The sequence below is a fragment of the Paraburkholderia sp. RL17-337-BIB-A genome (genome assembly GCF_046025895.1).
In the GTDB taxonomy this organism is placed as follows: Bacteria; Pseudomonadota; Gammaproteobacteria; order Burkholderiales; family Burkholderiaceae; genus Paraburkholderia; species Paraburkholderia fungorum_C.
Genome location: NZ_JARESY010000001.1, coordinates 1,031,494 through 1,146,836, shown reverse-complemented (window position 1 = coordinate 1,146,836; position 115,343 = coordinate 1,031,494). Strand labels below are relative to the sequence as shown.

Sequence of the window (115,343 nt, the reverse complement as noted above, 5' to 3'; positions counted from 1 at the left end):
GCCACGCCAGCTGGTTTGTCGATCACGAGCATGTGCTCGTCTTCAAAAATAATTTTGAAATCCGCGCTCGGCACCGGTGCCTGGGCAATCGCCTCGTTGGGTTGAGCAACGCGAATGGGCGGCACACGCACCAGATCGCCCAGTTCGAGGCGGTACTGCGCGTCTATCCGGCCCTTGTTCACCCGCACTTCCCCGCTGCGCAGGATGCGGTAAATATGGCTTTTCGGCACGCCTTTACAGACGCGCAACAGGAAATTATCAATGCGCTGTCCGGCCGCACTGTCGTCGATCTCGATCATCGAGACCTGGTCACTTGCGACCGATTTCTGGGATATTTTGCCTAACTCTTTCATTATGAATATAATTTGCCCAGCAGTCTGCGGCGGCCGGCGCAGTGTCCGGAATTCGGGCGGATTGCGCAGGTGCAAGCGATAAACCGTTATTTTACTTGCGCCGGGGTCTGGTTGCTCACCCCGAAAATGAGATGCAACATGTTGCACGCACGAAGTCAGTGCCCGGCAGGGACGGCGCCCACAGGCGCGTTCGGTCAAGGTCAGCTTCGACGGTAACGGAATTTTGGTCAAAAAGAATTTAACTTTCAGCTTCGGTATCGGGCGGTCTGACGCCCTGTTGTACGAAGCTGCCGGTTGCGAAAATACGGCGTGCGCCCGAGGCGTCTTGTAGAAAATACAAGACATGGCGACGTCAAAATGAGGCGAGACACCCCCAGCGAGAAAAGACGCGCCGACTGCGCGAACTTCCCGTTGCGGCATGACCGCAGCCTTCGACCCTCCGGTCACGCGCCCAGTTGGCGCACCGGCGCGAGTGGACGAAAGGCTTATGAAGGTCTGCTGGCAGAACCCGCGGCGTGTCGGGTCGTTATTTGAAGCCGTGTTCGCATGTGCCCTGCGGCACCGTGCCCATTTTCAAGGGGACCGGGCCCTCTCAGGCAATTCTCCCGCCATTTTTCCCGCTCCAGCGTGCTTGTGAAAACACAATAAGGCGCGGCATGCCGCTGCCCTCCTCGCTCTCGCGACTGACAACCGCGCAGCTGAGGGCTAGCTAAGCCGCCTGGAGCCGTTCAATGAAACGAATGTTGTTCAACGCGACGCAGCAGGAAGAACTGCGCGTTGCCATCGTCGATGGGCAAAAACTCATCGATATCGACATCGAAACCGCCGGGCGCGAACAGCGCAAAGGCAATATTTACAAGGGCATCATCACCCGCATCGAGCCGTCGCTCGAGGCCTGTTTCGTCAACTACGGCGAAGACCGCCACGGCTTTTTGCCGTTCAAGGAAGTCGCCCGCCAGTATTTCCGTGACGGCGTCGATATGCGCTCCGCGCGCATTCAGGACGCCCTGAAAGAAGGCCAGGAACTGATCGTTCAGGTCGAAAAGGAAGAGCGCGGCAACAAGGGCGCGGCCCTTACTACGTTCATCTCGCTCGCCGGCCGGTATCTGGTTTTGATGCCGAACAACCCGCGCGGCGGCGGCGTATCGCGCCGGATCGAAGGCGACGACCGTCAGGAACTGCGCGAAACCATGGCGCAGCTGCAATTGCCGGAAGGCATGAGCATCATCGCGCGCACGGCCGGCATTGGCCGCAGCGCCGAAGAGCTGCAGTGGGACCTGAACTACCTGATGCAACTGTGGCGTGCCATCGAGGCCGCGTCGCAAAGCGGTTCGAGCGGCCAGCCGATGCTGATTTATCTCGAATCGAGTCTGGTGATCCGCGCGATTCGCGACTATTTCCAGCCGGATATCGGCGAAATCCTGATCGACACCACCGAAATCCATGACCAGGCCCGCGCCTTCATGGATATCGTGATGCCGGACAATGTCAGCAAGGTGAAGCGGTATCACGACGACGTGCCGCTGTTCTCGCGCTTCCAGATCGAACACCAGATCGAAACCGCGTACTCGCGCACGGTGCCGCTGCCCTCCGGCGGCGCAATCGTGATCGACCACACGGAAGCGCTGGTCGCGATCGACGTGAACTCGGCACGCGCCACCAAGGGCGCCGACATCGAGGAAACGGCGGCACGCACCAACCTCGAAGCCGCCGACGAAGTGGCCCGCCAGTTGCGCCTGCGCGACCTGGGCGGCCTGATCGTGATCGACTTCATCGACATGGAATCGGCCAAGAGCCAGCGTGAAGTCGAGCAACGCCTGAAAGACGCTTTGAAGCACGACCGTGCACGCGTCCAGATGGGCAAGATCTCGCGCTTCGGCCTGATGGAGCTGTCGCGCCAACGTCTGCGTCCGGCTTTGTCGGAAGGTAGCCACGTGACCTGCCCGCGCTGTAACGGTACGGGCCACATCCGCGATACCGAATCGTCCGCGCTGCAAGTGCTGCGGATCATTCAGGAAGAAGCGATGAAGGAAAACACCGCGGCAATCCATTGCCAGGTGCCGGTCGAAGTGACCGCCTTCCTGTTGAACGAAAAGCGCGCTGAAATCAACAAGATCGAGTCGCGTTTCAAGGTCAACGTCGTTCTGATCCCGAACAAGCACCTCGACACGCCGCATTACAAGCTCGAGCGCCTGCGTCACGACGATGCGCGCCTCGACGAACCGCGCGCCTCGTGGAAGATGGCTGAGGAAGCAGCCCGCGAACTGGAATCGGAAACCGGTTACAGCAAGCGCGCCGAGGAAGTGAAGCCGAAGCAGGAAGCAGCGGTCAAGGGCATCACGCCTGAGAAGCCGGCCCCGAGTGCGCCGGTCCGTCCGGTGGCAACGCCGGCTCCGGTGGCTGTCACCCCGGCTGGCGGTGGCTTTATCGGCTGGTTGAAGAATCTGTTCGGCATGCAGCCGGCCGCACCGGCGCCTGCCGCATCGGCTACGACCGAAAAGCAGACGCGTCCGCAACGCGGCGAACGCACGGAGCGCGGTGAGCGCACCGGCGAACGCGGCGGCGATCGCAACCGCAATCGCCGTGGCGGCGTTGGCAGCCGCGATGCAGCAGGCCGTGCCGAAGGCACGACCGGCGGCCGTCAGGCTCAAGCTCAGCAGCCGCCGCAGCGTCGCGAGGAACGCGAACCGCGCGAAGGCCGTGAGGCACGCGAAGGTCGTGAACCGCGTGAAGCACGTGAAGCGCGCGAGCCGCGTGGCAATCGTGAGCCGCGCGAGGTCCGCGAAGGCCGTGAACCACGCGAGGCTCGTGAGCCGCGTGAAGGTCGCGAGGGCCGCGAAAACCGTGACCGCGACAATCGCGGCAACGATCGTGCGGCGGAAACCGTCGACGGCGCACCGCGCGCCGAGCGTGGTGAGCGCCCGGAACGCGGCGAACGTCGTGAGCGTGGCGAGCGCGCTGAACGTGGCGAACGCCGCAAGCAACAGCCGGAAGCGGCAGATGCACTGACGCAAAACGACGCACTGACGGCGGAAGAACTGGCGCAAAACCAGGCCGCCTTGGGCGAAAACGGTGCGCCGGTCGACCAGGAAGCGGTGGCGCGTGAAGGTGAAGAGCGCCGTCGTCGCCGTCGCGGCCGCCGGGGTGGTCGTCGTGAGCGTGAAGAAGACGTGAACGGCAATCTGGCTGCGGACGTCGCGGAAGCTGAAGGCGACAACGCCAATGTGACCGACGAAGCGCCGGTGCGTACCGCGCATCAACCGGTTGAGCACAAAGCTGAAGTCAACGAGGTCAAACCGGTGGAAGTGGTTGTCGCTGCCGTTGCGACGGAAACCACTGTCGTCAGTGAACTGCATGCTGCAGTCGAATCGCCGGCTCTGGCCGTCGAGAAGGCTGCCAGGACGGAAACGGTTGTGCCGGTCGCAGAAGCGCCGGTGACACCGGTTGCCGTCGAGCAAGTAGCGGAAGCGCCGGTGGCGCCAGCCGTTGCCGCGCCGGTCGAAGCCGCCCAAGCTGCACCGGCCGCGAGCGAGACGGTTTCACTCGTCGAACCGGTTGCTCACGTTGAAGCTCCCGTTGTAGCTCGGGTGGAAACGCCCGTTGAAGCTCGGGTCGAAACGCCGGCAGTTGCGCCGGTAGTCGAAGCGCACGCCGCACCGGCTCCGGTAGAAACCGCAGCTCCGGCGGCCGTGGTCGAAGCACCGGCCGCTCAGCCGGCGCCGCAAGCCGAAATCGTCGAACCGCAGCCGGTAGTTGCAGCGGTCGCTCCGGCAGTTGAGCCGGCAGCAGTCGAGCCGGCACCCGTCGCAGTTGCTCCGCAAACACCGCGTAACGACGGTGTGTCGGAGGAAGCCCTGAAGCCGGTGCTGGAACAAGCCGGTCTCGTCTGGGTGAACACGGACGCCGACAAGCTGCGGGCCGCGCAGGAAGCTGCTGCTCAAGCGGCCAAGCCGGTTCGCGTGGGTCGCGAGCGTAAGGCGTTGCCGCCGGTTGAAACCGCGCCGATGCAAATGGTGGAAACGGGTAAGCACCCGCAGTAAGCGAACCGCCGCCACGCAAAAAGCCCGCCCTCATCGGCGGGCTTTTTGTTTTTATGGGCGCCGCGCGGCCAACCCTTGCGGCGCGCTTTATGCGGCTCCCCGTATACCCCGACAGCGTCCGGGGTCCAGCAGCCGCCGCATGCATTTCCGCTAGAATGAAGATCCAGGTGCCAATCGCAGCATTAATCGCAGCGCCAAGCAGCAACCAGACAGCACCTGAGCAGCCCAAAACGAAGCATCAAGCGAAGCAATTCATGTCCCGACGTATCATCCCTGTTGCCGATCTCAGCGCGGTGCCGGTCATCTCCGGCCCGGTGCAGGCGCCTAACGGCGCCCTGCATGACACGCTAGCGCGCCCGCTGCGCGATCTGCGCATATCGGTGACGGATCGCTGCAATTTCCGCTGCGTCTACTGTATGCCGCGCGCGGTGTTCGACAAGGATTACGCGTTCTTGCCGCATAGCGCGCTGCTCAGCTTCGAAGAAATCGAACGTTTAGCGCGGCTCTTCGTCGCACATGGCGTGGAGAAAATCCGCCTTACGGGCGGCGAGCCGTTGCTGCGCAAAAATCTGGAATACCTGATCGAACGGCTCGCGCAACTCACCACGCCGGCAGGCCGCCCACTCGATCTAACGCTGACCACCAACGGTTCACTGCTGGAGCGCAAGGCGCGCAGCCTGAAAGACGCCGGCCTGACCCGCGTGACCGTGAGTCTCGACGCGCTCGACGACACCCTGTTTCGCCGCATGAACGACGCCGACTTCGCGGTCGCCGACGTGCTGGACGGAATCGCCGCGGCTCACGCCGCGGGCCTTGCGCCGGTGAAGGTCAACATGGTCGTCAAGCGCGGCACCAACGACAGCCAGATCGTGCCGATGGCGCGCCACTTCAAAGGCTCGGGTGCGGTCTTGCGTTTCATCGAGTACATGGACGTGGGCACGTCGAACGGCTGGAACATGACTGAAGTGCTGCCTTCCGCCGAGGTCGTGACGCGGATCGCCGAACATTTCCCACTCGTACCGCTCGAGGCGCACAGTGCAGCCGAAACCGCCCAGCGCTGGGGGTACGTGGACGGCAGCGGCGAAGTCGGCGTGATTTCGAGCGTGACACGCGCGTTTTGCGGCACCTGTACGCGCGCGCGTCTGTCGACCGAGGGCAAGTTATACCTGTGCCTGTTCGCGTCGTCCGGTCACGATCTGCGCGCGTTGCTGCGCAGCGGCGCGAGCGACGCCGATATCGCCACGGCCGTCGCCGAAATCTGGCAAGGCCGCAGCGACCGTTATTCGCAATTGCGCGGCAGCAGCGCCGCCGCGCCGCGCGAGCAGGACGGTCGCCGCGTGGAAATGTCGTATATCGGCGGCTAAACGGCCGAATCCATGAACCCGACACGCGACCACATCACCGGTCTGGTCCTCGCAGGCGGACGCGGCATGCGCATGGGCGGGCTCGACAAAGGACTGCAACCGCTGCACGGCGAGCCGCTCGCGGCCCATGTGCTGAAGCGGCTCGCACCGCAAACCGGCGCCTTGCTGATCAGCGCCAATCGTCACCCTGATGTCTACAGCACACTCGGCGCGCCGTTCGGCGCCAAGGTGCTTGCCGATACCCTGCCCGGCTTTCCCGGACCGCTAGCGGGCCTGCTGGCCGGACTGCGCACCGCCGAAACCGCGTACGTGCTGAGCGCGCCCTGTGATTCGCCGGGACTGCCTGCCGAACTCGCCGACCGGCTCGCGCAGGCGCTCCACTCGAATCAGGCTGACATCGCCACCGTCACGACCACTGACGCCGCGGGCCACGTCTCGCTCCATCCCGTGTTTGCGCTGTTGCGCACGGGTCTCGCAGACGACCTCGCAAGCTTTCTGGAAGCCGGTGAGCGCAAGGTCCGCGCGTGGTACGCACGCCACAGGACGGTCGAAGTCACCTTTGCCGACGAGCGCGCGTTTTACAATATCAATTCGTTACAAGAACTCGCCGACCTCGAACGTTGCTGAGGCCCTGGTTCAAAAATCCCGCTCCGGCCGCACGGCAACAGCCGCTCCCGCCTCTGGTCGCGACGTCTACCCCTTCATGACCACGCTTAACGAATTTTCCCGCTGCGTCACGCAGTACGATCCTCACGCGCTACCCGTCCCGGCCGCTCAGGCGATCGTCCGTCAATGGGCGACGCCCGTCACGGCGGTCGAACGCGTGCCTTTGCGCGACGCGCTCAATCGCGTGCTCGCGGCCGACATCGTCTCGCCGATCGACGTTCCGTCGCACGACAACTCGGCCATGGACGGCTACGCGTTCAATCGCGCGGCCTTGGCGACGAACGAGTCGACGATCGATCTGACGATCGTCGGCAAGGCGCTGGCCGGCCATCCATTCGCGGGCCAGGTGGGCACAACGCAATGCGTGCGCGTCATGACGGGTGCCTGCATGCCGGCTGACTGCGACAGCGTCGTGCCGCAGGAACTCGTCGAGCGCAGTGCCGATTCCACCTCGATTCGCTTTGCGGCCAATGCCGTGCGGGCCGGCGCCAACCGGCGTCTGGCCGGCGAAGATCTCGCTCGCGGTCACGCCGCGCTGCGCGCCGGCCGCATCATGCGCGCGTCGGACCTCGGTTTGCTGGCTTCGCTCGGCATTGGCGAAGTCAACGTGCGGCGGCGTTTGCGCGTCGCATTTTTCTCCACCGGCGACGAATTGCGCTCGCTCGGAGAGCCGCTCGACGCGGGTTCGGTGTACGACAGCAATCGCTACACGCTGTTTGCGATGCTCCGGCGCCTGAACATGGAGACGCTCGATCTCGGGGTGGTGCGCGACGAACCCGCCGCGCTCGAAGCCGCGCTGCGCAGTGCCGCAGCCAGCGCCGACGTGGTGTTGACCTCGGGCGGCGTGTCCGTTGGCGAGGCGGATTTCACCAAGCAATTGCTGCAGACATTCGGCGACGTCGCCTTCTGGAGTCTCGCCATGCGTCCAGGCCGGCCGCTCGCATTTGGGCGCGTCTGGTCCGGCGAGCATCCGGGCCTCGGGCAGCCTGCGCTATTTTTTGGCTTGCCAGGCAATCCCGTGGCTGTGATGGTGGCGTTCTATCAGATCGTCCGCGAAGTGCTGCTGTTGATGTCCGGCGCGACGCCGCAGGCATTGCCGGTCTTGCGCGCCGCCAGCCGCCAGGCAATCCGCAAGCGCGCCGGCCGCACCGAGTTCCAGCGCGGCGTGGCCGAGCGGGACGCGCACGGTCAATGGCATGTCACGCCAACTGGCTCGCAAAGCTCCGGCGTGCTGAGTTCGATGAGCGAGGCCAACTGCTTCATCGTGCTCGGACACGACGAAGCCGAGATTGCCGAGGGTGAGCACGTCGATATCATGCTGTTCGACGGTCTCATCTGATGACGTACTGAGCGCTTCTGTTGTGGCCTCGCTTGCAGCCGGATTTGCAGCCTCATTTTGCAGCTTTACTGATTACCACTTCGACACACGGGTTTGACTTACATGAAAAAACAGATCTCGTTCATTGCACCGGGACAGACAGCCAAAGCACTGATCCTCGTGTACCTGACGTTCTCGGTGCCGATCGTGCTGCTGGGCGTGCTGGTGGCGTTCATCCGCTACGGCTCGGTAGAACTGAGCACGGTGTTCAGCGCCTTGCTGCTGAACGCGATTCTCGGCTTCGTCCTGCTGTGGATTGCGTGCCACGCGTACAACTGGGTGGCATCGCGCTTTGGCGGCATCGAAATCCAGCTGACCGACGCGCCGGAAGAAGCGTAATGTCCGCAACGATCCGCGCCGCGACGCCCGCGGATACGGGCGCAATCTTCGCGCTGACGTACGAGCTGGCCGAATTCGAAAGCCTCACGCACGTATTCGTCGCGACTGAAGACGGTTTGCGTGACGCGCTGTTCGGCGCGCGGCCCTCGATCGAAGCATTGGTGGCGGAAGACGAAGGACGCCTCGTCGGCTATGCGCTGTTCTTCCACAATTACTCGAGCTTCGTCGGCAAGCGCGGGCTGTATCTGGAAGACGTCTACGTGCAACCGGGTCAGCGGGGCAGCGGTCTTGGCACTGCGATACTCGCCCGGCTGGCGGCGCTGGCAGTTGAGCGGCAGTGCGGACGCTTTGAATGGACCGTGCTCGACTGGAATAAGCAGGCCATTAGCTTCTACGAGAAGATGGGCGCGACGGTGATGCCGGATTGGCGTGTCGTGCGCCTCGCGGGTGACGCGCTAGAACGGCTGGCAAGAGGGGCCGCTTCCTGAGTTTGAACTGGCTCGGTGCCCCCTGAAACCGATCAGCAGCGCCGCGAAAAAATCAGTCCGGGTAACCACCGTCCGCCACTACTGCTCGTCGGGATCCACGCCCGTTAGCGCATCGCCGAGCAATCCGCTCGCCTCTTCACCCGGCAACGCCTCGACGTCACGCAGCTTGCGGTTCATGACGCGGGTGCGGGTTTCCGCGGCTTCGATCGAACGCGTAACGGTTTCAAGCTGTGCCTTGGTCCTGGCCAGCACGTCGCCGAACTTGCCGAACTCCGTTTTCACCGCGCCGAGCACTTGCCACACCTCGCTCGACCGCTTCTCGATCGCCAGCGTGCGGAAGCCCATCTGCAAACTATTGAGCAAGGCGGTGAGCGTGGTCGGGCCGGCAATCGTCACGCGGTAGTCGCGTTGCAGCTGATCAGTCAGGCCCGGCCGACGCAGAACTTCCGCGTACAGGCCTTCGGTCGGGAGAAACAGCAGCGCGAAATCCGTGGTGTGCGGCGGCGCCACATACTTCTCAGCAATCGTCCGGGCCTCGGCGCGAATCCGCGCTTCCAGCGCGCGCGAGGCCTCCTCAACCGCAACGGGATCGGCGCGCTCCTGAGCCTCGATCAGCCGCTCGTAATCCTCGCGCGGGAACTTGGCGTCGATCGGCAACCAGACCGGCATGGCGGATTCACCCGTCGCCGCGCGGCCCGGCAGTTTGATCGCGAATTCGACGCGATCGGCGCTCTTCGGCACCGTGGCAACGTTCTTCGCGTATTGATCCGCGGTGAGCAATTGTTCGAGCAATGCTTCGAGTTGCACTTCGCCCCACGTGCCGCGCGTTTTGACGTTGGTCAGAACCTTCTTCAGATCGCCAACGCCCGCAGCCAGGGTCTGCATCTCGCCGAGTCCGCGATGCACCTGCTCCAGCCGGTCGGACACCAGCTTGAACGATTCGCCGAGGCGTTGTTCGAGCGTAGCGTGCAATTTCTCGTCGACGGTACGGCGCATCTCTTCGAGCCTGGTCGAGTTGTTCGCCTCAATGTCTTTCAGCCGCTGCTCGATGGTCGCACGCACCTCGGCGAAGCGGCGATCGTTCGCTTCGGTGAGCTGCCCCAGTTGCAAGCTCAGCGTTTCGCCGAACTGCCTGAGCGTGCGCCCTTGCTCATCGCGTGCCTGCTGCGCCTGCTGCTGCAGGCTGTGACGCACCGCGTCGAGTTGCTGCGCGAAGCCGTCGATCTTGCCGCCCTGCACTGTCGTCATACTGCTGAATTGCGATGCCAGCGTTTGCTGGAAGTGCGCGAACCCGCTGCTCTGCTCGGTACGCGACACGCGCGCCGTTTCAGTGATGTCATTGCGCAGTTGCCGCTCGAGCCGCTCATAAGCATGCGATTGCGCACCTGCTGCTGCGTCGATACGCTCGCTCAAAATCTCGAACCGCTCGCTTTCGTCAGCGCGGCCATGGCCGCGCATCAGCAATGCCAGGGCGATGACCAAAGCGACCGCCAGCACGGCAACGGCCGCCACCAGAATCATTGTCATGAACGCGCCTTGCCAAGCACCTGTGGGTTGATCGGATTCGGCGGCAGGCCGGCGCGCGGACCTTCACCCAGCGCCGAGATCAGATTGTCCGCGGCGAGGTTCGCCATGGCGCGGCGCGTGGCTTCGGTCGCGCTGGCGATGTGCGGCGTCAGTACGACATTCGGCACGCTCAGCAGGTCGGGATTCAGATTCGGCTCGCCCTCATAGACATCCAGACTGGCTGCGGCAATCTGCTTCGAACGCAGCGCCTCGACCAGCGCGGCATCGTCGACAATGCCGCCGCGCGCGATGTTGGTGAGCGTTGCGGTCGGCTTCATCTGCGCGAGCTCGGCCGCGCCGATCGTGTGATGGTTTTCCTTCGTGTACGGCAAGACCAGTACCACGTGATCCGCGCGTTGCAGCAGGTCTTGTTTGGACGCGTATTGCGCGTTCAACTCCGCTTCGATCTCCGGCGCGACGCGCGAACGGTTGTGATAAATCACCTGCATGTTGAAGCCCTTCGCACGACGCGCCAGCGCTTGCCCGATGCGGCCCATGCCGATCACACCGAGGGTCGAGCCGTAGATATCGCTGCCTAGAAAGCTGTCATAGCTCCACTTCTGCCATTTGCCCTCGCGCAACCAATGCTCCGATTCGGCGACGCGGCGGGCCGCGGCCATCATCAATGCCCAGCCGAAATCCGCAGTCGATTCGTTCAGCACGTCCGGCGTATTGGTGCCGAGCACATTCGCCGCATTGAACGCGGCCATGTCGAAATTGTTGTAGCCCACCGCCATGTTCGACACGACCCGCAGACGCGGCGCTGCCGCGAGCACTGCCGCGCCGATCGGATCGCCCGCGGTCAGCGCGCCGTCTTTGTCCGCGAGACGGCGAGTCAGTTCTTCAACTGACAACACGTCGCCCTGGTGCCAGTCGACGTCGAAATACTGTTTGAGCCGTTCGATCACGTCGGGAAAGATCGGGCGAGCGACGAGGATCTTCTGCATTGCAATTCTCCGAATAGCGCGTCGAGTTAAATGGTCTCGGCGTCGCAAATAAGCATGAAACCCGGCGTCAAAAAAACAGCCAGCCGGTGACCAAAAACAGTGGCAACAACACCGCAGCCGACCAGCCGAGATACGCGAAAAAACTCGGCATGCGAATGCCCCGCGATTCCGCGATCGCTTTCACCATGAAGTTCGGCGCGTTGCCGATATACGTATTGGCGCCCATGAACACCGCGCCGGCCGAGATCGCGGCGAGCGTGGTGGCACCGGTGGTCATCAGGCTCTGCGCGTCGCCGCCGGCCAGGTTGAAGAACACCAGGTAGGTCGGCGCATTGTCCAGAAACGACGATAGCAGGCCGGTCGCCCAGAAGTACATCAGGTCGTGCGGCTGGCCGGACGGGTTGACCAGATGGACGATGCCGGCGAACGCACCCGCCTCGCCGGCCCGCAGGATCGTGATGACCGGCGCGATTGTCACGAAAATGCCGGCAAACAGCTTGGCGACCTCTTCGATCGGCGCCCAGTTGAAGTCGTTGCCCGCGCGTGCCGCCCGCGGCGTCAACGCGACCGAGAGCAAGGTGACACCGATCAGCGCCACATCGCGCACGGCATTTTGCAACGCGACGTGCGTACCGAAGACGTCGAACGCGACGTCCGGCTTCCAGAGTCCGCTCATCAAAACCAGCGCAATCACGGCCGCGAGAAGCACGAAGTTGATCTTGCCGTCGATGCCGAGCGGCGGCGAATCCGGCGTGGGATCGAGAAAGCGCGAGCGCTCTTCTTCCCGCCGATGAAAATAGTACGAGTCCAATGCATAGAACGCGGCCAGCAGCACGACGCAGACGAACAACATCGGCCACGCCAGATGCGTGGTGGTCCAGAAAAAACTCACGCCCTGCAGAAAGCCGAGAAAGAGCGGCGGGTCGCCGAGCGGCGATAGTGAGCCGCCGGCGTTTGCCACCAGGAAGATGAAGAACACCACCACATGAACGACATGCTTGCGATTGTCATTGGCGCGCAGCAATGGACGGATCAGCAGCATCGCCGCGCCGGTCGTACCCATGATGCTGGCCAATAAGGTGCCGAGAGCGAGAATGGCGGTATTCAGCCGCGGCGTGCCGTGCAGATTGCCGCGTACGCAGATGCCGCCCGCCACCGTATAGAGTGCGGCCAGCAACACGATGAATGGAATATATTCTTCGAGCACCGCGTGCACCAGCGTACCGAATGCGAGCGCCGTGCCGAAGGTAAGCGCAAACGGCACCAGAAACAGGAGCGCCCACACTGCCGCGATCTTGCCGAAATGGTGATGCCAGAATGCCGGCACGACCAACGGAAACACCGCAATCGACAACAACACGCCTGCAAACGGCAAGCCCCACAGCGCCGATAAAGTGGCGCCGTCGAGCGTAGCCGCCGAAGCCAGTTGGGGCCATCCCGCCAGCGTCAGTGCCGCGACGAACACCATGCTCGTCCATACGGCATGTCGTTTCATATTTTTGGAATCCTTGTTACAGCGGACAACTGGGCGCGCCGTCGGCAGACACCATCTGTCGCCCAACTCAGGCGCCACGCACGACAATCACATGCACCCGATAAGGCCCATGTGCGCCAAGCACGATAGTCTGTTCGATATCGCCGGTGCGCGATGGCCCGGAGACGAAATTGACCGCGCGCGGAAGTTCACCGCGCTCGCTGCGGATCAGCCCGAACGCCTCTTCATGTCCTGAGACGATGCGCGAGGCCGGCACGATCGCAATATGCGTTTCCGGAAGCAGTCCCGCCGATGCGTAAGTCTCGGGCCCGGACAGCAGAACCAGCGTGCCGGTCTCCGCGGTCGCACAGAAGCAGCCGGTGAGTCCCACCACGTCGCCGTCTTCAGGCTTGCGGAATTCGACGCTGAGACCGGCTTCGGCCCACTGTAAATCCTGGAGGGTTTGCCATGCAATTGCCTGCACCGGCAAAGCATGTTCAGTGAGGTAGCGATACGCGGCGGCCGGCACCTCGCTCAGTGCTTCGACCGTATCGACCGTGGTCGCCATTTTCTGCGCTTCTTCGATGAAGCGCGTGATCAGATCGGCCGGCATCTCCGGACGCGGACCTTGGGGATGGCGTGCCAGATAATCCGCCGCCGCCTCGCGCTCTGAAGCGGACGGCTCAGGCTCGCGCCCCTGCGCTGCGCGGATGCGCGCCAGGATGTTACGGCGGGCAATCGATGTATCCATCTGCGAAATCCTCGTGTCGACAGCCGTGCGATATGGCGAGAATTATACCGGCCACACTGCGCGCGAACACCCTGGCCGAATGGCCTATGGCCGCGTCCTGGCGACGCGGCGAGCGCAATTTCCGCGAAGCATTGGCACCTGAGCGGCACGTAAACCGGCCCCTACCGGGGATTCGCCCCCCTCGACGTGCCTGCAACGGTCAATGTCGTCACCCGCCGCACAAGAGCCGCGCGGGCGCAGCACTACTTCGCAGCGTCTTCCTCGGGTTGCGCAATGCCGAACACCTGCCGCAGATACGCGAGATAGGCCTTGTCTTCGCACATGTTCTTGCCCGGCGAATCGGACAGCTTCGCCACCGGCTGACCATTGCAGCGAACCATCTTGATGACAATCTGCAACGGGTTGTAGCCCAGATCGTTTGTCAGATTGGTTCCTACGCCGAATGCCAGCTTGCAGCGGCCGCGGAAACGCTCGTACAGTTGCAGCACCTTCGGAATGTCGAGCGCGTCGGAGAAGACGAGGATCTTGGTGCGCGGATCGCAGCGGTTCGCCTCGTAGTGCTTGAGCAGGCGCTCGCCCCAGTCGAACGGATCGCCGGAATCGTGGCGCGCGCCGTCGAACAGCTTGCAGAAGTACATGTCGAAGTCGCGCAGGAACGCCTCCATGCCATACACGTCCGACAGTGCAATACCCAGGTCGCCGCGATATTCCTTCGCCCACATTTCGAAGCCGAAGATCTGCGAGTCACGCAGCCGCGGACCGAGCGCCTGACACGCCTGCAGGTACTCGTGCGCCATCGTGCCGAGCGGCGTGAGGCTGTGCTTCATCGCGTAGAACACGTTGCTGGTGCCGGCGAACTGCTCGCCGAGGCCGTCTTTCAGCGTGAGGATCACTTCTTCGTGCCATTGCTTCGAGAAGCGGCGGCGCGTGCCGTAATCGGCGATCTTGCAGTCGGCGAATTCCGGACGCGCGCCCAGCAGCTTGATCTTCTCGACCAGACGGTCGCGCCCTTCGCTGTAATCAGGCTTTTGCTGGGTGTTGCGGAAGTACACTTCGTTGACGATCGCGAGCATCGGGATCTCGAACAGGATCGTGTGCAGCCACGGCCCCTTGATCTCGATGTCGATTTCGCCGTTGCCCTTCGGCGACGGTTCGATCGATATGTATTTCTCGTTCAGATGGAACAGCGCGAGAAACTCGATGAAGTCGCCCTTGATGAAGCGCATGCGCCGCAGGTAATCGAGTTCGTCGTCGGTGAAGCGCAGCTCGCACAGCTTGCGCACTTCACCGCGAATCTCGGCGATATACGGCACGAGATCGACATTCGGCGTGCGGCAGCGAAACCGGTACTCGACATTCGCCGCGGGAAAGTGATGCAACACCACTTGCATCATCGTGAACTTGTACAGATCGGTGTCGAGCAGCGAAGTAATAATCATGATGGTGCGAACTGGACTGCAGGAAAAACGGAAAGCCTGGCTCGACCAACCGCGTCAACCCATGCGCGCGCGACGCGCCCCGTGCGCGCCGACCTGACGCATGTTACCCGAATGCGTCCGGATTCAGCGCGCCCTCAGCCTGTTGCGGGACTGCTGCGCCGGACGCCATAACCTAATCACGAAAACGTATAAAAGGCATTGCCCGCTGCCGTATGCGGCTCTTGACGTTACGTTACAATAGCGTTTTTGGCGTTTCGCCTTCCCTGATTCCGCATGCAGGAGCTGCCTGAATGACTCACGTTGTGACCGAAAGCTGCATCAAGTGCCGCTATACCGACTGCGTCGATGTGTGCCCGGTGGACTGCTTTCGCGAAGGTCCCAACTTCCTCGCGATCGACCCCGATGAATGCATCGACTGCGCCGTGTGCGTAGCCGAGTGCCCGGTGAACGCCATTTATGCCGAAGAAGACGTGCCGGGCGACCAGCAGCACTTCACCGAGCTGAATGCCGATCTGGCGAAGAACTGGCCGAGCATCACCAAGACCAAGGCGCCGCTCCCGGAAGCCGACGAATTCAAGGATGTGAAGGAAAAGCTGGCCCTGCTCGCACGTTAAGCAGCACGGCCGGTGCCCTGCTGTTGCATTCGAATCAAATCGAGATGAACGCAGGGTATTGACAGGTGCTTAAGCTGCTTCTACAATTTCGCTTCTCTGCTGTTTGTTGTTCTGTTCCTCGATAGCTCAGTCGGTAGAGCGCCGGACTGTTAATCCGTAGGTCCCTGGTTCGAGCCCAGGTCGAGGAGCCAAGAATTGCAAAAGCCCGTTAACCAATACGGGCTTTTTTATGTAGATCAAGTTGTACTGCTGTTCCTCGATAGCTCAGTCGGTAGAGCGCCGGACTGTTAATCCGTAGGTCCCTGGTTCGAGCCCAGGTCGAGGAGCCAAAAAATTTTGAAGGCCCGCATTCGTGTGGGCCTTTTTGTTTTGGTCGTTCTGTTTTGGTCTGGCCCATCAATGCAGGATCAAGATGACTCGAGTCGGGGAACGGGCGTCTGTTTCGACCGGCCGCTAGCGCATGATCTCGGTATTCGCACTGACCCCCTGGCGGACACGCCGTTATACGATGGTGTTTCGTCGGCGCAACCTGCTCGCGCTCAACCCACGCCCTCCTGCACGGTCATCCCATGAAACCCACCTTGTTGCGCACCGCACTTGCAGTCACTACCGCCCTGCTGCTGTCCCCAGCACACAGCGAAGAAGTTGGCAGCGTCAATACCAACTTCCGCGTCACGGGCTCTGACCGCGTGGTCGTCGAAGCCTATGACGATCCGCTCGTCCAGGGTGTGACCTGCTATGTGTCGCGGGCGCGCACCGGCGGCGTCAAGGGCACGCTTGGCATCGCCGAAGATCCGACCGAAGCGTCGATCGCCTGCCGCCAGGTCGGCGCGATCAACTTCACGGGGCCTGTGAAAAAGCAGGCTGACGTATTTTCCGTGAGCATGTCGTTGATCTTCAAATCGCTACATGTAGTGCGGATCGTCGACGCAAAGCGCAGCACGCTGGTGTACATGACCTACAGCGATCGCGTCGTCAGCGGCAGCGCGAAAAACAGCGTGAGCGCCGTGCCGGTGCCGACCGGTACGACGATCCCGGTCAAGTGATCGCCGCCCTACGGCAAAACACACTGCACCAAGGCATGAACGGCATGCGTAACGGCACCGGCAGCGGCCACGGCGCGCTACACTGAGCAGCCATGCCGGGTTGCCGGGTTGCAGGTTGCAGGTTGCCGCACCGCCAGAGTTCCATCATGAATGCGCATCGCTTCCAGGATTCCGCCCGCTATTGGCGTACGCCGCTTTTGCCCGGCGCGGATCTGCTCACGGCCGAATATCACGACCATGAGTTCACACCGCATTGGCACGACGCGTACACAATTCCGGTGATCGTTGCGGGCGCCGAGTGCTATCGGTATCGCGGCTCGGACTATGTCGCCGAAGCGGGCAGCGTGCCGATCATCAACCCCGGCGAGTTGCATACGGGTTCCAAGGCTGTTGAGGCAGGCTGGCGGTATCGCGTGATGTATGCGCCGGTGGACTTCATCCACGAGCTTGCCAATGAGGTCGCCGGCAAGCCGCAGCCGTTACCGTGGTTCGCGCCGGGCGTGATCCGCGATCCCGATCTGGCGCGGCGACTGGCGCGCGCGCACCGTCTGCTGGAGGCCGGCGACGAGCCGCTCGCCGCCGAGGCGGCGATGCTCGAGGCTTTGTCCACCTTGCTGGCCCGCTACTCGCAAACGCACCCGGAACCGTCGCGGCTCGCCGCTGACGACGCCCGCGTCGCGACCATGCAGGAGCGCCTGACTGGCGACCTGGCCGAAGCTCTCACGCTGGCCGAAGTCGCGCGGGCAGCGGGGCTGTCGCCGTTTCACGCCGCACGCCTTTTCAACCAGGCTACGGGGCTGCCACCGCACGCGTGGCGCAACCAGGTACGCCTGCAACGCTCGCTCGCACCGTTGCGCGCGGGGGTCTCCGTGACGGAGGTCGCCGCAGCGAGTGGCTTCACGGATCAGAGTCATTTCACGCGCCACTTCCGGCGCATGTTCGGCGTGCCGCCGGGACGCTGGCAAGGCAGCTGAGGCAACCCTCACAGGACGGCAGGGCGCCGGCCGCGGGTGTGTTTACAACGCTATCGAGCGGCGTGGCCGGTCGTTCAGCCATCCCCAAGGCAGCAAAGCACCCACACCGGTGGCCCGCGCAGGCAGCACCATGCAGCGATGCAATCCCAGGACCTACCTCTACAGGGTAAGTTCCGATTGGCCCGCGCTACGCCCGAGCCGCGCGTCGCGCATTGCATCAGCCCGATTAACCGGCCACTGCCCTCAGCAGCATCTGCGCGCCCACCGCAAGAACGTACAAGCCCGCGCCCCCGCCACTCGCTATGCTTCCCGAATCAAGGAGGCAAGATTGACCCATCCCAACCCCGGCCAGCCCTCGAGCACAGGCCACCTAAAGGAATTCACCGCCGGCGCGCGCGACATCATCCCGATGATGGTCGGCGCCGCGCCCTTCGGCGTGATCTTCGGCACCCTGGTCGCGTCCGGTCCGCTGCATCTATGGCATGGGCAGTTGATGTCGCTCGTCGTATTCGCCGGTTCCGCGCAATTCATCGCCTTGGGCCTGATCGCCGGCCACGCGAGTTTTGCGATGATCTGGGCGACCACGCTCGTCGTCAACCTGCGTCACGTGCTGTATAGCGCGACGCTCGCGCCGCACGTCGCGCATCTGTCCGCGCGCTGGCGCTGGGCGCTCGGCGCGCTGCTCACCGACGAAGTTTTCGCGGTCGCATGGGAACACTACCGGCATCGGGAGCCGGGCACGGCCGGCCCGCACTACTTCTTCGGCGCGGGTCTCGCCATGTACCTGAACTGGCAGATCTGGACCGTCGCCGGCCTGCTGTTCGGCGCCGCCTTTCCCGGCCTGCAGTCGCTCGGACTCGATTTTGCGATGGTGGCCACTTTCATTGCGATCGTCGTGCCGCAGCTCGTCGCGCTGCGCTATATCGCGGCGGCCGTTACCGCTGGCACGTTGGCTTTCTTCTGGCAAGCCTGGCCATACAAGCTCGGCCTGCTCGGCGCGGTGTTCGCCGGCGTCGCAATCGGTGTCTTGCTGTCAGTGCCACGACTTGGGCGAGGCACACGGGGGAGTCGCGAAAACCCGCGCGCAACCTCGCAGGAGTCCACGCAGGAGCCTCTGCGGGATGCCCCGCGGAAAATCTCGCAGGAAACCTCGCAGAAAACCGTAGGAGCATCGCGATGAACTATGTCGTCCTGATCCTCGGTATGGCCGTCATTACATGGGTGATCCGCGCCGCCGTCTTCGTGCTGGGCGACCGGCTGGTGTTTCCGCCACTCGTGCGCACCGCGCTCGGCTTCGTGCCGGTTACGGTGCTGACCGCGATCATCGTGCCGATGGCGGTCTCGCCGCACGGCACCGGTGCCGAATTGACCTGGCGCAATCCGCAACTGGTCGGGGCGCTGGCGGCCATCGCGGTCAGCGCGCTGACGCGGCGGCCGCTCCTGACCATCGCGGTCGGTCTGGCGGTCTTTTTTGTCTGGCAAGGCGTTGTGCTTAAATAGGCGCAAAAGGCCGCTATTGACGCAGCGGGGCGGCCGCATTTCTCTCGGCCGTGACGGCCGCTATGGCCCGCGGCAGTGCGGCCGCTATGGCGCCCCCCTCAGCATCGGCGCCGCCGCATCGTCGCACTGCCAAGGCGAGCACGACTTGCAACGGCGGCGCGTGATACATCGACGGGGCGAGCGCATAGGCCAGCAACAGCGCCTCGCGGCGACGCAGCGCCCCGCCGCACACCGGCGCCGTCTCGCACGGCCGCGCCGAGCGCGTATTGCTTGCGCACCGTGCGCGATACAGGCGATGCCGACGCCTGCCTCTAGACCCGCCGCCAATCCTTCATCAACGCTCAAGTTTCCCTCAATTCCGTCGATAACAAGTCGAGGTCCGCTCATCGGGATACGTCCCGCTGGTTACGCGGCAACAGGCAGAATCAACCGCGCCGGCATTCGGCGTCGCGTCTCACAAGGTCCGGGTGCGGCCAGGCGACATGACGAAGCCGCGCGGGCAGGACCAAACGGGATAACACATGGGTCAAATTACCCTCACGCTCAAAGACGAGACCATTGCGACGCTGCGCAAGGACTTCGACGCCTTTCTGCGGGTTTCGCTGAAGCTCGATCCGCAGTTCGCGACGCCGTCGTTTGAGGATTTTTTGCGCGCCAAGCTGCTCGACAACATGGTGCCGCTGACTGAACACGCGGTTAAGCGGATGTTGCAGGGTGGCCAGTACGCGTGGGCGAAACGCACGCTGGACAAGGAGTTTCCTGATGTCGTCGCGATCCTGATGCGGCAGGCGGGGGAATTCGGTTTCGGCTTTGCGGCCCGCTCGGAATGGACGCCGGAAGAGCTCGCCAAGCAGTGCCGCGACTGGGCCGCGGCAATCGTCAAGGAAGCAGAAGGCGACGCCGCGCTGATCGATCCGCTCGCGGCGCAGATCAAGAGCGAGGCAAAGGATATTCAGGCGCTCGAGGAGGTCATGCAGACGCCGGCCTGGCGGCTGGTGGAATCGCTGCGCCAGCGCGTCTACGAAGCCAAGGTGGCATGCGAAACGAGCGTAGGCAGCAGCGCGCGTGAAAAGCTCGGCGAACTGCGCGGGCTACTGCGTCTGGGCATTTCGCACGGTTCGTTCCAGAAGCAGGAAGCGCAGCAGATCATGGAATACCTGCGCTTGCTGAAGCCGGAAATTTTCGTCGAAGAGCCGTATGACGTGTTCTCGCGCCTCGCCGCCTGGCTGCGCAATTTCTTCGTGCCGCCGCGTCCGGCGCCGCAACAGCAGCAGCCTAGATAGTCGCGGTAAGGTCGAGCAGAAGCCGTCAATCCCACATCTTTCTGAGCCGGGCCCCAATCTCGATCTTCGCTTGCGCCGCCGCGGCCAGCCCCGCAGCTGTCGGCGCGCCCGCCACCGGCACGCGCGGCCACGCGTAAGCGTCGAACAGTGGCATCAGATGCGCCGGAATGAAACGCGTGCGCGACGCCCAGACATGACGGTCGCCCATATGGGCCTGGTTGTGCACGTAAAAGCGCTGCGGCACGACAATATGCAGGTCTTCCTTCGCGCGCGTCATCGCAACGTATAACAGGCGCCGCTCTTCGTCGATTTCGTCCTCGCTGCCAGTGCCGAGATCGGACGGAATGCAACCGTCGACGCCATTCAGCACGAACACGTTGCGCCACTCCTGCCCCTTCGCCGAATGAATCGTCGACAGGATCAGGTAGTCCTCGTCGATCAACGGCACGCCGGATTCGCCGCTGGTGGCGTCGGGTGGATCGAGCGTCAATTCGGTGAGAAAACGCTCGCGCGACGGGTAGGTGCCCGCGATGCTTTCCATCTGCAACACGTCCGCGTGACGGATCGCCGCGTCTTCGTGATTGCGCTCGAGATGCGGCTCGTACCAGCGCCGCACCATCTCGAACTCGGCTGGCCACGGCATCTGGCGCCCGTACACGCTCGACATCAGCTTGACGAACGGATGCCAGTCTTCCTGCGCACGAGCGGGCGGCGCAAAGGCGGCCAGCGCGCCACCGGCGCTCTGGGTGAGATCGGCCGGATGGCCGGCGCCCGCCCGCGTCACGATCTCGTCAAGCACCTTCGCGGCGGTGGCGGGACCGACGCCCGGCAGCAATTGCACAACCCGAAAACCGGCGACGCGGTCGCGCGGATTCTCCGCCCAGCGCAGCACGGCGAGCACATCCTTGACGTGCACCGAGTCGAGAAACTTCAGGCCGCCGAACTTCACGAACGGAATGTTGCGCCGGGTCAGTTCGATCTCGAGCGCGGCGCTGTGATGGGCGGCGCGAAACAGCACCGCCTGCGACTTGAGCTTCATGCCCTGCTCGCGCGCTTCCAGCACCTGTTCGACGATGTAGCGCGCCTGATCCGCTTCGTCGGCGACCGTCACCAGACGCGGACGCTGCGCCGAGGCCTTGTCGGTCCACAGGTTCTTCGTGTAGCGCTCACTGGCGAGTTCGATCACCGCGTTCGATGCCGCCAGAATCGGCCCGGTGGAGCGGTAATTACGTTCGAGCGTGATCTGCCGCGCTGGCGGATTGAAGTGCGCCGGGAAGTCGAGAATGTTGCGCACCGTCGCACCGCGAAACGAATAGATCGACTGGGCGTCGTCGCCGACCACGGTCAGGCCGCGGCCGTCGGGCTTCAACGCGAGCAGGATCGACGCCTGCAAGCGGTTGGTGTCCTGATACTCGTCGACCAGCACGTGATCGAAACGCGCTGAAAGATCGGCCGCGATCGCCGGCTCGGCGGCCATATGCGACCAGTAGAGCAGCAAATCGTCGTAGTCGAGCACGCTTTGTTTCTGCTTGGCTTCGACGTACGCGGCAAACAGCATGCGCAGATCGGCTTCCCATTCGCGGCACCAGGGGAACGCGCTGTTGAGCACGTCGGCAAGCGACGCGCCGGTGTTCACCACACGCGAGTAGATCGCAAAGCAGGTGCCCTTGGCCGGAAAACGCCGCTCTTTCGCCGACAAGCCGAGTTCGTGTCGAACGAGGTTCATCAGATCGGCGGAATCCTCGCGGTCGTTGATCGTGAAGGCAGGCGCGAGGCCGATCAGGTCTGCGTATTCGCGCAATAGCCGCGCGCCGACGCTATGGAAAGTCCCCGACCACGTGAGCCCTTGTGCCAGCGCGGCCCGCGCACCGAGCGCCGCACCGGCGATGCGCGTGACGCGGCGGGTCATTTCGAGCGCGGCGCGGCGTGAGAAGGTCAGCAGCAGGATACGGCGCGGATCGGCACCCTTCACCACCAGATTGGCGACGCGATGCGCCAGCGTGTTGGTCTTGCCGGAACCCGCGCCCGCTATCACCAGCAAAGCGCCCGGCGGCGCGTTGGGATCGCCGGCGCCATGTTCGACGGCTTCGCGTTGCGCGTCGTTGAGCTTGGCCAGCCAGGCGGCGGTATCGAACGGTGGCGGAGATTCAGCGACGGAGAGCACAGTGGATTCGGGCCTGAGGTGGAATTGAAGCGGCGACGCATACTGTATATCCATACAACTGTCGGAGACAAGCGACCCTTTTTTCTGGTCCTTTGCCTGCCGGCGTCAGGCGTCGAGAGGTCCGGCAGAACCATCAGCGAGACTCCACGCCGCATCGTGCCAGACACCCTGGAAATCGCCGGCTCGAAGCCTAGCTGACGTGCGCGCGGCGCTGTTCGCGGCGCAGTGCGTCGCTTCGTCGGGCAACAACGTCGGGGTGCGCGTTCCTCCTTGGACCGGCAACAAAAACCCGGCACAGCGGCGGCGCAAGGCGAGCGCAAGGCGAGCGCAAAAAAAATGGCCCGGGCGCGCACCTGCGCTCCGGGCCATTTTCTTCGACGAGCTAAAGCAAGACGTCCTCAACGCCCTGCTGTCTCTCAGCGCCTTCTTACTGCTTCTTCGCGTCCTTCAGATTGGCGTCGGCGTTCGCCTTGTCGGCATCGGCCTGGGCATCAGTTTTCTTCTTGTCCGCTTTGGCTTGCGCCACCGATGCCTTCTTGTCCGCCCTCGATTGTTCCTTGGCCGCCTTCTTGTCGGCGTGGGTCACCGGCGCGGCGGCCGGGTCGCTCGCCTGCGCAAATGCGACCGACGACAGGCAACCGGCAATCAGCGCGGCGTAAATTCGGTTCTTCGTCAGCTTGGTGATAGTCATGCGACACCTCCTTAGTGCTTAACGTCAGCGCCGTTGGCCTGATCGGCCGCCTGGTCTTGCATGTTCATCTTCATTTCATTGTTGGCAGTCTGCTTGTCTGCTTTCTTGTTGATCTTGGCGTCCCGCACCTGCTCCTTGTATTGCGTCCTGGCGGCCTTCTGCTGTTGCTGCAACTCCGCCTTGGAGGCCTTCTTCGATGCCTTGTATTCAGCATTGGCCTGAGCGTCGGCGTCGCGCTTCTGGACCAGCGGATCGGTCGAGCCCGACGCCGTCAGACGCGTCGGCGCCGGCGTCACCGGCGTCACACCCTGAGCGGCCGGGGCGGCGGGCGCGACATCGGCGCCTTGGGTCTGGACCTGTGCCTGGCCATTCATACCGGCGACCGGTTGTACAGTCTGCGCGACCGCGGCGGTCGCAGCGAAGGCAGTGAGGGCGGTACCGATCAGGAGCGTACGAATCTGGGTCATGGCTAAATCCTCTCTAAAGTTGTTGTGACGCGGGCGTCGTATCCAGCGCACTGTGATGCGTGCTTCATGGCGCCTCGCCCGGTCTGTTCGTCACCGGAAAAAATCCAGCAAGCTTTGCTACAGAGCCGCACTTTACGAGTGAAGTTCGTAACTGACGATCGGTGTTACGGAACGTTTCACTTTCTGACAACTACATAACATTTGCTTGCAGTGGTGCGAGCGCGGCCCAGTGGCTCCCGGATTTTCATTCAGGGCAAGCTTCTGGCTTATGATGCGAACCCTTTGCTTCAAGGTGCAAACGCCATGCCCAACCTCGATTTCACACTGACCGGCGACTACGTCGAACTGCACAATCTCCTGAAGATAACGGGGCTCGCGGACAGTGGCGGCTCGGCAAAAATGATGGTCGCGGACGGCGCGGTGACCGTCGACGGCCGGGTCGAAACACGTAAAACCTGCAAAATTCGCGCGGGCCAGGTGGTGCTGCTCGGCGATACGCGGATCGCGGTGCACGAGGCTTGACCGGCTGTCTTGCCCGTCGCGGGACCAAACCCTCATCAACCGAAGACACTGCGCCGGAGAGACTGGCTGGCCGCTGTGAACGCGAAGCCAAAGACCCGCGGGCAAGGATCTGTCACTAAAGGGCTGAGTCCGGAAACTCGGAGGACCACACGCACCAAAATCGTGCTTCCTCCATCGACATCCCCGCGCCCAGGCAATAAGCTGTCAGTTTCGACAGACAAACAGTCGGCTGACAGCCGCCCTGCGCTTCCGGTGAGCCAACGCGTTTCGCCACCGGCAGCGCGCAAGCCACGCGGGTCGTTCGGCTTGCGCCCGTCCTTGCTGTCGCCCCTTCCGCTTCCAAGCGCTCCATGACTCAATCCGGCTTCACCCGGGTGGCCGCCCGGCCGCCGACCCTGTCCCGCCACGCTGCCGACACTGCCCGGCTCGCCGCGCCGCTCGCCATCGCGCAGCTTTCGCAAATGGCGATGGGCGTCACCGACACCATCCTGCTCGGCTCGCTCGGGCCGGACGCGCTCGCCGCCGGCGGCCTCGGCGCCAACCTGTTCTTCGTGGTGGTCACGCTGCTGCAGGGCGTGCTGACCTCCGTTAGCGTGAGCGTGTCGCACGCGCGTGGCGCGCAGGACGAAGGCCGCGTGCCCCATATCTACTGGACCGGTCTCGTGTTGTCGGTGCTGCTGTCGGTGCCAGCGTTTTTCCTGCTTTCGTTCGCCACGCCGATCCTGCTGGCCTTCGGCGAGCCCGTGCTGCTCGCGCACAATGTCGGCGAATATGCGGCGGTGCTGCGCTGGGGCTCGCTCGGCAGCCTGATCGGGGTCGGCCTGATGCGCTCGTTCCTGCCGGCCATCGGCGCGGCCAAGCGGCTCCTGTGGGTGTCGCTCGTCAGCGTGATCGTCAACGGCTTTCTCAACTACGGGCTGATTCATGGCGTCTACGGGCTGCCTCGTCTTGGCTTTCTCGGCTCGGCAGCGGCCACCTCGATCACCGTGTGGCTGAGCGCGCTCGTACTGATGGCCTTGTTGCATCTACGGCCCCGCTACAAACATTTCGTCGTGGCGACGCGGCCGAACGTGCCGTTGATGGGCGAGCTGTTCGGCATCGGCTGGCCGGTCGCGATCACCTACGGCGTCGAATCGACCCTGTTCCTCGCCACCGGCCTGATGGTCGGCCTGCTCGGCGAATCGCAACTGGCCGCGCACCAGATCGCGCTGAACGTCGCCTCGGTGGCCTTCATGGTGCCGCTCGCGATCGGCCAGGCGGCCAATGTGCGGGTCGGCTACTGGTCCGGCGCCGGCCAGCCGCTCGCCGCGCGCCACGCGGGTTTCGTCGCGCTCGCGCTCGGCGTCGGCTTCATGACGCTGTCGGGCATCGTGCTGATCGCCGCGCCGCACTGGATCGTCGGGCTGTACCTGCATCTCGACGACCCGGCCAACGCGGCCACGGTTACGTTGGCGAGCTCGCTGCTCGGCGTGGCCGCGATCTTCCAGATCGTCGACGGCATGCAGACGGTCGGCTCAGGCTGCCTGCGCGGCCTGAAGGACACCCGCGTGCCGATGATCGCCGCGACTTTCGGCTACTGGGTCATCGGCTTTCCGACCGGTTACATGCTGGCCTTTCACTTCGGCCTCGGCGCGCGCGGTTTGTGGTGGGGGCTCGCGGCCGGCCTCGCGAGCGTCGCGCTGCTGATGACGCTGCGCTTTCACAAACTGAGCCTGCGGCGTGTGCCGGTCACGCCCGGCCCATCGGCGTGAGCTAAGCAAATCGCAGATGATTGGTTGGCCGGGCACGAGCCGCGCGCTACGATTCAGTGTCTTCTTGACACTCCTCTGAAAGGGTTCAACCCGCGCACCGCGCGGGTTTCTTTTTTGTGCGGCTGCTCTCGCGTGCGGTTGAATGCACCGGCCACGCTCTCGATCTTTTCAGACCATCTCGTTGCACACGCAACCAACGTTTCCCGGCAAACGCGCCACGAACGGTAAAATGCGCGTTTTGGCAAAATCGCGCGCACCCGCGCGACGCCGCCTGGCGCACCTCACGAAGGCCTGCGCCGCCCCACGGCCCCCCCGGCCCGACACCCGCCGCCAAGGCCTGCCGCTCCTCGCGAGTGGCGCCCCGGGCATGCACCGCACTTCGCCGCATGCCGCTCGATCGACCTTTATTTCTCGCCATAAAACATAACCAAGGACCGCCCGTCATGCTTGCTCGCGTCACCCGTTTATTTCCGCTCTGGGCCGTGCTCATTTCGATTTCCGCGTACTTCTCGCCCGCCTCGTTTGCCGGCATTGCGCCGCACGTCACCACACTGCTGACGATCATCATGCTGGCGATGGGCGTCACCCTTTCGGTGGCCGATTTCCAGCGCGTCTTCACGCGCCCCGCGCCGGTGATTGCCGGCATCGTGCTGCATTACCTGGTGATGCCGCTCGCCGCCTGGGTCATCGCCAAGGCTCTGCGCATGCCGCCGGATCTGACCGCCGGCATGGTGCTGGTGGGCAGCGTGGCAAGCGGCACGGCGTCGAACGTGATGATCTATCTGGCGCGCGGCGACGTCGCGTTGTCGGTGACGATCAGCGCGTTATCGACGCTGGTCGGCGTGTTCGCAACGCCGCTGCTCACGCGCCTGTATGTGGATGCATCGATTGCCGTCGACGTGCACGGCATGCTGATGAGCATCCTGCAGATCGTCGCGCTGCCGATCGTGGTCGGCCTCGTCGTCAACCAGTTGTTCAATAAGGCAGTGCGCAAGGTCGAGCCGATCTTGCCGCTGATCTCGATGGTGGCGATTCTGTTGATCATCGGCGCGGTGGTGGGCGGCACGCAGAAGAACATCGCGTCGGTCGGTCTCGTGGTGATGCTGGGTGTGGTGCTGCACAACGGCATCGGTTTGCTCGGCGGTTACTGGGGCGGCCGTTTGCTCGGTTTCGACGAAGCCGTCTGCCGCACCCTCGCCATCGAAGTGGGCATGCAGAACTCCGGGCTCGCCGCGACGCTCGGCAAGCTGTATTTCACGCCGATCGCGGCGTTGCCTGGCGCGTTGTTTTCGGTGTGGCATAACCTGTCCGGCTCGCTGCTCGCGGGGTATTGGGCGGGGCGCCCTGCGAAAGGGTCCACGCATCCGGACGGCGAGCGCGTGTTGAATGCCGAACGCGGGTAACACCATCAAGCGGTTATCGAGCGATGCGCTAGCGGCCCTCGAACGCCGTGCACCGCAGACTTTTTTGCCTTGACTAGCGGCATCTATCCGCACGCCTCCAACGTGCGGATAGAAAGCGCCACGCAAGCTCACAAACCTCGCTAATGCCGCTCGCCTCGGTCTCACGGAAGAACGAAAGCTCGCCGGCCTGATTCCCCTTAGAATGCATTTCTCGACAGCGTGGGCAAGCCCACACGCGCCGCTGTCATGAGAAGCGTGCACACAAGGGGGAAACAGCGTGTCGTGGCATCAAGATCACAACCAGAATCAGACCGCACTGCGCCGCAAGTGCGCGATCAGCACGCCCCGGAGGAAGGCTCCTTTCGGGACAATGAGACATTTCTTCCTGGCGTGCTGCGCAACGGCATGTTTGACCGCCTGCGCCACCAAACCGCCCGCCACCGCGTTCGACCGTCCGGTCACCCACGCACTGCCCGCCACTGAAACAACACCGCTTCACACGGCCCTCGCGCCGCTCGAAGCCACGCATCCGAACCAGTCCGGTTTCCGCGTTCTGTCGAGCGGCACCGACGCCTTGCAGATGCGCATCGCACTCGCGCGCGCCGCGACGAAAACCCTCGACATGCAGTACTACATCGCCAACGAGGACACCACCGGCAAGCTGCTGCTAGGCGCCGCGCTCTACGCGGCCGACCACGGTGTACGTGTGCGCATGCTGGTCGACGATCTGAACTTCAAGGACATCGACCAGGTGATGGCGGGTCTGAACTCGCACGACAACATCGAGATCCGCGTCTTCAATCCGTTCGGCAGCGCGCAGGAAGGCGTATTCGAACGTACCACCAACGTGTTCACGCAAATCGGCCATTTCACGCGCCGCATGCACAACAAGTCGATGATCACCGACAACCAGTTGGCGATCGTCGGCGGCCGCAATCTCGGCGACGAATATTTCAGCGCCAGCGAAACGCTGCAGTTCCGCGACCTCGACGTGCTGGCCGCCGGTCCGGTCGTCGCCGATGTCTCCGCGAGTTTCGACGACTACTGGAACAGCAGCATCGCTTACCCGCTGCGGGTGCTGAACAAACAGAAGTTCGATGCGAAAGTGCTCGACCAGACGCGCGACGATTTACGCCAGCACTGGCGCGCCAACGCCGATCCGTACAACGCGAAACCGTTGAACGCGACACCGCTCGCCTCGCAGATCGCCCAGGATCAACTCGGCTTGACGTGGGCGCCGGCCGAATTCAAGACGGACCTGCCGGAAAAAATCGTGCATCCGTCGCCGGACTATGTCAGCCCGCCACTGCAGCGATTGGCCGAGCTGATGCGCGACGCGCAGAAGGACTTTCTGATCATTTCGCCTTACTTCGTGCCGCACGAATCCGGTGTCAAAGCGGCCGGCGAACTGACGCATCGGGGCGTGCGCATCGCCGTGCTGACCAACTCGCTCGCCGCAACCGACGCGGTGGCCGTGCAAGCCGGCTATAGCCCCTTCCGCGTGCCGCTGCTGCAACAGGGCGTGGAGTTGTATGAATTCAAACCGCAGCAGAATTCGCCGCGCGCCGGTCTCACCGGATCGCGCTCACGCGCCAGCCTGCACGCCAAAGCCTATGTCATCGACCGCAAGATTCTGGTGATCGGCTCGATGAATCTCGATCCGCGCTCAGCCAATCTGAACACCGAGCAGACGCTGGTGATCTATAGCGCGCCGCTCGCCGAACAGGTCGCGCAGATCTTCGAGCACGCCATCGCGCCCGAAGCGAGCTACCGCGTCACGCTCGCGGACCCGACGCAGCTCGCCTATCTCCGCTCGATCGGCGCGCCGCTCTCGCCGCTCGTGTGGACCGATGTCGAAGACGGCACACGCCGCACCTATATTTTTGATCCGCAAGCGGGTTTTTACCGGAACGCGCTAACGGGTCTATTCTCCCTACTACCTGTCAACGCAGAACTTTGAAAAGCGGAGTTGAACCATGACTGAAGACGTACGAATGGAGCGCGACACGTTCGGTGAAATCGCCGTACCGAACGCTCGGCTATGGGGCGCGCAAACCCAGCGCTCGCTGCAGAATTTCCGTATTTCGTCCGAGAAGCAATCGCCCGAACTGATCACCGCGCTGGCCGTCATCAAGCGCGCGGCCGCCGAGGTCAATCAGGGTCTGGGCGTGCTCGACGAGAACAAGGCAAAGGCGATCATGCAGGCGGCCGACGAGATCATCGACGGCAAACACCCCGAGGAATTCCCGCTCGCGGTCTGGCAGACCGGCTCCGGCACGCAGACCAACATGAACCTCAACGAGGTGATCGCGAATCGCGCGAGCGAGCTGCTCGGCGGCGAGCGCGGCGAGGCGCGCAAGGTGCATCCGAACGACGACGTGAACCGCGGTCAGTCTTCGAACGACGTGTTCCCGACGGCGATGCACGTGGCTGCGGCCGATGCGATCGTCAAGCATCTGCTGCCCGCGCTGAAGACGCTGCGCGAGACGCTCGACGGCAAGGCGAAAGCCTTCGCCGGCATCGTCAAGATCGGCCGCACGCATCTGCAGGATGCCACGCCGCTCACGCTCGGCCAGGAGTTCTCAGGCTACGTCGCGCAGCTCGATCACGGCCTTCGTCATGTGGAATCGGCGCTGCCGCATCTGTATGAACTCGCGCAGGGCGGCACCGCCGTCGGCACCGGCTTGAATGCGCATCCGCAGTTCGCCGACAAGGTTGCCGCGGCGATCGGTAAGCTGACCGGCTTGCCGTTCGTCTCGGCTCCCAACAAATTCGAAGTGATGGCTGCGGCCGATGCGCTGGTGTTCGCGCACGGCGCGTTGAAGACCGTGGCGGCCAGTCTGAACAAGATCGCCAACGACATCCGCTGGCTCGCGAGCGGCCCGCGTTGCGGCCTGGGCGAACTGTCGATTCCGGAGAACGAACCGGGCAGCTCGATCATGCCGGGCAAGGTCAATCCGACCCAGTCCGAAGCTTTGACGATGCTGTGCGCGCAAGTGTTCGGCAACGACGTCGCGGTGAATATCGGCGGCGCGAGCGGCAACTTCGAGTTGAACGTGTTCCGGCCGATGATCGCGCACAACGTCCTGCAATCGGTCCGTTTGCTCGCCGACGGCGCGCACAGTTTCAACGACAACTGCGCGGTGGGCATCGAGCCGAATCACGAGCGCATCGATACCTTGCTCAACGAATCGCTGATGCTGGTGACGGCGCTCAATCCGCACATCGGCTACGACAAGGCCGCGCAGATCGCGAAGAAGGCGCACAAGGAGGGCTCCACGCTGAAGGCGGCGGCGCTGGCGCTCGGCTATGTCACCGAGCAGCAGTTCGATGAATGGGTGCAGCCGAAGGATATGGTCGGGCACTCGGCCGGATGATCGACCGTTCGACCGCCGGATAAGCGGCCGCAACCGGGCCCGGCCAGCCGCTTATCCAACATGATTTGAACAGCGGGCCACGCGAATGCACCGATCGCGCGGCCCGCGCCGAAGCAGCCCGCTCAGGCAAGCGCCGCTTAAATCTTCCCCTGCGCCACTTCTTCCGGTTTCAGCTCGACGATTGCGTCGAGTGCTTCCTTCACATCCATCGCGTATTTGGCGAGGCGCTTCTGCTCCTCCGTTTCCGGCACGAACGCCGGCACCGGAACCGGATGGCCGTTCTCGTTGACGGCGACCATCACCACCAGGCAGTCCGTGGTTTGCAGCAGTTCGCCGCCCTTCGGATCGCCCGCTTGCACCGACACGTGAATATGCATGCTGGTGCGGCCCGTCGCCACGACCCGCGCGCGCAGTTCAACCAGGTTGCCAACCAGGATCGGCCGGCGAAAGCGAATATTGCCCACGCTGACCGTCACGCAATAGCGCCCCGACCAAACCGCCGAGCACGCGTACGCGGTCTCGTCGATCCACTTCATCAACGCGCCGCCATGCACCTTGCCGCCGAAGTTGACCGAGCTCGGTTCGGCAAGAAAGCGAAAAGTGGTTTCGGAACGGTCCAGTGGCGCTAAGGCAGGGGTGGTCATCTTGACTCCGGTCAATCGGATGCATTAAAGGAGGCGATTATACGAGCGCAATATTGACTCCGTTGCAGGTCGGATGGGGGTCTCTTGCCGGATGGCGGTCTGGATGGGCTCCGGGCTTTCGTCGAGCTTTCATTTGACGGCTCTTAGGGGCCGGGGGCCTTGCTGGTCGCTCATGGACACTCCTGGTCGCTGTGGGCACTGTGAGACACGCTGAGTCGCCGCTCAGATCGCCCGCGCTGCCGCAGCCGGCAAGCCGCTTTGCCTGATTTGCCTGATTTGCCACTCTGCTCACCGTTCCGCCCGATTGACTAACCCGTTTACTACGCTCCCCGGCTCGCCGCCCGCTCAGTTGGTCTCTATTGCCGCAGAAGCCACCCTGCACTGTGGCTCAACCGCGGACTCGAAACGCTCCCGATACTCGAGCGGCAATACCCCGAAGCGCCGCACAAAGGCGCGCCGCAGGTTCTGCTCGCTGCCGAAGCCGCAGTCGAGCGCAATCCTCTTAAGCGGCCGGCGCGACTCCGCCAGCCCCTGCGCGGCCGCCTCCAACCTGAGTGCCGACACGGTTTTGGCCGGCGTGCGGCCCACTTCGTCGACGTAGCGCCGCGCAAACGTCCGCGGACTCATCTGCGCGCGCTCGGCGAGCCGTTCGACCGACAGGTCGTCGCGCAAATGGACCGCCATCCAGCTATGCAGTGCCTCGAACGGTCCGCCTGCCGAGGCTTGCGCAGCCAGTGCCGCACTAAATTGCGACTGCCCGCCAGGCCGCTTCATGAACACGACCAGCCGCCGCGCCGCCTGCATCGCGACCGTGTGGCCGAGATCTTCTTCGATCAGCGCCAGCGCCAGATCGATACCCGCTGTTACGCCTGCTGAAGTCCACACCACGCCCGCGCCGTCACCTTGACCGACGTCGCGGATGAAGATCGGATCGGCGTCGACCCGCACATTGGGAAAGCGGCGCGCGAGATGCGGCGCATCACGCCAGTGGGTGGTCGCGCGGCGGCCGTCGAGCAGGCCCGCGGCCGCCAGATAGAAGGCACCCGTGCAGACCGAGCAGACACGGCGTGCCTGCGGCGCGCGGCGCCTGATCCACGCGACCAGTTCCGGCTGCAACGTGCAGTGTTGGTCGATCGGGACGCCGGGGACGATCAGCGTGTCGATCGGCTGGCCGTCGAGCGAATCGAGCCGTTCGGTGACGACCGGTAGGCCGGGAAAGGTCTGCAACACGCCGCCTTCGATCGACGCGACGGTCGTGCGATAAGCGATTGGATTGGTGGAATTACCGGTTGAGGGGGGCCCGCCGCTTGAGCCGCTTGAGCTGCTTGAGCTGCTTGAGCCGCTTGAGTTGCTTGAGCTGCCTGAGCTGCCTGAGCCGTTTGAGCTGCTTGAGCTGCTTGAGCTGCCTGAGCCGTTTGAGCCGTTTGAGCCGTTTGAGCCGTTTGAGCCGTTTGAGCCGTTTGAGCCGTTTGAGCCGTTTGAGCCGTTTGAGCCGTTTGAGCCGTTTGCGCCGTTTGCACCGTTTGCACCGCTTAACCCGCTAAACCCGCTTGAGCCGCCTTGCCCCTCGGCTCGATCAACACCGGCCGATCCGCCGACGGCGACAGAAGCAACGGAACCGCCAGGCGCAGCTTCTGCCGCCACAGTCAATTCAGCGCGCCAGAACGCTTCGAGCGGCCCGCACGCATCGAGCAACACGAGCTCAGGCGCGACCGCGAAAACAATATGACGTGCAACCATCAGGAGACCCTCCCGGCAGCTTGCCGCTTGTTCGACCACGCATACCCAAGCGTGGCCAACGCCGCCATCCCAAGCAGCGGAAAAATCGCTGCATTGATCGTTGCCCAGCCGAAGCGCGCAAGCAATTGCCCGGCGAAGAGCGAGCCCAGCGCGGAGAACGCAAAGGTCGTGAATTCACTCGTCGCCTGGGTCTTGGCCCGCTCGGACGGCCGATACGATTGCGCGAGCAGCGTCGAGCCACCGACAAACATGAAATTCCAGCCGACGCCGAGGCACGCGAGCGCCGCATAGAAGTGCGGCAGATCGGTCGAGCGCAGCGCCAACACACCGCACAGCGCCGACAGCGCGATCCCCGCGCCGATCACCCGCAGCACGCCGAAGCGCCTGATCAGCCGCGCGGAAAACAGCGACGGCGCGAACATGCCGACCAGATGCCATTGAATGATCGCCGCGCCGTCGCCGATCGTGTGGCCACACGCGAGCGCGGCAATCGGTGTCGCGGTCATCACAAACATCATGACGGCATAGCCGAGCGCATTGTTGGCGAGCGCGGCGGCAAAGATCGGCTGTCGCACGATCTGGCTGAGCGGCCTGGCCGGCTCGTGAGTCGCAGCCGCGCTCACGGGCGGCGCGGCGTCGCGATACAACAGCGCCAGCATTGCAATCGATGCGAGCCCGAAGCCGGTGACCAGTGCATACGAGCCGGCAAACGCGACCGGCGCGAGCCAGTCCTTACTCCATGCAGCGAGAAGCGGCCCGCAAACGGCCGCCACCACGCCACCGGCGAGCACCGTCGAAATCGCGCGGCTTTTGCCTTCGATTCCAACAGCATCCGCGGCTGCCAGCCGGTAGTACTGCGCGAACGCCTGAAACACACCGACCGTCGCCGTGCCGGCGCAGAACGCCCAAAAACTGTGATGAAAGATCGCCCAGACGGAAACGGCGCCGCCCAGCGCGCCGACGCCCGCGCCGAGCACGAAGCCGGCGCGCCGGCCGATGCGCGCCATCAGGAACGACGCGAAGATCGTGGTCAGCGCGGCGGCGACGGTGATCAGCGAGAACGGCAGGGTGGCGAGCGCTTTATCGTCGGCGAGCGTATAGCCGACCAGCCCGGTCAAGGTCAGATCGATCGAGACAGATGAGGTGTAGAGCGCCTGGCAGACCGCCAGCACGCGCGCGGCACGCCGGCCGTGAGGATCGGAATGGCCAGAGCCGGTTTGACTCGCGGCCAGGGAGGATGTTGTGGAGGAAGCGGTGGAGGGAGTGGCGGACGAAACGGCGCAGGTTGCGGCTGAGGCCGCGGCGCGGGTTGCGGCAGAGGGAGCGGCGGACGAAATGGCGCAGGTCGCGGCAAAGGCAGCGGCGGACGAAACGGCGCGGGTTGCGGCGGAAGCAGCGGCGGACCAAACGGCGCAGGTTGCGGCAAAGTCAGCGGCGGACGAAACGGCGCGGGTTGCGGCGAAGGCAGCGGCGGACCAAACGGCGCGGGTCGCGGCGGAGGCAGCGACGCGGGTTGCAGCACAGGAAGCGGCAGAGGTAGCAGCGGACGGCGGCATCGGTAGGCCTCGGACGGCGGGGGTGGCGATGCCCTGATCGTCACATGGCCCATGATGGCAGGAATGACAATGATGCATCAATTTCAGCCAACCGCCGCACTCACCCTCCCGAAACCCGATCGAATCGGCTTTGAGCCCGCCTTTTGGCCCGCTTTGTTCCCGCGTTGGTCCCGCTTTAGGCCCGCTTTAGGCCCGCTTTAGGCCCGCTTTGGACCGGCTCGGAGTCTGCTTAGGGCCAGCTTCCGGCTTACTTGCGAACCGAAATACCTTCGTCGATCGTGCCGTACATCGTGATGCTGCCGGTGCCTGCACCCGAGTTCGAACCCGAACCACTCTGCGCGCATGCACTAAACAGCAAAACCGCGGCAGCGACGGCAAGAAGAAGTTTCATGAAGCATGTTCCACAAAGACAGAGTTCGATTCTAGCCTGGCGGCCCGTCGCGACTCCAAAGCGACGCTGAAGGACGGAAGCGCCGAAGCACCCAGAGCCACGTGCGCACCGAAGCACCCGATACACGGAGGCATGGATGCATGGAAAACACCAAAGTACCAAAGCACTGAAGCACCAAACCACCAAACCACCAAACCACCAAACCACCAAAACATCGAAGCACGCACCACCCTGCCATGGCCACCGGACCTTCGTAGCCGCCGCATCCGACAATTCACGCTAAGCTGAAACATCGAATACGGCAGCCAGATACAGTGAACTGCATGGCGCCCTACCCGCGCCGCCAACCGGAGACGCCCTGATGCACGCCAATCTCGCAGACGAACAGAACCACTTTCCTGGCTTGAGCCGTATCGGTGCGCTGCTCTCCGACCCCGGCCGCGCCGCAATGCTGTGGGCGCTGATGGACGGCAGCGCCCGCCCGGCCGGCGAACTGACGATGATCGCCGGGCTCTCGCCGTCGGCGGCCAGCGCTCATCTGGCGCGTCTGACCGACGGCGGCTTGCTCGCGCTCGAAGTGCGCGGCCGGCATCGCTATTTCCGGATCGCGTCGCCGGACATCGCCGCCTCCATCGAAGCGCTCGCCAACGTCGCGCAGGTCAGCGCGCCCCAACGAACCGTGCCGCGCCCAGTGCGCACGGTGCCGGTGGACATGCGCTACGCCCGCACCTGCTACGACCATATGGCAGGCGAATTGTCGGTGCGGGTGTTCGAGCGGCTGGTCGACAGCGGGCTGCTGACGCTCTACGGCTCATCGCTCGAAGCCACCGCAGAAGGCGCCGCCCGCTTCGCCGAGTGGGGCATCGACATGTCCGCCCAGAAGAGCCGCCGGCGCCGCTTCGCCTGCACCTGTCCCGACTGGAGTGAACGGCGTCCGCATCTGGGCGGCGCGCTCGGCGCGGCGCTGCTCGAATCCTGGTCGAATCATGGCTGGGTCGAGCATACCGAGCGTCCGCGGATCTTGCGCATCACACCGTCGGGCCACCGCCATTTCGACGCGCTCCTCGCCGCCTGAGCCGCCTTTAACTGAATTGATGCGATTACGGCATTTGCATAATCAGCTTACGAAAGGCCTTATCGAGACCTTTTGTTACACGGTCGCGAGAGGGCCTTACAAAAGTGGGGGCCTTGAAACAAACCGCGCGGGTACAGTGAGTTCCACGGATGCTGCAAGACGCGGCGTCCGTCGGAGATCAATCATGAGAACAGTGACCCCACTCCAACATTCGAAACGCCGTCTCACCGGCTACACGCTGATCGCCGCCGCGGCCTTCATGTTCGCGGCACAAGCCACCTTCGCGCAGGAAGCCGCTCAGGAAGCCGAACCGGCGCCGCCGGGCACTGCCTCACAGAACACCCAGAACACCCAGAACACCGAGAATACCGATCCGCCCGGGCGCATTGCGCGTCTGAACTACACGGCCGGCACCGTCACCACCGAACCCGCCGGCGCGACCGACTGGTCGTACGCACAGATCAATCGCCCGCTCACGACCGGCGATCAGTTGTGGAACGATCAGAACGCGCGCTCCGAACTGCATATCGGCTCGACCGCGGTGCGTCTGGGCCAGTCCACCAGTCTCGACCTGCTGAATCTCGACGACAACAGCGCGCAACTCAAAGTCGCGCAGGGTACGTTGTCGGCGCGCGTGCGTGAACTGGCGCCCGGCTCCACCTATGAAATCGACACACCGAATCTGGCGCTAGGCCTGAACGGCCCCGGCGACTATCGCGTCGACGTCGCGCCGGACGGCAGCAGCACCACGGTCACCGTACGCAGCGGCAGCGTGACCGTCTACGGCGACAGCGGCCAGGTACCGGTCGCCGCCGGCCAGCAGATCCGCTTTACCGGCACCAACCTGCAGCAGATCGCCGACAACGGCGCGCCCGGCCTCGACGGCTTCGATCAATGGGCGGCGACCCGCGACGCAGCGGAAGACCGCTCGGTGTCGGCGCGCTACGTGTCGCGCGACATCCCCGGCTACGAAGATCTCGACGCCAACGGCACGTGGCGCAGCAGCCCGCAGTACGGTGAAGTGTGGGTGCCGCGCGCGACACCCGCCGGCTGGGCACCTTATCGCGACGGCCACTGGGTGTGGCAGGCGCCATGGGGCTGGACCTGGGTCGACGACGCGCCGTGGGGCTTCGCACCCTACCACTACGGCCGCTGGGCCCAGGTCGACGACGCGTGGGCGTGGGTGCCGGGACCGCTCGTGGTCGATGAACCGCCTGTCTACGCGCCGGCGCTGGTCGCTTTCGTGGGCGGCGATGGTGGCGGCGGAGTCGACTGGGGGGTAAATCTGGCGATTGGCGGCGTCGTCGCGGCCGGCGTCGCGTGGTTCCCGCTGGGCCCGGGCGAGCGGTGGCATCCGAACTGGGGCGGTCACAATCACTGGAGCCCGGGTTACTACAACCGCGTCAACAACTACAACCGCAACGTGACGAATGTGACCAACATTCACAACACGTACATCAACTATCGCGTGCCGGGCGGCGTGACCGCGGTGCCGGCAACAGCCTTCGTGCACGGTCAACCGGTCGGCCGCTTTGCCCAGAAGGTCGATCCGAAGCAGTGGCGCAACGCGCGAATCAATCCGGGCGGTCCGGGGATTGCGCCGGTGAAGGAAAGCTTTGGACCTGGCCAGCGTAACGCGAACTACCGTCCGCCTGCCAGCGTGATGGCGCGTTCGGTCGTCGCCACCCGCAGTCCTGCCGTGCCGGCCGCGTACCACGACAGTCTCGCGCAACGCTTTGCGCAGAGCGGCGGACGGGTGCCGGGCGCAGGCGCGCCGATCGTGCGAACCTCGGTGCCGGCTCGCATGGCGGGCGGTCCGGGGGCAATGCCGGTGCAGAACGTGCGGGTCGTCCAGTCGCATCTGGCCGGGCGGACGCCAGGTGCCGCGCCGGGTGCGCCCGGTGCGTCTGGTATGCCGAACGGCATGCAACAGGCGGGTCAGCGGCCGGGCGAGGCATCGGTCAACGGTCAACCGCAACGTGGCGGCGCGGCGCAAGCGCGACCGGGGATGCCGCCGCAAGTCGCCAATGCACGCCCGCAACCCGGCGAGACAGTTCATCCGTCGAATGGCGTGCCGCGTCCGCCGCAAGCTAACGGCGCGAATCCGAACGCTTATGCGCAACCGCACGGCGCGCCGGGGCAAGCGGGTCAGCAACCGGCCGCGGAAGGTCGGCACGAGCCCGCATGGACGCAACCGCACACGCCGATGGCCCAACAGGCGCAGCAGCGCGGCGCCCCGCAGGAACAGGGGCGCCAGCCGGGGGTTCGTCCTGAGCCACAGCAACAGGCTCAGCGTCAACCGGAAGCGCAGCCGCAGCGTCCGCCTGAAGTACACGCATCGCCACAGGAGCCCCGGCCGCAACCGATGCAACCGATGCAGCAGGCGCAGCAGGCGCAGCAGGCGCAGCAGGCGCAGCAGGCGCAGCAGGCGCAGCAGCAGCGTCAGGAATATCATCCGCAGCAGCAACAGGCAGAGCAGCCGCGTCCTGAGTTCCGTCCGCAACAGGTCCAGCAGGCTCGCCCCGAGCCGCAGCAGATGCAGCAGCCCCGCCCTGCACCTGGTCCACAACAGGTACAGCAGCCCCGCCCTGAACCAGGTCCGCAGCAGGTGCAGCAGCCCCGTACTGAAGCGCGTCCACAGCAGGTTCAGCAGTACCGCCCGGAACCGCGTCCGCAACAGGTTCAACAGCCCCGTCCCGAACCGCGTCCGCAGCAGGTACAACAGCCGCGCCCTGAACCGCGTCCGCAGCAGGTACAACAGCCGCGCCCTCAACCGCAGCATGTGGAACAGCCTCGTCCCCAGCCGCAGCCGCAGCACGCCGAACAGCATTCAGGCGGCGGCAACCGTGACGAGCATCACAAAGGCTAAGGGGTTACGCGCGCAGCGAAACGCGCTGACAACTTGATGGCCGGAAAGCGGCAAGAAAAAACCCCCGCGATTCACTCACATCGCGGGGGTTTTTCTTTGAGCAGGCTGCGAATCGACGCTCAGACCGTGTTCAGACCGCCATCGGCGCCGTGAGCGGCTCATGATGCCGGTAGCCAACCAGCGAAAAGTCCGACGGCTCGATTTTCTCGAGCCATTCCGGCTCATACACCCCGGTTTGCGCATAGTCCGGCACCCGGTCCGAGATCGCGAAGGCGGGGCTTTCGTACGGCTCGCGCGTGAGCTGTTGCTGCAGCATGTCGAGCTGATTTTCGTAGATGTGTTTATGGAACCTAAATAGAAGAGCCAATCAAGTCGTCCGGCTTCGTACAATCAAGGTTCCCGGCCATGCGGCGCAAATATTAAAAGGAACTAGAATTTTTGGCCTTTTCACCAATCCTCGCCTAGTCTTTTGACTATCGGATGTGAGTTGGCAGCGGTTCGAATGCAAGGAGCACTTCAATCATGACGAATCGCGACCTTCTCGAAGCCAAGCTCCTAACAATCAAGAACCCGCCCTCCGGCATGACCATCCTGTCCAGCGAGAACGGCGCTCACCTCGAGTTGACCACCAGACGCCGACAGATTTATAGCGTGGTCGACTCACACGGCGAAATTGTAAGAACAGTCCACGCTTGGCTGCGCAGCCTCACGGGGACAGCAGGGTTAGGCAACAGCATCAATACAGTCGACCAATACGGACGCACTGCTACATACCTATGTCGCTGGATTGAGTGCTCTGGTCCTTATTCGGACTTGAGCGTCGACGACAACATTTTGCTGCTCGCCCGCCATCACCTCAATTCGTGGCTCAGTGATATGGAAGAACATGACGCGTTAGCGCACAACACATTGCGTTCGAGAGAAGCTTGCATCCGTAGCTTCTTGGACTGGCTGACCACTGATGAAGCAGGCAAGCTAAGAAGCACCGAGAACTCGCCATACGGGCGCGACGACAATCTACGATATATCACCGCGACCCCGACGCCTCGTAGCCCGAGGTTCATGGATGCCGAGCTCCTTATCCAAATCTTGAAGGGTTTCTACAACGAATGTGAGCGTTGTATGTTCCACACGCAATTCGACACCGGATTGCGCATCACTGAATTAGTGAATCTCACTCAAGGCGACATCCCTGACCCGTCGACGTACAACCCAGCGTATGAGTTCATACCGCTATGTGCAGTTCGGACCAAGGGTCGTGGGGGCCAGAAGGTTTCGAAAAACACCTTGATTTCACGTGCCGTCCTCAACCGAGTGAAGCGCTATCACAGTAGCCACGAGTACAAGTTGGCTCCTGACTGGGACATCACGGACCCTAAAAAACCTGCGTTCCTGACGACGAATCAGCTCAAATGGAGCCGCAGAAACGCATCAAAGCAATTCAAAGAGGCCGTACTCCGGGCGAAAGTCAACCCCGAAATAGCCACACACTGGTTGCGCCACGGAAGCGCATTCTCAGTCTTACGCTCTGACACCGGCAAATCCTACGAAGAACGAATGCTGGTCGTGCAGGAAATGCTTGGTCACGCCAGCCTAAAGGCCACCGAGATTTACACCCATATCCCGCCTGCCATGCTAATGAAATTGACAAAAGCCGGCCAAGAGATGAACCGGTTGCATGAAGCGGAATTTATCAGAGCGAACACCTTCCTAGGCCCTCTTCAGCACGGTGAAAAGCGGGGCCACCATGCATGACTCACCAATTCGGCTATACAAACCACCGCAACCAACTACGTCTGACCCTCATGGTCAAATCAAGTGGATGTTCTTTCAGCTTGAGGCGGAACACCATGAGCCTTCCGCAGCGCGTTTCCGGTGGGCCGCAAAAAAATATAGTCAGTTCGTTACCGAAACCAACGCTTCCTACCCTGAACTGGAAACCGACAAGCGTTTTTTCTTGACCAGATTCTGGGAATCCGATGCATTAATTAAGTTCAATGAGTGGCTGGCGACGCAAGAACTAACGAGCAGGACCCAATACAGTCTCTACAAGACGGTTCGCCAGGTCATGGACACCGCCTACGCCCTCCGAATAACTGACACAGCTGTCTATCATGCGCCTATGTTTATCGGCGTCTCCGAAACAGCGCAAAGGTCGGCCTATGGACTGCGCGAACAGGAAGTTATCAACGCCTCACTTGCCCGATGGATTGGCCTCGCCAACAGCGTCCTTAACGGATACACCCCTACTGGAGAAGGCATTCCCTACCGACCAAAGCGCTTCGATTTCTCAGACCTCGTTATAGGTAACAGACACTACACCGTGTCTGAGGCTGCCACCCAGTTCGGCCTCACCTATATGAAGCTCTCTGAGAAACTCCGTACGGGCTGGACTGTTCGACAAGCTGTCGGACTTGAGCCAAGGTATTCAAATCACGACGACGTCGAACTCGTCATAGAAGGGGTTAAGTATTCAAGCATCACGGCCGCGGCAATAGCCTACGGACAAAGCCCAAGGACCGTTGGCCCCCGCGTTCGAAAGGGATTCACACCCGAACAGTGTGTGGGCCTTGCTCCAATGTATGTGTCTCGCCGCGATGAACGCGCCTTACTCTGGATGTTTGAAAATCGTTTCGACGGCGATGCGTTGGCGATGTACGAACATTTCTATGGCGAGTCGATGCATCTAAATGGTTCATGCACCCTCTCTGATTTGATGAAGTTTTTTATTCGCTGGGGCGTCTGGCCATACGTCGATGACAGAATTGTGATGCCCCTGGCTACTGAACTGAGCATGCTCACGGGGCTCAACGTCGAATCTCTCAAAGAGCTGACCATCGATTCCTATCAGCCAAAGCACAGGCTCACCGGGCAACCCGTGATTCTCTACACAAAACTCCGTGCCGCAAGCAATAACCGACCTGCAGAAAGGGAACTTCATCTGCCGCTGCTTGAAATGGAAGAACTCTACCTCGACGAGTCCGTAGTGGAGAGAGTCGAAAAAATCATCGGCTTGACCCTCGCTTTAACGCAAAAAATCAGAAGCGACGCTCCAGACGAGATAGCGAAGCGGCTCTTCATCTTTGAAGACGTTGACCGTTCGTGGAGAGAAGGTTCTCGAGCAATTGTACCGATTGACCCTAAAGGGAAGACAGCGACGTGGTATGAACGGTTCTGCGCCGATGAAGGGTTCCATACGTTATTTGGCAACGACTTCAGATTTAACATCGCACGGTGCCGTCCAACGCTTGCGACCAACATGGTTTTGGCGGGCGCGACACTATTCGAAGTACAGGTCGTCCTTGGACATGCGAGCATTCAGTCGACAGCAACTTACCTTGACGGGAAGAACTTAAAGCCCGCGTTTAACCGCTCCGTTTCCGAGGCACTAGAGAACATCGTGAGCCGCTCACGGGATTTCATGAAGGAGGAGCACACGTCTGAGCAAGATGGGCTTACCGACATCGATGACTCGCAGGATGGCTTTCACGAGACCCTCTCCGGGTGTGGCTGCCGCAACCCCTATAACCCAAGCAAACACGTGCGAAAACTTACCAAGTACAAGAAGGGCACTGTGTGCAAATATTGGAATATGTGCCTGCGGTGCGACAGCGCCATAGTAACGGAGCAGTCTCTTCCTAAAATTATCGTATACCGAAGACGAGTCGAGGCAGCACTTGAAACAGGGTCTCCGGCCATCAGGAGCAGGAAAGAGCTTTTCGAAGATGCAATTAAGCTCATCGACGGCATTTTGGAGCCCGATGTTGTGTTCCCAGCAAATATTATTCGCAACGCAGAATACCAAGCCGCCACTATGGATGATGTCTTGGTTGACCACCTGATTTATCAAGGACTATGACCATGCCCTCCACCTCGCCGCGACCAACAGAAACTGAAATCAAGGATGGCACCGCCGTTTTCCGAGACGACATGGCAATTTGGTATGGCCGCTTCGGCGATGACATTTGGCCATTCAACAAACCCGACTCGCCTTTCTATCGCGGCATGGCAACCAGCAGCATCGTTTGGCGCGACTTTGTTGAGGGACGGGGTGCCACTTACGGGCACTATAACTCTGTTTACAGGAGCACCTATTCTCTATGCCTCGCCCCGGAAATGGTGCAAGACCTCAAAATCACCGCAGCAATTTACGGATACCTGCCAGGTCTCATAAAGCATTCGCATGCGAAACATCCGCTGGCGCCCATCACGGTGAAAGCTCGTATTGACGACCTTGCGAAGATTTTCTCCCTGGCTATTGTTAGAGCGAACGAAAAGTTCAATCAAAACATTCGACGACTGTCCGAAATTCCCTTCTCGGTATTGAAAGAGGTCATACCCAAATATCCTGGACGCTCGCCCGAACTCAAGCGAGCATTAAAACTTATTTCTGACCCGATGGTACAGCGAAATTTGAGCGCCCCACTTCAATGGGGACAACCGGACATAGAAAAGTCTAACATCGCGTGGCCGCTAGTCCCCGACGTAGTAGGAATTCCAACATTACTCGATTCGCAGTTTTCCTTTCTGTTGGAAAGTTGCAAAGAAGCCGTCGCGAAATTCAAAACTGCAGCGGGGCTAGAAATTCGTGACCGTGAGTGCCGTGCCTTAGAGCAATCTTCCGATTGGTACGACAATGAAATGATGGCTTGCGCCCTCGACGCGTACTTCACAAGTAAGAAATGCAGCAATGAAGAATTTCTTCTCCACTTTGGGTACTCTTTAGATGATGTCAAAGATATTATCGAGGATGGGCACACCGCTGCCTTAGTGCTAGTTCTTCTTCTCACGGGCATGCGTCGGTCCGAAATCCAGTTTCTGAGACGTGATTGCCTTAAATACGAGAACGGCTATTGGTTCCTCATCTCCAAGGTCGTAAAGCGTCGCCCAAAGAACAGCCCAATCGCTGAAGGTTGGCTAGCAATCGACTTGATAAGAGATGCTTATGACATCCTAATGTTCGTCACAGAGAGAACGAAAGTTCCCTACCTCTTCTCATCTCCGTGGAGAAGAACAAAAAGAAGCCTGCAAGGGTATCGGCCTGCCACTTTGAGTCTGAAGATTTCTCGGTGGCTCGAAAAAATCGACAGCATCGGTTTGTTCGAAGATTGGACCTTTTCGGTCCACCAATTGCGAGAAACACTCGTCGCCCAATTGGCAAAGCAGCAGGTAGGCTTACCCTTTATCAGCATGCAGCTTAAACACTTCCATAGCCAATTTACTTCCATGCCGAACGCCGTGACAGCCGGTTACGGTGAATATCGTAAGCAACTGATGACGAGCATCACGAATCGTCTCGCCATTGCACGTGAAGAGTCACTAAATGATGTTTATGGCGAAGACGCCCGTTTCGCCGGAGGTGGCGCTGGCGCACATAAGGCACGCATCGACGCATTCTTCTCTGGCTTAGGGCTGTTCGGAGAAACTCGGGAAAAGTATATAAAGGACATGGCCCGGCGTGGGGTCAAGCTTATGCCGACCAGCATTGGACATTGCGCGAGGAATTTCATCGCAGCGACCAACGAAGCACCACCTCCATGCTACGGCGACTACCAATGCGACCCTAACTGCGAGAGCCATGTCATTACTGCTCGGTCAGCCGAGACCCTTTTGATGCGAAGAGAGTATGCGCTCATGGAGGCCTCGCAAGAGCAGAACACTGGCTACAAAGTGATTTGGCTAGGACTGGCCCAGGAGCTTGATAAACATCTCATCGCCCTAGATACAGGGGGTCCCCATGTCTGACGTTCGTCCTGCCCAGCCCTCGGAGTATGTCGAAACCACCCAGGAGAAAAATGATAAACTCATTGTTAACGCCTTGGCCGACTTAGAAGACCCTAAGAAGCGAGGCAAGCGCAAAGCAACTGTTGACGTCCTGTGTCAGATAACAGGACTGTCCATAAATACCATCCGGGGTCGAAAATGGGCTCTCACGAGGTTGAGAACCATCAAGAGGAAGATTAAGGAAGGTTGTGAGGAAGAATCTGGGGAAAAATCGGGAGTTGTAGACAATGAGCCGACGCTCGATTCGTTACGCGGCCGAGTCATTCGCGCTCTTGAGCAGAACGCATTGCTGTTCAACGAAGTCCTGTCTTTGCGTGAAATCATTGCGGACAAAGACCGGCAGATTAAAGAGCTCAAAGCTGGCAAGATTCTTTCCCTCGTCCCACCTACTGGTCGTAGAACCGAATAATTGGAAGTTGATATGAAGCAATACCTCGAACTTCTCGAAGATATTTTGGAGAACGGCGTCACTAAGGGCGACCGTACCGGTACGGGGACGACATCCGTGTTCGGCCGCCAATTTCGGCACAACCTGGCGAAGGGCTTCCCTCTCCTCACGACGAAGAAGCTTCATTTCAAAAGCATCGCGAACGAGCTCATCTGGTTCCTGAGCGGCAACACGAACGTTAGCTGGCTCAAAGAGAACGGCGTCTCCATCTGGAACGAGTGGGCAACGGAAGACAATGAGCTCGGCCCCGTCTACGGCAAGCAATGGACCGCATGGCCAACAAAGGACGGCGGTACCATCAACCAGATTGACTACGTCATCAAGACGCTCCGTGAGAAGCCGAACAGCCGGCGTATCCTATTCCACGGCTGGAATCCGGAGTACCTACCGAACGAGTCCATCAGCCCGCAGGAAAATGCGAAGCAAGGTCTTATGGCACTGCCGCCGTGTCACCTGCTCTATCAGTTCTACGTCGCGGAGGGCAAGCTATCCGCTCTGCTGTACATCCGTAGTTCAGACAGCTTCCTCGGCCTTCCGTACAACATCGCCTCGCTAGCCCTCCTGACGCACATGGTCGCGCAACAATGCGACTTGATTCCGCATGAAATCATCGTCAGCATCGGGGACCTACATGCGTACTCCAATCATATGGAGCAGATTCAGACACAGCTAGCCCGAGACGTTCGCGAGTTGCCCCAGCTGAATATCAAGCGCCGCCCCGATTCGATTTACGACTACAAGTTTGAAGACTTCGAAATCGTCGGCTACAACCCGCATCCCAGCATTGCGGCGCCCATCGCTGTCTGAGCTAGACGCACGCCGCTTCACCGCGAGCATCTACAAGGACCGCAAAAGCATTTCTCAGTGCAGCGTCGCATATGGCGGAGCGGTCGGCGGAGACCGCGAAATTACACAGTCAAGCCAGATTTCTTCGCATACGAACAGCTTCAACCAAGCGCTCACCCTGACTGAGGACAGTCAGACCCTTTATCTGAAGCCGATGATGAACATGGCAAGAGGTGTATCTGACAAGCTCTCGGACACAGGAGCAGCCGAGTATCTGTGGTCTATGCTCATGGAGCCCGTCCAACACTAATGTCCAGTCTCCGCCGCGCCGGGACGTATCACGCTCAAGCGCCAACTTAATATTCCCGTGGGAGGCACCCGATTAGCACACGACTGGCGTGCCCAACTCCTCGACGCCATGGGTTTTACGCCCCATCTTGCCCGGCGCCCTCTTCATCTTCCAGCCAGAGCGTCGGAACCAGTTTGTCCCCGTTCCGCCACTCTTGGACAAAGTGGATTCCTTGCTGTCCATCCCAGAACTGATGTCCTGCATGGTCGAGCACAATAATCTGAAGGTGGCCGTTGTATGTCGAAGCCGCAGCTCCAAAGGTTTTGAAGAATCGCTTCACCGCATCTGAATCCTCGTCTCGGACCTTGTAGTTCTCTTCAATCCTTCCGTCCGTGAGACGCCTCGGGAAATACACCTGACTCGGTTGGTCAAAAACGAGCAATCCCGGAACAGGCGAATGATTTTCTCGTGAGAACAGCAGATGGAGCGCCAGAAGAGCCGCAACGTGGTAAGTAAGCCAATTCGCACCGCTTCCTAGCTGCCAAAGGTAGTCGGTTCCGCCATTTTCGTTACTCACCTTAACGGTCAGCTCTTTCATGTCGAGTTGCACCGCGGCATTTTCGTCTTCGGCATCCAGTTTCTCGGCAATCCGTCCCATCCAGCCCGTCAGCCGTTTTTGAACCCGCTCAAGCCGTGCTTGGTAGGAGTGAGCCGAAAGCTCACCCTTCAAAGTTTCGAGGCGCGCCAACATCTTGTTGAGTTCGTCCTTCGATGCGCTGCTCTCTCTTCCTTTATACACTTCGAGTGCTTGCTCAAGCGCCCCGATGAAACGGGCGGCGTTCGTAACCAACAACTTTTGCTGTCTTGCCCGCTGATTCCGCGCCTCGATACCTTGCTTGGTTGCTGCGATTGCGCCGAGCTCATCGACGAGCTCACGGAGTTTTTTATTTAACGCGACCCAGTCGCGGTCATAAACCGAAGGCGCACGCGCAACTCGTCGAGCTTCGGACTCTACGACCACAAGCGCATCGACGAGTGTCTCGACTTTCTTAACATGACCATCAAGAGACTGGCTGCACACTGGACATGAGGCGTCGACTGCATCTTCGGTATGAGCACGCAGCCATCTCGAAAGACCAAGACGTTCCTGCCTCGTACCGAGCGATAGTTCGAATTGGTTTACCGAAGACCGAAGGTCGGAAAGTCGACTCATGCGATGTCGAACTTCAGCGATTTCAGCGTTCAGTTGGACCTCTTGGTTCGTCAACTGCCCGTACTCGTCGACAGCCTTTGCGATGAACTCAGCATTCGGGGTCGGCTCGGCCAGATTGGCAGTGGTCAACCTTGAAAGAGCTTCCAAAATGGCGGGTTCTTCAGCATCCTTCAACGAATCTACCGGTAGAAATCCGTGCTCATAAGCCTCGGCCACCCAGTTCCCGAGGTTGGCCCGCCAAGTCGCGGATGCACGCTCGTAAGCAGCCTGCTCCTTTTCCAGAGCCCGTGCAGCTCTGCGAAGACTTTCATACTCCCATTGTTTTTCAAGGATTTCCGGTGTTGTAACGCCCAAAACGTAGGGGAATATTGCCCGCAGTTTCTCCCGGTGCTCTGTCGTATCCGCACGGTAAAAGAGAACATCGGGGTTGGCAACCAAATTCTGCGGTTGAAAGCAGAACGCCATCAGGTCTCGAAAGCTCGGGCGGCCCGCGAAGCCACTCGTAGTGTTTTGAGCATCTGTACCGAGACGCGTCAGCCTCGCCAGCCGGTCCATCGTCAGCTTGACTCGGTCGACGTTGGTATTGGCGATGGGAACATCCAGATGAGTCTCATCTTCCTTTACAGTCTTGACGTACATATCCGTCGAGGTTGACTGCCTTCCCGGTTCAGGCCGGGCAAGCAGCATTTGCCCTTCGTCCGTGTCCACCACAATGCCGAACCAGGCCACCGCTTTACGGATGACGCCGACCGGAATCGCGCAGCGCTCAGACCCGAGACAGTAGTCGATGATTGGAATAATCGATGACTTTCCGGTCTTCGATGCCCCAGTGATGATATTCGCTTTGTTTCGCTCGAACGGGACGACCTGAGGCGTAAGGCCTGCTTTCCTCGGCCACAAGATGAGTTCGATAATTTGCAGCTTCAATCTACAGCTCCAGACGAAATACGAAGCAAAATTCCCGCAGCGAAACCCCTGCGGCCCAGCGACCCAACTTCTCGGCTGCCTTCATCAATTCCTTGGGCATCTTCCCCTCCAACACCGGAGGCGCTGTCACACGGGAACGGAATGTAGCGTCTTCGGCCTGGACGGCGAGCAGACTGGCCCGTACGGCAATACCAAGACTTTCACTCGACAGGTCTCGCATGCTCAAGACGTTCGTCAGTGCCGTCGTCGCTATGGTCTCATCGTTGTTTAGTTTTTCATCAATCTTGCGCAAACCCTTGTTGGTTCTAACAACGACCTCCAGAGTCGACTTGTTGAACAAAAGTGGGACTACGAAGAATGCATATGGAAGCGGCACTGCCTCCTCAGATTGAGACGCGAACCCTCTTCCGAATTGCCATATCAGCGCGGCACCGAGTCCAGGATTTTGGACCTGCCACATCTCTTTGTTGAGCATACCGAGACCTATTTCGCGGGTGCCGAGACGAGTGCCTTCCAATCAGGATGCCACCCAATTTCTAGTTCGTTCGCAATCTCGTGGAAGCTACCCCGGGAAAAGTAGGATGGCACGTCCACTTTCTGAATGCGCGTCTCTTTCTTCATGCATAGAAGGAGAAGCTTCACGCCTTGCTGAATTTGCGTCTTATCCGTATCGAGCGTCTTCACTTCCAGTGAGCTCTGGTCCCAATGGTCTTTGAGCTCTTCAACGAATGGGCCGAGACTTTTCGGGTTCAGATAGCCAAGGGCCGACCAAGACGTCCGTGCAGACGACGCCCGCATATAGTCTTTGATATAGGCTTCGATTCTTTCTTCCCCGAGCTCGAGAACATTTAACTGACGAACGAAATTCGAGCCTTCGAGGTGCTCCTCGATTTCACTTCGCTGGGGCGTCAGCGTGTGCTCTGGGAACGATTTCAACTGGCCCATGACTCGTTCGTAGACGACGAGGCGATGCTCTCTGAAGTCATCGAAGGAGATGCCGACTACCTTGCGCGCCTCAATCTGCGCCATCACTTGGGTCTTCGTCCACCCGAGCAGCGATTCAGTCACTTCGTCGACGTGCTCGTCGCGTACAGTCGCTGAGATAGCGCTTCGCACCTCGCCCACTGGGGAGGCAGTCCCCTTCTCGATTGTGAAATAAGTAACGATGGAGGCGATAACTTCGTCGTCGTTGGCGAACACTCTCCGAAGCTGCTTAACAACCGCTGCGGGCGATTCGTCTTCACGCTCAGATTCGTCGCCCGAAGCGGCACTAACAGCCTTCTTTGCGGCGACCTTGTCCGACTTTTTTACCTCCTTGGTTTGGAGGTCCGAGGCGAAGTGCTTACGAAGCCTACCAACGAGTTCAATGGCGTCCTCGGTCCTAGTGCAGCGATGCAATTCATCCGCAATCGTGCCATCGTAGGGTTGCGCGACGTATAACACGTAGACAGACGCGGCTGGCAACGAACCCTCACGGCGTGCATCAATCCAGTTGGCCAGCGTCTTCCAAAGCGATACGGCTCTATCCGCAATCGGATTGTGGGCGAGCCCACTCTTATCCTCTTCGGAAATCACTTGACCATCTACGGTCCGTGTAGAAACGTCGCCAACATGCTCGAATGCCACTACATCACCGGGCCTCGAACGCATGAGATGCCGCAGGACTCGGACCTCTTGGACCAAGATGCCGTACGCTTGCCCCGGAACGGACGTACTCCGCTTTTTACGCGACTTCTTCGCAACCTTTTTTTCGGTAGACATGGCAGCTTTTTTACAATGGCATCATTTCTCCGATGACGCCGAGGTGGCCTTTTTCTTTCTAAACCAGCTGATACATCGCAGACCCATGAGGCGTGACGAACCCCACCAAACCATGCCCACGGGCAGATGTGGCAGGACACAAATCCCGAGCCACGTCAGTCAAGCATCCAGATGATTGAGGTAGACGAAGCCCTCGCCACCGAGGACTGTCGTTGCCAGAGCTTGTGCGCCGTAAGATTGTGCATGCAATCACACGGCAAATCCATCGAAGAATGTATGGTTAGTTGCTTTCACTAGCATAGCCGCGCGAGATTTCTCGAAGTCGTGAATTGGCATATGCAAATAACATATACGCCCTACTTCAGCGCCGCTATGCGCCTTGCATCGCGGTGTTCCGGTCCACAGGGCCCCAACCGGCGTGGCGCAAGATATTCGGCTGCGGTAGCGGGGTCGTGACGTTACACCGAAGCCGAAGGAGGAAAACGTCGCGTCCGGATGCGGGAAATTCGGTGGAGTCTATCCAGATTCATCTCCGGTTAGCGAATATCACAAACATGCTGCTCGATATACCATGCTCGCAGGAGCTTCCGGTGGCCGTTGATTACGTTCAAGTCCACGAGTAAGACTTTGCGATTGAGGTGTTTCGAGGTCGCCGCATGCTCGTACTCAACACTACCTGGCTGGCTGCTCATTCAAGCTTGAGGGCTAATCAGCTGCTCAATCCTAGTGCACAGACGGGCTTTGGCATGCTAGAGTGCCACCCGACTCGCGGATAGATTTTTTGCCATGTTTCATGGCATGTGAAGCAAATGTTCCTGGGATATGCCCCTCGGTATCCCTCTATATAATCGCCGAGATGCGGAATAAGGCGTAGGAGTATCCGCGAGTCTTTCCTCATTGCATCGAAAATGTCAAAACTAGCGAACCTCAAGGCTGCTACCTCACGACAAGACTTGGCTGAACTACTCGGCGTTAAAGCCGGGATGCTGTCTTACGCGATTTATAAAATCGCCGAGGCAAACCGGTATACTCGGTTTGAAATCCCGAAGCGCCACGGAGGTACCCGTGAAATTCTCGCGCCAACTGCCGAACTTAAATTAATCCAACGGCGATTGTCAATTTTATTGCAAGATTGCGCCGCGGAAATCAATATTGCACACAAGCATGCTGAGGATGGCACTCGATTCGGTATAGCTCATGGGTTTAAGCGACATCATAATATTATGACCAACGGACGAATGCACGTCACTCGTCGGTTTGTATTCAACGCCGATTTGCATGACTTCTTTGGCACGATAAACTTTGGACGTGTACGCGGATACTTTCTGAAAGACCAAAACTTTGCGCTTCATCCCAGCGTCGCGACGGTCATCGCGCAGATAGCCTGCTTTGACAATAAACTTCCTCAAGGAAGTCCATGTTCGCCTGTTGTGTCGAACCTGATAGCTCACTCGCTCGACATTCAACTTGTGCGCCTCGCGGCTAAGAACGGATTGAGCTACACCCGTTATGCTGACGACCTCACCTTCAGCACAAACAAGTCAAGTTTTCCTGAAAAAGTTGCATCGCCCCAAGACAACCACAACTGGAACCCCGGCGCGGACCTCGAGCGCATTGTCGCGAATAGTGGTTTTAGTTTCAATCCGGCAAAAACAAGGCTGCAGTATCGTGATTCGAGACAAGAGGTCACCGGCTTAACTGTCAATCGGAAAGTCAATGTTCCAGCAACGTACCGGTACACCGTGCGTGCCATGGTGGATTATCTTTTTAGGACAGGGAAGTTTGAGTTCATCTACAAGAAGAGAGATGAGCAGGGAAAAATAGTTCTTGAAACTAAACGACCTGGTCGTAATGAACAGCTTCACGGGATGCTCTCATACGTAGACCAAGTCGACCTCTTCAACCGCAACTTGTGTATAGATAACGGACGCGAGCCTCAGAGTACGGCTGGGCGCGTGGAATTATTTCGCCGATTCCTTTACTTCGATACATTTTATGCACCACGCCAACCTATCATTGTCTGCGAAGGGAAGACAGACAATGTGTACCTCAAGCGCGCCATAAAGAGTCTCCCCGCGAAATATCCCAAGCTAGTAGCAGAAGGTAATCCGCTGAAACTCAAAGTCCGCTTTTTCAAGTATGCAGAGACACGCACGGGTCAAGTAACTGACTTGACGGGGGGAGTTGGTGGAATCTGCAAACTTTTGAAAAGTTACGACGAAGACGTGAAGCAGCTTTTCAAGGCTCCGGTGTCACAGTTTCCCGTCATCGTTTTGATTGACAATGACACAGGTGCACACGGCATATATGAGGTTCTTGCTGGCATCACCAAGAAGCCCAAACCTCAAGGCCTTGCGGATTTTATTCATGTTACCAGCAATCTTTACGTCGTTCCGACACCCTTCGGTCCGAATAAGTCATTCACTGCCATCGAGGATTTCTTCGACAAGCCAACCTTAGAGACGAAGCTTAACGGAAAGACTTTCAGTCGGAAAAGCAAGCTCGATGAGACCTCGGAGTACGGAAAGGCAGCATTTGCACGCGACGTTGTCGCAAAGAATTCCGCATCAATTGATTTCAATGGCTTCCAAGTCATCTTGGACCGCGTGATAAAAGTTTTGGACGATTACGAAAAAAAATATAAGAATGTGAAGAAATAACCAGTTGATAGTTTTCGACGAACCTCCGGTCGGCGCCGAAGGCATCAACTAGTTGTGTAGTTAATGCCGTAGTGCCACTCGCGATGACAGTTTGGACATAGGGCAATCGCGTTCTCGACGCTGTCCTCGCCTCCGTCGGCCAAACGTCTGCGGTGGTGTACCTCGAGGTACGCCGTCCCGTCTGCGCGCTGGAACGGCGCCGACTGCCCGCATCCTTCGCAAGTCCCATTAGCTCGCAGCAGAACTTCCACAATGACGTCCGGATTGCGCCTGAATGCGCGGGTCAGCACGACAACTTGCTCTGGCTGCCTATCTGCACCGGCGAGACGCGCTCTACGCTCATCAGTAGAAGACTTCAGGGACTTCTGAACGGCGGCGTCCAGATTCTCCACGACCGTCTCGTGGACGGCCATCCCCTTCAGCACCTCAACGAACTCATCATGCACCTTATGCAGTGCGGCTTCCGGACCCTTCGTTTTGCTCTGGATATAGACGACATGGGCCAGAAACGTGTCCAGCGCGACGGAAAGCGGGCCGGCTCCGTGTTGTGCAATGTCCTCGAGGTAGAGCCTCCACGCGTTGGCCGCGATAGTCGTTGCGAAGGTTTTCACGTCGCGGCGCATTGCAACGTAGCTTCCGATGTAGCCCATCGCGGCACGAGGCGACATATCAGGATAGGAATCGCGCAATGCTCGTTCGGCCTGCGGTAGTTGCAGGCTGCCAGCGACAACCGCGCGCGCCAAGTCGAGCGCAAGCTGGAATGCTGTTGATGGAACCAGGTATCGAGGCATGTCCGGATTCTCGAAAGACTGCGAGGGTTAAGTTCATTCCGCCGCGCCAGCCGCACCACGCTCCGCCTGGCTGCCGTAATCTCACTTCAGCGCCCCCACCGCGCTCCGCAGGTAATCACGCGCCGCATCAATCTTGTCGGGATGTGTTTTCTCGTCTAGGTCGGCGCGGTCCTTCTCGCCCAGGAAATAGGCCGTGCGGTCCGGTTCCTCTTTGCGTGGATGTGGGAGGCCATGAAGCACGCGTTCCTTGTTCAAGAATCCTTCCTTGGTCAGCCACTCGACGCCTCTCGATGCGGCCGCTCCCAATGGGATGAAGACCGCGTCTGGCATAGCTTTGGCCATCTTCCCGAAGTGGTTTTTCATCTGGAGACGCAACATAGGGTCTCTTTCGGGATGCCACCCGGCCCTGAAGTTCTCACCGTTTTTGAACACGGGAAACTGAAGCACGGACGACACCTGCAACAAGTCGCCCGGTTCGCCGAACAGGTCTGCACTTGAGCTCAGACCAAACCACCGATGCACGCCAATGTGGTCGAGGAGCGAAGCGACGCGTTGTCGCGTCACTCCGGCAAACGCGGCCGCGAGATTGGCGCGCCGAAGTACCTCGGACACAGGAGCACCCTCGAGCAGCGCGCGGTGCGCCTCGGTCAACGCAATGTCCGCCTGCGCCTTCCAAGGAGTGGCGTCCACCAGCACGAGCTTCGCCGAGCGGTTCACCCACTCGAACGGCGCGTAATACACCGCCAAGTCGCCGTTGCGGTGCATGCGAAGGGATGCAGATTGCGGGTCCCCTTGAGGGCCGCGGTAGTCCCGGATTGCAGATTCATACTTCTCGAAAAGCTCGAAATTCACTTCGATTTGGTCCGTATATGTTGTTTTGCGTAGTGCAGCGATACTCTTTGCATCAGCTTTCGTAGGCGAGCTGCCGCCGCTGTACGTTTCCGAGGCGTCCACGAGCAGCGCTCGACCGCTGTGGCAACGAGTCGCCGGCGGAGCCTAGTGCAGCCATCGTCCATGCTCGTCAATCAGCAACTCACGCCGCGCGCTACCTGTCTCGCGCAGTAGCCAGTGTAGGTTATCGCTCTCCGCCACATCATCCGAAGAGAGTTGCTGTTGAAGCAAGTGGTATAGAGTCTCTCGCGGGTAACTTCGCAACATGTTGGCGACGGCGCGAATATCATTTAGATTGCGTGGGTCCTGAACAACTCGACTCACCAGGAATGAATGTGTCCATTCAAACGACATGTCGTCAGCAGTTTTCAGGAAGTGATATAGGACATCAGATTCCAAATGGCCTGACTGGGCAAGCCGCAACATCTGAGTCGGTGGAAAAAAGCTCACCACATCAGCAAAAATCCGTGGAATCAACCGAATTAAACGGTCGCACGCCATCATTCGTTCAAAAAGTGCATCGTTATACGTTGCCAACGTATTAAGACGGGACAGAATCTTCTCAGCCTTGTCATCGTCATTGGTGAACGGCCCGAGAACGGCCTCGACCGCAACATCCGGAACAAGTCGAAGTGCTTCGGGCGAATGGTGCTCATCCCAGTTAGTCACGAATCGGATATGCGCATACCAACGTTCGAACGAAAGCTGTCCCATTGTTGGGTCCAGCTGCAGCGACAGCCCGGTCTTCCTCTTCCAAGACATGTACTCCTTCAGGACCAGCTTGGCGTGGTAGCTCCCAAATACGTTTGGGTTGCGCAAGATTTGGCCGATGAGCCATGCCATCCCAAGCCTCTCGACCTTCCCGGCTACAAAGATAAGAGACTCTCCAACGCTGGGCGCAATTCCAAGCCGTTGGCTCGTCTCATTGAATAGCCTTGAATTCAACTCCATAAGGAACGATTCAGGCACTTCGTCGAGTAGCGCAATTGCCTGAAGAGCGGCGACATATGGTTGCCCACCGAATGAAACGGGCAGTTGTGCGGTTAATTCAGGTAGTAACTTCTGTCCATGGCGCGCTATCAACACCTTCCACCCCGTATGGTAGTAGCCGCGCTCTATCCATTCTCGAGCAGTTTCATCATCTATCTCAAGACTGATAGTTTCGGCTAAGCGATGGTGATGTTTTGCGCCAGGTTCTGCAAATGCGAGCCTTTGGAAACGAGCGACCCAAGCGTCTCCAAGTTCCGGTACAGCCATCCCCAGGACTTCTTGAGCGCGCGTCGTCATGGATGAAAACCGCCGAAGCAATTCCTCATACACCGCATCGTCGCCACATGTAACAAAGATACGATTCGCCTGAAACCAAGCTGCGAACATGGTGTCTTGCGCTTGCGGATAGTTCCTTGCCAGCCAGAGCGCAAGCTCCTGGTTGATTCCGTTTTCAGAGGCAAATCTTAACAGCCATGGTTCCGATGAAAGGAGGTTCGGCAGGTGCTCGATTCCCCACTTTGGTATCTCATTCCCGCAAGCTAACGCCGCGGCCAGCGCCAAATTTGGTTCGAGGAGGCCTCGATGGAACATCTGCTCAAGCCAAGGTAGCCATCGCTCATCCCCGACAGTCGAAATAGCTTCAATGAATGTCGGGGTTCCTGGACCGCCGAGCCACAACGCGAGGGCCGCCTTATTTGCAAAGATGTTGTCAGACTTCAGAACATCAACAATATCGCGGACGTAAAGTTTTTCGCTCGCCAACTGATTGACTACGTTGAGCGCTTTCCCCACATGAGTGGCCCTCGCGGAATGCATGCTTGCGAGTGCAGCACGGTATCGAACCGAGAGATTTGAGCTCTCAAACATCGACTTTAGCTTCGCGGAAAGCGTGGGCTCCATAGACGTGCTTCCAAGAAACGAATCAACTGTTGCCGCCAGTGATGCATCGGTAGTGGCAGTGGACGTTACGACGGATGGGTCAACAAATTCCCCGGACTGGAGCGCTAAGGTCAAGCTCTCACGTGTCTCGAGTTGAAGAACTGCTTGGTCGATTCGCGATTCACGTAGATAGCCAACACCCGCAAGCCAACTCCAGTAGAGGTCATGCACAGCGACAGCGACGCTTCCACGCTGGATGATTGTGCCTAGCTGCCGTAAGACCAACGTGGGTTCGACTACTCCACGTGTAGCAGCAGCTTTCCGGAGCGCCGAAATAAACTTATTGTACGAGCGGTCTCCTGAAAGCGAGAGTATTGCAATCGCATCGGAAAGCACAGATTCGAACTGCTCAGGCGCGCCCTTCGAAAGATGCCTGTGAAAATGGGCCATTAAGTCGCCCGTTGTTGCCATTGAGCCGCCCAGGAGCAAGTAGAGCGACAGCACCAGAGGTATCCCGAGCAAATCCACCATCTCATCACTAAGTGTCGACGAGCGGTCGAAAGACTGTTCAACGGTTTTGCGAATCTGCATCGGGTCCAGGCGCTCCAGAGTCCAGCACCTGAACGGCGTATCGTTTGGGTCTCGATGCCGAGCACACACGATTACCCGAGTCCCCGCTAACACATGGAGAAGCTTCGTACGCTGCGAAAGATGCTCTCCGGTCGCAAACTCAGACCAGCCATCTAGCAAGATACAAACGCGCGGACTAGCTAGCATATCCTCAAGACTGGTATCAGGCAAAAGCGCCGTAATCTGCTGAAGAACCTCGTCGGCGGTCTTGAGACCTGCGATATGAAGCAAAAATTGCACACTCTCGTCGGGTTCAAGGCCGGAAACAAACTCCGATGTTCCCCTATTGCCTTTTGCGAGCAGGCTCGCCGTTATCCGAGATAACGCGTGGCTTTTCCCTGCTCCCGGCTCAGCATATACAAGATGATGCAATTCTTGATGCCGGAGAAGGTCTGAAAGCCGCAGTCGCGACGACGGCTGTGAGTTTGGAGCGTCATCACTGGCCACCCATCGGTCGACTTCCGAAAGTTTATCCAGTGCGCCGCGCACGCGACACGATACGTCAGGAAAGAGAGCCAACAGCGTCGGCGGTCGACCGTTGTCGCTTAGCGTTCTTGCCGCGGCTGCTATTGACGCAAAATCCAAGGCGGGGGACGCCGTTGACGATGAACGCTGAGCAGTTCTGTCCGTCGAGCGCAATATCTCGTCAGTCATGTCTATGAACTGTTGAGATGGAACCGCGATTGCAGTTGCCTCGCGAAAAGCATCTACAAACGCCTGATGGTCCAACTTACGAGACTTCGGTTGAAGGGTTTTTCGAAGCAGGACGGATAGAAGAACATCATATGCTCTGCGGGCTGCAGTTATTTCCGCACGAGCCACATTCCGGGCGTCGGCCAGATATTCTCGTCCGTCCGCTTCGATGTTCTGCCACGACGGCTGACCGCATGCAAAGGTTAATCGCATCAACAACCGACTACGAAGCTCGTCCACCGTGCATCTTTTGAGAAACGCGGATAGCTCACCATCAGTAAATCGCGTGCGAAGTGCCTCGAGTAGTTCCGTCGCGTCTCCTCCTTTCGCCGACGCGGACCAAACCTCGAGCGCCGACGCGCTACTAGAGAGCGGGTTGATGGCTTTCAGAACATCTGGCGAATTAAGCGTGATAGCACCTGAATCCTTCGTGTCTTTGACCTGTACGGCACGCAAAATCTGGCCGTTCTGATTGGCTGAATTCAATATCTCAGCGTAGTCTTCGGCGACTTCAAGGTGCAATTCGCCGTCCGCGGGCAGACGCATCCATGCAGCCAGCGAGGCGTGTAGCTGATACGCGTATCCTCGCAACGAAGCAATCGCCTGCCTCGCCGCTTCATCTTCGTCTATCGCCCATGGATTCGGTCCGGGACCAAATGAAGAAATTGTGTGATTGGCCATTTCACTTACACCCGTACGCTTTGATTGAGCATGTTCCGAATTTCGCCACTTTGCGGGCGACCGCGAAGCACAGTCGATGCAAGGTCAAACTGTGTTGCTGACGGGTGGCTGGAACAAATCTGCCCGCCAGCGACATCGAACACCTTCACCTATCTCGCCCGTAATTTACGAAACGGGTTCATGCTGTCAGAGGACACAGCTCCTGCATTCCGAACGTAATTGACACCCGTGCCGTTTTCATAAATCCCACCGGGAATACGCCAGCGAAGCAGAGCTGGCCATCTCGTAGGCTTCGGGTGCAATGACTGGCTATGCAGCAATGCGTCGCTGTTGCGCGTAGAGTCATTCGGTTCTGTGACAACAAAGCGGTCATACCCATTGTCCGAAGAATCAAGGACCGCATAATTAACCTTATGTCGAACGGTAAGGCGATACTTTGCGCAATCTGCATACTGCGTCATCAAGTCATCTTCCGCAGCCGTTTCAGGTACGTACAGGTTGGCGAAGCAACTGAGCATTTGGTGCTGATTCAGTGCCTTCACGTCTCCGACATTGCGCACCTCAACCCAGCCGCGGTCGTGCTGAACGCTGTAGACGTCGCCATCATATGCGAGACAAAGAATGTCCGGGGTCAGCGGCAGCAACGTGATTAGGCCGGCTGCGCTGAGTCCAAACGAACGTCCGCGCGCACGGCAGTCCTCGAGATACCAGCGGTTCGAAGCAACGGCCGGGTCATCCGAAGTAACGAACGGAACATCAGCTCGATTTCGGACCAAACATAGCTTTAGGTCGTCAATGACTGAAGCCACCTCCGACACCATCCCCATCGCCATTTGAACTGCCTCTTTAATGCCATACCCTACCGGCGACAATTTACTGCCCACAACAACCTCTGCCTCCGCTGCCATCTCAACGGCACGCCTCGAAGCCGCTTCCGTGCGTAAGTGCTGAAATAGCCAAAAGAAGCGAAGAAACGATTTGTCTTCGTCTTCGAGAAAATATCCAGGCTTACGAATTTTCCTCAGTAGATTCGCGTACTGGCCTTCGCACGCTTGAATAACTTCTTCCAGCTTTGGGTCTTCACCGTAAAAATACGACCCGGAACATTGATTTTTCACCGGCGCAGTAGGAATGAATCTCTGCCGGTCAAGGTTGAAAATTTTTATGGTTGCATTCCCTTCTTCCTTTGTGAAGGCCTTGAGATAGCAACGCGGAACAAAATGCTGATTTTTATTTGTGGCCATACGTTGAGGTCTACAACCAGTAACGCCGTCCTGCGGCAATACGGACGATGTGCTCTGCGTGGCGCACCGTCTCGCCATTCTTAACGATTTCACAAATCATTTTGTGTTCACCCTTGAAGGCGGTGTAGGTCCAATACGCCTCTCCGGACGCCAGTAGCTTGTCGTGGGTGAGTTGATTCTCTTCCTTCGCTTCGTCGCCTTCGTTTCGAACGCTCCGCGCACACTGTATGGAAGTGCGACGCCAAGTGAATTCGCCGTGAAACGCAAGTGGACGCCTTTCGGCAAAGCCGCCGACCCGCTGACGTGCTGCTTATACGTCTTACCCTCCTTCTTGCGGGCGAGCATGCACTCAATGGTCAAGCCTGTCGCAGCGGCTGTCTGGGCGATTGCCTTTCTGGCACCGGACCAAAAGCTGTTAAAAAAAATTGCGTCCCATGCGGCATCTTTGCGCGACTACGCCGTCTCGCGCCAGTTCTCGACGATGTACTAAGCGCAGGCGAGGTCGAGCATGCAGACCAGGCCGTAGACCTCGCTTCACTTGCACAGCTCTGCTCGCAGTTGTTCGACGCGTACCACGACCAACACCCGGTCGAGATTGCGCAAGCGTGCGATGACGCCCTTGAGTCGCAGTAACAAACACCACCTGCGGACTGGCTAGCGGCTCGATGCACGTGCTTAAAGTCGCACGGCACGGTCTGGTGACCGTCCCTCCAATGTTGCTGACATCAAGCATGTATCGCCATCAGTGCGGCAAAAATTTACAGGTCCCTCGCCGCCAATATCGAAGAAGACGCCCGGCTACTCACGCAAGCTGTTGTGCCGCTCGCCATAGCGTTGGATTCGGACGTGCTCGCCAAAGGCGCAGAACGTAACGTCTGACAGGTTGCTTCGAGCATTCCCCTCGTGGCTCGAATCGCCACATGCTGAAGCCGTGCCTTAAGCGAGACGAGCGAGCGCTGTGCTCAGCGGCGAGTGGCAGTCCGCCGGTCGCGCGGCGCTCAAACTGCACATCTCACTGGAGGCAAACGTGCTGGCAACAAAACCGTGTATTGCAACCTGCGTCATTGACGGTGTCGCCGTCACGCTCACCTTCTTCCCTGACACTGGCTTCTTGCGAATTGCCGACGTAACAGGTGTCCGCTCCAGGGAGACAAGATGGTCCGCGCCATGGCGTAGCCTCGTAACGACATTCCGCGAACTCAGCGAAACACCGGAAGACGAGCGAGCCGACCCGGATATGCTTTCCGGTTGTCAGAACTGCGGCTCCGAGCGCCTCGAAGAATCGATGGCCACGTTTAGCTGAGATTGCGGGACGGCTTGCCGCACTAAGCCGCGTCTCTCTCCGCAATCTACCCTATTTCAATGCAGGCGACGCCTTCTTTGGGCGTCGCGGATGGCGCCGAATGGCCTTGAAGGCGGCGAGCAGGATGACGGAAAGCGCCAAAGTACCGGTGCGCAAGTCCCATGCATTGACGGCTGCGACCGAATTGACGTCTTTCTGCGAATAGCCGAAGTCCTGAAGTCGCGGCCAACAGACCGCAGCCATCGCTTACCCATTCTCCGGTCCGCGCTTTGTAGTCGCATCAGTCGCCGACGCCTCGAGTTTGCGCAAAATGGTTGCAACGTCGTCTGCCTTGTCGACAGGGACTGGGACTGCATCAGGGCCCAGTGGTGAAGAGCCATTCCTCATCGCGCTGTCGGAAGCTATCCACAGCTGGAATCGGCCATCCAGGAACTGCCCGGCTTCATCCAGTGCGAAGAAATTCAGGCGGCGTCAGCTCCCTTGACCAATCGCCGGTGCGCAGTCCGCAACATACTTCGCATGCAATCGCCCCTGTGCTGCCTGCAGGTTTTTGGGATAGTAGTAATCGATTTTGTGGGGGTCGTATCCAACGGATTCCAGCTCCGCCAGCTCCTGCATCAACTGGGCGTGGGTTATCTCACCGACGACCGGCTTGAACGGATAATCGTTACATTCCTCCGCAGTTAGTTTGCTATCAGCCATTGCAGACACACTACCAAGCAGAAACATCATAAGAACAGCTGCCTTTACGCCTCGTTTCATTTTCACTTTCCAAACAGGTAAAATTCGAAGGCTTTTCGCGAATAACTTACGCAAGCCTTTTAAAAAATAACCCTGGTTCAATGTAGATTGAGACCAGGACGAGTCCCACCCATACGCTGATGGCGAGTAGAGTCAGAACAGGGGAAGGTGTCAGCGGCCGCCGCCATGCCCACCTCCGCCGCCATGCCCACCTCCGCCGCCATGCCCACCTCCGCCGCCATGTCCGCCCCGGCCTCCATGTCCACCTTCGCCGCCATGTCCGCCCCAGCCTCCACGTCCGCCGTGCCAGCCACCGTGCCAACGGTCGCCGTGCCAGTAATTGCCGTACCACCCGCCCCAGGGGCCGCAGTCGCCCCAATTGCTGCAAGTCCCGTACCCCGGCCCGTAGAACGGATAGCCGGAGACCGAATCGTATGGCTGCGCTTCCCCGTATCCTGGTACGACGGCGCAACCACCCAGGCTCGCCGCCACAGCGAGCAATGCAATCAACTTACGCATGAATTTCTTCCGAATGATGCCGCGGGTAAGACACGTAGCGGGAGCGGAGAGTAACGGGAGTGGTTGCGATAGCCGATACCATCGAAAGAATGCTGCCGGGAGTTGAATCTTCGATTTGCTCACGCTCATACCACGCCTAAGGACGACAAGCCACCATGTGGGCACTTCGTCCCCTTCACCTCTACTGTGCTTGCCGAAACAGCGGGCACAGCAAAATATAGAGCGGTGTCCATGGCGTACGGATGAATGCGAGATTACAAACAAGTCATCAACGGCACACCCGACGCTGGACTCGCACAGAGGTTTGCTCTTCTTGCCCGTGCTTCAATCCCTTTCGCATAGCCGTTGACGCAGGCGCAGCCTTCTCCGGGAGGGTACAGGTCGTTGTTTTTGCGTTCCCTATGTTCAACCCCTTGTTTTAGGGCCTCGCCCGTTGCCCATTCAAATCCGTGTTGCTACGCGAGCGCCAGCCTGAGGATTTGGCTCCTCGCGACGGGAATCTGGGGGCTTTTTTGCTTCTATGCCTGAGACGCACGGGCCTTCGTTTAATCTGGCTACTGAAGATGAGCTGGGCGATAACAGCCGAGCACTGGCGCGCACCGCGGGGAGCGATGGTTGCGCGGACGTCCAGGACACCGGTGGTGTGTTGCATTCGGCTCCTTCCCCGCACCATCCAAGTTATCCCCAATTTTTGTTGGCAAGGCTGTGGACAACGTCCTGGCATGCGGCCTAACGGCTTGATGCCAAAGCAGAAAGATTCTGTTGACGCACTCGCAGCACACTTCTCTTCTCCGGCTCGCGACATCCGTAGTCTCACTCCCGCCAAGTATCTTCCAGTCTCGCGGCTCAACACTAAAGAAGTCTTGCGTTCAAGCCGTAAAAGCCATGTGCCGACCGTCCGGCCGGCGAAGAACAACATCGAATCGCGATGGAAGAAGACTTTGATGGCAACAATCAATGGCTACATCCCGCAGGTCACCCCTCTCATGTTCGAGACCGAAGAGAGGCAGCGGATGGCCAGTGCTTGCATCGAGTATGGCGGGTAGGACCACAAGAACAAAACCCTGACGTCAATCAGAGTGGCGGAACTGCTGACGATGCCTCACAACCCCGCGCTTTATTGGGTGCTGGATAGCATGGCGGCGGCCGCAGAGGCAGGGAGACTCGATGCAGAGCAATACGTCGCGCGGTTGGTCGCAAGTAAGGAAGATGTGCGAGTTCCGCCGTGTCCTGCGAGAAGCCGGCGGCGACCGGTGGCTCACCGACCGTCACCATAATGCGCTGCGGAAGCTAGGCAATGCCGAATTCGACGTGACGACCTACGTAGGAATCGCAGGCATCTTCGACCCAGCAGAACGAGCCATGACTACCTGCTGAATAGGTGCACAATAAGATACGCCAGCTCCGACAATGACTGTACAAGTTGCGCCAAGGTGTCAGCTCCTCAAGTCTGTCTCCGTGAGTGTATCTGCGTCATCGTTGAGTCGGTTTGAGCTTAAGTCTCTCATACCGTGGGCCAGTCATCAATTTCACATGCCGAAAAAGTAAGCCGCGGGATGACCCACATGCTCCGCGAGCGGTCACAGGTTACGGCGACAGAGTTTTCTTTTACGCGGTCCCGCAGCTAAGTCCCTTCAGCTAGCGGGACAACATTACCCGTTTAGGCCGCCAATCTGTGCTCATAAAACGGCCGGTCCCTGTCATCAAGAATCGCATACATTGCCGCCAAGTCCGACGCATCCGGGTTGAGCCAAGCGTCTATATGTTCCGGCTAAATAGGGATAATGCAGCGGTCGTGACCTGCCGCTGCAACCTCCGGCGGCGGTTCGTCCGTAATGGCCGCGAATGAGAGCAAGTCCGGTTCGCCAGGAGCCGACCAGCGCGACCACAAGCATGCGACATGCATCAGCTCGCCATTACTCGGGCGAAACTCCAGAACAACATTCTCGTCTCGCTCGTGAGTCTCGAGTAACGTCCCCTCCATCTTGGCCTTGCTGACATTCTCATAAAACACTTCGACGAGCATTACGCCGTGCGCGTAGCCGAAGCACGGCCGCCAGAAGCCTTCCAGGTTGTCCCGTCGTGCGTTGTATGTCCCAGGATATTTGACATCGTAGACAGCGGGTTTGCCTGCAATACGGCACTGATAACGCATCGGTTTCACAACACGTTGGCCGTTCTCCATGACCATTACGGGCGCGTAGTGGCCCGGAAATATGCGCGAGTCACGAGCTTTGGGCTCGGTTCGCTGGATGTCGTCAAGCTTGCCGCGAGTCCAGGCAATTTTATCGGTGGCGATTCGCTGGCTCTCGGTCGCAGCCTTGGTTATCTTTGTCTGCAGTGTCCGGTCCGCGTCTGCCAGTCGCTTACGTTGTTTGAACAGGTCCTGTTCGAGGTTGGTCACCTGCCCGGCGTTGAATCGGTCGATTGATGCTTTGATTTCGCGCTCGACTTCGGTCTGTGGTTCGGCGAACGCATCTTCCATCGCCTTCGGAATCTTCGCTTTGGTGACACCTTCAGCGCGTTCGAAGAATAGGCGCGCGAACTCATGGATGTCCATCGTCGCGCCAAACATGCGTACGAACTTGCGATAGTCAGCTTGAATCTGGGCCGAGTAGCACATCAATGCCTCCGTTTTGTTTTCCAATGATACGCATTCTCTGAAACGACGCGAGCACGACGGGCGCGCGACTTCGACGAGATTTTGTGTGAACTTTGGCCGGTCCCAGGCTGCCAAACATTATGTTGCGGCTCGGACAACGTGGTATGACAAGCGTATTGCTAGTCGATGATGAGGAGGAGACTTTGGCTGCGTGGAGCGCCAGTTGTGCCGCGGAAGGATTTGAGGTTAGGAGCGCGCGCGACGGCCAATCAGCACTGGCAATGTTCATCGAATTTCCTGTGGACATTGTGGTTGCCGACTGGCGTATGCCGGTAATGTCCGGGAGCGAACTCTGCCACCAATTGCGTACTCTCCCCGGACTAGCCGATGTTGTCTTCATATTGGTTTCAGGAGAGCCAAGCCCACCCGCCTTCGTCAGCTACGATGGTTTCCTTCGCAGGCCCGTGGATGGGCAAATTTTACTGGCCACGATGCGGCGGTTGCTGACAGAACATGCAACTCATCGACAGCCACGGCACGGCGGGACGAAGTAGTCAGATGAACGTCTGCACCTCTGCATGAGCCGAGCCCGAGCTCCGAATCCCTAAGAAGCGCCAGTCTCGTCATTGAGCCGGGGTCAGCAAAAATCTCTGCTCGCCGTGATTAGGCCGCCCAGCAGGTGAGACATGTCGACCAGTCGCTGCGCAACGAGATGTCGCACTTCGCCCTGGCACTGCCAGGTGCCATACACGGCCAGCAACGACGCGCCGAGTGCTTCCTTACGCTGCTTTTCCAGCAGGCTCGGCCAGACGATGACATTCACGTTGCCAGTCTCGTCTTCGAGTGTCACAAACATCACACCTTTTGCGGTTCCAGGCCTCTGACGTACCGTCACCAGTCCGCATCCACGCGCCAGACGACCGTCGCGGTAAGTGCGCAGCGTGGATGCTGGCATCAATCGATTTTCAAGCAGTTGTGGCCGCAGTAACTCAAGCGGATGCCGACCAAGAGTGAGCCCGGCGGAGCGGTAATCAGCAACGATGTCATTCGCTTCCGTCGGCGCGCCCAATTCGGGCGTCTCATCCTGCACCGCCGCTGCGGCAAGCATGTCCTTGTCAGGCACGGCGGCGACCGACTGCCATAGCGCCTCGCGTCGATTGCCGGCTAACGAAGAGAGAGCGTTGGCGTCCGCAAGAACGTGGAGGTCTTTTCGGTCCAGTTGCGCTCTACGGGCCAGGTCGGCGACGGTCTCGAACGGACGCACAGCTCTGGCATTTTCAATGCGCTCCGCTGCGCCATCCTTCATGCCGCGTAGGAGCGACATGCCGAGGCGCACAGCTGGCGGGGCATTGTCGCGCAATGGCACCAAGACAGAGTCCCAGCCACTGACAGCAACGTCAACTGGCAGCACCTTCACGCCGTGGCGTTGTGCGTCCTGCACAAGCTGCGATGGCGAATAGAACCCCATCGGCTGACTGTTTAGCATCGCCGCAAGGAATGCTTCTGGCTCATGACACTTAAGCCAGCTACTCGCATACACCAGCAGCGCGAAACTGGCAGCATGGCTCTCCGGGAATCCGTACTCACCGAAGCCCTTGATTTGCTCGAAGATGCCTTCTGCAAAAGCCTGGTCGTAACCGCGCTCCTGCATCCCGTTGACGATACGGTCATAGTATTTTTCGAGGCCACCTTTACGCTTCCACGCGGCCATCGCCCGTCTTAGCTGGTCAGCCTCGCCAGCTGTAAAGCCGGCAGCCAAGATGGCGACCTGCATGACCTGCTCCTGAAAAATAGGGACCCCGAGCGTCCGTCCAAGCGCCGTCTTCAGAGCTTCACTCGGATATGTCACGGGTTCGAAGCCCTGGCGGCGCTGAAGGTAAGGATGGACCGCACCACCTTGAATCGGCCCTGGCCTGACGATGGCTACTTCAATGACCAGGTCATAAAACGTCTTTGGCTTCATTCGAGGCAGCATGCTCATCTGTGCTCGCGACTCAATCTGAAATACACCGACTGTGTCCGCGGCGGAAATCATCTCGTACGTCTTCGAATCCTCCGGCGGAATGTCCTGCATTTCGAAGCGCTCGCCCCGCTGTTCCGACACGATGTCCAGCGCGCGGCGGATGGCAGACAGCATGCCGAGCGCGAGCACGTCGATTTTGAGCAGACCGAGCGCCTCGAGGTCGTCCTTGTCCCACTCGATGACGGACCGGTCCGCCATCGCCGCATTCTCGACAGGGACGAGCCGCGTGAGCTTCCCGCGACTGATAACGAAACCGCCAGAGTGCTGGGACAGGTGGCGCGGAAAGCCAAGGAGTTGGGAAGCGAGGCGCGCCCACGCCTGGATGAGCGGCTTCTCCGGGTCGAGCCCAGACTCAGCGAAACGCTTCAGAAGGTCCTGGCTTGTGTCGAACCAGTGATGGCTCTTTGCCACCACATCGACAATCTGTGGGTCTACGCCAAGCGCCTTGCCGGTCTCTCGAAGCGCACCCCGAGGACGGTAGGTCGAGACTGCAGCTGCAATTGCTGCGCGGTCGCGGCCGTACTTGCAATAGATGTACTGGATGACCTCTTCGCGACGCTGGTGTTCGAAGTCGACGTCGATGTCTGGAGGTTCACCGCGCTCCTTGCTGATGAACCGTTCAAACAGCATGTTGCCGCGCGCAGGGTCGACCTCGGTAATGCCGAGGCAATAGCAGACCGCCGAATTGGCGGCCGAGCCGCGCCCCTGGCAAAGGATGTGCTGGCTGCGCGCAAAGCGCACGATGTCGTACACAGTCAGAAAGTACGGTTCGTATTCGAGGTCGGCTATGAGCTCAAGCTCGTGCTCAATCTGCCCCTGTACGCTGTGCGGGATGCCAGATGGAAAGCGCCGCTGCGCGCCAATGTATGTTTCCTGCCGAAGATAGGCTTTCGGGGTGATGCCCGCGGGTACCAGTTCGTCCGGATATTCATAGCGCAGCTCGTCGAGCGAGAACGTGCAGCGGCTCGCGATTTCGACGGTCGCTGCGAGTGCTTCGGCTGGGTACAGATTCGCGAGCCGGAGCCGTGAACGCAGGTGCTGCTCGGCATTTGGCGCAAGTTCATAGCCACATTCGTGTACAGGCCTTCCGACCCGGATGGCGGTCATCGTGTCCTGCAATGGCTTGCGCGAGCGCACATGCATGACGACATGCCCCAGCGCCACCACGGGTACATCCAGGCTGCGCGCGATGAACTCGACCGAGCCACGGTGAATGTCATCCATGGCGCGTTGATGAAGCACCAACCCTACCCAGGCGCGGCCCGTAAATGTATCGTCCAGCCACTCGACCTGTGCAGCAAGGACATCCTCGTTGGCAGGGAAATCCGGCACGAGAATGGCAAGGCAATTCGGCATCCCGCGCAGGTGCCGATATTCCTTCTCGGGACGGGAGAGGTCCTGTGGCGTCAGGCGATATTCCCCCTTGGTTGCCCGGGTGCGAGCGAGCGTAATCAGTTCGGACAGGTTGCCGTATCCCTCGCGATTCTGAGCGAGCACGATAAGTCCGAATGCTGGCGAGCCATCGGCGTTGACCAGACGGAACCAGGAACCGACGATGAATGGAAGCTTCGCTTCCTTCGCGGCGACGTGCGCACGCACGACTCCAGCTAGCGAACATTCGTCGGTGACGGCCAATGCCGAATAGCCAAGCTGTGTCGCGCGCTCGGAGAGCTCTTCCGCATGAGAAGCGCCATGCAGGAAGCTAAAATTCGAGAGGCAGAAAAGCTCGGCGTACGCCGGCAGGACATTGAAGGTCGCGTCCATGATGCATCAGCCGAACAGGCCGTGGAGGAACCACCGCTGCTCTTCTTCCGCATCGCGGCTGCTAACGCGCTCGCGGTATATCCAGTAGCAACTCTGGTCGTCCGCCTGCGCAACGAAATAGTCGCGCGTCACCAGCTCACCATCAAACCAGCCGGCTTCGATGCGTTCGCCAGGTGACACCATCCGCAGTGGAGAACCATAGAAGGGACGATGCTGACGCATCAACAGCCGTACCGGGCTGTCCAGCATCCAGGTTGGTCGTGGAAGACCCAACGGAAGCGCTTCCTGCTTCGACTTATGCGTTACCGGCACCCAGCGGTTTGCAATTTCAGGGCGATGGTCTGCAGTCGGCGCTGGCCGAAGGACATTCTCTTCTCCGAGTCGCGCAACGAGTAACTCGAGAAGGCGTTCATGGTCTTCCTTTGAGCCGCCGGGCTCCGGGAAGAGCGTGTCGGAAGCCGGCGCCGCAGATTCTACTTTCGATGCGTCGAGTCTCAGTGCAATGACCGGTGCAGCCAGCTCAATTCGATGCAAACGCTCCTTGAGCAGCCGGACAAGATGCTCCTCTTTCCACGTCGGCTCGCCCAACGCGATGTCGATGGTTGTCGGCTCGATGGCGTCGCGCCCACGTTCATGCTCCAGCAGCAGCTTAATAGCCGTGACCGCCAATTGCTTGGCGCAAAGCCAGCCGCACAGTTGCACGATGAGTCGATGCGCACCGAACACTGCGCCGTCCGCATGCTCAAGACGGTCTGGCATTTCGATGCGTGCGGAAAAAGTGGGTGGCAGCTCTAGCCAGTCGAACAGTTCGGGAGCTGTGCCGAACGCGCGGTCGAGCGAATCGAGCAGATGTTCACCACATCGCCTCTGAAGGCCGGCGCGTGGCAGGCGTCGTACGTCGGCGATGGTTTCGCAGCCGAGCCCCGAGAACCAATCTCCAAACGGGCGAACCTCGGGAACCGCCATCATCGGCAAAGCGGCCAGCCGTTTCTCGAGCGATGCCAGTTTGAGCACGCGTCGGTTCCCAAACTTTGCGAGTAGCCATCCACCCTGGCCGGTGGGCGCAGCGCTGATACGCGCGGTCAGCCCGAGTGTCCCCAAGACTGACTTCGCTTCCCGGCACAATGCAAGCAGCCCACCAAAGAGTCGCAGACTCGCGCCGACTTCAACCACGACAGTCGCTTCGTCAAGCAAGGCGACCTCAGGTGAAAACCGCATCAGGGCGATGCCCACCTCCCGCCGTGCCGCGGCCTCCCTGGCCGCATCGCGCTCGTGCATCTCCGTTTCCGGAGACAGTGTCAGTACTCCACCGCGCTTCATCCCGAGGCGCACGCCGGCTGCGCGAGCCGCGTTGTCGGTAATGACCACTTTGTCTTTCTCCAGGACAGCACTTCCGTGCACGGGCTCAGATGACCACTTCGGTCGGAACACCTCGAGTGGCAACTTCGGCAAGTGGACGGCGAGAAAGACGCGCATGTCGGGAAAGCAGTACAGGAGTGGGTTGAAGAGGAATCGACAGAGGCTCTGCGCGGGCGGGCCCTCGTCGTTTCACAATGTGAACGGTCAGACCGTCGGCTGATGGTCTTAAAGCGAGCCGCAAAAGCGCGGGCGAAGAATCCTGAGCGGCGGCCAAAGGCCTGACCATCACGAAAAGCGTCTCGGATGATTGCGCAGCCAAATGGAGGCGTCGAAGCGATGAGGCCTGCGCGTATTGCGTCCAAAAGATGAGCGCGCTGCAACTGCCTGCCCGCAGAATCTGCTCCGCTGACCAGAGCGCATCTGCGGTCTTTTGCGCTTTCACCCGCAGCACCTGTTCAATGGGAAGTCCGATGTAGCTAAGTCCGAGTCCGTCTGGGGTATGCGGCGGCTGCACGAATGCAACGGGTCGATTGCCCGAGCCGCTGAGTGCCGGGCGCAGCAACCGCAATTCGCCCACCCCAGCTTGCTGGACCATCAGGTCGATGAGAGCTCCAACCGGCCAGCCCCCACCGGGAAGTTCAGCAGACAACGCGGGATAGCCGGTCTCAACGACCCGCCCACGGCCGCGCGCGAGCTGAGACGCACGCCACAGGGACGGATGTATCTCTTCGGCAGTAGCGCTAGCAGTAGACATGCGGCATCGAAAAAACCTGTATATTTATACAGTATCGTACACGCAATTCTGAGATAGTGAACTGACACTTTTCATCGGGAGCTGAATCGTGGATGCACGCGTTCGCAAGGTCAGCCATCCGATGCCGGAGGTGGCAACATTCATGTCAGCGATGCGTAATGCTTTCGGGGACGAGTGCGTCGATAATGCGGTCCGGCGCGGCAAAGTTGGTGAGCCGACGTTTTATGCGCGCGAGAATGGATGCACTGTTGGCACAGCAAGTCCGGCGAACGACAATGTCTGGCGCGTCAACGCCGACATACGAGACCGGCATTATTGTCCCGGGTGTGACGGCCGGTGCGTCGGCCAAGCAATTGGTTGCAAAGAGTGGCTGCAACGAACGGCCAGCAAGGAGAAACCGTGAAAAGAATTGGATTGGCGTTACTGGCAGCGACGATGGCGCCGACAGCGTTCGCAACTGGCGGATATTCGGAGATGTGGAATCCACCAGAGGCGCGCGCGACCGCACCACACAGCGTCAGTGCCACACACAACCTGGTAACTCGTCGGCATGTCGCGCCCCATGCACTGAAAGTGCACGCACGCCGCGCGCCGACATCTGCAACCAGGCTCATGGCGAAGCAACACCCCATGCAAGAAGTCGTTCCAGCGAACGAGCCTGACATGTCGGACATTCCTCGCCAGATAACTCCCGAGGGAAATGTGCTTCGCGTGAACTCGCGCGGAGCATCGGTAAAGGTTGGGCGCTGATGGAGTCGGAAAGCTATCGCGGCTACAACGTGTGGGGCCACGCCATCCTTCAGCAGGAAGACATCCTCCAGCCGGAACGTTATGCGGGAAGCGGGACCATTACTAAGAGCGGTAAGCTAATCGAAGCATCGGGCGTCCTCGGTCATTTCGACAGTGAAGAGGACGCGCAACATGCTGGCTTGGATTGGGCCCGCGCCTGGGTCGACGCGCACGGGTGAGGCCACGGCCTGGTCAGCAAGCTTGCACTCACACTGCTGCATCAGCAGACCTTGTAGGTGCCATATGAGCGGTACACGCAGCAATCACCGAATTTCCGGCCTGAGCATCATCACGCGTTCAAAAGGCGTCGTGCCGATGCTAGCAGCACCTCGATGGACACGGGCTTAAGGCAAAACCCATCCCATACTGCTGTGTCGCCGGGCCCCGCATGGTCAGCGCTTGTAAGAATCACAGGAATTCGCGCAAACTCTCGTTCTCGCTTCAGATGGTGGCAGAACTCAACGCCATCCATTATCGGCATCGACCGGTCTGTGATGATGAGGTCGGGCTTTTCTTCGTTAGCGGCAATAAGCCCCTCACGACCATTGCTAGCGGTCACGACTCGATAGCCTTCAAATTGAAGGATGCGTTTCCACGCAGTCACAATGGTGAGTTCGTCATCCACGACAAGAATGGTTTTCATCTTTGCTGGCTGTGAGTTTCTGGGAGGCGTCGGCATGGCATTCGTCAGGCATCCTGCCTGCTAACGGCCCGATAATCCACTTTCATCCTAGGCGAACCAAAGACCACAAGGCGAAACGGCAGGGCCTCTCCGGTAACCGTCTGTAAGTCGCCGTGGACCTCTCAAAAGCTTGGCCCGCACGGCAGGAGCCAGACTGCTGCATCGGAGGGCGCCTGACGTCAACCGCCTGGCCAGAAAGAAGCGTCTTCACCAACGCGTCGAACATCTGCCGGTCTCCGGCTCGAGCATCGCGTTCAGCGACCGTCAGGACCTGCCGCGACAGCGTGACAGCATCGTCCTTCCGGTGGCTGACTCTGGCCTCGGACAGACGTATCACAACGCGACGTCTCCCAGGTAGAATGCAATCAGAAAAAACGAGGCCCATTCCCGTGGGACCTACTGAGCGAGAGAACAGCACAATGAACCCCACAGGTGCAGTGCCGTTTGGTTTCGGGCCGGCTGACGCGCTCATTCGCGCGTTTGCAGACGGGTCGTTAATTGTGGCGACGTACGACCCGGAAGACGTGTTGCGTTATGCGAGCGCTGCGTTTAAGAGGGCGTTTAAACTCGACGCGGTCGAGGGAACGATGACGTTTGCCGACCTGATAATGCGAGGGGCGCGAAACGGTATCGGCCCGATAATAGATTGTGAGGACACCCGGGCATTTATTGCTGAAACACAACGGCGACGACGCGGTCAGCCGGGGCAGCGTTTTTTCACGACAGATATGGTCGATGGCAGCTGGTACTGGATGACCGAAACGCTGCTGGATGACGGGTGGCTTGTCCTCGTGGGCAGTGAGATTTCCCCTCTTAAGGAGAATGAGCGCTTGTTAGCCCATGCTCATGAGCGAGCCCTGCACGAAGCAAGAACAGATGCGTTGACTGGGCTGCCAAACCGTAGACAGGTCCTCGACTATCTCGACACTGCGATTGTGACGCTGCCGGCTCCGGAAACGCCAATTGCAATCGCACTCTTTGACCTGGACCGGTTCAAAAACATCAACGACGAGCACGGACACCTTGCGGGAGATGCGGTCCTCTGCGATTTTGCCTCCCTGGCCCGGAACCTGGTCCGACGCTCCGACGTTATTGGGCGAATCGGAGGCGAGGAATTCCTGCTGGTGATGCCTGGGACAACGGCAGCAGAGGCACTGCGGGTGGTCGAACGAATGCGCCATGCGGCGCTGAGCCGGATTGTCCTAAGCGTTGCCGGAAAAGAGGTGCGATATTCCGTATCGGCCGGCATTACGCAGGTGTCTCGCGAGGACAGGCTGGACGAGACGTTCTGTCGCGCCGACCGCGCGCTCTACAAAGCTAAACGCCTCGGCCGAAATCAGGTTTCAGTAGAGCTATAGTCCAAGCCTGGCCGGTGTCCTGTACGCGCGTTCCCCGACACGGTGTTCACAAGGCCATCCGGCGTCAGAGCGTCAGTGATACGCGCCGCATTGGATGCTCCACCGGAGATGCGGGCGTGACTGGCGAGTCGGAGAATGGGAAACACTCGCTTTCAGGCGTTTGCCCTTTTCTTCCCAGCCCTGTGTGAGGGCACCCAACACAAGGTCACGTTGCCGCATTGCCCCATTTCTGTCGCGCGCAATCGATGAGCAGAACAGGCATCCGGCGTGGTCCTCAAAAACCAATATACGGGTCGCAAGCGGCTATGATTGTTGTTGGGCCCATGGAATCCGGACTGGCGGCTCGCCGGGGTGGAACGTATTCCTGAAAACCCTTTCACAGCTTATGACCATCCCGAAGCCGGACAGCATCCGCGAGACCCATCGCCAGTCGCTCATAACTTCTGCGCTGTATTCGAGGCCAAGTCGGCATCCGGATTATGAGGCAGAGGCAAAGGTGTTGGGCGAACTCGCCCATGCACTGGCCACGTCGGACACAGAAATGCTTGATACGCTTGCCCGCGAAGCTGCGCGGCTGTGTCGCGCAGACAGCGCAGGCATCAGCGTACTTGAGTCGCCGCCCGACCGGCCTGCCAGCTTCCGGTGGGCGGCTCTCGCGGGGCGGGCTGTGCCCCTTCTCAATACTCACCGGCCCTTCGACGACAGCCTGTGCGGCGTTACGCTGGCATTGGGCAAACCGGAGCTATTCGGGACGCCCCAGCGCTTCTTCCCGTCCATCGAGATGCTGTCCCCGCCCGTGGTCGAGGCGTTGCTCGTGCCAATTCCTGTCCGGGACGACGCGTGGGGCGCCATCTGGGTGATGTCGCAACGTCCTGAAGTTCGCTTCGATGCCGAGGACCTGCGATTGCTCACCAGCCTCGCAGATTTCACGGGCGCGACGATGCAGGTGGCGCGCATGAAGGCGCTAGCCGAAAGTCGGGCCATACAGGCCGAAACTGCCCAGTCCGCCCTGCGCGAAGCGGAGACGCGTAAGGACGAATTCATAGCGACACTAAGCCACGAGTTGCGCAGCCCAATTGCCCCCATCGACAGCGCCATCAAATGTCTGGGACGTCTGGAGCTCCAATCACAACAGGCGGAGCAGGCGCTTGATATTGCCGAACGTCAGCTCCACAGGTTGCAGCGCCTTGTCGACGACCTGTTCGACGCGTCCAGAATCCGGCAGGGCAAGGTCACGGTCAGACCAGAGAACAGCCTCCTGGCAGACATTCTGAATGATGCAATTGCCGCTGTCCGGCCGCAAATGGAGGCGCGCAGGCACACGCTTACCGTCACCGCGCCATCCGAGGCGGTGCTGGTTTACGTCGATGCCGGCCGGATTACCCAAGTACTCGCCAACGTATTGAGCAACGCCGCGAAGTACTCACCAGATGGCAGTCGCATAGATTTGACTGCGGCTGTAGACGTTCCGACGGAACCTGCCGGGCCGACGACTGAGGCTACCTTATTGATGACCGTCGCCGACGAAGGATATGGCATATCCGCACCAGCGTTGCCCCACGTCTTTGACATGTTCACCCAGCGCGGTAGCCACTCCCCTTCGACGGAAGCCGGTCTCGGAATCGGGCTAGCCCTGGTGAAATATCTGGTAGAGGCGCACGGCGGTACCGTCGCGGTCCAAAGCGACGAGTCGTCCTCCGGAACAACGGTGACCATTCGTCTGCCGTTGTCGCGCGGGCCTGAACTGTCTGGTACGCAGCCTCATGCGACTGCGCCTTGCGCGCCCTGCCGCGTACTCGTGGTGGATGACGACAAGGACACGGTGGAGTCACTCGCGCTCCTGCTCGGTCTGGACGGCCACATCGTCCGCACCGCAACCAGTGCGCCTGAGGCACTCAGCGCTCTGGACGACTTCACTCCTGACGTCGCGTTCATCGACGTGAATATGCCTGACATGGATGGCTTTTCTTTGGCGGCAGAGCTACGAACGCGGCCAGCGCTTAAACATCTGAAGCTCGTCGCATTCACGGGAGACACGTCGGAGAGCGACCGCGTGGCAGCGCTTTCAGCTGGCTTTGACCGTCACATGGCGAAACCTGTCGATATGCAGGCACTTACTTCAATCCTTGCATCCGTTGGGGAAACGCCCCGCTGACGAAACGGAATTTCGGCTCGCTCTGCCCCAGATATGGTGTCATCTCGATTTCCCGCTTGAGCTGCCGGTCAGGTGCCTAATACCGCAACAAGCCTTCCCTCGGGTACAGCGTTTGCGGCAGGCATAATAATGATGTGACGCGTGGCATGCCATGTCTACCGTCCTCCTTGTAGAGATGACCGTGAAAACCGATGGGCTCTACAACTGGCCCTGGAGAGCGGCGGCCATCACGTGGTGCTTGCCGAAAATGGATGCGACGCGTTGCAGAAGGCAGCCCGTAATATTCCACAACTCGTTATCACTGACTGGCAAATGCCTGAAATGGACGGCGCAGAGCTATGCCGCCGTCTCAAATGTCAGCCGTCCCTCGCTGGCATACCGGTCGTCATGTTGTCCGCAATGCCAGAGCCACCGGATGAACCACGTGGCTGGGCTGCTTTCCTTCGCAAGCCGGCTCCTATCGACCTGCTGATGCATACAGTCGAGTTGTTCATTGCACAACGGTTGACTTCGAAGCGTACCGAAGCTGCTCGTGAAGAGCGGAGCACGTCTCGTTGGCGCCCCGTCGATTCTCGTTGTTGGCCCTGACTTTCGCCAGGGTCGCGGCACACGTTTTGCCTGCCCTGCACGCCGACACGCGACCGGCCGCTGGTCAGGATGAGAAACACGACAGGAATGAAGTTACCGCAATATGAATGAATGAAACGATTGAGTTTGAGCGGCGCGCCAGCGTTCGGTGCCGCGACTGATAACCATCGACACCGGCACGACGCGCGGAAGACAGTAAAAGGCTATCTGGTCTTCTATTGACGTGCGGCGGCGTGAGCAACGTCGGTGACTGGTTCAGGAGAAAGGTCCCTCAAAAAACAAACAGTCTCAGTGCGAGTCCGATGACACCACATGTGAGCACGACCGGTATCACCCCGACCTTGAACCGGAACAGCGCAATACCGGCAACCACACCTATAAGCAGCGAGGGCCATTTGAATCCGCCCGGCATGCCATGTGGCCACAACACGTGAAGGGCAAAAAACACGGCGAGATTCACGATGACGCCAACCACAGCTGAAGTGATGGCTGTCAACGGCGCAGTAAATTTCAGATTACCGTGAGTCGTTTCGATGAAGGGGCCGCCGAGCAGAATGAACAGGAAAGACGGCAGGAACGTAAAGAACGTCACGACGATGGACGCGGCGACAGCAGCGGCGAATATTGCATCCGGCCCGAACACTGGCTTGGTCCAGCCACCAACGAAGCCGACGAAGGAAACCACCATGATGAGCGGTCCGGGTGTGGTTTCTACGTGCGCCAGGCTACCTATCGAGCCCTTGCGGAGACTGATGACCCATTGCGTTCGTCCCACTAATGCACTGGCACCTAGCGCAGGGCAGTTAGGCAGCATTGGGGAGCGGCTGTGGCAGCCGCCCCCCTACATTAGGCACCACAGTAGAGATTGCGTGTTTGAATATCATCTGGTGGCCGGAAACGGACTGCAGGATAACTACGTATGAGTCGAATGACACGACTCGGCCGCTCAATCTGATTCCGTTTACCAGGTAAACGCTTGCGGGAGTCTCTTCCTTGAGAAGTGCCAGCAGGAACTCGTCTTGAACTGAGGCTTGATTTGACATGTTGTTCTCTGCCGTCGGTTGCCACGGGACATTGTACGCTTACACTTTCGGTGAAGGTTTCTGGGTTGTCAAACTCCAGAAGCGTGCCATCCACAGCGACCAGCCGGGCAATCCGGAATCGCGCATGAACCATTCTCAAGTGAAGGGCTACGGAGACCCTCCAATGCGCATCCCGACTTATGCTGACCAGGGAAGACGTACTCGAAGCGCGAGCCTCGGACCCAGTGGAATTGTCGCTGCATGAGACAGGGCACCTGCAGTTGAAACACGGGCGCCCACCGACTCGCCACCACTTACGCCCCGATACACGACACTCTCCATCCATCCGCTCCCTGGTAAGCAGGCCGCGTAGCGGCTCATACGCGGATATCCGACCTGAGAAGATGCACGGTTATTCCGAAGGGTATCTCTTCACGCGAGAAAAAAAAATGGAATAACCAGACGATGCGCACACAAGAATAGTAAAACCACTCCTAAGTAAGGATATCCTTCTTTAGGTTTCCAGTTTGAAAATCCACATGTTTGCGTCGGTCCCTAGGCTAGCGCCTAGAACCTTCCGCCATAAAGGCTCCGCCAGACTATTGCGGGCCCCGCGCCTCTAGCTTCGCCAGCGCGTCCGTTATCTCAGGACCCATCCCCGTGGTACGAATTTCCCTAGCGCGCCACCGGTCACTCCTCGTCCACGCTAGCGGTCACTCACGGCAGCCCTTCGACAAAAGGGGCGGCACAAAACGTCGGACGCGTTAGCTCGGCGACGTGTGACAGGTCTGTCATATCACGCGATTTGACTTAATCGCCATAGATATTCCGGGAGATTTTTAATTCAACAAATCCGTCTGTAAATCCCCCATCTTATAAGCGCATTTATTGAACCCCTTCTAAGTGCTACGAGCGACATGCCGGCGCTAGTTGACGGACTTCCGTTTCGATTCGCTGGCGGGTGCCACCCGATGCCACCTTGTCCATACGAGTCAGAATTGAGTTTCTATATGCAATACGAGGGAAACGGATGCGGAGTGCATGGTTGAACTTCATAAGGGGAGCATATCGCTTCACAGCGAAGGGCCAGGCACAGGCACGGTTGTAACGTTGCGTTTGCCAATCCTTCGTACGGCATCGGCGCCGGCCCGACCAGAACAGACTGCCGAAGCTTTGGGCCTCGGCCCAGTACGCCTTCTGCTGGTTGATGACAATCAGGACGCTTTGCTTTCGTTGGGCTTGTTGCTGGAACTCGAAGGGCACAATGTAACCACGGCGAGCAATGGGCGCGACGCAATCCGCCTTATGACGGAAGTACGGCCGGAGGTAGCAATTGTCGATGTCGGAATGCCGGATGTTGACGGTTTCGATGTAGCGCGCGCTGTTCGCTCTGAACGGAGCCTGGATAACATCACGCTAGTCGCGTTGACCGGCTACGCCGCCGAGTCCGATAAATCACGTGCGCTAGCTGCAGGCTTCGACTACCACTTAACCAAGCCGCTCTCGCTTGAAAAGCTGCAATACATCCTGGCAAATCGAATTGGCGGCAAGCTGGGCGGATTAGTTTGACAGCGAGTGCGGGCGCGCTCTGTCGGTCGTCGCCGGCGGCGGTGAAGTCGGCGAAGGCAGTAATGCTCATTTCGCGCTCGGTTGATGCGTGCCCGCAAGAACGTTTGAGCCGACGGAATAGGGGCCGTAGCGGCGGCAAGATTTGTCAACGGTCGCAACGCTTTGCGAAGGCTTTCCCTGGTCGTGCTTTGCTGAAAGTATCTCGTCCACAGCAGCGTTCGGCGCGTCAGGCTACCGCACCAAACAAAGCACCGACGCCTGATGACACGCCCATTGCCAACGCGCTCCAGAAGACCACACGGAAAACACCTGGGCCAACTTTCGCTCCGCCCGCTTTCGCGGCCAAACCGCCTAAAGCGGCTAGCGAAGCCAGGGCAGAGAGGACTATGGATGGAAGCAGCACCGATTCGGCCGCAAGTGCGGCAACAACAACCGGCAACGCGGCGCCAACCGCGAAGCTGCAGGCCGAAGCTAGCGCCGCCTGCAGAGGTCGGGCAGAAGTGACTTCCGAAATGCCCAGTTCATCACGCGCATGAGCACCCAGTGCGTCGTGCGCCATCAGCTTTTCGGCGACCTGGCTGGCAAGCGGAAAATCAAGGCCACGCCGTACGTAGATGGCACTCAATTCTCGATGCTCATGTAAAAAGTCAGTATTGAGCTCAGCCTGCTCCTGGACCAAGGCCGCCTTTTCAGTATCCGCCTGCGAGGAAACCGATACGTATTCCCCCGTCGCCATCGACATGGCGCCCGCAACCAGGCCGGCCACGGCCGTGAGCACAACGCTCCCATGAGTGGTGTGCGCTGACGCTACTCCAGCAACCAGGCTCGCCGTCGAGACAATGCCATCATTGGCACCCAGTACAGCGGCGCGCAGCCAGCCAGTGGATTCGAGACGGTGCTGTTCCTTATGTCGCCTCGGCATAATTCCCCCACGTTAGAACGTTGATGCACTATCTCATGGCGGTGGATGGAGGAGCCGTCCCGTTGTGCAGGTTCGGCGGCGACAGGGAAGAGCCGGCAATCAGCCGGCTCGCTGGCCTACGGAGTGCCGCCCGCAATATTCTCTGCGTGCGCCGACGAGTCTGTTGATTCGCGCTGCAGCTTTGCCTCCCGGCCGGCCCTGTCGTTAATCACCTGATGGCGACGGTGGTCGGTCATGTTCTTCTATCCGCGAATTTCGTCGCGTGTGCGAAAGCATCCAATGCATAAACCGGACTTGCCGTCGATTCTACAAACGTCGACACACGGGGAGTTGACTGCCATGAGTCAGGCCGCCGTTTGCGAAGGTTGCACTTCCACGGTGACATGCGACAGCCCCGTGAAGCGTTCGAGCACCGCATGATAGAAACGCGAGTCCCGCTTGGACTCCTTGGTCGCCACCGACACAACGGCACTCATGTGACCCGGACCGACTCGCCATACATGCAGGTCCACGACCTTGTCGCCACGGTCCTCGATGGCGTTGCGCACGTTTTCCTCCATGCGCCGGTCGGGATTCATGTCGAGCAGGATTGCACCGGTGTCACACAATAGCCCGTACGACCAGTTTGCAATCACCAGAGCCCCGATGACGCCGGCCAGCGGGTCCATCCAGAACCAGCCAAATGCGCGCGCCAGTACGAGACCAATGATTGCCAGCATGGAGACCGCCACGTCAGCCATCACGTGGATATACGCCGACCGGATGTTGTGGTCCCGGGTCGCTGCGCCGTGCGCGTCGTGGCCGTGCTCGTGCTCTTCGAATTCGACCTCGTGCTCGCCGTCCGGCATGTGCACAATGGCCTTGAAGGCGTGTGGCTCCGGTATGTCTTCCGTTGATTCCAGATAGCCACCCCGGTCCACCAGCCCGAACACCTGTTGTGTCCCGTCAGGGCGTACTGTGGTCACGGACACCGTCGACGCCTTCAGTCGCAAACTCTCCGTTGCAGGCGTAATCCGGAAAACGGGCGGCACACCATCCTCGAAGATAGAGACTGCAAACACGCCTGAGGGGGCAGATATCTTCGGGACCTCGTCGTGGGCGTGGTCATCGTGACTGTGGCCGTGGCCATGCCCATGACTGTGTCCGTGATGGTCACCGCTCAGCAGCCATACACTCGCCAGATTGACCAGCAGGCCGACCACCGCGATGGGAATTGCTTCGCCGAAATGAATCGGTACCGGTGACAGAAAACGCGACACCGCCTCGTAGCCGATGAGCAACGCAATCATTGCCAGCACGACGGCACTCGTATATCCGGCGAGGTCGCCAAGCTTGCCAGTACCGAACACAAAGCGGGAATCGGTAGCATGCCTGCGTGCATACGTGTAAGCCAGCGCTGCAATCAGCATCGCGCCAGCATGTGTCGACATGTGGAGGCCGTCTGCCACGAGGGCTAGCGACCCGAACATACTGCCGCCGACGATTTCAACCAGCATCATCGCGCTGCATAGCGCAATCACTGCCCACGTCTTTCGCTCGTTCTGCTCGTGACCGGCACCAAGAAAGATGTGGTCATGCCCTGCGCTGAACGCAGCGTCCTTGAAATCAGTCATTTCCAACCCAATCACTTGAAATAGCTGTGAACAACTTCGATGAGCTGTTCCGTCGCGCTGCCGCCGTGGTCCTCGCCGCTATCCGCATCGACAAGATGATTCCTGATGTGGTCCTCCAGGACAACTGCCAGCAGGCCGTTCATTGCCCCGCGACAACTTGTAATCCGCTGCAGAACATCTGTGCAGCCGTGCTCTTCCTCAAGCGCCCGCTCAATGGCTTCGACCTGCCCCTTGATGCGGCGAACCCGATTGAGAAGTTTCTGTTTTTCCTGAATGGTGTGGCCCATGGCGTGCTCCCCGTTATACCCCAGGGGAGTATATACTCTTCCGTAGCCAAGGATGTGGCTGCGTAGCTGTCGCAACCTGCCCACCGCCTGCCTACAATATTTCTGAACCGAGCGTTCGCTCGAAGACCTTTATTTCATGCACGCACGTCACAACGCCGCTTTCACCGCACTTCTGGCAGCCGCGCTATTTGGCGCAACTACACCACTCGCCAAGACGCTTCTTGGAACGCTCTCGCCCTTCATGGTTGCGGGTCTGTTCTATCTGGGCAGTGGAGTGGGACTTGCCATCGGCATCGTTATCCAGCGCCTGCGTCGCACGGCGAAGGAGCGGCAAAACGAAAGCCGGATTCAGGTCGCCGAAGTGCCCTGGCTCCTTGGCGCAATCGCAGCGGGCGGGGTGGCCGGACCTGCATTGCTGATGCTCGGCCTCAGCTCGGCTCCTGCCGCAACCAGTTCCCTATTACTGAATCTTGAAGGGGTATTCACGGCGGTGATTGCCTGGGTTGTGTTCCGCGAGAACGTCGACGTGCAGATATTTCTCGGGATGGTCGCGATAGTGGCGGGCGGGGTCGTCCTTTCGTGGCAGCCGGGCGGCACTGCCGTCTCGCCCGGTGCACTGCTCGTCGTCGCAGCCTGCGTTGCGTGGGCAGTCGACAATAATTTGACGCGGAAGGTGTCGGCGAACGACGCGATGGTCATTGCCTGTCTGAAAGGTCTTGCCGCCGGCTCAGTCAATCTGAGCATCGCGCTGCTTCTCGGCGCACATCTGCCAGGCGTCGGTAAGATGGCGGCTGCCATGCTCACCGGCTTCGGTGGCTATGGCGTGAGCCTGGTTCTTTTTGTCGTCGCCCTGCGAAATCTCGGGACCGCCCGAACCGGCGCGTATTTTTCTGTCGCCCCAGTATTCGGCGTCGCGTTATCGTTTTTCCTCTGGCCAGAGGTGCCATCGCTGTCTTTCTGGATTGCCGCCGTACTCATGGCTTCGGGTATCTGGCTTCATATCCGTGAGCGGCATGAACATCCGCACACTCACGAGATTCTGGACCATATCCATCGACACCGGCACGACGAGCACCATCAGCATACGCATGATTTTGATTGGGACAGTGAGGAGCCGCACACGCATCCTCATCAGCATGCGCCCATCACTCACACGCATGCGCACTTTCCTGACATCCATCACCGGCATATCCATTGACGCGCGGAAGACAGTAAAAGCTATCTGGTCTTCTATTGACGTGCGGCAGCGTGAGCAGCATCGGCGACAGCGCAGATGAAAAGTCCCTCAAAAAACGAACAGTCTCAGCGCGAGGCCGATTACACCGCATGTCAGCACGACCGGTATTACCCCGACCTTGAACCGGAACAGCGCGATACCGGCAGCCACACCTATAAGCAGCGAGGGCCATTCGAATCCGCCCTGCATGCCATGTGGCCACAACACGTGAAGGGCAAAAAACACGGCGAGATTCACGATGACGCCAACCACAGCTGAAGTGATGGCTGTCAACGGCGCAGTAAATTTCAGATTACCGTGCGTCGTTTCGATGAAGGGACCGCCGAGCAGAATGAACAGGAAAGACGGCAGGAACGTAAAGAACGTCGCAACGATGGATGCGGCGACAGCAGAGGCTAATATTGCATTCGGTCCGAACACGGCCCTGGTCCAGCCACCAACGAAGCCGACGAAGGAAACCACCATGATGAGCGGTCCAGGCGTCGTCTCTCCGAGCGCCAGGCCATCTATCATCTGCAGTCCGGTCAACCAGTGGTAGTTATCGACGGCACCCTGGTAGACATACGGCAACACCGCATACGCGCCCCCGAAAGTTAGCAGGGCGGCTTTCGTGAAGAACCAAGCCATTTGCGTAAGTGTTCCTGCCCAGCCGTAGGTGAGTGAAAGTGCCGCGATGGCCGCGAGCCAGACAAGCATGAAGGTCGCAAGCACGACCGTGAATCGCTTCCATGTGAAGAGCGCGTGTCGCGGGGTGGGCGTGTCGTCGTCAAGGAGTGCGGGACCAAACGCCTTGTCACCCGACTTGTGTCCTCCGCCGACTACGAATCTGGATGGAGCGTACTTACCCCCAAAGTGACCAATGATGCCGGCCACCAGGACGATGAGCGGAAACGGGACGTTGGCTACGAAGATAGCAAGGAATGCTGCCGCAGCAATTAGCCACAGCCATGCGTTCTTCAGTGCGCGAGAGCCAATCCTGTACGCGGCGAAGACGACAATCGCCGTGACCGCCGGCTTGATGCCGTAAAGCACGCCTGCCACAGCCGGAACACTGCCGAAGGCCATGTAGACCCAGGATAGTCCTATCAGGATGAAAAGCGACGGCAGGACGAAGAGGCCTCCTGCAATTACGCCACCCCACGTGCGATGCATCAGCCAACCGATGTAGGTGGCCAACTGCTGCGCCTCCGGTCCGGGAAGGACCATGCAGTAGTTCAACGCGTGCAGGAACCGCTTTTCAGAAATCCAGCGTTTTCGCTCGACCAGGTCCTGATGCATGATGGCAATCTGCCCAGCCGGACCTCCGAAGCTGATAAAGCCTAGCTTGAGCCAGTACCAAAGCGCCTGACGGAAGGTCACCGACTCGGCCGCCTCAATGCGCTGATTGTTCATCTCGCTATCTGATGCCAGTTGACTTTGTTGCACTTGAAACTCCGAATGCTTCAGCTTGCGATTGAATGTTCAGCGGTGTGCCGGTACCTCGGTGGCGTCACCACAGACCGGTGTTGCAAATCGCGCAGGCGGTGTGGCTGCGACGGCGGCTTTTCCATGGCGATTGGCAACGGACACTGAACGGAGAAAACTACTGCAGAACCATTCAGAGGCCCGTTCACCTCCGTCGCTTGGCTGCTCCCTTTTCCACCGCAGCAAAATGCGCGAGCAGCGAGTCAAGCATTTGGCTCATTTCGTTCAGCAGTTCGTCGTCGTTCAGGCCGCGCTGTGTGGCGCCTGTCATCACCGCCTCGAACCCGGCCGCTTCCGGAACGACGACGCCGCCAACATCAAGCGAGTGGACCATGTCGGATAGTCCGGCCATGCCAGGCTCATCTTCAATGCCGAAGCTCGCCGCTAATACTTCAAAGGTCACGCGGTCATTGATGTGCGTGAACGCAGCGCCGTCGAAATCAAAGCCGAGTGCGTCAGGCGGGCAATCGTCCGGGGACGCGAGCCACTCAAATCGGGCATCGCGGTCAACGAACCGCCTGATGAGCCACGCACTTGCCACGCGGTCGACCCAGAGCCGCCGACGGGTCGCCCACACACGCCCTTGATATTCCTCACGCTTCAGAAGGTTTATCGTGCCTTCAGCCTGATGCGGCTCACCGGGCGACAGCACCGCATCTGCGGCCGCGACGAAATCTTGCCAGGCTGATTGAGCACGAACAGTGGCTTCGTTCGGGAAAAAATCGATGCCCGCTATCGCTTCAAACTCCTTTCGGGTTCGGCGCAAGAGCTTGGTGATTTCGGCCGGCGTTAGGCCGGATAGCGTCTTACGCGTGTCGTCGAGCGACCGTCGCAGCGTCGCATATTCTTCGGCCCTATCGAACAACGACCGGAACTCCGCGTCCTGCACGCCGTCCCGACTGCGAAAGTTCATCAGGTAGGAAGTGCCGCCCGCTTGGCCGATGCTCTCGCACATTTCGCCCATTTCGCCTGCTGCGCTCTCTCCGTCCGGAAGCAAGTAGACCCCGTCACGCAAGACAGCACAGCCTTTAGATTTCAAGGCGCGCCAATAACGCATGCGCGCGGTTGCGTTGTCGGTCGGAAGCGTGAGGACGAGAAGTAGCCAGTCAGTCATTTCGTTCATGTCACGTAACCTACATCAAAGTTACGCACGCTACAAATTATTTTTGCTTTGTGCGGACTTGCCACCTACCATTTCCTGGGAGACAGCTGGCGACGCGATGGGCAGGGAATCATTGGCCTTCATATCGAACCGTTCCCCGCTTGCCGTTCGCGGCGCAGTGCGAACCGCGTTGTCGGTGCCCGATTTCAGGTGGCGAACATTCTCAAAGGAGAACTGGTATGCCTCAGACGGTGACCCTGTCGTCCACTTTTGGTTTCGACCTGCCGGCACGGTACGTGTGCAACACGCTGGATGAGGCGATGGCGAGTCAGAACTCCGCCCGCCATGCAGATGCGCGCCCGTTCGACTATGTCGTCATCGGTGGCGGTAGTTTCGGAGCCGTTGCCGCGACGCATTTGTTTGACATCGATTTGTCGCATCGCTATCGCTTGCTCGTGCTGGAAGCGGGCCCGTTTTTACTGGCGGAACATGTGCAGAATCTGCCGCCAGACTTGTCTCCGCCTGGAAAGGGGAACAGTCAAACGGTGTGGGGGCAACCGTGGGTGTCTGACAGCATCCGAAGCTGGAACAAAGATTTTCCCGGTCTCGCGTTTTGTCTGGGAGGGAGGTCCTTGTTCTGGGGCGGATGGTCGCCTTACTTCATTGACTCTGAACTTTCAGACCCGTCATGGCCTGCCAGCGTAAGAGACGACCTGACGAAAAAGGTCGTGCCGCGTTCGATACCGGTCGAATCGTATCTGGACCAAGCCGCACGCCAGACGGGCACTGATACGGCTAATGACTTTGTTTTTGGACCGCTCCATTCCGAGCTCCGGCAACGTCTGTTCGATGGCCTCAACGCCCGTCCACCGGGCGTCACAAAACTGACTGGCCAACATGGCGTATTGACGAACATTGAGGACCTGGAGGCGCCGTTGGCGGTCCAGTCGTCATCCAGTAGAGCTGGGGCCTTCCCATCAAACAAATTTAGTGGCGTGCAGTTGCTCATCAGAGCGGCGCGGATGGCGCAGTCAGAGGCCCAGCAAGCAGCGCCGTTCGACGTCGAATCTGCTGATGTCAAAAAGCGGATGATGATTGTCGACAACATCTACGTGACTCGACTTGTGCGCAGCGGCAACAGGGTTATCGGTGTCGAGACGAACCAAGGTAGCCTGAACGTTGCGGCGACCGGTGTCGTAATCCTCGCCATGGGCACCATCGAAAACACGCGTATGGCGCTAAATACTGTACCGGAAAAGGCGCTCATCGGTCGAAACCTCATGGCCCATCTCCGCTCGAATTTGACTTTTCGTGTTCCTCATGCGTCCTTCGCCGGCCTGAACCTGACAAAAGAGCTCTCCGTGTCCGCGTTGTTCGTGAAGGGCGTACACACTCGCAGCACCGGAACCCCAGGTCATTTCCATGTGCAAATTACCGCCAATGGAGTCGGCGAGCTGGGCATGAACTCCGAGGCGGAACTGTTCAAGAAAATTCCGAACATCGACGAGCTCGACAAGTTCCAGGACCTGAATGACAAGTGGGTCGTGGTAACTCTGCGCGGCATTGGGGAAATGATTGGCGATAAAACCTCCAGTGACCCGCAGAACCGCATCAAGCTGGATGTTCCTGACGGCAATGGAGTGCCACGCGCGACAGTGCGCCTGGAAACAGACCCGAAGGACGCAAGCGACCCACGGGGGAACCTCGACAACGAACTTTGGAATGCGATGGAAGCCGCCTGCGATGAGCTCGCTGGCATCTTTGCGGGTGGCGGAGCGATTCAATATCTCTCTGCACCTAATAATCCCTCAAACGCCGTCTGGCAGCCGGGGGCTCCTGCAGCCAGTAGCCGGCGAGACGCCTTAAGCTCCACCCACCACGAGGGAGGCACCCTATGGATGGGCGACACGCCCTCGACCTCGGTGACGGACCCGTTTGGACGCATTTGGGAACTGGACAATGCCTATGTTGTCGGTCCGGCAGTCCTTCCTACAATTGGCTCGCCGAACCCGATGCTTTCAGGCGTCGCGTTGAGCCGCCGCACGGCGGAGGAGCTCGCCTCGCCGCCGGTGCCGACCCCAGCCGAAGCGGGGTTCCAGTCGCTCTTTGATGGGACGGAAAGGACTTTCCAGCAATGGAAGTCGGCGGGCCCAGGTAGTTTCGCGCTTGTCGATGGCGCGCTGGTCGCCCAACCTGGGTTGCCAGCATTGGTCGATGGCGTGTTTGCTCCTGTCGGTGCTCACTCCGTCTTCTACTATGCCGCCGAAGCGTTCAACGATTTCGCCTTGCGGTTGCAGTTCCGTCTGGCTGGACCAAACAATGCCGCCGGGAAACCAGCGGATAACTCGGGCGTCTTTCTTCGGTTTCACGCGCCGCATTCCGTTGGAGATGACTTGCCGACGAATGCAGACCCCGTTCTTCAGAATGCCGTCGCGTCCAACCCGGCGTGGGTTGCCGCGTACACGGGCTTCGAAGTACAGATAGATGAAAACGGTGCCCCGGACGGAGCCGATAAGCATCGCACAGGTGCCATATATAACGTCCCTACCGGTCCGGGCGGGATGCAACTATTCACACCTGCAAAGCCTCTTCAGGCGGGCGCTTGGAACGACATGGAAATCACCGTGAGCAACGACCGCTACACAGTAGCCCTGAACGGTACGCAAACGAGCGATTTCACCAATCCAAAGAATCAGACTGTGACCGATGCTCCGGGTCTGCCGCTCAGCACGCGCGGGCTGAAGGTATCCGATGACGCTCTGAGCGGTTATATCGGCATTCAGGCACATACCGGCAACGTTTCATTCAGGAACATCCGAATCAAGCGACTGTAATCCAGCGCTCAAATTCGAGAGAGACAGTAGCTTCAGACACTCAAGGAGAGCGCATGGCAACGCGGAGAGACTTTCTACATCAGACAGTTGCAGCCGGAACCGGCCTGATTCTGGCCTCAAGCGACGTACTCCACGCGGCCGAGGAAACTGGATACAGCGACAAGCTTACGGATGCCGATGGCAAATACACGGCGGCACCGCTTCCGTTTGCTTACGACGCGCTCGAACCGGTTATCGACGCACGAACCGTTGAGCTGCACTATACGTTTCATCATAAGCCGGCTGCCGTCGCCGCGAACAAGGCTGAAGATGGACTGGTTAAATCGCGGGAGACCAATGACTTCGCGCTGGTGAAGTTCTACGAGAAAGAACTCGCGTTTCAGTTGTCCAGTCACATCCTGCATACCATTTATTGGACCAGTGTCTCGGGCAAAGGCGGTGAACCGAAGGGGGACCTCGCAAAGGCAATCGAGAGAAATTTCGGGTCGTACGCGAAGTTCAAGGCGCAACTGGTTGCGGCAACCGTTGCCGTGGAAGCGTCTGGCTGGGGCATCGTTGGCTACCATCCAGCGACCGCAAAGCTCATGGTCATGCAATGCGAGAACCACCAGAAGCTAACAGCCTGGGGCATCCAGCCCATCCTCGTCCTGGACGTTTTCGAGCACGCGTACTACCTGAAGTACCAGAACAAGCGCGGTGACTACGTCAATCAGCTGTTTAGCCTCATCAACTGGGATAACGTAGCTCAGAGAATGCAAGCCGCACTGCCCGCGCGGAGGACGACATGAAATGGATTACCCGCGAGCGCCCGAAAATTGACCGCATTGCCTGCCCCTGGCTTATTCGCAGGTTCATCGATGAGTCCTCGGAATTTCTCTTTGTGCCAGCGGACCAGGTGTTGGCCGTCGCCGAGCGCGAAGGTGCGTTACCGTACGACATCCCGGGCGTGAAGCTCAGTCACGTTGGCGAACTTTGCAGTTTCGATACGTTCCTGTCTGAATATCATTTGACGGACCCCGCGCTGGCCGCGCTCGCCGTCATCGTGCGTGGCGCGGATACGGCGCGCCTCGACCTGGCGCCGCAAGCTCCGGGCCTGCTGGCCTTGTCGCTGGGCCTATCGCGAATCTTTGAGAACGACCATGAGATGCTTTCGCATGGCATGGTCATGTATGACGCGCTCTACGCGTGGTGTCGCGACTGTCCGAGCGAAACGCACGGCTGGCCGCCAGCGTCGTAGAAGCGATGGTGCTGGGGCAACATTGTGGTTTCCTCGAACAGGTTATTGACCCTCCGGGCCTCCGCCGTAGCAACGCTTGCAATTGTCGTATTCGCATTTGTTTCAAACCGCACAAACGGCACCGAGGAAGCGGTCGAAGCCTCCAATCTACCTCTGCAGAAAGTCGCCGATGTGCCGCTCGGTGGTGGGACAACGCGCTTTGATTACGAAAGCATCGACTCCAGCCGTCATCTGCTATTCATCGCGCACCTGGGCGATAGTGAAGTCGTCGCTTTCAACACGGAGATGTCTCGCGTCGTCGGGCGCGTGCTCAACGTAAGTTCGGTTCACGGTGTGCTGGCGATTCCTGAACTGGGACGCGTCTATGCGTCCGCTACCGGCACAAACGAGGTCGTTGCCATCGATGTCGCGACGCTGAGAATCACAGCTCGCATGCCCGCAGGTGCATACCCAGATGGCATGGCCTACGTGCCTGAAGCGCACAAGCTTTATGTCTCAGATGAAACCGGCGGGACTGTGACGGTCATTGACGTGCGGTCAAACACGCGGATTGCATCCATTCATCTCGGAGGAGAGGCAGGCAACACCCAGTATGACCCGGTCTCGAAGCACATTTTCGTCAACGTCCAGACGCGGAATCAGCTGGTTGAAATCGACCCGGTCAGGGACCAGATTGTCGCCAGGATAGATGTGCCAGGCGCCAGGGGCAACCACGGGCTGCTAATAGCTGCGGACCAGAGGCTGGCTTTCATCGCATGCGAAGGAAACGACCGGCTCATTGTTCTCGACATGCGCACGATGCGCGTGGTTTCGTCGTTTGAAGTCGGAAAGGACCCGGACGTCATCGCGTACGACCCTTCACTGCATTTGTTGTACGTCGCCGGCGAGGCGGGCGTCGTCTCGATGTTTCGAGTGCGAGCCGGCGTGGTCTCGAAACTGGGTGACGGTCATGTCGGCCCGAACGCGCACGTCGTGGCGGTAGACGTCGAGACACACCGCTCCTACTTTCCACTCAAAAACTCGGGCGGGCAGACGATGCTCCGCATCTTACAGCCGAGGCATTAGAAAGGCCCGCGCGGAGGGTGCGGCTCTGACGACCGTGCACCTACAACGTGGGCAAGCGCTCGAAGTTGTCAAAGCGGGCAAACGGCGGCTGCACCTCGGTTACCTCAAGCGCGTCGACAAGCGCTGCCGACATGCCCTCGCTGAGCCAGGCGCACATTTCTGCCAGTTGCTCCGGCGAGCCCTGCAGCATCGCCTCTACCGAACCGTCCATACGGTTACGGACCCAGCCTGTGACGCCTAGCGCTGTCGCGCGGCGTACGCAGGCCTCCCGGTAGCCTACGCCCTGTACCTGACCGCGCACCTGCACCAGTCGGGTTTCGAGCGGCTCGTCCTTATCGTGAGATTCCATGGGCGTACTCCGGTTGCAGGTTGAGGCTGGCATTCAGGGCCATCAGAACCACCGAGTGCCAACTAAGTGCGTCAAACAGCGTTGATAGATTTCTGGAGTTGCGTCCTTGGGTGGAGAAGTTCCAAACCCGGACCCACCTTGCAGACTTTGACGCGGAGTCCCCACGGGATGGGCGGCAGCCAGCACAGGCAGGCGCCGGGACGGTATGCACCACTTAGCCAGCACAGCAAACGCGATGGCGGAAATTCGCAAATATTCAGATTGGATGGCCGTATTTGAAACCGGGACTCCGAGCCGTGGCATGACGTGGTGCGGCTAAGTCGGCGTGCTTGCCATCACCCCCGCTGCCGACATACGACTCGTACCAATCCCCCGGTAGCGCTTTCCTTCGCGCTCTTTGCCGTCTTGGCCTGAATCTGCTTACTACTGCACGAAAAGGAGGTCGACGCATTGTTGGCGGAGCTGGTGGCGTCGCCTGCAGTCATGCGAACCAATAGGAAGGTTTCCAAACTAACACATTGCTGCGTGGGTTGAACGGGAGGAGTAGTGCTCGGTATAGAATTCCTGTCCAGCTACGGTTTCGTATTGCAAATCGGCACACCACTTCCTGACAGCCTGCGCGTGGTAGGCGCTGGGTCGCCTCGCCACCGTTCACCGGATTGCGAATTCGGCTCAAAGCAATCGGTTCGGCTGTCGCCAGCCACGATTCTGCTGGAGCTCATCGAGTCAAACTACTCAAGATTCGCATGCCGCTGGGCCATTTCTTCCTCACCTATGCCCTTCTTCTTTTTCAGCCAGCACACGATAGCCTCACATAAAAGGAAAAAGGCCTGTTCGAAGAGGGTGCGCATGGGTTGAAGACTCTGCGGATGTTCGCGATTCACCAAGCCGCTGGGGGCAGGAATTGCCACGGTCACATCTGCCACCATAGAGCGGGCACTTGGGCGCCGCGCAGTGAACAGCGCAACCCTCGCACCCGCTAATCTCCCCTGTTCAAGCACCGCCGAAACGCTGCGAGTTTCTCCTGAACCGGACGCCACGATGATTAGGTCGTCGGCTCCGACAGGGGGGCAGGGTAAGCCGCCTGCCATAAACGCTTCGTATCCCAAGTGATTCAGCCTCATGCAGAACGCCTGAAGAAGGATGCCAGACCTGCCCGCTCCCAGGCAGAACACCTTTGGTGCGCGCTCTATTTCAGCGACGAGTGCCTTAAGGTCAGCGGGATTTACGCCGCGCAGAGAGGCCTGGATTTCATCGAGGATGTCGTTCGACAGGCTCGGTATCTCCAGTGGTGTCAAATCGGTCATGGTCGCACTTATTAGCGGTCAAGTTGATGGTGGCCGGCGCCCGGAAACTAATCCTCTCGTCTTGCCTCTTCACCCGTCGGACGGAAAACGTCGAACTGTTGAGTTAACTATAACACCATCCAGAGAATATGGTGGAGTTATACCATTTCCGTCAGGACATCCCCATCTGAAGGACGTAACATTCTTTGAGAGAAGATGTACCTAACCTCCCTATTCGCCGACATTGTTCTGTAAAGCGGCATCAATTGCCCCATCGTGGATGCGCGGATAAACGTTCAGGATAAATGGTAAATATATACCATAAATGGTGCAAATTGAACTTTCAGGGTATAAAGGGTGTTCATGGTTGAGCAAGGTCGCGATGCCAACTGGCGCCTAGCCGGGCCCTCTGCCCAAATGCTCGTTGCGGGGTGGGCTTCCGGAGCCGGCGCCATTGCGGTCGACCTTCTGGCGCCCAGTTGCAGCCGTGTCATCATCTCCGACGTGACCCAACCAGACTGATATACGGAGGAACACAATGTATCTTGGCATCGACTGCGGTACACAAGGCACCAAGGTGATTTTGCTAGACCCGGAAACCGGCGCGCTTGTGGCCCGTGGTCAGGCCAGCCATCCAATCATCTCCGAGGCCAACGGCCGTCGGGAACAGCGGGCCGAATGGTGGATTGACGCCCTTCGGCAAGCGTTGAAAGGGTTATTTGCGCAGACCACACGCAGTCCGGCGGATGTCTCGGCCATCGCCGTATCCGGGCAGCAGCACGGGCTGGTGATGCTGGATGACAGCGGCGCGGTCGTACGAAACGTGAAACTGTGGAACGATACCGAGACGACTGCAGTTAACGAAAAGCTCTTCAACGCGGCCGGAGGCGAAAAGAGGATTCGTAGTCTTATTGGCACAACGATTCCAGTGGGCTTCACGGCATCGAAGGTCGCCTGGGTCAGGCAGCACGAGCCGGAAACCTACGGCCGGGTGCGGCATGTGCTGCTGCCGCATGACTACGTGAACTACTGGCTGACAGGCGAATATGTAACGGATGCTGGCGAGGCATCTGGAACAGGTTACTTCGACGTCCTTTCCCGTACATGGTCACGGCAGATGGCGGACCTGATTGACCCGACGGGGCGCCTTGAACGCTCGCTGCCTCGAATCGCTCCGCCTCTCGAGCCAATCGGCACCGTACGCCCGGAGGTCGCTGCAGAGTTCGGCTTTTTACCGGGCACGCTGGTAGCCTGCGGTTCGGGCGACAACGTCATGGGTGCCCTGGGAACTGGAAACGTGGCGGCAGGACGCGCCACGCTCGGCCTCGGAACCTCGGGCGTTCTGAACATCCATGCGGAAAAACTGGCGGAGTTCGTCGACCCCAGTATCTACGTGTTCTGTAGTCTCGATGGCGGGTGGTTGCCGACCATCGCGACCATGAATGCAACGTCGACGACTACGTTGCTGCAGCAGCTCTTCGAAGTTGAAATTGGCGAGGTTGAAAATCTCATTGCTTCGGCAAGCCCTGGTGCTGGCGGCGTCCGGATGTTCCCGTATTTCAGCGGGGAGCGTATTCCGGCACTCCCCCGTGCGCGCGGGGTCATGAAAGGTCTGTCGGCAGACAACATGACGCGCGCAAATCTGATGCGAGCAGGGGCCGAGTCCGTCGCTTTCGGATTGAAATGGGGCTACGAACTGCTTACGCGGAGTTTCACACCTGCAGAGCAGTTCCGGCTGACGGGCGGAGGCGCGAACAGCGCCGCATGGCGGCAGATACTTGCCGACGTCTTCGACATCGACGTCATCCGCGTCAAGTGCGACGAGGGGGGAGCATTCGCCGCTGCCTTGCTCGCACTCACGGTGCATCAGCGGGCGAAAGGCGCTTCTGTCACGCTATACGACGTTTGCGAGCGTTACGTCGAGCTTGATGAGACGCGCGCGGCTCACCCACGCCCAGACGTCGCGGCGCAGTACAAGGATTTGTTCGCTGCTTTCACTGACACCATCGCTACCGAAGATTTCGAGGCAAACTGAACGTGGATATTGTCTGGCAAAACTCCTGTCTGATTGTGCCGTCGATTATCACCTTCGACCTCTGTAATCTCGAGCGTCAGGTACAGGTCATCGCCGAGACTGGACTGGAGGCCGTGCACCTCGACGTCATCGACGGACATTTCAGTCCGAGCGTGCCCTTGGGAATTGAAACCATTGCGCAACTGCGACGCAAAACGGAACTGACTTTCGACGTACACGTCATGGCTACGCGACACGATTATTTCATCGACGCACTGCTCGAAGTCGGCATTCAACAACTCACGTTCCAGATTGAGTCGGAGCCACATATAGACCGGATGCTCAACCGCATCCGGTCAGAAGGCGTGCGGGCAGGCGTAGCGCTGAAACCTTCCACGCCGCTCAGCACGCTCGAGTACGTGCTGGAGAGGTGCGATACCGTGCTCCTCATGCTCACCAACCCGGGCTATGCCCGAGCCCCCGGCGAGACACAGGTTCCGTACGCGGAGCGGAAGATTCTCGCCTTGCGAGAAATGATTCGCCAGCAGGGACTTGATACGGCAATTGGGATTGACGGGCGCGTCTCCAAGGAAACCATCAGAAAGTTCGCTCCAGACACGGTCGATATATTTGTTGCTGGCAGCATGTGCATTTCGAGAGAATCACCCTCCACCGGACTTGGCGAACTGGTCGCGCTCCGTCGTTCTTTGGTTCCCGCGACGCCATCAGGCATCGCGTCGTAGACGCTAAAGTCTGCTTCAGTAGCGGTAGTGACGCGAAGCGAAGCTCAATGTTACGACCCTGCCTGACGCGGGCATCTTCATCAAGGCACCTGCCGGCTTGAAAAAGAGAGCTGACACACCAAACGTCGTTTGCTATGAGGCTGAACGCTTCGCGGGCCCGGCTTGTTCCCGGCTTGCGAGCCCAGACGGCGAAATAAAGGCAGCGACCGTCAGTCGGCGATGAGCACCTTGAGTCCCTTTGCTTCGAGGTCGTACCGGTAGTGCTCAGGTATGCCTGCGTCGGTTATCACCATGTCGAAATTGTCTACGCCGGCGAAACTACAGGTAGACACCTTGCCGAACTTGGACGAGTCGACCAGCAGGATTCTCTCAACACTGGATTCCATTGCAGCCTGCTTCCATGAGCAGTCTTCGACGTAGCTGCAGGTTAGTCCGTGCTTCAGTTCGTACCCGGTCGCACCGATGAACGCTTTATTCGCGCGATACCTGTGCATCGCCTGAACCGCGTCAGGCCCGGAAAACGTATACGACTTCGATGAAAGGACTCCGCCGAGCGAAATCACCGTGGTGTCCTCTCGTTTCGCGAGGACATTTATAGTGTTCAAGCTGTAGCAAATAAACGTGTAGGCACCATCGGCCGGGAGGACCTCCGCAAGTTGCTGAACCGTGGTGCCGGAGTCGAGAATTATCACGTCGCCCGGGCTTAACAGCTGACTCGCTGCGAGTGCGATTTGGCGTTTTTCTTCAGTGTGCTGAGAGCGTTCTGTCTGTGCGTTGTAACTCGCAATTGTGTTCCCGTTGTCCAGCGACGCTACGCCGCCGTAGACCGTGCGCACCTTCCCCGCTTGCGCCAGCCCACGTACGTCCCGGCGAATTGTCATCTCCGACACGCCTAGTGCGCTGGCCAAATCGCCAATGCTCATGAAATGCCGGGAATCGACCATGTCGACGATACGGTCGGACCGTTGCTCTTTGCTAGCCATAGGAATGTCGTGTTTTTGCCGGAGAGGGGCAAGCAGCTGCCGTCGCGAGCACATTGTGTTCAACATTTTAACTCAATTACAAAATAACTAAGACAACAGTAGCATAAATAGTTCAACTTCGAACATCTCGACCTTTTGCACAACTCATTGCTGTCGGCACCCGGTAGCATCGGAAAATCGCTACGGATTGTCAAAACAGGTCAGATGCACGTCGCGTAAAGCCCGGAATGGCCATGCAGCCCGATATCCCCATAATCTGTCTGTCATTACGCCCCGGGAACAGCGTCTGCGGTCCCATTCGTTATCAGTGTCTCCGACCCTCTGCGGTCGGGACGCTGCCGTCCTCGGAGCACAAACGTCATCCAAATAGTGGGGCAAATTCCGCACCAAGGGCTGTAGATGGCGGCCAGCCCTCTCACGGCAACGGTTGCCTGCGAGGGTTGACCGGCACTGAGGCTGAGCGAGCGCATACAGCGCAAGGCTTCGGTGTGAAATGTTCACACTTTTACCATTACGTTGCCACTTTACCTTTCTGCGACTACAATGTGATTGATGTAGAACATTCATGATTCGTCACGGTGTCCGGGAGTGGCCGTCAAACCACGCGCGAGTTCGTCCGGATGTTCGAGTCGAGTCAAGAGGCAAAAAATTTGAGACAAACCGCGGTGCCTGCTTGAGATGGACGCTCCTCCCGTTTTTTCTTACGCTGGGCTTTAGTCGATAACGCGGGTGCGTGTACGCGAGGCTTGCTGCGTTTGAGGGTTACCCATCCGGGAACGTTCCACAGACCGGCGGCGGTGCGGCACGATTAGCGAAAGCGGCAGCAGCAGTGCCGGAAGTGCGAACGAGGCGCGGGTTACTTCCCGACGACGCGTTAAGGTATCCGCTGTTGATGCTTCGCCAAATCAGGAGACAAACATGAATAGTCTTGAACCACTCGGGACGAGAAAGCGTCAGTTTCGGCTGCCGAGTGAAGCAGGAATTGCAATCGTATTCATTGTAGTCATGTTGGGCGGCTTCATTGCCACGCCGAATTTCCTCACTCTTTCGAACATGATGGTGCTGTTGCTGAATGGCGCTGTCATCGGCTTTCTTTGTCTTGGCCAGTCATTTGTCCTTCTAACTGGCGGGATTGACCTCTCCTGCGGGTCCATCGTTGCGATGACGTGTGTCGTGGCTGCCTTGCTGATGCAAAGTCTCGGCTTGCCATGGCAATTGGCGGTGTCGCTCGTTCTGGCGATTGGCGCCCTGGCGGGAATGGTCAACGGCTGGATTATCGAGCGCACTGGCGTGCCCCCCTTCATCGTGACGTTCGCAACGATGGGCGTTGCGGCATCTATCCCACAAATCATCACAGGCGCTCAATCCATCCGGGTGACGCAGATTGGCTACAGCCTGATTGGTCAATCCCGTCCGTTTGGGGTTCCGTTTCCAGTGCTTGCGTTGCTTGTGGCAATTGTTCTCGCTGCATTGCTACTGAAGCGGACCGTTACGGGAACCCACATTTATGCCGTAGGCGGTAACGCGGATGCGGCTCGGTTATCGGGCATCAGCGTGCCGCGCGTCACTCTGTTCGTCTACTCAGTTTCCGGTCTCTGTGCCGCATGTGGCGGCCTCATCTATGGCTCGCGGTTGATGACGGGATATCCGACCGCAGGTCGTGGCGACGAACTGTTCTTTTCAATTGCAGGGGCTGTTGTCGGCGGGGTTAGTCTTTTCGGCGGAAGCGGCAGCATAGTAGGCGCGATGATTGGAGCAATGCTTATCGCGGCAATCTCGAACCTGATGAATGTTCTGAACGTGAGTGCGTACTGGCAACCATTGGTCATCGGTCTCATTATTCTGATTGGCGTGACCTTGGATACGTTACGGTCGTCCAGGCGGCTCAGCTTTCCTTGGCTGAAGCCTCGGAAAAAGCGGAAGTTTGTCCAGCACAAAGACTCACTGAAGAGCACACCTTAACTAGGTAAATCACATGCGAAACAATCACGCAGTGGCAGTTGCCCTCATCAGTTCCGTCCTCGCGTTGGGTCTTTCCGGTTGCAATCGGGATTCAGGCGACCACACATCGAGCGGAACACAAACCCTTGGTGTCGTTCTGCCGAACCTCACCAACCCGTATTACGTTGCAATGAAGAAGAGCTTTGAGGATAGTGGCGCAGCCAAGGGCATGCGCATCGAGGTATCAATCGCTGACAACGATGACGCTCGAGAGCTCTCACAGGTGCAGAGCTTCATACAGAAGAAAGTAGACGCGGTCGCTGTTAATTGCGTTAGTTCGGGGCCATGTGTGTCGGTTATTTCGGAGTTGAACAAAGCGAATATCCCGGCCTTCGCCATCAATATCCTGCCGGACACCGACGGCATGAAGCAGCAAGGCGCTCATATCGTGCAAGGTGTGCAAACCGACCAGAAGGCTGGCGGCGTGTTTATTGGTCAGCAACTGGTGAAGGACCTGGGCGAGAAAGCCAATGCTGTCATCGGCATTGTCGGCGAGCCGACGTCTATGGCAGCCAACGCGCGTGATGACGGGTTCAAGCAGGCCATTGCGTCCAATCCAAATCTTAAGGTTGTCGCTCTCGTCAATGGAAAGGTGGAAGAAACAACATCCCTGAAAGTGACCACTGAAATGCTTCAGGGGAATCCCAATATGACAGTTGTTTTTTCCGATACTGAACCTTCGGCGCTGGGCGCGCTCGCGGCAATCAACCAGCTGGGCTTGAAGGACAAGGTGAAGCTGTACGCTTTTGTGGATAAGGAAGGGGTAAAGCAGATTCAATCCGGTGACATACTGCGCGCCGGCGCGATTCAGGAACCAGTGCGACTCGCTGCGTTGCTGGTGGACAGTGTCAGCCAACACTTTGCGGGCAAGGTACCGCCTGCCATGGTTAACAGCCCTCCGCTGCTTGTAAATAAGGCTAATGCCGAACAGGTGGTCAGCCAGGCTTACTGAATTGGGCAGGCTCATTCGTCACGGCGACAAGCCAAATGCGTAATGGGAAGAGGAATTGAGCGATGAGTAACAGCAACCTACTTTATCGGGCGCGCGACATCAAGGTGTCCTTCGCGGGCGTACGTGTGCTGCATGGTGTCGACTTCGATGTGGTGCCAGGGAAAATCCACGGCCTGTTTGGGCACAACGGTGCCGGTAAGTCGACATTGCTCAAGATTCTTGCAGGGGTCAATCAGCAGGATTCGGGCGAGCTTTTGCTTGGTGACGAATCCATCTCCCTCACTTCCCCGCGAGATGCGTTGCAGCAGGGAATCGCCTGCGTTTACCAGGAACTTCGTCTTATCCCGGGGATGACGGTTTGGCAAAACCTCTTCCTGGGACGCGAACTCAGGAAGAACGGGTTGCTCGACGATGTAGCTATGAAAGAGCATACCCGTCAGGTTCTGCAAGATTATAAATTGAAGGTACAGCCTTCAGGCCTTGTGAAGGACCTGTCTCATCCTGATAAGCAGATGCTCGAGGTCGTGGCGAATCTGGACAGGGATGCAAGGTTTCTCTTTCTCGACGAACCGACCACGGCACTCGAGGGAGCTCAGGCTGAAGCACTACTGCGGTCGGTACAGCAAATTGCCAGAGAGAAAAACATCGGGATTGTGTTGGTATCGCACAAGCTGGACGAGGTACTCGGCGTGTGTGACGAAGCGACGGTCATGTGCGGTGGCAAGGTGATTTACCACGCCCGGAGCAACATCGCGAAGCATGACATTATCGATGCCATCGTCGGCGACGCGGGTTCGACGCTCAATGAAAGCGAGCCTACTATCCGCAAACAACCGAATGCGGCGTCAATGCCCTATCTTGATGTGCGAAGCCTTAGCACGGAACGCCTGCGTGACGTGTCCTTGCAGGCATGGCCGGGAGAAGTCATCGGCGTCTACGGCCTTGCTGGAGCCGGTCGAACCCGATTCTGTCGTACTTTGTATGGTTTGGAAAAAGTGCTCGGGGGAGAGGTACGCCTGGCAGGGACGCTTTATCGGGCTTGCACTCCGGCAAACGCAATCAGCCAAGGTGTGGGTTATCTGACCGAAGAGCGCAAAAAAGACGGCATCGTACCCCTGATGTCAAGTTTCACCAATGCCTCCTTGCCTATCCTGCGTCGCTTTCGAAAGCGCGCGCTTGTGGACCATAACAAGGCGGCGCAGAGCGCCAGACAGATACTCGACGAAATGAACACCAGGGGTGACCTCCATGGGCCAATAAAATCGCTTTCTGGCGGCAATCAACAAAAGGTTTTGCTAGCGCGAGTAGTCGGTCAGGATGCCAAACTCGTTCTGCTTGACGAGCCCACAAAGGGTGTTGACATTGGGGCCAAGGCCGACATCTACGCGATTATCCGACGCATGGCAGCACAGGGGCGATGTGTGGTGGTTGTTTCCAGTGAAGAAGAAGAGTTGCTCGAGATTGCGGACCGCGTCCTTGTGTTTCACCAAGGAAGTTGCGACGGTGTCGCTGTTGCTGCAGAAGACCTTAGTATTGCGGGCTTACGCAAGGCGGCGTGGAGCGGCAATACGAGCATGCTGTGACGGGACAGCCACTCCGCTGTGAGTGATGTGACCGCATTCCGGCTTTGCGAGGTACCAAGATGACTGCTAGTCCGAACCACCGAATGACAACTGAAACCGCAGGAGCCGACGGTTCAGTCATCTACGTCGTCGATGACGACGAGGGAATGCGGCGGGCTCTCCAGACGCTAATGCGCTCTATAGGCTTGCGCGTCGAAGCGTTCGAATCCCCCGAGGAGTTCCTGCGGTTTCCTCACCCTACCGCGCCGAGCTGTCTCATCCTCGACGTGCGACTCCGCGGAAAAAGTGGCATGGTGTTTCATCAGGAAATGGTCAGTAGCGGCATGCGTATCCCCGTCGTCTTCATGACCGGCCATGGAGACATCGAGATGGGTGTGAAGGCGATGAAGGCCGGCGCGCTGGACTTCCTTGCCAAGCCGTTCAAGGACCAGGATATGCTCGACGCGGTTGCTCAGGCTCTCGCGCGGGACAGCGAGCGACTCACGGCAGAAACTGCGGTAGCCGGTCTGCGCGCTTTGTATGAATCCCTGTCACTGCGAGAGAAAGAGGTCATGGCCTTTGTGCTGTCTGGCCTGCTGAACAAGCAGATTGCCTCGGAGATGAACCTGAGCGAAATCACGGTCAAGGTCCACCGTGGACAGGTGATGCGCAAGATGAAGGCGCACTGCATGCCGGACCTTGTCCGTAAGGCCCAAGCCCTTAGAACCGAGCCCGTTTGCCACACCGCGGTCATCAGTGACCGGCCGTCGTGCGTTAGCACTTCTGCACAGCGTCGATGATTCGCTAAGGGCTTCCGAGAGCGACCGACAGCCAGTGAATAATTACAGAAGACTCGTAAGGCTTCTGCAGCAACACAAGTGCGCCGTTACTCGCCGCCTTTGCCTGCAACACCGGCGTCGGATAGGCACTGATAAAGATGGTCGCCGGGGCATGCCCCTGGGCACGCAGGCATTCATGCATCTCGATACCTGACATGCCGGGCATGCGGATGTCGGAAATCAGGCAGGAGGTATGGGCGGCCTGCCCGGACGCAAGAAATTCTCCTGCCGACTCATACATGCGCACCTGCCAGCCAAGCGACCGGATAAGGCTGCTTAACGCAACACGGATGGCTGAATCATCGTCGACAATCGAAACAACAGGCGTGGTTCGCAAAATGCGGCCCTCGGTTACTCTCTCTCGGGATGACGGGCGGTCGGTGCCGCGAGCCTCTTTTAACTTGCAGATTACTTTGCAACGGCGCCCAATGACATGATACGAATGTATATATGAACCGAACCACCTGCGCGCCGGTCGCCGTGCGTCACTTTCGTACCTCCTCCCGCGTCATGGCTGGCGGCAGGCTGAACGAGAACGTCGCGCCCCCTTCAGGGTTATTGGAGGCCCAGATTTGCCCACGGTGGGCTTCAACAATAGAACTGGAAATAGCCAGTCCCATTCCCATGCCGGAACTGCGTGTCGTAAAGAACGGTTCAAAGAGTTGCGGAAGATTGGCCTCCTGGATGCCAGCCCCCGAGTCCTTTACCGCCACGACAACATTGCCATCAGGGTCAAGGCGGGACTGGACGATAAGTTCGCGCCTGCCGCTGACGTTCGCCATCGACTGCAGAGCGTTGATGATTAAATTGACGAGCACCTGCTGGAGCTGCACACGGTCGCCCAGTATCAGTGGTAGCTTCCTGGCAAGGCGACGTGTCAGCGAGCCACCCTGGCGCTCAATATCCCGCCTGATAAGGGCAATCGCATCCTCGACCACATCGTTGATTGCAATCGGTGCCCGGTCCGGCGGCGCCCCCTTCATGAGCGCCCTCACACGTTGCACGATTTCTGCAGCTCGATTTGCCTCGCCTGTCATCTGGCTCACGCAACCCTCGATTTCCTCCATGTCCGGAGGCTGGCGATGCAGCCAGCGCAGACATGCTTCACCGTTCGTTACGATGGCGGAAAGGGGCTGTCCCACTTCGTGGGCAATTGATGCGCTCAGCTCACCAAGCGCCGTTAGCCGGCTTACGCGTTCCAGTTCGCTTTGCGCATGCCGCAACCGCTCCTCTGTCTGCTTCGCCCGCGTCACGTCCATCACGGCCCCGACGAATTGTTTGTTATCCGGCTGACCGTTCGCTGACCGAGCAACGACGTGAAGGTGTTTGATGCGTCCATCGGGAAAAAGCAGACGATGCTCGATGGTAAAGTCGACGGTGAAACCGTGCGCCTTTGCAATCTTCTCCTCGAACAGGGGCATATCGTCTGGATGCACCCGCTGCCTGACCAGTTCAATGTTGGGCACGACCGCCGGGTCGTATTCGAAGATGGAAAAAGTCTCGTCGGACCAGATGAGTTCGCCGCTCGGGACATTCCAGCCGAAACTGCCGGTCCTGCTCAGCTTCTGCGCTTCGGCGAAGTACTGCGCCTGACTCTTCCGGAGCAGTTCTTCGGCATGCTTGCGCTGCGTGATGTCATTGTTGGTCTCAAGCGTGGCCAACGGGTTTCCCGCGGCGTCGCGCTGAAGCGCCCAGCGGCTCGTCACGATTATCCTGGTGCCATCCCGCCGCGTGTGAATTAACTCGCCCTCCCACTGGCCGTCGCGAAGAAAAATCCGCTGGAGCTCATCTCGAGGCAGCGGGAATACCGAACTCAGAAATTCGTCGATGAACTTCCCAATCGCCTCTTCCTTCTTCCATCCATAAAGTGTCTCTGCTGCCTGATTCCAGTATGTAATCACGTTGTTCTTATCACGCACGATGATGATGTCGTGTGTCAGCTCCAGCAGCTGTGCCTGCGCGCGCTGCGTCTTTTCAATGCGGCCAATCCGCCTGACAAGGGTGGTGATTGCGAGTGACGTGACGAGAAAGGCAACAAGGGAGAATAAATCCCCGGGGTTGCTAATGTGGAAGCTATTGATGGGTTCCGTGAAAAAATAGCTGAGCAGCGCGGCGCCGACAACCGAGAAAATGACCGATGAGATGAAGCTGTCCAGCAGGGACAGGAGAACAATGACGACCAGAAGGAAGAAGCCAGCGGTGCTCTCTTCCTGGTCCAGAAGGACACAGGTTGCAGTAACGGCTCCGAGCGCGATACAGCCTCCAAGCCACAACGTCGCCAGATATCGCAAGCTTCTGCTTTCATGTGAAGAAACTGTCGCGCGCACAGAACGTCTCCCTTTTGGGCGCAATTGCACCAGCCCGCTTGCATCAGCTCCAGAGATTTTGCCGGTTTTCTCGCAGTTCGACACCGCTCGCTAAGTCTCCTCACCGCGGCTATACGCCCGTATAAGCGAGTTACGCTAACGCGGCATCGACATATCCAACCGTAGAGTAGATTCGCCCTTCGCCAAAGCCTACTCTTATCTCATCGAGACAGCGCTCGCCGTTATGAGAGCGTAGAGTTCCGCAAGTCAGCGGGGATTCGACCTCTGCAACGCGCGCGAGCAACGGAATAGCCGTTGCCGGCAAACAGACGAAGTGAAAACCCACCGCTTTGGGGCCTGGTCATGGTGACGGTATTACTGGTCGACGACGACATGAACCTGCTTCAGGCGCTTGAGACGTTGGTCTGCGGAGAGGGTTACGAGGTTATGACTGCATCGAATGGGGATGAGGCACTGCGTGCAGCGCGCCGACGGCGCCCAGACATCGTCGTTTCGGATTTCATGATGCCGGTCATGGACGGTCCCGCCCTCATCGGCGCGCTCGGGGCCGAGCCTGAGTTCGCAACTGTTCCTGTCCTTCTGAGTTCAGCGGTGGCGACACTGCCGCCCCACCTGCGGGTGGCGGCGTTTCTTAGAAAGCCCTTTGCAGCCTCGCGCCTGCTCGAACTGCTTCGACTGCACAGTTCACGGTAGGGTTCAATCGCCGTTGCTGGTCACTTCGATACACCGGCGATGGGAAGCCATTCCTGCGTATCGGGGGCTGACCGCTTCTGGGTGCGCTCCGCCATATGGCCATTGGAGATTCAACATGAAACTGGAGACTGCCACGTTTATGGGTCTACGTCGTCTTGCCCCGGTTCTGGACGATGTACTAAGTGCACGCGAGGTCGGACATGCAGACCAGGCCGTAGACCTCGCTTCACTTGCTCAGCTCTGCTCACTGTTGTTCGACGCGTACCACGACCAATACCCGAGCGAAATTGCACAAGTGCGCCGCGACGCCCTGGAGTCGCAGTAACACACTTCCTCTGGACTGGCTGGCGGCTCTCGACGACGCACCGGCTGACGACTCTCGTACAACGCTGCTCGACGGCCAGTGTTTTTCGGCAACAAGGGCGCCCTTCATGGCAGCCCGTTCTTCGTCTTCAATTGCGCAACGCCACGCGCTAACGCTGTTTTCTGTGTTCATGGCGAATATCGGTTATCTCGGCTCGTCGAGGCATGCTTATTCGCCAGATTCATAACATTGTCTTCGCACCCTCATTGTTTATTTATTTCGCACTTGCTTGGCGGCGCCGCGGAGTCCGGTACTGAATTGGCCCGCGTTGTCTCCTCTGCGGGTGCATCAGTCTTGGCCCGCTGCGCGCGGGCTTCTTTTGACTGATGTGAGCGAACGCTGGCCAACTGGCTGGCGCTGCAATCCCGGAGGCGCCATGGAACTCTGCGAGGAATGTGTCAACATTGACGGGCGGCCCGTCGACGTTCAACGACGGGAGGTCACTTTGATTGGGGTGGCTGAATGCAACGGCATCCTCGCGCTTGAGCATTACCGCTGTGATAAATGCCGAGCGATTATTGCGAGACGATTCACAGGTGCTTCCGATGAGCGTGTCTGGCGGGTACTCGAGGCTGCGCACTAGCGTGCCGACCTCGCTGGTTCGCGCGTTACTCATGCCTTTCCTTGTGGACCAGATGACGTCGTTCCGGGCGACCGTTCCGAGGGAATGACTGTCGAAGGCTCGGTCCACTTTTCTTCGCGGTTCCGCCGAAGTATCGACCGTGCTGGGAGTTCTTCTTAGCCTGCAAGTGCCATCGTGACGACCATATCGGCGACGAAGCTGCTGCGGAAATATAAGTTCGCTAGCTAAAGATGTCTTTAAGTTTTTCCTCGAAAGAGGAGACCCTTCTAACATCAAAGCCATTGATTGGATGGCAGTCTTTTTATACTGTCGGCAGCGGACCCGAGGTCCGCGTAAATGGGGTCTTTTTCTGGATTGGTTTTCTGGCAAAAGGTCCCAGCCGACGCTAGCCGGATTTGTACCAAGCGATTTGTCGAGCGGTTGTTCGTCTCTGACGAGGGTTTTCAGTATTTCTGGCGAACCAGCGTGACGCAGGCTTCGACCTCTCGGTCAAGGACCGTCACCGTACGGTGCGCGGAAAGCTTGGCTGTTCATAGCGCGACGCGCGACATACCCGGCCGCCTCGGGCTTCTTCGTTAATTCGTTCTCTTGCTTTCGCTTCCACGGCCTGAACTCCGCTCCCCAATCCCTCTGACCCTTTCCAATAAACGCATCTCAGTTCGGCCCTCGGCCCGCGCAACAGCGAGGGGAAATCGATTCTGCGCAACCGTCGCAGAGCCCAGTCGCTCCGCGCGAGCGCGTGCCGAAATGGCAGTGAATGTCGCTCGGCCAGAACGCGCTGAAAAAGGCGTTGGGTGACGTGACTTTCCGATGTCCTGCAGCAGCTGGCGAACATGCTCCGGACACAACTAGCGAAAAATCCGCAGCAAGCCGATACGTCGAAAAGGCGTTCGACATATGGCGCGGGGACCAGGTCAACTCGCCTTTGGCGATTGGCCAGGTCGGACACTGGACGTTGGCTCGCCCGACGCCACGTCCGGAGCGTCAACAAACTCATCGGAGTCGTTCATTCTGTCACTTTGCGTGGTGCTGCCGCCTGAGCCGAGTTGCAGTCGGGCCTGTTCCCAGAATTCCTCCGCGCGACCGTCGGGGCATCCCGCTCTCTCCCACAATCGGTAGGCGAGCGAACGAAGCTCTTCTTCCGTCATCTGCGTATCCATGTTCATCCTCGCAACGTATTCAAGAGAACGCGGCACACCGGCCATCATGCAATCGTGCCTGGCGAGGCACATAGACTTCCTGGCGAAGGCTCTGGACCAGCTTATTATCCGCCAAACGATGCCAGGTCCGGACGCGTCAGCCCCATTCGTTTCGTTGCGGCGCAGTTCGTTCAATCCGAGCGAACCATCCGGGCAATCTGCTGGAGCGACAGTAAACGCGTCGGTGGCAATTAAATACGTAGCCTATACACGACTATCGAGTCAGCGAGTGAGACACCACTGCCATCGTGGCGAGGAGGCTCCGCGCTACTGGCCCTTCTGCCTTATGCCGCCAGGTCTGCTGTTGACGTCGCTGTTCGCGCCGCTATTTGTACCCTGATTCAGACTGTTGGTCTTGCCCCTATTGGAACGCTCCGTCCTGGGCATATTGCGCGCCGCGTCGACGCCACTGCCCGTGACGTCAGGAGAACCGTAGCCCGTCTCGTTCGGGGTCTTCATCGAACCGGCGCCGGCGCCGGGTGTCGGGAGCCCGCCAGCGCTGCCGCCGGCTTGTGCGTATGTAATTGCCGAGAGTGCCATCACGAGAGCCGAAACGAAAAACGTCTTTGTTATATGTTTCATGGTCCACCTCCATGCAAGCGTCTGCCGCTCACATGCATAGGTGCCGCAAGGGATGTGCCTTGCGTCGCTGAATCTTCGCCGTTGTCAACGCAAACAGGCGACGAAATCGGCAACGGACGCTCACGCAACGCGTGATACCCGGAAAATGCCGCCATCACGGCGGTCCGTCGCAATGCCCGACGCTCCGCCGCGTTCTTCATTGCAGCGGGCCGCTCGTGGGCTCTCGGCTCTCGTGGCTTTCTGGTATGGATTGGCGCGTGCTTCGAGGGAATTAGCCCGCCATTTCGGCGGGCTAATTTCCATGCACCATATGTGAAAAATCGCGATAGAGATTTTCGGGCTTACCGCACGCAAAGTTCAGGGCAGCCTGTTCATTGGCAGGATACTTGAGGTTTGCTAAGGCGAGGCATGGCTTCCATTCGCTACTCCAGAGCTCCGCCTGATTCCGCACGCGTGAGGTACACGGCCAACACGATAAAAATAGACGCAGACCCTCTCTTTGGGCCTGGAGAGCGGGCGGAAAAAGCCTTGCTCATGATTGCATCTGTCTAACCATCGGTGGCGCACATGCGGATATCGTCACGTTCCGGCACAAGCATCACCAACCCTGCGCGGACTGCGTCGAACTGTCCCCGGAAGAACAAGGGCAGCCGCCGGTTTACGGCCTCGGCCGAGTGTGCAACTATCGTTGCCGGGCGCTTGCCGCATTCCTTTGCGAGGTTCAGGATGGCCTGGAAACTCTGGAAAACCGAGAAGCGGCAAGATGAGGCGCGAAGCTGGCCTAGCGATGCGAACCAGTCTATAAAGCAGCTTCTGGGCATGTACCTAGGCAGCCATGCAGCACCGTTCGCAGGGTGGGCCGCGCCTGGCATCATATTCGCGCCGAACGTCGAACCGGTCCTGCGAAACGGAGTTCGAGGATATCAGCTCGCTCTCTGGTTCTGGCTCTTTGCCGAGAAGCACGGCACCATCTCGGCACGAATGGTACGTGAGTCCTTCTGCCTGCTCGCTGAGGCGGCGCAACAGGCGTCCGGCGACAGCATTGATGCGCTCCTCGACTTCGAAAACCGCCTTGCGCATTCTATCGAGGAGATTTCCTCCGAGGCGCGGTCGTTCCGGCTGGAGGGCCTGTCGGTAGAGGTACCGATGGAATTCTTTCTGGCCACAGGCTTCCTCCGACTCGCACCCGACTCGCCTTATGCTGGAAATGCGAGCGCCAGCCTGCAAGGCAATGACTACAAGCTCGCTGACTGCTTTCGCCATGCAACTCAGGAGGCGCTAGTGGTGTTCCGACCGATGATAGACACGGTCGACTTTGATGCGAAATCGCTATCCAACTGGAAATGGAGCGCCCATCCCGGCGCTGCCGAGCGACACCTGCAACGCCGCCACAGCAATCCACTGTTTCCCCTGCACCGCCAGATGGTGACGGCTCATGAGGTCTATGAGGCACGTCTTGCCGACTGCCAAGCCCTTCACGAAATCAGCACCGAGCTTAGTGAGCTTAGCCACTCGTTCTCGCAGACGACCGAACTACCGCTGAACTGGCAATCGTTCCTCGAAGGATATCGGGACTACGTCGAACGACTCGATGAACGCCGCCTCGCGGCGGGTGGGCAGAACGCGCCACTCGGTGACGCAATTGAAAGACTGCGCACGGACATCCTCACGACCTGGCGCACTTCCCTTCACAGGAACCGGCACAGCCTGGCCACACTGGACCATGAAGAGGCGCAAAGGGCCGAGCGACGGGCGCTTCTGTACCGATGCGACTGGACCGCACAGCTTCTAAGTAACGGCTCTCTGATACCGCCAGAAGAGGTCGTTCCTGCCCTGCTGAGTGAGTCCCCATCGGAGCTCGAAAGGGTGGTGACCGCCCTTCAGGCCGAACCACGATTGCATGAGACGCTTGCGCAGTGTCGTGCAACCGCGCACCGACTTGTCAACGAGCCCCACTCGGGCGGTCACAATATTCCCGATATCGGCGATAAGCTTCGTATTCTTGACGGTACGCCCGGGCAGGTGCCGGCGTGAATTCGCAGCTCGAAGTCTGCGTTCCATGTTGAAGGGGCCGATTCGACACCCTCTTGTATCCGTCGATATCGACCATGACAAATCCCGACAAAACTGCGGCCGTCTTTCGAGAACTCCGGCTGCGATTGAAGTGCCAGTTCGCGGTCGAAGTGCCGACGGTTAAAAACGCCGGTCAGTCCGTCCCGGAACGCAAACGCATGCAATTGACTTCGCTCATCTGCGAGGCGTTGCTCTGCCGCCCAGCGCTCCGTAATGTCGTGCGCTGTCGCCGTGAGTGCCTGGGGCTTGCCGCGAAACCTTTCGATGACAGGGCGAAGGTACATTTCCATCCACAGGACCTGGCCATCCATGCGCCGGAAGCGAATCACCCGGGAAGCCCCGGCCGCACCCATCGCCATGCTCTTGATTGCTGCAGCAAGAGCATCGCGGTCGTCGGACAGAACCAGGTCCGGGAGGTGCAAACCGACAAGGTTTTCAGGGGCAATTCCTATCACCGCCGTAGCGCGTGGTGAAACGTACGTGAGCCTGCCATCGGGCGCCATGCTCATGACGACATCGGTCGCGTTCTCTGCCAGTATCCGATATCGCCGTTCAAGGTCACGGAACATTGCAAGGAGACAGCTACGGCGTGCCTGCGTGGCGCAGGTAGGTAAAGCAATGCCCATCGCCGCAACGAGAAAAAGTTGCAGCTCAAAGACGCGGCTGTGCAGGTCCCCATAGGGAAACGTCCAGAGCGGTCCCGACCCGCGAACGGTGAACGACACCGCAATCCCCAGACACAGGAGCATTCCGACCATCAATCCTGCAACGTCTGCCTGAAATGCCAGTAGCACGATGGGCGGGAGCGCCCAGTACAGGAGCGGAAAGTGGTTTTGCCCGAATACGCCCGTCGTGATGACGCAAACCAGGAGCAGGAGGCACCCCGTCTTCCGCCGGCGCTTGCCACGCAGTAGTTGGGTCACCTCCCCGGTCCAGAAGACGATGGCGGCGGGCGTCAATATGGCGAGGCTCAAGGCATCCGAGAGGAACCAGGCGCGAAAGTTTTGCAGCAGATGGCCGACCAGTTGTTCGTGCAGCATGGACGTCACAAGCAGTCCGGACACAACCGGCGCGAGCAATACTGCACCGGCCATGAACTTCACGAGAGGCTTTGGACAAAACAGTTCGGCGACCGTTGAGACAGGTGGGGCGAATGCCAATGCAACCAGCACCTCGAGGAGGTTGGCGCACAAATATGAGACGGACACAGATAGACGTTCACCAACCAGAAGGCTGGCGCTTAGATAGCCCAGTACGCCCCCGGCAAACGCCCAGCATCGCTGTCTGTGCGGTGCTACTATCATTTGCGCAAGGAGGGCGGCATTGGTCAACCAGATTGGAGCGATTTCTCCGGCCGTCGCCTTGAGCGCTCTACTGACAAGGCTCGTCACCGTCGTCACCGCCAACGCAAGCACCATGGCTCGGACAGCGTTGGCCCAGCCTGGTGACAGCATTGCTCCGACCAGTGCGCTCAACCAGGTAGGCGGCTTCTCGGATGGCTGCCCCAATTGGCTTCTCTCAGGTTCTTGTCATTGCAGACTCGGGCGGACGCCTCCTTGAATCGCGTTGTTCGCTCGGGCTATTGCGAAGAAGCACCAACATGCAACTACAAGTCGACCTCAAGTTGTCCGCGGCCACTGTTAGTGCGAAGTTTCCATCAATTCAGTACTTACCGTTGATTCCGTATCGGCGGAAAACCTGTTCGGGAGACTTCCGCATTTACCCGCGATAGCTGCTTTCGGTCCAACGCAGGAAGTGCGCCTCAACAGCATATGCTCGTCCCTAACCTCAAGCCCAGTGGCTTACCCGGATACTGGGCGGACTACCCCAAGCATCCTCGCTAGCATAGGCAATTGCCCTACATGTGCAAGACATTCGCCAGGCTGACTCGGACAGAACTTCACATACCTGTGGAATCGGCGTTTCCAGCGCCTTGCCGCGACGACCTTTGTGGCGATTACCGGTCATGCCGATGACGCGGGAGGAAGGCAGCCTTCGAGACGCGTCTCGACATCCATGTGCCCAGACCCGCCGATGCGAGCAAGCTCGAGCAGTTTCTGATTGAGCGAAGAGAGACAATAAGGCATCCTTAATAAGAAGAGAATCGGAAACGGTTCCTGTTCGCGTAGTGCGAATCAACGCAGCCTAGTCTCAGTAACACACTTCATCTGGACAGGCTGACGGTTCCAGGTGTCGCCGGTACAATCGAAGGACCTATCGCTTGGACGTCGAACATGAACGCACTCGCAGACCTACAAGGCGATTTTTTGCAGATGCTCGTAAAGGACAAGACCGCAGTCAGCGTGTTCCTCATAAGCGGCATCAGACTGAGCGGTCAACTGGCCGCCTTTGACCAGTTTGCCGTTCTGCTGGAGTCTGGCTCAGGTTCACAACTTGTTTTCAAACATGCCATTTCTACCGTGCTGCCGGTCAATGGCTGGAGCCAAACACGTGAGCCGACCGGGCCGCCGGTGGGTGGTGACAAGTCGAACCACTTGCGAGGCAGTGTCCGATGAGAACTGCCACGATATGCCGTGGCTACGCGACAGCGAGTGCGCTGAGGTGTCAGATGGGCTGTATGTTGGCCGCCTGCTTACCCTTCGGCCCTTGCTTCACGTCAAAGCTGACCCTCTGGTTTTCCGGCAGCGATTTGAAGCCTTTTGCCTGAACCTCGGAGAAGTGTGCAAACAGCTCCTCGCCACCCTCATACGACGTGATGAGCCCAACCCTTCCCATCGCTGCGGAGCGGCAAACTCTCACGGTTGTTCGAGCGCGTTTTCAATCAGCCGTTGAGCGAAGCTAAACCCGGCCATCAGGGCCTCTGCTTCAGCGGCAAAAGGCCGTTCGCCTGCGTTAGGCAGGAGAGCCAGAGGCAGTTCCGCCCAGACGGCGGATGACGCACGCCAACCTTTACCAGGAAACCTCCCGACGCGACAACCGAGTCCGCGACGATAACGGCCGGCAGCAGCGCGACTTCAACAGCGCCACCAAGCCCCGATACTGATATGTGCGTTGCATTACCTGCCTACAGCTAAGTTATGGTCAGGCAGGTGCGGCGGCCAGATGGTCGCTGGACAGACCGAATCCGCGTGAACGGCGGTTTCGGCAGCGTTGTGCCGTCAATGTGAGCTTTGGCATACGCAGCGGCATACTGGAGCGCGGCATTCTCCGAGACGAAATAGGCGAGGATTCCGAATGCGCTGCACTTTCCGGTCGGGCGCGTGACAAATACGCTTGCCGCATAGCCTAGCTTCGAGATTGATGCGAAAGGCACAATTACGTGCTGTTTGTAACTGAATGGCTGGGAGTCCATAGGTGCTAAAGCCTCCGGTAGACGTTGCACTCTGTAACGTCGCGGCATTTCCATACGTTCGGCAACGCACGCTCGCGGACAATTCCCACCGTCCGCGGAATGCATCCACTTTGCCCGGAGCGAGCCGCGCCGTCCGTCGAAAGCGCCTATTGCTGGTAGTAGATTCATCGTGTGAAAAGTTGGTGGCTCAATTGGTGAAACGCCGCTGTTGCAATAACCAGACGCCCATTGGGCCAATTTAATTTGCAACGCCAGCCGGTGAGACCAGGAACGTATCGCCTGTAGAGCTCACCCTAATAGTTCCTTGGGCTCCGCACGCGATTCGCTTTGACATGTTCTACCCACGGTTCTTGCTACGGGAAAGGACCATCGTACTTTTGCCTGGAAACTAACTTGCGTTTCCGACGTGCGCGCCGGACGAGGCTTCTCTTCGCCACACCGTCCTGCGGCGTTCAAACAGCTTCAGCCGTTGCAGCCCACCCGTCATTAACGGGGTTGCTTGCTGCGCGGGGGGACAACGCGCTTCCGGCCAGACACGGACGTCGCTGACGTGCCGGTCGTCAGCTCGGGCAGGCGACCATGCTGCATGAAATCGCGAAGCAGCCTGACTGCCTCCGGCTTGCCCCGCTGCTCCAGTCTCCCGAGAAGTGCGTACGCAAATGCCTGCAGGTCCTCGCGTCCATGGCCTGCCTCGAACTGGAGAAGTGTTTCGCTGACCGCCGCGTGAATGCTTTGCTCGTACAGCATGCTCGCAATATGCGACGCCCCTCGCGCCAGTTCCATCTCGCAACCGTCCAGGCGCTGGACGTCATCAGAAGACCGTTTAGGTTTAGCTGCCGTCACATCGATACCCCGGTTTTGCGGCAACGCCTGTCGCGTCGACTTATCAACGCCGGCGAACGTGTCGTCGCGCGCCAGTCAGACCCTGGCATGCAGGAATGAAACGGACGAACGGCACACGGACCCGATGCACCGCCATCGTCATGAGAGGTGGACTAGGCGTCCCGGGTCTGCCCTGTGCAAAGCCAGTGAACGTCGAGGTTGAGCTCGGCGGCAAGACGCGTACAGGCGCTCAGCGGCGGCACGGTGATTCCATGTCGCCAGTAGTCCACGTGGTATTTGCTGACACCCAGCGCCGTCGCTGCGCGCGCCGAACTCAGGCCGGCCCGCTTGAACGCTTTGTCAAGGCGGGCCGCCAATGCCCGTCTGAGACGGTCGTTCTCCATGCTACGTTCGAGGTGACCGCTCGCGGTATCCTGGTTCATCATTTTTGATATCTCCATCTCCCAGTATATTTTTTAATCGCCGCCCGACGAATCGCAGCCTGGAGTCAGGCTACTTTCCGCTCATGACGGTCTTGCGACTTTGCATCGCGACAGCCCGTCAGGTTCGTGACCAATGCGACGAACGGCTGAGTGTTCCTGATGAGGGACACAAGGAAAGGACTCATCGTTAATGAAGCCTGCTACCCTTCCCGCCCTGCTTGACGTCAAAGCTGACCTTCTGGTTTTCCTGCAGCGATTTGAAGCCTTTTGCCTGAAAGTGCGCAAACAGGTCCTCGCCGCCGTCGGCCGGCGCGATAAATCCAAAGCCTTTCACATCGTTAAACCACTTCACGGAACCGGTTGGCATGTGACTGCTCTCGTCTCAAACTGATTGCTCGCAAAACGCGACGATTGTCCGTTGCACGTTCGACATTTATAACGGATGCTATCGCCGGGAGCCCCAGGGTTTTTCGACAGTTCGCGCCGTACCCGGTCAGGCATCCTCTGCGATTCTCCGGGCAGCACGGCCTCAAAATACAAAAAGACGTCGTATGGAATCCTATCCATATCGATATCCTGAAAAGTAGCTGGCTACCATACGGCGGCGAGGAATTCGCCGTCCTGTTGGTGGCCTGCGGATATGACGGGGGGCTAGGCTGCCAGAAGACAGCTCGCATTGCTGTTGCTCCGCGCGCCGTCGATGACCCGCATGAGCGTTTCGAGAGAGAATGGCTTTTGCAGACATACATCGAAGAGTCGGGCAAACTCTCCATTGCTATCGCTGTCACCCGTCATGGAGGCAACAAAGGGCTGGGGGAAGACCGGCCTGTCCAGCAGCGACAGCGCGACGGCACTGCCGTTGATGCCGGGGAGGTTTTCCTCCAGGAAAACGAGTTCGAAAGCGCCGGCATGGAGCAGTTCCAGCGCCGTTTCCCCGTCGTGCGCCATAACGGCGCGGTGACCAATGCAGTCCAGCAGGAAGACCAGACTGTCCGCGACGACCTCATTATCGTCGACGACGAGCACATTCATTCAATATCCTTATTACGCGAAGTTCGCGGCGCTGCCAAGAATGCTTCTTATGTAATACGATATTATTAAATGGCGTTGCCTATAGGTTAGTTTTACAGATTAATACGTAAGTATAACCCCGGACCCGTTCAGCAGGCATTTAAATACCCGCCGTACGACGCGAAGGACAAGGTCGACAATGCAACCAAGGCCGAATGAAGCCAGCGGAGTCCCCTACCGGCCGGGAGAAGAGGGCAGACGTCGAAATTTGACTACAACGCCTTTTCTGCCGACGGACTTGTCCATGCCCGCGCGATAGAGGCGGTCCGTGTTCCTCGATTGGTCAGCGGGTCGCTCTGGCTCGTAGGTAATTTCGATGGGTTGCCGGTGGTTCTGCTGGAAGGTACCGTGGTGTTTGCCGCGCTGTCCGGCGATGGTGAGTACCCACTCCACTGTCATGCGATGTGATGCGACCGCGTTCCGGCTTCGTGAGGTACCCGGATGACTGCTGGTCTGACAACCAAATGAGGACTGAAACCGCAGGAGACGACGGTCCGGTCGTCTATGTCGTCGATGACGACAAGGGAATCCGGCAGGCCCTCGACATGCTGATGCGCTCAGTAGGCTTGCGCGTCGAAACGTTCGAGTCCCCGGACGAATTCCTGCGGTTTCCTCA

99 protein-coding genes, 2 tRNA genes and 5 pseudogenes (2 of these 106 only partly in view) are annotated in these 115,343 nt (G+C 59.3%); 56 read left to right on the top strand and 50 right to left on the bottom strand.

Features of this window, described 5'->3' with window-relative positions; genetic code table 11:
- Window positions 1-353: the beginning of an RluA family pseudouridine synthase gene (locus P0D84_RS05395; protein ID WP_408339688.1), read on the bottom strand. The gene continues 673 nt to the left of window position 1, outside the view; only the first 353 of its 1,026 coding nucleotides appear in the window; it begins with the start codon at window positions 351-353; the stop codon falls past the left edge of the window.
- Window positions 354-1,084: 731 nt separating this feature from the next.
- Between P0D84_RS05395 and P0D84_RS05390 the strand changes: the two genes are divergently transcribed.
- The 6 genes from P0D84_RS05390 (at window position 1,085) to P0D84_RS05365 (ending at window position 8,628) form a co-directional block, all read left to right on the top strand.
- Window positions 1,085-4,393 (top strand): Rne/Rng family ribonuclease, encoded by a 3,309-nt coding sequence (locus P0D84_RS05390; protein WP_408333226.1) that lies wholly within the window; start codon window positions 1,085-1,087, stop codon window positions 4,391-4,393.
- A gap of 254 nt (window positions 4,394-4,647) precedes the next feature.
- Window positions 4,648-5,757 (top strand): GTP 3',8-cyclase MoaA, encoded by a 1,110-nt coding sequence (moaA, locus tag P0D84_RS05385; RefSeq protein WP_408333224.1) that lies wholly within the window; start codon window positions 4,648-4,650, stop codon window positions 5,755-5,757.
- Between the two features lie 12 nt (window positions 5,758-5,769).
- Window positions 5,770-6,384 carry a molybdenum cofactor guanylyltransferase MobA gene (mobA, locus tag P0D84_RS05380; RefSeq protein WP_408333221.1) on the top strand — a complete coding sequence of 205 codons (615 nt, stop codon included), beginning with the start codon at window positions 5,770-5,772 and terminating at the stop codon, window positions 6,382-6,384.
- Window positions 6,385-6,460: 76 nt separating this feature from the next.
- Window positions 6,461-7,762, top strand: coding sequence for a molybdopterin molybdotransferase MoeA (moeA, locus tag P0D84_RS05375; RefSeq protein ID WP_408333219.1), 1,302 nt, complete (start codon window positions 6,461-6,463; stop codon window positions 7,760-7,762).
- 102 nt (window positions 7,763-7,864) lie between these two features.
- Entirely contained in the window at window positions 7,865-8,140 is a 276-nt protein-coding gene (locus P0D84_RS05370) for a hypothetical protein (protein ID WP_028199219.1), read from the top strand.
- Entirely contained in the window at window positions 8,140-8,628 is a 489-nt protein-coding gene (locus P0D84_RS05365; protein WP_408333216.1) for a GNAT family N-acetyltransferase, read from the top strand. Before P0D84_RS05370 ends, P0D84_RS05365 begins: the two co-directional genes overlap by 1 nt.
- 78 nt (window positions 8,629-8,706) lie before the next feature.
- On the opposite strand, the gene P0D84_RS05360 is transcribed toward P0D84_RS05365, so the two are convergent.
- The 5 genes from P0D84_RS05360 to pncB form a co-directional block, all read right to left on the bottom strand.
- Complete coding sequence (locus P0D84_RS05360; RefSeq protein ID WP_408333213.1) at window positions 8,707-10,155, bottom strand: DNA recombination protein RmuC; 1,449 nt, start codon at window positions 10,153-10,155, stop codon at window positions 8,707-8,709.
- Window positions 10,152-11,141, bottom strand: a complete 990-nt coding sequence (locus P0D84_RS05355) for a 2-hydroxyacid dehydrogenase (RefSeq protein ID WP_408333210.1) — start codon at window positions 11,139-11,141, stop codon at window positions 10,152-10,154. Before P0D84_RS05355 ends, P0D84_RS05360 begins: the two co-directional genes overlap by 4 nt.
- 67 nt (window positions 11,142-11,208) lie before the next feature.
- Entirely contained in the window at window positions 11,209-12,636 is a 1,428-nt protein-coding gene (locus P0D84_RS05350; RefSeq protein WP_408333207.1) for a sodium:proton antiporter, read from the bottom strand.
- 67 nt (window positions 12,637-12,703) lie between these two features.
- Window positions 12,704-13,366 carry a LutC/YkgG family protein gene (locus P0D84_RS05345; RefSeq protein WP_408333204.1) on the bottom strand — a complete coding sequence of 221 codons (663 nt, stop codon included), beginning with the start codon at window positions 13,364-13,366 and terminating at the stop codon, window positions 12,704-12,706.
- A 242-nt stretch (window positions 13,367-13,608) separates the two neighbouring features.
- Complete coding sequence (gene pncB, locus P0D84_RS05340; RefSeq protein ID WP_408333201.1) at window positions 13,609-14,805, bottom strand: nicotinate phosphoribosyltransferase; 1,197 nt, start codon at window positions 14,803-14,805, stop codon at window positions 13,609-13,611.
- A 290-nt stretch (window positions 14,806-15,095) separates the two neighbouring features.
- On the opposite strand from pncB, the gene fdxA reads away from it, so the two are divergent.
- The 8 genes and pseudogenes from fdxA (at window position 15,096) to P0D84_RS05300 (ending at window position 20,222) form a co-directional block, all read left to right on the top strand.
- Window positions 15,096-15,419 (top strand): ferredoxin FdxA, encoded by a 324-nt coding sequence (gene fdxA, locus P0D84_RS05335; RefSeq protein ID WP_325047648.1) that lies wholly within the window; start codon window positions 15,096-15,098, stop codon window positions 15,417-15,419.
- 115 nt (window positions 15,420-15,534) lie between these two features.
- Window positions 15,535-15,610 (top strand) — tRNA-Asn (locus tag P0D84_RS05330).
- Between the two features lie 62 nt (window positions 15,611-15,672).
- Window positions 15,673-15,748 (top strand) — tRNA-Asn (locus P0D84_RS05325).
- A 240-nt stretch (window positions 15,749-15,988) separates the two neighbouring features.
- Window positions 15,989-16,465, top strand: a complete 477-nt coding sequence (locus P0D84_RS05320; protein ID WP_408333198.1) for a CreA family protein — start codon at window positions 15,989-15,991, stop codon at window positions 16,463-16,465.
- 146 nt (window positions 16,466-16,611) lie between these two features.
- The gene (locus P0D84_RS05315; protein WP_408333195.1) at window positions 16,612-17,439 is read left to right on the top strand and encodes a helix-turn-helix transcriptional regulator; all 828 of its coding nucleotides are present in this window, start codon (window positions 16,612-16,614) and stop codon (window positions 17,437-17,439) included.
- Window positions 17,440-17,767: 328 nt separating this feature from the next.
- Window positions 17,768-18,523: pseudogene (locus tag P0D84_RS05310) on the top strand (AzlC family ABC transporter permease); the annotation flags it as partial.
- A gap of 92 nt (window positions 18,524-18,615) precedes the next feature.
- Window positions 18,616-18,939 carry an AzlD domain-containing protein gene (locus P0D84_RS05305; protein ID WP_408333192.1) on the top strand — a complete coding sequence of 108 codons (324 nt, stop codon included), beginning with the start codon at window positions 18,616-18,618 and terminating at the stop codon, window positions 18,937-18,939.
- Window positions 18,940-19,460: 521 nt separating this feature from the next.
- On the top strand, window positions 19,461-20,222 hold the full coding sequence (locus P0D84_RS05300) for a DUF4088 family protein (protein WP_408333189.1): 762 nt from the start codon (window positions 19,461-19,463) through the stop codon (window positions 20,220-20,222).
- Between the two features lie 25 nt (window positions 20,223-20,247).
- On the opposite strand, the gene P0D84_RS05295 is transcribed toward P0D84_RS05300, so the two are convergent.
- The 3 genes from P0D84_RS05295 to P0D84_RS05285 all read right to left on the bottom strand — a co-directional run bounded on the left by P0D84_RS05295 (window position 20,248) and on the right by P0D84_RS05285 (window position 23,544).
- Window positions 20,248-22,440, bottom strand: a complete 2,193-nt coding sequence (locus tag P0D84_RS05295; RefSeq protein ID WP_408333186.1) for an ATP-dependent helicase — start codon at window positions 22,438-22,440, stop codon at window positions 20,248-20,250.
- A 373-nt stretch (window positions 22,441-22,813) separates the two neighbouring features.
- Window positions 22,814-23,077 carry a hypothetical protein gene (locus P0D84_RS05290; protein WP_408333183.1) on the bottom strand — a complete coding sequence of 88 codons (264 nt, stop codon included), beginning with the start codon at window positions 23,075-23,077 and terminating at the stop codon, window positions 22,814-22,816.
- A gap of 11 nt (window positions 23,078-23,088) precedes the next feature.
- A complete protein-coding gene (locus P0D84_RS05285) occupies window positions 23,089-23,544 on the bottom strand; it encodes a hypothetical protein (RefSeq protein ID WP_408333180.1) in 456 nt (151 codons plus the stop codon).
- A 303-nt stretch (window positions 23,545-23,847) separates the two neighbouring features.
- Here P0D84_RS05285 and P0D84_RS05280 point away from each other — a divergent pair, with 303 nt between their 5' ends.
- The 5 genes from P0D84_RS05280 to fumC all read left to right on the top strand — a co-directional run bounded on the left by P0D84_RS05280 (window position 23,848) and on the right by fumC (window position 30,597).
- Complete coding sequence (locus tag P0D84_RS05280; RefSeq protein ID WP_011489423.1) at window positions 23,848-24,066, top strand: RNA-binding S4 domain-containing protein; 219 nt, start codon at window positions 23,848-23,850, stop codon at window positions 24,064-24,066.
- A 350-nt stretch (window positions 24,067-24,416) separates the two neighbouring features.
- Window positions 24,417-25,817 (top strand): MATE family efflux transporter, encoded by a 1,401-nt coding sequence (locus tag P0D84_RS05275; protein WP_408333177.1) that lies wholly within the window; start codon window positions 24,417-24,419, stop codon window positions 25,815-25,817.
- A gap of 443 nt (window positions 25,818-26,260) precedes the next feature.
- Window positions 26,261-27,220 carry a ketopantoate/pantoate/pantothenate transporter PanS gene (gene panS / locus P0D84_RS05270; protein WP_408333174.1) on the top strand — a complete coding sequence of 320 codons (960 nt, stop codon included), beginning with the start codon at window positions 26,261-26,263 and terminating at the stop codon, window positions 27,218-27,220.
- A 370-nt stretch (window positions 27,221-27,590) separates the two neighbouring features.
- Window positions 27,591-29,180, top strand: a complete 1,590-nt coding sequence (locus P0D84_RS05265) for a phospholipase D family protein (RefSeq protein WP_408333172.1) — start codon at window positions 27,591-27,593, stop codon at window positions 29,178-29,180.
- A 16-nt stretch (window positions 29,181-29,196) separates the two neighbouring features.
- Entirely contained in the window at window positions 29,197-30,597 is a 1,401-nt protein-coding gene (fumC, locus tag P0D84_RS05260; RefSeq protein ID WP_408333169.1) for a class II fumarate hydratase, read from the top strand.
- A 137-nt stretch (window positions 30,598-30,734) separates the two neighbouring features.
- Here fumC and P0D84_RS05255 read toward each other — a convergent pair whose 3' ends face one another.
- The 3 genes from P0D84_RS05255 to P0D84_RS05245 form a co-directional block, all read right to left on the bottom strand.
- On the bottom strand, window positions 30,735-31,241 hold the full coding sequence (locus P0D84_RS05255; protein ID WP_408333166.1) for an acyl-CoA thioesterase: 507 nt from the start codon (window positions 31,239-31,241) through the stop codon (window positions 30,735-30,737).
- Window positions 31,242-31,586: 345 nt separating this feature from the next.
- Complete coding sequence (locus P0D84_RS05250) at window positions 31,587-32,981, bottom strand: GlxA family transcriptional regulator (RefSeq protein WP_408333163.1); 1,395 nt, start codon at window positions 32,979-32,981, stop codon at window positions 31,587-31,589.
- Complete coding sequence (locus P0D84_RS05245) at window positions 32,981-34,213, bottom strand: MFS transporter (protein ID WP_408339686.1); 1,233 nt, start codon at window positions 34,211-34,213, stop codon at window positions 32,981-32,983. Before P0D84_RS05245 ends, P0D84_RS05250 begins: the two co-directional genes overlap by 1 nt.
- Window positions 34,214-34,244: 31 nt before the next feature.
- Between P0D84_RS05245 and P0D84_RS05240 the strand changes: the two genes are divergently transcribed.
- Window positions 34,245-34,574, top strand: a complete 330-nt coding sequence (locus P0D84_RS05240) for a hypothetical protein (RefSeq protein ID WP_408339920.1) — start codon at window positions 34,245-34,247, stop codon at window positions 34,572-34,574.
- 210 nt (window positions 34,575-34,784) lie between these two features.
- On the opposite strand, the gene P0D84_RS05235 is transcribed toward P0D84_RS05240, so the two are convergent.
- Window positions 34,785-34,928, bottom strand: a complete 144-nt coding sequence (locus P0D84_RS05235; protein ID WP_408333160.1) for a hypothetical protein — start codon at window positions 34,926-34,928, stop codon at window positions 34,785-34,787.
- A gap of 361 nt (window positions 34,929-35,289) precedes the next feature.
- Here P0D84_RS05235 and P0D84_RS05230 point away from each other — a divergent pair, with 361 nt between their 5' ends.
- Together P0D84_RS05230 and P0D84_RS05225 are read left to right on the top strand one after the other, a co-directional pair.
- A complete protein-coding gene (locus P0D84_RS05230) occupies window positions 35,290-36,003 on the top strand; it encodes an ArsR/SmtB family transcription factor (RefSeq protein WP_408333157.1) in 714 nt (237 codons plus the stop codon).
- 184 nt (window positions 36,004-36,187) lie between these two features.
- Entirely contained in the window at window positions 36,188-38,872 is a 2,685-nt protein-coding gene (locus P0D84_RS05225) for a DUF6600 domain-containing protein (RefSeq protein WP_408333154.1), read from the top strand.
- A 130-nt stretch (window positions 38,873-39,002) separates the two neighbouring features.
- Here P0D84_RS05225 and P0D84_RS05220 read toward each other — a convergent pair.
- Window positions 39,003-39,212: pseudogene (locus P0D84_RS05220) on the bottom strand (thymidylate synthase); the annotation flags it as partial.
- A gap of 182 nt (window positions 39,213-39,394) precedes the next feature.
- Between P0D84_RS05220 and P0D84_RS05215 the strand changes: the two are divergent.
- The 6 genes from P0D84_RS05215 to P0D84_RS49175 all read left to right on the top strand — a co-directional run bounded on the left by P0D84_RS05215 (window position 39,395) and on the right by P0D84_RS49175 (window position 46,200).
- Window positions 39,395-40,627, top strand: coding sequence for a tyrosine-type recombinase/integrase (locus tag P0D84_RS05215; RefSeq protein ID WP_408333151.1), 1,233 nt, complete (start codon window positions 39,395-39,397; stop codon window positions 40,625-40,627).
- Window positions 40,628-40,694: 67 nt separating this feature from the next.
- The gene (locus P0D84_RS05210) at window positions 40,695-42,731 is read left to right on the top strand and encodes a hypothetical protein (RefSeq protein ID WP_408333148.1); all 2,037 of its coding nucleotides are present in this window, start codon (window positions 40,695-40,697) and stop codon (window positions 42,729-42,731) included.
- A gap of 2 nt (window positions 42,732-42,733) precedes the next feature.
- Window positions 42,734-44,617: a tyrosine-type recombinase/integrase gene (locus P0D84_RS05205; protein WP_408333145.1), complete on the top strand. Its 1,884-nt coding sequence runs from the start codon at window positions 42,734-42,736 to the stop codon at window positions 44,615-44,617.
- Complete coding sequence (locus P0D84_RS05200; RefSeq protein WP_408333142.1) at window positions 44,610-45,065, top strand: hypothetical protein; 456 nt, start codon at window positions 44,610-44,612, stop codon at window positions 45,063-45,065. Before P0D84_RS05205 ends, P0D84_RS05200 begins: the two co-directional genes overlap by 8 nt.
- Window positions 45,066-45,077: 12 nt before the next feature.
- Window positions 45,078-45,911, top strand: a complete 834-nt coding sequence (locus P0D84_RS05195; protein ID WP_408333139.1) for a thymidylate synthase — start codon at window positions 45,078-45,080, stop codon at window positions 45,909-45,911.
- The gene (locus tag P0D84_RS49175; RefSeq protein WP_494478243.1) at window positions 45,847-46,200 is read left to right on the top strand and encodes a hypothetical protein; all 354 of its coding nucleotides are present in this window, start codon (window positions 45,847-45,849) and stop codon (window positions 46,198-46,200) included. Before P0D84_RS05195 ends, P0D84_RS49175 begins: the two co-directional genes overlap by 65 nt.
- 115 nt (window positions 46,201-46,315) lie before the next feature.
- Here the strand turns inward: P0D84_RS49175 and P0D84_RS05190 are convergent, their stop codons facing one another.
- From P0D84_RS05190 to P0D84_RS05180, 3 genes are read right to left on the bottom strand one after another with little or no spacing between them, the layout of a single operon-like run.
- Window positions 46,316-48,319 carry a DUF3732 domain-containing protein gene (locus tag P0D84_RS05190; protein WP_408333136.1) on the bottom strand — a complete coding sequence of 668 codons (2,004 nt, stop codon included), beginning with the start codon at window positions 48,317-48,319 and terminating at the stop codon, window positions 46,316-46,318.
- Between the two features lies 1 nt (window position 48,320).
- Window positions 48,321-48,794, bottom strand: a complete 474-nt coding sequence (locus tag P0D84_RS05185) for a three component ABC system middle component (RefSeq protein ID WP_408333133.1) — start codon at window positions 48,792-48,794, stop codon at window positions 48,321-48,323.
- Window positions 48,795-48,802: 8 nt separating this feature from the next.
- Window positions 48,803-49,945 (bottom strand): ABC-three component system protein, encoded by a 1,143-nt coding sequence (locus P0D84_RS05180; protein WP_408333130.1) that lies wholly within the window; start codon window positions 49,943-49,945, stop codon window positions 48,803-48,805.
- A 1,043-nt stretch (window positions 49,946-50,988) separates the two neighbouring features.
- Between P0D84_RS05180 and P0D84_RS05175 the strand changes: the two genes are divergently transcribed.
- Window positions 50,989-52,740 carry a retron Ec67 family RNA-directed DNA polymerase/endonuclease gene (locus P0D84_RS05175; RefSeq protein WP_408333127.1) on the top strand — a complete coding sequence of 584 codons (1,752 nt, stop codon included), beginning with the start codon at window positions 50,989-50,991 and terminating at the stop codon, window positions 52,738-52,740.
- Between the two features lie 44 nt (window positions 52,741-52,784).
- Here P0D84_RS05175 and P0D84_RS05170 read toward each other — a convergent pair whose 3' ends face one another.
- The 5 genes from P0D84_RS05170 to P0D84_RS05150 all read right to left on the bottom strand — a co-directional run bounded on the left by P0D84_RS05170 (window position 52,785) and on the right by P0D84_RS05150 (window position 59,693).
- Window positions 52,785-53,429, bottom strand: a complete 645-nt coding sequence (locus P0D84_RS05170; RefSeq protein ID WP_408333124.1) for an HNH endonuclease — start codon at window positions 53,427-53,429, stop codon at window positions 52,785-52,787.
- A gap of 183 nt (window positions 53,430-53,612) precedes the next feature.
- Window positions 53,613-54,485 (bottom strand): hypothetical protein, encoded by an 873-nt coding sequence (locus tag P0D84_RS05165; protein WP_408333121.1) that lies wholly within the window; start codon window positions 54,483-54,485, stop codon window positions 53,613-53,615.
- 42 nt (window positions 54,486-54,527) lie between these two features.
- Window positions 54,528-58,295 (bottom strand): NACHT domain-containing protein, encoded by a 3,768-nt coding sequence (locus tag P0D84_RS05160; protein WP_408333119.1) that lies wholly within the window; start codon window positions 58,293-58,295, stop codon window positions 54,528-54,530.
- A gap of 149 nt (window positions 58,296-58,444) precedes the next feature.
- Window positions 58,445-59,539, bottom strand: coding sequence for a DUF4238 domain-containing protein (locus P0D84_RS05155; protein ID WP_408333116.1), 1,095 nt, complete (start codon window positions 59,537-59,539; stop codon window positions 58,445-58,447).
- Between the two features lie 10 nt (window positions 59,540-59,549).
- Window positions 59,550-59,693 carry a hypothetical protein gene (locus P0D84_RS05150; RefSeq protein WP_408339684.1) on the bottom strand — a complete coding sequence of 48 codons (144 nt, stop codon included), beginning with the start codon at window positions 59,691-59,693 and terminating at the stop codon, window positions 59,550-59,552.
- Window positions 59,694-59,702: 9 nt separating this feature from the next.
- Between P0D84_RS05150 and P0D84_RS05145 the strand changes: the two genes are divergently transcribed.
- Complete coding sequence (locus P0D84_RS05145; RefSeq protein ID WP_408333113.1) at window positions 59,703-60,029, top strand: hypothetical protein; 327 nt, start codon at window positions 59,703-59,705, stop codon at window positions 60,027-60,029.
- Between the two features lie 468 nt (window positions 60,030-60,497).
- Window positions 60,498-60,842, top strand: a complete 345-nt coding sequence (locus P0D84_RS05140; protein WP_408333110.1) for a hypothetical protein — start codon at window positions 60,498-60,500, stop codon at window positions 60,840-60,842.
- A gap of 51 nt (window positions 60,843-60,893) precedes the next feature.
- Here the strand turns inward: P0D84_RS05140 and P0D84_RS05135 are convergent, their stop codons facing one another.
- The 3 genes from P0D84_RS05135 to P0D84_RS05125 form a co-directional block, all read right to left on the bottom strand.
- Window positions 60,894-61,085 carry a hypothetical protein gene (locus P0D84_RS05135; RefSeq protein WP_408333107.1) on the bottom strand — a complete coding sequence of 64 codons (192 nt, stop codon included), beginning with the start codon at window positions 61,083-61,085 and terminating at the stop codon, window positions 60,894-60,896.
- Between the two features lie 228 nt (window positions 61,086-61,313).
- Window positions 61,314-61,604, bottom strand: a complete 291-nt coding sequence (locus tag P0D84_RS05130; protein ID WP_408333104.1) for a DUF4148 domain-containing protein — start codon at window positions 61,602-61,604, stop codon at window positions 61,314-61,316.
- Window positions 61,605-61,754: 150 nt separating this feature from the next.
- The gene (locus P0D84_RS05125) at window positions 61,755-62,102 is read right to left on the bottom strand and encodes a hypothetical protein (RefSeq protein WP_408333101.1); all 348 of its coding nucleotides are present in this window, start codon (window positions 62,100-62,102) and stop codon (window positions 61,755-61,757) included.
- Window positions 62,103-62,842: 740 nt separating this feature from the next.
- Here P0D84_RS05125 and P0D84_RS05120 point away from each other — a divergent pair.
- Window positions 62,843-63,148 carry a hypothetical protein gene (locus P0D84_RS05120; RefSeq protein WP_408333098.1) on the top strand — a complete coding sequence of 102 codons (306 nt, stop codon included), beginning with the start codon at window positions 62,843-62,845 and terminating at the stop codon, window positions 63,146-63,148.
- Between the two features lie 121 nt (window positions 63,149-63,269).
- Window positions 63,270-63,479, top strand: a complete 210-nt coding sequence (locus tag P0D84_RS05115) for a hypothetical protein (protein ID WP_408333095.1) — start codon at window positions 63,270-63,272, stop codon at window positions 63,477-63,479.
- Between the two features lie 283 nt (window positions 63,480-63,762).
- Here P0D84_RS05115 and P0D84_RS05110 read toward each other — a convergent pair.
- Window positions 63,763-64,725: pseudogene (locus tag P0D84_RS05110) on the bottom strand (SOS response-associated peptidase family protein).
- Between the two features lie 119 nt (window positions 64,726-64,844).
- Between P0D84_RS05110 and P0D84_RS05105 the strand changes: the two are divergent.
- Window positions 64,845-65,258, top strand: coding sequence for a response regulator (locus tag P0D84_RS05105; protein ID WP_408333092.1), 414 nt, complete (start codon window positions 64,845-64,847; stop codon window positions 65,256-65,258).
- 83 nt (window positions 65,259-65,341) lie between these two features.
- Here P0D84_RS05105 and P0D84_RS05100 read toward each other — a convergent pair whose 3' ends face one another.
- Genes P0D84_RS05100 through imuA form a run of 3 tightly spaced genes read right to left on the bottom strand, consistent with a single transcriptional unit; the run spans window position 65,342 to window position 70,604 of the window.
- Window positions 65,342-68,491: an error-prone DNA polymerase gene (locus P0D84_RS05100; RefSeq protein WP_408333089.1), complete on the bottom strand. Its 3,150-nt coding sequence runs from the start codon at window positions 68,489-68,491 to the stop codon at window positions 65,342-65,344.
- 6 nt (window positions 68,492-68,497) lie between these two features.
- Window positions 68,498-69,967 carry a Y-family DNA polymerase gene (locus tag P0D84_RS05095; protein ID WP_408333086.1) on the bottom strand — a complete coding sequence of 490 codons (1,470 nt, stop codon included), beginning with the start codon at window positions 69,965-69,967 and terminating at the stop codon, window positions 68,498-68,500.
- The gene (imuA, locus tag P0D84_RS05090; protein ID WP_408333083.1) at window positions 69,897-70,604 is read right to left on the bottom strand and encodes a translesion DNA synthesis-associated protein ImuA; all 708 of its coding nucleotides are present in this window, start codon (window positions 70,602-70,604) and stop codon (window positions 69,897-69,899) included. Before imuA ends, P0D84_RS05095 begins: the two co-directional genes overlap by 71 nt.
- 749 nt (window positions 70,605-71,353) lie before the next feature.
- Here imuA and P0D84_RS05085 point away from each other — a divergent pair.
- Window positions 71,354-71,572 (top strand): hypothetical protein, encoded by a 219-nt coding sequence (locus P0D84_RS05085; protein WP_408333080.1) that lies wholly within the window; start codon window positions 71,354-71,356, stop codon window positions 71,570-71,572.
- Between the two features lie 110 nt (window positions 71,573-71,682).
- Here P0D84_RS05085 and P0D84_RS05080 read toward each other — a convergent pair whose 3' ends face one another.
- Entirely contained in the window at window positions 71,683-72,036 is a 354-nt protein-coding gene (locus P0D84_RS05080; RefSeq protein ID WP_408333077.1) for a response regulator, read from the bottom strand.
- A gap of 458 nt (window positions 72,037-72,494) precedes the next feature.
- Between P0D84_RS05080 and P0D84_RS05075 the strand changes: the two genes are divergently transcribed.
- From P0D84_RS05075 to P0D84_RS05065, 3 genes are all read left to right on the top strand, one after another.
- Window positions 72,495-73,433, top strand: coding sequence for a GGDEF domain-containing protein (locus tag P0D84_RS05075; RefSeq protein WP_408333074.1), 939 nt, complete (start codon window positions 72,495-72,497; stop codon window positions 73,431-73,433).
- Between the two features lie 385 nt (window positions 73,434-73,818).
- Window positions 73,819-75,588, top strand: coding sequence for a hybrid sensor histidine kinase/response regulator (locus P0D84_RS05070; RefSeq protein WP_408333071.1), 1,770 nt, complete (start codon window positions 73,819-73,821; stop codon window positions 75,586-75,588).
- Between the two features lie 141 nt (window positions 75,589-75,729).
- Window positions 75,730-76,176 (top strand): response regulator, encoded by a 447-nt coding sequence (locus P0D84_RS05065; protein ID WP_408333068.1) that lies wholly within the window; start codon window positions 75,730-75,732, stop codon window positions 76,174-76,176.
- Window positions 76,177-76,447: 271 nt separating this feature from the next.
- On the opposite strand, the pseudogene P0D84_RS05060 reads toward P0D84_RS05065, so the two are convergent.
- Together P0D84_RS05060 and hfq (P0D84_RS05055) are read right to left on the bottom strand one after the other, a co-directional pair.
- Window positions 76,448-76,909 (bottom strand): annotated as a pseudogene (locus tag P0D84_RS05060) (chromate transporter); the annotation flags it as partial.
- A gap of 70 nt (window positions 76,910-76,979) precedes the next feature.
- The gene (gene hfq / locus P0D84_RS05055) at window positions 76,980-77,219 is read right to left on the bottom strand and encodes an RNA chaperone Hfq (protein ID WP_408333065.1); all 240 of its coding nucleotides are present in this window, start codon (window positions 77,217-77,219) and stop codon (window positions 76,980-76,982) included.
- A gap of 1,020 nt (window positions 77,220-78,239) precedes the next feature.
- Between hfq (P0D84_RS05055) and P0D84_RS05050 the strand changes: the two genes are divergently transcribed.
- The gene (locus P0D84_RS05050; RefSeq protein WP_408333062.1) at window positions 78,240-78,767 is read left to right on the top strand and encodes a response regulator; all 528 of its coding nucleotides are present in this window, start codon (window positions 78,240-78,242) and stop codon (window positions 78,765-78,767) included.
- A 226-nt stretch (window positions 78,768-78,993) separates the two neighbouring features.
- Here P0D84_RS05050 and P0D84_RS05045 read toward each other — a convergent pair whose 3' ends face one another.
- The 4 genes and pseudogenes from P0D84_RS05045 to P0D84_RS05030 form a co-directional block, all read right to left on the bottom strand.
- Window positions 78,994-79,689 carry a VIT1/CCC1 transporter family protein gene (locus tag P0D84_RS05045; RefSeq protein ID WP_408333059.1) on the bottom strand — a complete coding sequence of 232 codons (696 nt, stop codon included), beginning with the start codon at window positions 79,687-79,689 and terminating at the stop codon, window positions 78,994-78,996.
- A gap of 116 nt (window positions 79,690-79,805) precedes the next feature.
- Window positions 79,806-80,030: pseudogene (locus tag P0D84_RS05040) on the bottom strand (DUF1289 domain-containing protein).
- A 3-nt stretch (window positions 80,031-80,033) separates the two neighbouring features.
- Window positions 80,034-81,302: a CDF family Co(II)/Ni(II) efflux transporter DmeF gene (dmeF, locus tag P0D84_RS05035; RefSeq protein WP_408333056.1), complete on the bottom strand. Its 1,269-nt coding sequence runs from the start codon at window positions 81,300-81,302 to the stop codon at window positions 80,034-80,036.
- An 11-nt stretch (window positions 81,303-81,313) separates the two neighbouring features.
- Entirely contained in the window at window positions 81,314-81,589 is a 276-nt protein-coding gene (locus tag P0D84_RS05030) for a metal/formaldehyde-sensitive transcriptional repressor (RefSeq protein WP_408333053.1), read from the bottom strand.
- A gap of 136 nt (window positions 81,590-81,725) precedes the next feature.
- Here P0D84_RS05030 and P0D84_RS05025 point away from each other — a divergent pair, with 136 nt between their 5' ends.
- Window positions 81,726-82,787 carry a DMT family transporter gene (locus tag P0D84_RS05025; protein WP_408333050.1) on the top strand — a complete coding sequence of 354 codons (1,062 nt, stop codon included), beginning with the start codon at window positions 81,726-81,728 and terminating at the stop codon, window positions 82,785-82,787.
- A gap of 87 nt (window positions 82,788-82,874) precedes the next feature.
- Here the strand turns inward: P0D84_RS05025 and chrA are convergent, their stop codons facing one another.
- Window positions 82,875-84,218 carry a chromate efflux transporter gene (gene chrA / locus P0D84_RS05020; protein WP_408339682.1) on the bottom strand — a complete coding sequence of 448 codons (1,344 nt, stop codon included), beginning with the start codon at window positions 84,216-84,218 and terminating at the stop codon, window positions 82,875-82,877.
- 217 nt (window positions 84,219-84,435) lie between these two features.
- Window positions 84,436-85,413, bottom strand: coding sequence for a chromate resistance protein ChrB domain-containing protein (locus P0D84_RS05015; protein WP_408333047.1), 978 nt, complete (start codon window positions 85,411-85,413; stop codon window positions 84,436-84,438).
- A gap of 218 nt (window positions 85,414-85,631) precedes the next feature.
- On the opposite strand from P0D84_RS05015, the gene P0D84_RS05010 reads away from it, so the two are divergent.
- The 4 genes from P0D84_RS05010 to P0D84_RS04995 all read left to right on the top strand — a co-directional run bounded on the left by P0D84_RS05010 (window position 85,632) and on the right by P0D84_RS04995 (window position 90,528).
- Window positions 85,632-88,226, top strand: coding sequence for a 3-keto-alpha-glucoside-1,2-lyase-like domain-containing protein (locus P0D84_RS05010; protein ID WP_408333044.1), 2,595 nt, complete (start codon window positions 85,632-85,634; stop codon window positions 88,224-88,226).
- Window positions 88,227-88,279: 53 nt separating this feature from the next.
- Window positions 88,280-89,014: a superoxide dismutase gene (locus tag P0D84_RS05005; protein ID WP_408333041.1), complete on the top strand. Its 735-nt coding sequence runs from the start codon at window positions 88,280-88,282 to the stop codon at window positions 89,012-89,014.
- Complete coding sequence (locus P0D84_RS05000) at window positions 89,011-89,463, top strand: chromate resistance protein ChrB domain-containing protein (protein ID WP_408333038.1); 453 nt, start codon at window positions 89,011-89,013, stop codon at window positions 89,461-89,463. Before P0D84_RS05005 ends, P0D84_RS05000 begins: the two co-directional genes overlap by 4 nt.
- 81 nt (window positions 89,464-89,544) lie before the next feature.
- Entirely contained in the window at window positions 89,545-90,528 is a 984-nt protein-coding gene (locus P0D84_RS04995; protein ID WP_408339680.1) for a hypothetical protein, read from the top strand.
- A gap of 40 nt (window positions 90,529-90,568) precedes the next feature.
- Here P0D84_RS04995 and P0D84_RS04990 read toward each other — a convergent pair whose 3' ends face one another.
- Window positions 90,569-90,877 carry an acylphosphatase gene (locus P0D84_RS04990; protein WP_408333035.1) on the bottom strand — a complete coding sequence of 103 codons (309 nt, stop codon included), beginning with the start codon at window positions 90,875-90,877 and terminating at the stop codon, window positions 90,569-90,571.
- A 731-nt stretch (window positions 90,878-91,608) separates the two neighbouring features.
- A complete protein-coding gene (gene hxlB, locus P0D84_RS04985) occupies window positions 91,609-92,184 on the bottom strand; it encodes a 6-phospho-3-hexuloisomerase (RefSeq protein ID WP_408333032.1) in 576 nt (191 codons plus the stop codon).
- A gap of 517 nt (window positions 92,185-92,701) precedes the next feature.
- Here hxlB and xylB point away from each other — a divergent pair.
- Entirely contained in the window at window positions 92,702-94,198 is a 1,497-nt protein-coding gene (gene xylB, locus P0D84_RS04980; protein WP_408333029.1) for a xylulokinase, read from the top strand.
- 2 nt (window positions 94,199-94,200) lie between these two features.
- Window positions 94,201-94,920: a ribulose-phosphate 3-epimerase gene (locus P0D84_RS04975; RefSeq protein ID WP_408333026.1), complete on the top strand. Its 720-nt coding sequence runs from the start codon at window positions 94,201-94,203 to the stop codon at window positions 94,918-94,920.
- Between the two features lie 209 nt (window positions 94,921-95,129).
- Here P0D84_RS04975 and P0D84_RS04970 read toward each other — a convergent pair whose 3' ends face one another.
- Window positions 95,130-95,903 (bottom strand): DeoR/GlpR family DNA-binding transcription regulator, encoded by a 774-nt coding sequence (locus tag P0D84_RS04970; RefSeq protein WP_408333023.1) that lies wholly within the window; start codon window positions 95,901-95,903, stop codon window positions 95,130-95,132.
- 918 nt (window positions 95,904-96,821) lie between these two features.
- On the opposite strand from P0D84_RS04970, the gene P0D84_RS04965 reads away from it, so the two are divergent.
- The 4 genes from P0D84_RS04965 (at window position 96,822) to P0D84_RS04950 (ending at window position 101,218) form a co-directional block, all read left to right on the top strand.
- Window positions 96,822-97,865 (top strand): ABC transporter permease, encoded by a 1,044-nt coding sequence (locus tag P0D84_RS04965; protein WP_408333020.1) that lies wholly within the window; start codon window positions 96,822-96,824, stop codon window positions 97,863-97,865.
- A 13-nt stretch (window positions 97,866-97,878) separates the two neighbouring features.
- Window positions 97,879-98,856, top strand: a complete 978-nt coding sequence (locus tag P0D84_RS04960) for a substrate-binding domain-containing protein (protein WP_408333017.1) — start codon at window positions 97,879-97,881, stop codon at window positions 98,854-98,856.
- 62 nt (window positions 98,857-98,918) lie between these two features.
- On the top strand, window positions 98,919-100,439 hold the full coding sequence (locus P0D84_RS04955; RefSeq protein WP_408333014.1) for a sugar ABC transporter ATP-binding protein: 1,521 nt from the start codon (window positions 98,919-98,921) through the stop codon (window positions 100,437-100,439).
- Window positions 100,440-100,522: 83 nt separating this feature from the next.
- On the top strand, window positions 100,523-101,218 hold the full coding sequence (locus tag P0D84_RS04950; RefSeq protein ID WP_408333011.1) for a response regulator transcription factor: 696 nt from the start codon (window positions 100,523-100,525) through the stop codon (window positions 101,216-101,218).
- Window positions 101,219-101,222: 4 nt separating this feature from the next.
- Here P0D84_RS04950 and P0D84_RS04945 read toward each other — a convergent pair whose 3' ends face one another.
- Window positions 101,223-101,594 (bottom strand): response regulator transcription factor, encoded by a 372-nt coding sequence (locus tag P0D84_RS04945; RefSeq protein ID WP_408333008.1) that lies wholly within the window; start codon window positions 101,592-101,594, stop codon window positions 101,223-101,225.
- A 148-nt stretch (window positions 101,595-101,742) separates the two neighbouring features.
- Window positions 101,743-103,668, bottom strand: coding sequence for an ATP-binding protein (locus tag P0D84_RS04940; RefSeq protein WP_408333005.1), 1,926 nt, complete (start codon window positions 103,666-103,668; stop codon window positions 101,743-101,745).
- A 258-nt stretch (window positions 103,669-103,926) separates the two neighbouring features.
- Here P0D84_RS04940 and P0D84_RS04935 point away from each other — a divergent pair, with 258 nt between their 5' ends.
- Both P0D84_RS04935 and P0D84_RS04930 read left to right on the top strand, forming a co-directional pair.
- Window positions 103,927-104,277, top strand: coding sequence for a response regulator (locus P0D84_RS04935; protein ID WP_408333002.1), 351 nt, complete (start codon window positions 103,927-103,929; stop codon window positions 104,275-104,277).
- Window positions 104,278-104,392: 115 nt separating this feature from the next.
- Window positions 104,393-104,602 (top strand): hypothetical protein, encoded by a 210-nt coding sequence (locus P0D84_RS04930; RefSeq protein WP_408332999.1) that lies wholly within the window; start codon window positions 104,393-104,395, stop codon window positions 104,600-104,602.
- 1,536 nt (window positions 104,603-106,138) lie between these two features.
- On the opposite strand, the gene P0D84_RS04925 is transcribed toward P0D84_RS04930, so the two are convergent.
- Both P0D84_RS04925 and P0D84_RS04920 read right to left on the bottom strand, forming a co-directional pair.
- Window positions 106,139-106,372, bottom strand: a complete 234-nt coding sequence (locus P0D84_RS04925; RefSeq protein ID WP_408339678.1) for a DUF2934 domain-containing protein — start codon at window positions 106,370-106,372, stop codon at window positions 106,139-106,141.
- A 318-nt stretch (window positions 106,373-106,690) separates the two neighbouring features.
- Window positions 106,691-107,005: a hypothetical protein gene (locus P0D84_RS04920; RefSeq protein WP_408332996.1), complete on the bottom strand. Its 315-nt coding sequence runs from the start codon at window positions 107,003-107,005 to the stop codon at window positions 106,691-106,693.
- A gap of 726 nt (window positions 107,006-107,731) precedes the next feature.
- On the opposite strand from P0D84_RS04920, the gene P0D84_RS04915 reads away from it, so the two are divergent.
- The gene (locus P0D84_RS04915) at window positions 107,732-109,039 is read left to right on the top strand and encodes a tryptophan leader peptide (RefSeq protein WP_408332993.1); all 1,308 of its coding nucleotides are present in this window, start codon (window positions 107,732-107,734) and stop codon (window positions 109,037-109,039) included.
- Here P0D84_RS04915 and P0D84_RS04910 read toward each other — a convergent pair.
- On the bottom strand, window positions 108,970-110,496 hold the full coding sequence (locus P0D84_RS04910) for an MASE1 domain-containing protein (protein WP_408332990.1): 1,527 nt from the start codon (window positions 110,494-110,496) through the stop codon (window positions 108,970-108,972). The genes P0D84_RS04915 and P0D84_RS04910 overlap by 70 nt on opposite strands.
- A gap of 816 nt (window positions 110,497-111,312) precedes the next feature.
- Here P0D84_RS04910 and hfq (P0D84_RS04905) point away from each other — a divergent pair.
- On the top strand, window positions 111,313-111,594 hold the full coding sequence (gene hfq / locus P0D84_RS04905; RefSeq protein ID WP_408332987.1) for an RNA chaperone Hfq: 282 nt from the start codon (window positions 111,313-111,315) through the stop codon (window positions 111,592-111,594).
- Between the two features lie 49 nt (window positions 111,595-111,643).
- Here the strand turns inward: hfq (P0D84_RS04905) and P0D84_RS04900 are convergent, their stop codons facing one another.
- Entirely contained in the window at window positions 111,644-111,814 is a 171-nt protein-coding gene (locus tag P0D84_RS04900; RefSeq protein WP_408332984.1) for a cold-shock protein, read from the bottom strand.
- A 1,156-nt stretch (window positions 111,815-112,970) separates the two neighbouring features.
- Between P0D84_RS04900 and P0D84_RS04895 the strand changes: the two genes are divergently transcribed.
- Window positions 112,971-113,333, top strand: a complete 363-nt coding sequence (locus P0D84_RS04895) for a hypothetical protein (RefSeq protein ID WP_408332981.1) — start codon at window positions 112,971-112,973, stop codon at window positions 113,331-113,333.
- Between the two features lie 53 nt (window positions 113,334-113,386).
- Here P0D84_RS04895 and P0D84_RS04890 read toward each other — a convergent pair whose 3' ends face one another.
- The 3 genes from P0D84_RS04890 to P0D84_RS04880 all read right to left on the bottom strand — a co-directional run bounded on the left by P0D84_RS04890 (window position 113,387) and on the right by P0D84_RS04880 (window position 114,688).
- A complete protein-coding gene (locus P0D84_RS04890) occupies window positions 113,387-113,659 on the bottom strand; it encodes a helix-turn-helix domain-containing protein (RefSeq protein WP_408332978.1) in 273 nt (90 codons plus the stop codon).
- Window positions 113,660-113,843: 184 nt separating this feature from the next.
- Window positions 113,844-114,023, bottom strand: coding sequence for a cold-shock protein (locus P0D84_RS04885; protein WP_408332974.1), 180 nt, complete (start codon window positions 114,021-114,023; stop codon window positions 113,844-113,846).
- 284 nt (window positions 114,024-114,307) lie between these two features.
- The gene (locus P0D84_RS04880; RefSeq protein WP_408332971.1) at window positions 114,308-114,688 is read right to left on the bottom strand and encodes a response regulator; all 381 of its coding nucleotides are present in this window, start codon (window positions 114,686-114,688) and stop codon (window positions 114,308-114,310) included.
- Between the two features lie 503 nt (window positions 114,689-115,191).
- Here P0D84_RS04880 and P0D84_RS04875 point away from each other — a divergent pair.
- On the top strand, window positions 115,192-115,343 hold the start of the coding sequence (locus tag P0D84_RS04875; RefSeq protein WP_408332968.1) for a response regulator transcription factor. It continues 505 nt past the right edge of the window; 152 of the gene's 657 nt are visible here — the first part of the coding sequence; it begins with the start codon at window positions 115,192-115,194; its stop codon lies beyond the right edge, outside the window.

Coding starts and splice junctions, on each gene's coding strand:
- P0D84_RS05005 (WP_408333041.1), top strand. CDS start 88,280: ATGGCAACGCGGAGAGACTTTCTACATCAGACAGTTGCAGCCGGAACC.
- P0D84_RS05225 (WP_408333154.1), top strand. CDS start 36,188: ATGAGAACAGTGACCCCACTCCAACATTCGAAACGCCGTCTCACCGGC.
- fumC (WP_408333169.1), top strand. CDS start 29,197: ATGACTGAAGACGTACGAATGGAGCGCGACACGTTCGGTGAAATCGCC.
- P0D84_RS05320 (WP_408333198.1), top strand. CDS start 15,989: ATGAAACCCACCTTGTTGCGCACCGCACTTGCAGTCACTACCGCCCTG.
- P0D84_RS05050 (WP_408333062.1), top strand. CDS start 78,240: ATGGTTGAACTTCATAAGGGGAGCATATCGCTTCACAGCGAAGGGCCA.
- P0D84_RS05280 (WP_011489423.1), top strand. CDS start 23,848: ATGCCCAACCTCGATTTCACACTGACCGGCGACTACGTCGAACTGCAC.
- P0D84_RS05105 (WP_408333092.1), top strand. CDS start 64,845: ATGTTGCGGCTCGGACAACGTGGTATGACAAGCGTATTGCTAGTCGAT.
- P0D84_RS05235 (WP_408333160.1), bottom strand. CDS start 34,928: ATGAAACTTCTTCTTGCCGTCGCTGCCGCGGTTTTGCTGTTTAGTGCA.
- P0D84_RS05360 (WP_408333213.1), bottom strand. CDS start 10,155: ATGACAATGATTCTGGTGGCGGCCGTTGCCGTGCTGGCGGTCGCTTTG.
- P0D84_RS04965 (WP_408333020.1), top strand. CDS start 96,822: ATGAATAGTCTTGAACCACTCGGGACGAGAAAGCGTCAGTTTCGGCTG.
- P0D84_RS05210 (WP_408333148.1), top strand. CDS start 40,695: ATGTTCTTTCAGCTTGAGGCGGAACACCATGAGCCTTCCGCAGCGCGT.
- hxlB (WP_408333032.1), bottom strand. CDS start 92,184: ATGACCGATTTGACACCACTGGAGATACCGAGCCTGTCGAACGACATC.
- P0D84_RS05275 (WP_408333177.1), top strand. CDS start 24,417: ATGACTCAATCCGGCTTCACCCGGGTGGCCGCCCGGCCGCCGACCCTG.
- P0D84_RS05355 (WP_408333210.1), bottom strand. CDS start 11,141: ATGCAGAAGATCCTCGTCGCTCGCCCGATCTTTCCCGACGTGATCGAA.
- P0D84_RS04890 (WP_408332978.1), bottom strand. CDS start 113,659: ATGATGAACCAGGATACCGCGAGCGGTCACCTCGAACGTAGCATGGAG.
- P0D84_RS05345 (WP_408333204.1), bottom strand. CDS start 13,366: ATGGATACATCGATTGCCCGCCGTAACATCCTGGCGCGCATCCGCGCA.
- P0D84_RS05265 (WP_408333172.1), top strand. CDS start 27,591: ATGAGACATTTCTTCCTGGCGTGCTGCGCAACGGCATGTTTGACCGCC.
- P0D84_RS05125 (WP_408333101.1), bottom strand. CDS start 62,102: ATGCGTAAGTTGATTGCATTGCTCGCTGTGGCGGCGAGCCTGGGTGGT.
- P0D84_RS05250 (WP_408333163.1), bottom strand. CDS start 32,981: ATGGTTGCACGTCATATTGTTTTCGCGGTCGCGCCTGAGCTCGTGTTG.
- P0D84_RS05305 (WP_408333192.1), top strand. CDS start 18,616: ATGAACTATGTCGTCCTGATCCTCGGTATGGCCGTCATTACATGGGTG.
- hfq (WP_408333065.1), bottom strand. CDS start 77,219: ATGTCAAATCAAGCCTCAGTTCAAGACGAGTTCCTGCTGGCACTTCTC.
- P0D84_RS05390 (WP_408333226.1), top strand. CDS start 1,085: ATGAAACGAATGTTGTTCAACGCGACGCAGCAGGAAGAACTGCGCGTT.
- P0D84_RS04925 (WP_408339678.1), bottom strand. CDS start 106,372: ATGACGGAAGAAGAGCTTCGTTCGCTCGCCTACCGATTGTGGGAGAGA.
- P0D84_RS04880 (WP_408332971.1), bottom strand. CDS start 114,688: ATGAATGTGCTCGTCGTCGACGATAATGAGGTCGTCGCGGACAGTCTG.
- P0D84_RS04970 (WP_408333023.1), bottom strand. CDS start 95,903: ATGGCTAGCAAAGAGCAACGGTCCGACCGTATCGTCGACATGGTCGAT.
- P0D84_RS05215 (WP_408333151.1), top strand. CDS start 39,395: ATGACGAATCGCGACCTTCTCGAAGCCAAGCTCCTAACAATCAAGAAC.
- P0D84_RS04955 (WP_408333014.1), top strand. CDS start 98,919: ATGAGTAACAGCAACCTACTTTATCGGGCGCGCGACATCAAGGTGTCC.
- P0D84_RS05025 (WP_408333050.1), top strand. CDS start 81,726: ATGCACGCACGTCACAACGCCGCTTTCACCGCACTTCTGGCAGCCGCG.
- dmeF (WP_408333056.1), bottom strand. CDS start 81,302: ATGACTGATTTCAAGGACGCTGCGTTCAGCGCAGGGCATGACCACATC.
- hfq (WP_408332987.1), top strand. CDS start 111,313: ATGAACGCACTCGCAGACCTACAAGGCGATTTTTTGCAGATGCTCGTA.
- P0D84_RS05205 (WP_408333145.1), top strand. CDS start 42,734: ATGCCCTCCACCTCGCCGCGACCAACAGAAACTGAAATCAAGGATGGC.
- P0D84_RS05285 (WP_408333180.1), bottom strand. CDS start 23,544: ATGACCCAGATTCGTACGCTCCTGATCGGTACCGCCCTCACTGCCTTC.
- P0D84_RS05290 (WP_408333183.1), bottom strand. CDS start 23,077: ATGACTATCACCAAGCTGACGAAGAACCGAATTTACGCCGCGCTGATT.
- fdxA (WP_325047648.1), top strand. CDS start 15,096: ATGACTCACGTTGTGACCGAAAGCTGCATCAAGTGCCGCTATACCGAC.
- P0D84_RS04960 (WP_408333017.1), top strand. CDS start 97,879: ATGCGAAACAATCACGCAGTGGCAGTTGCCCTCATCAGTTCCGTCCTC.
- P0D84_RS05155 (WP_408333116.1), bottom strand. CDS start 59,539: ATGGCCACAAATAAAAATCAGCATTTTGTTCCGCGTTGCTATCTCAAG.
- moaA (WP_408333224.1), top strand. CDS start 4,648: ATGTCCCGACGTATCATCCCTGTTGCCGATCTCAGCGCGGTGCCGGTC.
- P0D84_RS04885 (WP_408332974.1), bottom strand. CDS start 114,023: ATGCCAACCGGTTCCGTGAAGTGGTTTAACGATGTGAAAGGCTTTGGA.
- P0D84_RS05200 (WP_408333142.1), top strand. CDS start 44,610: ATGTCTGACGTTCGTCCTGCCCAGCCCTCGGAGTATGTCGAAACCACC.
- pncB (WP_408333201.1), bottom strand. CDS start 14,805: ATGATTATTACTTCGCTGCTCGACACCGATCTGTACAAGTTCACGATG.
- P0D84_RS04950 (WP_408333011.1), top strand. CDS start 100,523: ATGACAACTGAAACCGCAGGAGCCGACGGTTCAGTCATCTACGTCGTC.
- P0D84_RS05175 (WP_408333127.1), top strand. CDS start 50,989: ATGTCAAAACTAGCGAACCTCAAGGCTGCTACCTCACGACAAGACTTG.
- P0D84_RS05080 (WP_408333077.1), bottom strand. CDS start 72,036: ATGAAAACCATTCTTGTCGTGGATGACGAACTCACCATTGTGACTGCG.
- imuA (WP_408333083.1), bottom strand. CDS start 70,604: ATGTCTACTGCTAGCGCTACTGCCGAAGAGATACATCCGTCCCTGTGG.
- P0D84_RS05135 (WP_408333107.1), bottom strand. CDS start 61,085: ATGGCTGCGGTCTGTTGGCCGCGACTTCAGGACTTCGGCTATTCGCAG.
- P0D84_RS04920 (WP_408332996.1), bottom strand. CDS start 107,005: ATGAAACATATAACAAAGACGTTTTTCGTTTCGGCTCTCGTGATGGCA.
- P0D84_RS05365 (WP_408333216.1), top strand. CDS start 8,140: ATGTCCGCAACGATCCGCGCCGCGACGCCCGCGGATACGGGCGCAATC.
- P0D84_RS05295 (WP_408333186.1), bottom strand. CDS start 22,440: ATGGATATACAGTATGCGTCGCCGCTTCAATTCCACCTCAGGCCCGAA.
- P0D84_RS05185 (WP_408333133.1), bottom strand. CDS start 48,794: ATGCTCAACAAAGAGATGTGGCAGGTCCAAAATCCTGGACTCGGTGCC.
- P0D84_RS05070 (WP_408333071.1), top strand. CDS start 73,819: ATGACCATCCCGAAGCCGGACAGCATCCGCGAGACCCATCGCCAGTCG.
- P0D84_RS04935 (WP_408333002.1), top strand. CDS start 103,927: ATGGTGACGGTATTACTGGTCGACGACGACATGAACCTGCTTCAGGCG.
- P0D84_RS05300 (WP_408333189.1), top strand. CDS start 19,461: ATGGGTCAAATTACCCTCACGCTCAAAGACGAGACCATTGCGACGCTG.
- xylB (WP_408333029.1), top strand. CDS start 92,702: ATGTATCTTGGCATCGACTGCGGTACACAAGGCACCAAGGTGATTTTG.
- P0D84_RS05315 (WP_408333195.1), top strand. CDS start 16,612: ATGAATGCGCATCGCTTCCAGGATTCCGCCCGCTATTGGCGTACGCCG.
- P0D84_RS05015 (WP_408333047.1), bottom strand. CDS start 85,413: ATGAACGAAATGACTGACTGGCTACTTCTCGTCCTCACGCTTCCGACC.
- P0D84_RS05120 (WP_408333098.1), top strand. CDS start 62,843: ATGCCAAAGCAGAAAGATTCTGTTGACGCACTCGCAGCACACTTCTCT.
- P0D84_RS05030 (WP_408333053.1), bottom strand. CDS start 81,589: ATGGGCCACACCATTCAGGAAAAACAGAAACTTCTCAATCGGGTTCGC.
- P0D84_RS04910 (WP_408332990.1), bottom strand. CDS start 110,496: ATGGTGCTTGCGTTGGCGGTGACGACGGTGACGAGCCTTGTCAGTAGA.
- chrA (WP_408339682.1), bottom strand. CDS start 84,218: ATGAACAATCAGCGCATTGAGGCGGCCGAGTCGGTGACCTTCCGTCAG.
- P0D84_RS05160 (WP_408333119.1), bottom strand. CDS start 58,295: ATGGCCAATCACACAATTTCTTCATTTGGTCCCGGACCGAATCCATGG.
- P0D84_RS05195 (WP_408333139.1), top strand. CDS start 45,078: ATGAAGCAATACCTCGAACTTCTCGAAGATATTTTGGAGAACGGCGTC.
- P0D84_RS05000 (WP_408333038.1), top strand. CDS start 89,011: ATGAAATGGATTACCCGCGAGCGCCCGAAAATTGACCGCATTGCCTGC.
- P0D84_RS05230 (WP_408333157.1), top strand. CDS start 35,290: ATGCACGCCAATCTCGCAGACGAACAGAACCACTTTCCTGGCTTGAGC.
- P0D84_RS04930 (WP_408332999.1), top strand. CDS start 104,393: ATGAAACTGGAGACTGCCACGTTTATGGGTCTACGTCGTCTTGCCCCG.
- P0D84_RS05255 (WP_408333166.1), bottom strand. CDS start 31,241: ATGACCACCCCTGCCTTAGCGCCACTGGACCGTTCCGAAACCACTTTT.
- P0D84_RS05045 (WP_408333059.1), bottom strand. CDS start 79,689: ATGCCGAGGCGACATAAGGAACAGCACCGTCTCGAATCCACTGGCTGG.
- P0D84_RS05100 (WP_408333089.1), bottom strand. CDS start 68,491: ATGGACGCGACCTTCAATGTCCTGCCGGCGTACGCCGAGCTTTTCTGC.
- P0D84_RS05370 (WP_028199219.1), top strand. CDS start 7,865: ATGAAAAAACAGATCTCGTTCATTGCACCGGGACAGACAGCCAAAGCA.
- mobA (WP_408333221.1), top strand. CDS start 5,770: ATGAACCCGACACGCGACCACATCACCGGTCTGGTCCTCGCAGGCGGA.
- P0D84_RS04990 (WP_408333035.1), bottom strand. CDS start 90,877: ATGGAATCTCACGATAAGGACGAGCCGCTCGAAACCCGACTGGTGCAG.
- moeA (WP_408333219.1), top strand. CDS start 6,461: ATGACCACGCTTAACGAATTTTCCCGCTGCGTCACGCAGTACGATCCT.
- P0D84_RS04895 (WP_408332981.1), top strand. CDS start 112,971: ATGCTGCATGAAATCGCGAAGCAGCCTGACTGCCTCCGGCTTGCCCCG.
- P0D84_RS04915 (WP_408332993.1), top strand. CDS start 107,732: ATGGCCTGGAAACTCTGGAAAACCGAGAAGCGGCAAGATGAGGCGCGA.
- P0D84_RS05085 (WP_408333080.1), top strand. CDS start 71,354: ATGGAGTCGGAAAGCTATCGCGGCTACAACGTGTGGGGCCACGCCATC.
- P0D84_RS05095 (WP_408333086.1), bottom strand. CDS start 69,967: ATGCGCGTCTTTCTCGCCGTCCACTTGCCGAAGTTGCCACTCGAGGTG.
- P0D84_RS05010 (WP_408333044.1), top strand. CDS start 85,632: ATGCCTCAGACGGTGACCCTGTCGTCCACTTTTGGTTTCGACCTGCCG.
- panS (WP_408333174.1), top strand. CDS start 26,261: ATGCTTGCTCGCGTCACCCGTTTATTTCCGCTCTGGGCCGTGCTCATT.
- P0D84_RS04900 (WP_408332984.1), bottom strand. CDS start 111,814: ATGGGAAGGGTTGGGCTCATCACGTCGTATGAGGGTGGCGAGGAGCTG.
- P0D84_RS05350 (WP_408333207.1), bottom strand. CDS start 12,636: ATGAAACGACATGCCGTATGGACGAGCATGGTGTTCGTCGCGGCACTG.
- P0D84_RS05115 (WP_408333095.1), top strand. CDS start 63,270: ATGCAGAGCAATACGTCGCGCGGTTGGTCGCAAGTAAGGAAGATGTGC.
- P0D84_RS05075 (WP_408333074.1), top strand. CDS start 72,495: ATGAACCCCACAGGTGCAGTGCCGTTTGGTTTCGGGCCGGCTGACGCG.
- P0D84_RS05130 (WP_408333104.1), bottom strand. CDS start 61,604: ATGAAACGAGGCGTAAAGGCAGCTGTTCTTATGATGTTTCTGCTTGGT.